This is a genomic window from Mesorhizobium sp. WSM4833, assembly GCF_055811095.1.
Window position 1 is genome coordinate 1 of the sequence record NZ_JBVVQG010000010.1, and the last position, 112,269, is coordinate 112,269.

Consider the following 112,269-nt stretch of genomic DNA (forward strand, 5'->3'; position numbering starts at 1 on the left):
ATCCTCAATGCAAAAGCACGCGATGCGCGCAACGAGTTCGCGAGTGCAACTTGACACCCCAGATAGTCGCTCTCCCCCGATCGACGGGCGAGAGGAAAGGGGCCCTTCCGCAACTGCTGCGGAGAACGGACGAGCAGGTGAGGGCAGCGCCGACGGTTGCAAGGAATCCTGAAGCGGTGCCCTGAGAAGAACGAGGCCGGACCAAGTCAATCTGTTAAGCCAGCGAAATCCAATCTCCTCGCAACGCGGTACAAAGCCAGCCGATGCAAAATCGTTTCTTGCCCTATCTCCTGACCTTGCCCAGCCTGTTTCTGGCGGCGGTGGTCATCTTCTGGCCGGTCTGGGACCTGATCCAGATCTCGACGCATGACGTCAGCCGCTTCGGCCAGCTTCGTGACTTCAACGACCTCGCCAATTTCGCGGCACTCGCTGCCGATCCCGACTTCACGGCCGCGCTTTGGCGCACCGGCCAATGGACGGTGATGGTGGTCGGCGGCGCGCTTCTCTTGTCGATCCCGGTGGCAATGATCCTCAACACCGATTTCTATGGCCGCGGCATTGCCCGCGTCATCATCATGCTGCCCTGGGCGGTGTCGCTGACCATGACTGCGGTGGTCTGGCGCTGGGCGCTGAGCGGCGAAAGTGGCATGCTCAATTCGGCGCTGATCGGCCTCGGCCTCATCGATCACAACATCCAGTGGCTGGCGAGTGCCGAAACCGCCTTTCCGATGCAAGTGCTGATCGGCATCCTGGTGACGGTGCCGTTCACGACGACGATCTTCCTCGGCGGGCTGTCGTCGATCCCGGACGATCTCTACGAGGCGGCGGCGCTTGAAGGGGCGACGCCGCTGCAGCAGTTCCGCGAAATCACCTTTCCGCTCCTGAAACCGTTCATCAACATCGCCATCGTGCTCAACACCATCTACGTCTTCAATTCCTTCCCGATCATCTGGGTGATGACGCAGGGCGGGCCGGCCAACTCGACCGATATCCTGGTCACCCATCTCTACAAGCTGGCCTTCCGCATCGGCAAGCTGGGCGAAGCATCGGCGGTGTCGCTGGTGATGTTCGCCATCTTGCTGGTCTTCACCATGATCTATGTGCGGCTGGCGATGCGGGAGCAACGCGCATGACGAGCAAGCTCAAGCGTTCGATCATCGCCTGGCTGCTGCTGGCGCCGCTGATCGCGGTGACGCTCTTTCCCTTCGCGGTGATGTTCCTGACCGCGGTCAAGCCGAGGCAGGAAGTGCTGTCGCCGACCTGGTGGCCGAGCGAATTCCGCTGGTCGAATTTTTCCGACATGTGGGTGGCGACCGGCTTCGGCCAGGCGTTGCTCAATTCGCTCTACGTGTCTGTAATCGCCACCGTCGGCGCCATCCTGATCTCGGTTCCGGCGGCCTATGCGATGTCGCGCTTCCGCTTTGCCGGCTACGGCGCCTTGCGCCAGTTCCTGCTGATTTCGCAGATGATCTCGCCGATCGTGCTGGTGCTCGGCCTGTTCCGGCTGATGGCCGCCTGGGGCCTGGTCGAGAGCACGACGGCGCTCGGCTTCATCTACATGGCCTTCAACGTCGCCTTCACGGTGTGGATGCTGCAGAGCTACTTCGACACCATCCCGCGCGATCTCGAGGAAGCCGCCTGGATGGAGGGCGCCGGCCGCTGGCTGACCTTGCGCAAGGTGTTCCTGCCGCTCTGCCTGCCGGCGATCGCGGTGACGGCGATCTTCACCTTCATCAACGCCTGGAACGAGTTCGTCGTGGCGCTCACCATGCTGCGCAGCCAGGAAAGCTACACGCTGCCGATCCAGGTGTTTTCGCTGGTCGCCGGCCGCTACACCATCGAATGGCATCACGTCATGGCCGCGACGCTGCTGGCGACCTTGCCGGTGGCCATCCTGTTCATCTGGCTGCAGCGCTACCTCGTCAGAGGCCTGGCGCTCGGGGCGGTCAAATAAGCGCCTATTCACGGACGGAGCTTTCATGCGCATTTTCACCGCCTCGCTGGCGACGGAAACCAACACCTTCTCGCCGGTGCCGACCGATAGGGCTTCGTTCGAGATGGCCTTCTATGCCGGGCCCGGCAAGCACCCGGAAACGCCGACGCTGTGCTCCTCGCCGATGGTGGCGCTACGCCGGCGTGCGGTGGCCGAAGGCCTCGATGTCATCGAAGGCACCGCCACCTGGGCCGAGCCCGGCGGCCTGGTGCAGCGGCAGACCTATGAGGCATTGCGCGACGAGATTCTGGGCCAGCTCAAGGCGGCGCTGCCGGTCGATGCTGTCATCCTCGGCCTGCATGGCGCCATGGTGGCGCAAGGCTATGACGATTGCGAAGGCGATCTGCTCGAACGGGTTCGCGCAATGGTCGGGCCGGAGGTGGTGATCGCCGTGGAACTCGATCCGCACAGCCATCTGACACCGAAGCGCGTGGCGGCCTCCGACATCCTCGCCTATTTCCTCGAATTTCCGCACACCGATTTCTACGAGCGCGGCGAACATGTCGTCGAGCTTGGCCTGGCAGCAGTGCGTGGTGAGATCAACCCTGTCATTTCGACCTTCGACTGCCGCATGATCCAGGTGCTGCCGACCAGCCGCGAGCCGATGCGGTCCTTCGTCGATCGCATCAAGGCGCTGCACGGCAAGGACGGCGTGCTGTCGGTCTCCGTCATCCACGGCTTCATGGCGGCCGATGTGCCCGAGATGGGCACGCGCATCCTGGTCGTCACCGACAATGACAAGGCCAAGGGCGACGCGCTGGCGGAACGGCTCGGGCGGGAACTCTACGCGCTGCGCGAAAAGACGGCGATGACGATGCTGAGTGCTGCCGACGGCATCGATCGGGCGCTGGCCGTGCGCACAGAAAATCCGGGCAAGCCGGTGGTCATCGCCGATATCTGGGACAATCCCGGCGGCGGTGTGCCCGGCGACGGCACCTTCGTGCTGCGCCAGATGCTGGCGCGTGGCCTGGACAGGTTCGCCGTCGCGACCATCTGGGATCCGATCGCGGTCACCTTCTGCCTGGCGGCAGGCGAGGGCGCAGTCATCGACCTGCGCTTCGGCGGCAAGGCCGGGCCGCAAGCCGGCGAGCCGATCGATGCGCGCGTGCGCGTGCTGAAGGCGGTTGCGGAGGGCTGGCAGAGTTTCGGGCCAAGCCGGGTGACGCTTGGGCCGACGGCGCTGGTCCGCCTCGAAGGCACCGAGGTCGACATCATCCTCAACACCAACCGCACGCAGACTTTCGAGCCGGATATCTTTTCCAACATCGGCGTCGATCCGCTAGCCAAGGACATGCTGCTGATCAAGTCGACCAATCATTTCTACGCCGGCTTCGAGCCGATCGCCGCCGAGATCATCTATGTCTCGGCGCCGAGTTCGTATCCCAGCAATCCGGCGGTGACCGATTACAAGAAGCTGACAAGGCCGGTGTGGCCGAGGGTTGCGGATCCGTGGAAAGTGTAGGGTTCTCCCTTCTCTCCTTGTGGGAGGAGGTGGCCTCGCGAAGCGAGGTCGGATGAGGGGTGTTCCAGCGGAGTGAGGCGTTGGCATTTCCTGGAACACCCCTCATCCGTCTCGGCGCTACGCGCCGATCCACCTTCCCCCACAAGGGGGGAAGGGAAAGCCAATCACGCCAGCCCGCGCTTGGCCATCATCGCTTCCGGCGACGGCATCTTGCCGCGAAATGCGGTGTAGAGTTCTTCCGGATCCTTCGAGCCGCCGGCGGCGTAGATGTTCTTGCGCAGCCGCTCGGCGAGCGCCGGGTTGAAGGGGTCGCCGGTTTCCTCGAAGGCGGCAAAAGCATCGGCATCGAGCACTTCCGACCACATGTAGGAATAGTAGCCGGCCGAATAGCCTTCGCCGGAAAAGACATGGCCGAAATGCGGCGTGCGGTGACGCATGGCTATGGTGTCCGGCATATGCAGTTCTGCAAGCGTTTCGGCTTCGAAACGAAGCGGCGCTTCAGGCGCCTCCGCCCGCGCGTGATAGGCCATGTCCATCAAGGCGGAGGCGGTGAATTCGACCGTGGCGAAGCCGGCGCCGAAGGTGCGCGCGGCCAGCATCTTGTCGAGCAGCGCCTTGGGCATCGGCTTGCCGGTCTTGACGTGCAGCGCGTGCTTCTCCAGCACTGCCGGCACGGTCAGCCAGTGCTCGTAGAGCTGCGAGGGCAATTCGACGAAATCACGGCTGACCGAAGTGCCCGAAACCGAGGGCCAGGTGACGTCGGTCAGCATGCCGTGCAGCGCATGGCCGAATTCGTGGAACAGCGTTTTGGCCTCGTCGACCGACAGCAGAGCCGGCTCGCCCACCGGCGGCTTGGCGAAGTTCATGATGTTGTAGATGACCGGGCTTGCACCGTGGCCGAGCCTATAGCCGGATTGCAACGCGCTCATCCAGGCGCCGGATCGCTTTGACGGCCGGGCGAAATAGTCGGCCAGGAACAGGCCGCGCTCGCTGCCGTCGGCATTCTTCACCACGAAGACGCGGGCGTCCGGATGCCAGGCCGCGATGCCCTTTTTCTCTTCGAAGGTGATGCCGAACAGCCGTGTCGCCACGTCGAAGCAAGCGTCGATGATCCGGTCGAGCTGCAGATAAGGTTTCAGTTCCGCCTCGTCGAAGGCGAATTTCTCCGCGCGCAGCTTCTCCTGGTAGAAGCGCCAGTCCCAGGCAGCGAATTTTTCGTTGCTGCCGGCTGCGGTGGCCAGCCGTTGCAATTCGATCTGGTCGCTTGCTGCCTTCTCAAGCGCCTTTTCCCACACCGGATCGAGCAGCGCGTGCACGGCCTTCGGCGTCTTGGCCATGGTGTCGTCGAGCTTCAGCGCGGCGAAAGAGGCGTAGCCGAGCAGCTTTGCCTTTTCGGCCCGCAGGCGCAGCATGTCGCGCACCACGTTCGTGTTGTCGGTGGCGCCGCCATTCTGGCCGCGCATGGTGAAGGCGCGGAAGGCGATCTCGCGCAGATCGCGGCGTTCGGAGAAGGTCGAGAACGGCTCATAGATCGAGCGCGACAGAGTGACGGCATAGCGGCCCTTCTGCCCACGCATTTCGGCGGCCTCGGCCATGGAGCTTTTCACGAAGTCCGGCAGGCCGGCAAGGTCGGCTTCATCGAGGAACAGCGCCCAGTCGCGCTCGTCGGCCAGAACATTCTGGCCGAAAGCTGTGCCGAGCGAGGACAATTCCTCGCTGATGCTTGCCAGCCGCTTCTTGCCGTCGGCGTCGAGCTTGGCGCCGGAACGGACGAAGCCCTTCCAGGTCTTTTCCAGCACCCGCAAGGTCTCTGCGTCGAGCTTCAGGCTCTCACGGCGCTGGTAGAGATCGTCGATGCGGGCAAACAGCCGCTCATTCATTGAAATCGCCGAGAAATGCCTGGACATTTTCGGCGAGATGTCGCGCTCCAGCGCCTGGATCGTCTCGTTGGTGTAGGCGCCGGCGCGGCACCAGAAGATCGACGAGACACGATCGAGCGCTTCGCCGCCGAGTTCCAGCGCGGCAAGCGTGTTCTCGACGGTCGGCGCATCCTTGTTGCCGGCGATCGCCTCGATCTCGGCCTCGTGCGCCTTCAGCGCCGCGTCGAAGACCGGGGAGAAGTCGCCGTCGCCAATGCGCGTGAAATCGGGCAGGCCGAGCGGCCCCTGCCACGCGGTCAGCGGATGGGCGGCGAGGTCGACGGCTTTCGTGGAAGGCATGGACAGTCTTTCGTTGGTGGAGCAGGCAGGCGGGTCGTACCCGATGTAGGGCGCGGCCGGCGGACCCGCAATATGCGGATTTGGCCGATATCGCCCTCAAAAGCCGTCGCAGTTTTCGGCGATCGCCGCTTGTGAACTGGCGGTGATGCGGTTGTCGGTGACCGCGAAAGTTTCCTGCATCAGCATGTCGTTGTTGGGGAAATCGTAGCAGGCGACTACCGTGGTGACGCCGCCTTCGCTTTTCTCGATCCGGTGCCGGATCGCAGCACCGGCAACGGCACCTTTCCATTCGTCGATCGAAGCGATGAATTCCTGCTTGCTCTGCACGATGCCGAGGTCGTCCAGCTTGATGCGGACATCGTCGGCGAGCAGGTCGGACAGTTCCGTGCGGTCGGCGACCAGCAGCGCCGAATACCAGCGGCTGATGAGGGCACGATCATCGGCGCGGGCGGCAATAATCGCCAGCAGCAGTGCGGCCGCCGCAAAAGCGACCGACCTGATGTTCACCAGCTTGCGCGCCGCCGCGTTCATCCCAGTTCCGGCCGTTCGAAATCGCCAGTCTCCTTGTTCATCGTCCAGAGTTCGCCGGTCGAGATATCGAACCAGGCCCCATGCAGCGACAGCCGTCCCTTGCCTTCGAGAATCGAGACGCAGGGAAAGGTTCTGAGGTTGGCGATGGAATAGCGGATCGAGATGCGCTCCAGCGCGGTCTGGCGCTCCGAGGCGGTCATGAAGGTGCTGGAGGAGACGGTTTCGGCCGCCGGCGCGATCAGGCTCATCCACTTGCCGATGAAGTCGCCCGGCGACAGCGGCGCGGAATTGCTGTCGAGCGCCGCCCGGATGCCGCCGCAGCGGCCATGGCCCATGACGACGATGTTCTTGACCTTGAGGCTCTGCACGGCGAATTCAAGCGCCGCCGAGGTCGAATGGAACTCGCCGTCGGGTGCATAGGGCGGCACCAGATTGCCGACATTGCGCAGAACGAAGAGTTCGCCCGGCCCCGCGTCGAAGATCGCCTCGGGCGCCGAACGCGAATCGCAGCAGGCGACGATCATCGTCTCCGGCGCCTGGCCTTCGCGAGCGAGATCGCGATAGCGTCCGCTCTCGGTGAGATAGCGGCCATTCATGAAATTGCGATAGCCGGCGAGAAGATGTTCAGGGAGATGGGACATGGGCGGCGTCTGGAGCCTTTCCGGGTTGGATGCGGCAGCTCGTTGCGGTCTAGAGAGGCTCTAGCGGCAAAAGCCGGTCGCGAGCAATGCAGAATTATGAGGGCTGGCTAGAAATGCCATGCATCGAGCGCAACCGTGGCCAACAGCGTCACGCCCAGATGGCGACGGGAATGCCAAAGCTGTCGCGGCCCGGCGGGTCGGGAAACGGCCGCGCCTCGCCGCCGACGATGCGACCGGCGATCAGCGTCATCGCGGCTGCGTCGAGGAAGTCATCAGCGGCGGCACCGCGGGGCGGCGGCTGGTCGAGAAAGCCCTTATCATAGCCGTGCCGGCAGAGCAGCGCCTTGCGTTCCGCCATGCCGGCCGGATTGATGCTGCCCTTGATCTTCTTCGGCAGTTGCATGGCTTGATCGCCGTTCAAGCGGCAGAAAGCGACTTCCGGGTGCGATTCAAACACGCGGCTGCGCAAATCGGGCGCGATCAGCAGGGCGTCGATCTCGCGGATCTTGGCAAAAATGCCGAACGCCTGGATCGAGACGCCGCGCGGCGGATCGGATGTGGTCAGGGCCATCGCGCTTGCCCTGACGTGCGCGGCATACCAGGCTTCGATGGTGGTGAAGCCGTTGGTGTCGGCATAGAGCGCGGCACGGGACGGGATCGAGAAGACACTGGACTGGCGTGCCCCGAGCAGCGGCCGCACCAGCGCTTCGGGGCCGCGACCGCCCTTGCCCGAAAAGCCGGGCAGGCCGATCGGCATGTCGACGGCGATGATAGCGTCTTCGGGAAGGGATGCGAGCAGGGCAGTGAAGGTTGCAAAGACACCGACCGACGGTGCCATGCCAAAAGTTCGTCGGACGGCGATCCAGCCGGCCTTGCAGCCATCGACGCCGACAAGTACGGCCTCAGTCGATGTCACGCCCGGCGGCCCCGCCCTGGATGTGTGAGGTGGCGAAGCTGGACCATCGCCATCGGATGCGACAGGCTCTGCGCATCGGTTTCGAGCTGCAGTTCGTCGCCGCCGCGCTTGGCGGTGCGTGCCAGGATCTCGTAGACCGCCGCCGTCGTCGATTGCAGCGCCTTGATCGGTGGCTGGCCGGACAGGATGCGTGCCAGGTAAACGGCCGCAGTCAGATCGCCCAGGCCATTCGGCGGCTTGTCGATCAGGCGATGTTCGGCGAGCAGCGCCTGGCTGTTATCGAGCAGGAGGTTGCCGGTGCCGCCCGTCATCATCGACGGCGCCGAGGTGACCAGCATGGTCGATGGTCCGGCGTGCAGCGCCGCCGCGATCACCGATTTCATGTCTGGCAACGCGGCGCCGGCCATCCATTCCAGTTCGTAGCGGTTAGGGGTGGCTATGTCGGCGATCGGCATCAGCCGATCGCGCATGGCGATGGCGGTCGGTTCGGGCACATAGAGGCCGCCCGAATCACCCATCACCGGATCGCAGATATAGACGGCGCCGGACGTCCTTGCCTTGACCGCGGCGACCAGCGAGGCGACGGCCTCGGCCTGGCCCGCCTCGCCGAGATAGCCGGACAGCACGGCGCCGACCTCACCCAGCCATGGCGCCCGCTCGAGATCGGCCATCAGAGCCTTGAACTCGTCGAGCGGCGGCACGATGCGCGTCGCGCGCCCATGGCCGGGATGCCAGGGCAAGATGACGGTCGGCACCGCCCAGACCGGGAACCCCAGGGTCTCCAGCGCAAAGACGGCGGCACGGTTGCCGACCGAGCCACGCGCGACATGGCTGGAAATGACGATGACCGCACGCGGCGCGTCGGTTTGTTCGGCGCTCATTGTCGTTTGATTCCTAACTGCCCCGGATGACGTAAAGCACGAGCCAGACCATCAGGCCCAGCGCCAGTAGCAGGCCCAGCGTGCGGCCAAAGCGGGTGCCCCAGACTTCGATCGGATCGGCACGATCGGCATCGGCCGCGGTGACGTGATCGTGCATGCCTTTCGCTGCCCGCGCTACAAACGAGTTGCCGGCCGGATCCGTCTCGCGCGCAATGCGCTCGAGGATACGGCGCGATTCCTTGTCGCTGTCCTGGCGTTCCGCCATGATGATGTCCCGTTTTGCCGGACCTTATCGCGTTCGCACGGCCAATCACAGAGCCTTGCAGCGGCACCGGGCGTGCCAGGCGAGGGGCTGCCGGCGCGGGCGGTTTTCTTGCGCGCTGATTGTGGTAATGCTTCGCGTGCAACTTCTACCGAGGGACCCCATCATGTTTGCCCAGCGCCTTGCCTTGCCGTCCACGTTCCGCACGCTGCCCGCCTTCCTGATGATGGCGATCGTGCTGCCGCTGCTTGCAGGCTGCGGCTATAACACCATCCCGACGGCGGAAGAAAATGCCAGGGCGGCATGGAGCGAGGTGCTGAACCAGTATCAGCGCCGCGCCGACCTCATCCCCAACCTGGTCGAGACGGTCAAGGGCTATGCCTCGCATGAAAAGGATACGCTCGACGCGGTGGTCGAGGCACGCGCCAAGGCAACGCAGATCACGGTAACACCGGAAACGCTGAAGGATCCCGAAGCCCTCAAGAAGTTCCAGGATGCCCAGGCGGGGCTGACCAGCGCGCTGTCGCGGCTGATCGCGGTCTCGGAGGCCTATCCGGACCTCAAGGCCAATCAGAACTTCCTGGCGCTGCAGGCGCAGCTCGAAGGCACCGAGAACCGCATCGCGGTGTCGCGGCGCGATTACATCCAGGCGGTCAGGGACTACAATCTGACGCTGAGGACGTTCCCCTCGGTGCTGTGGGCGACCTTCTGGTTCCGCGGCAACGAGCCCTTCGCCAATTTCACCGTCGCCGAAGACAAGATGCAGCCGCCGAAGGTCGATTTCGGCACGAAGCAGGGCGGGTGAACGGCGGGGCCAAACGTCGTGATCTTGCTGGCCGGTGAGAGGCGGCGCGTCATTCGTCTTGTCGCAGTCGTCCTCCTCGTCCTTGTGCTGCCGTTCTCGGCCCTCGCGGCCGATCTCCCGGCGCTGACCGGCCGTGTCGTCGACGATGCCGGCATCATCGACGCCGCGACCAGGGCGGCGCTGACCCAAAAACTCGCCGATTTCGAGACAAAAGGCTCCGACCAGATCGTCGTCGCGACGATTCCCAGCCTCGATGGCGAGGAGATCGAGCCTTACGCCAACCGGCTGTTCCGCTTCTGGAAGCTCGGCCAGGCGAAGGAAAACAATGGCGTCCTGCTGCTGGTGGCCCCGAACGACCGCAAGATGCGCATCGAGGTCGGCTATGGGCTGGAAGGCACGCTGACCGACCTGCACACCATGCTGATCATCGAAAATGACATGGTGCCGGCCTTCCGCGCCGGGGACTTCTCCGGCGGCATCAGCAAGGCCGTCGATGACATGGTCATGGTGCTGGAGGGCAATCCCGAAGAACTGGAGGCGCGCGGCGAGCGCAACCAGCAAGCGCCTTTCGATTCCGACGACCTGTTCTTCGCCGTCTTCATCAGCATCTGGGCGATCATCTTCTTCGGCAGCATTGCGGCTTCCGTGCTGCCGCCGATCTTCGGCCAGAAGCTTGGCCCCGGCCGCTACCGCTGGCTTGGCATGACCTTCGAGCCAAGCCGGCGATCCTCCAGTGGCGGCTGGTCGTCGGGGAGTTCCGGCGGCGGCTGGTCTTCGGGGTCAAGCAGCGGGGGAGGCTTTTCCGGCGGCGGCGGTTCGTCCGGCGGCGGCGGCTCGTCGGGAAGCTGGTGATGGCATGATGGTATCCAGCATCAGCCTGTCGAAACGCGACCGCCTCGCCTCGGCCGTCCTGATTGCTGCGGTCGTGCTGTTCTCCTGCGTCATGGCCTACGCGACCGACTTGCCGGCGCTGACCGGCCGTGTCGTCGACAATGCCGGCATCATCGACGCCGCGACCAAGACGGCGCTGACGCGGAAGCTCGCCGACTTCGAGACGAAAGGTTCCGACCAGATCGTCGTCGCGACGATTCCCAGCCTCGATGGCGAGGAGATCGAGCCCTACGCCAATCGGCTGTTCCGCTTCTGGAAACTTGGCCAGGCGGGCGAGAACAATGGCGTGCTGCTGCTGGTTGCCCCGAACGACCGCAAGATGCGCATCGAGGTCGGTTATGGGCTGGAAGGCACGCTGACCGACCTGCACACCAAGCTCATCATCGAGAATGACATGGTGCCGGCCTTCCGCGCCGGGGACTTCTCCGGCGGCATCAGCAAAGCCGTCGACGACATGGTCATGGTGCTGGAGGGCAATCCCGAAGAACTGGAAGCGCGGGGCAAGCGCAATCCCGCCGATGACGGCACGTCCATCGATCCGATCTTTGCCGTGTTCCTGATGCTGTGGGCGACGATGTTCTTCGGCGGGATGGCGATGGCGTTCCTGCCGCCGATGTTCGGCACGAAATTGTCGCCGGGCGTGTACAAATGGCTGGGCATGACGTTTCGTTATGGCCGCGGGCCGAGCGGGTACTCGGGCACTGGCTGGACAACCGGTTCATCGTCGGGCGGCGGCTGGTCTTCGGGTTCGGGCAGTGGCTGGTCCTCGGGGTCAAGCGGCGGTGGCGGATTTTCCGGTGGCGGCGGCTCGTCCGGTGGTGGCGGTTCTTCAGGAAGCTGGTGAGACAGATCATGGCAACACGACCAATCAGCCCGCAGGATCATGAGCGCATCGCAACCGCGATCCGCGCCGCCGAGGAGAAAACCGACGGCGAAATCTACTGTGTCGTGGCGCATGCCAGCGACGGCTATTTCTTCCCGGCCGCCTTCATGGCGACCGTGTGCATGCTGATCGTCAGCCTGGCGGTCGGCTACGGTCTGGAGGCCTGGTGGCTGTCGATCCGGCTGCCGCATTTCGTCCTCGCCCAGCTCCTGGCGCTTGCCTGCGTGCTGGCCTTGTTGTGGGCGCTGCCTGGTATGCGCATCCACCTGGTGCCGAGGCGGCTGCGCTACCAGGCGGCGCACGCCAACGCGATCAAGCAGTTCCTCGCCCGCAACGTCCACCGCACCACGGCGCGCACCGGCGTGCTGGTCTTCGTCTCGATCGCCGAGCGCTATGCCGAGGTGGTTGCCGATTCGGGTATCGACGCCAAGGTCGGCCAGCATGTCTGGGACGGCGTCGTGCGCGACCTTACCGCGCATGCCGGCGACGACCGGCTTGCCGACGGCTTCGTCAACGCGATCGAGTTGGTGGGTGCGGTGCTGGCCGAGCATTTCCCGGTCACTGCGGGCGACAGCAACGAGCTCGACGACCATCTCGTCGAGATTTGAGCCTTTCCACAGAAGTCTTGAAGGCCCCTCACCAGGGCGGTGATCGCCTGTGAGAAAGCAGCCGGCTGGCCGCCCGGACCCTTGCAATCGGGCGATGCGGGTTTATGGTTAACAAATCATGAATACGCTGACGATCGACATCCGGAAAGCCGACCCGCGCGATGCCAGTGCCATCGCCGAGGTGCATCTGGAAGCCTGGCGCGGCGCCTATTCCGGCATCATTCCGCACCGGACCCTGACATCGATGATCAACCGCCGTGGCGCCGACTGGTGGGCGAATGCGATTCGCCGCGCCGCCACCGTTCTGGTCGTCGAAATCGGCGGCAAGATCGCCGGCTATGCGACGATCGGCAAGAACCGCGCCCGTGAACTGCGCCAGCAGGGCGAAATCTACGAATTGTACCTGCGCCCGGAATATCAGGGCATCGGGCTCGGCAGCCGCCTGTTTTCGGCGGCCAAGGCGCGGCTGGCCGATCACGGGCTGAAAGGCATGGTCGTGTGGGCGCTGGAGGACAACCAGAACGCGCTTGCCTTCTATGCCGGCGCCGGTGGCCGCGATGTCGCCGAGGGCGTCGAGATCTTCGAGCAGAAGGCGCTGAAGAAGGTCGCTTTCGTCTGGGAATGACAACCCGGCCTTTCGGCAATTGGGCGTTCCATTCGCATCCAGCACCATTCGCCGCATTGCACCATGACGCGCCGCCCGCTATCGATCGTCCATCGAGAGAGGGATTTAAGCCATGCGCATTGAAGCCATAGCCAGCGGAAAGAATCCGCCTGAGGACGTCAACGTCATCATCGAGGTGCCGATCGGCGGCGAGCCGATCAAGTACGAGATGGACAAGGAGGCCGGCACGCTGTTCGTCGACCGCTTCCTGCACACCTCGATGCGCTACCCCGGCAATTACGGCTTCGTGCCGCACACGCTGTCGGGCGACGGCGATCCGATCGACGTGCTGGTCTGCAACACGCGCGCGCTGGTGCCGGGCTGCGTCATCAACGTGCGGCCGATCGGGGTGCTGATCATGGAAGACAATGCCGGCCAGGATGAGAAGATCATCGCCGTGCCGTCGCCAAAACTGACGCTGCGTTACGAGAACGTCACCGAATACACTCAGCTGCCCGACATTACGCGCCAGCAGGTGCAGCACTTCTTCGAGCACTACAAGGATCTAGAGCCCGGCAAATGGGTCAAGATCGAAGGCTGGCACGATTCCAAATATGCCAAGAAGATGATCGTCGACGCGATCGAGCGGGCCAAGGCGAACAAGTAGCCCGATCCGTCAGTTGTCGACCCGGCCGAAGGCCGGCACTTTGCCGATGACGGTGTGTCTGTCCTTGCCGCAGGCGAAGGTGCGTGCCTTGTCGTCGGCAAGCTTGCGCGCCTGGTCGTTGGCGGCGGGATTGCCGGTGGCCAGCACCAGGCCGACGGTGCAGCCGTCGCGGGCGTCCATCTGGCCGACCTTGGCGACGAGCAGCACCTCGGTCGGCTTTTTCTCGTCCTCGGGATTGCTGATCGAGCGGCGATGGATGACGGCATAGGGCACTGCCGTGTCGCCCTTGGTTTCGATGCGCCATTCGACTTTGGCTCCGGACGAATTGAGGCCGGAAAAGCTTTCCCAGACCGTCGTCATGTCGCCGCCGGGCGGAAAACCGTAGAACAGCGATTCACGGGCGTCGTCATAGGCGATCAGTACGGGATAGCCGCGATAGCCTGAACAGGCGAGTTCGGCCCAGTCGCCGTCGCCTTCTTCTGCCTGCGCGTAGGTCACGCAGTCCGTTTTCGAATCCAGATCGGTGTAGGCGCTGGAAATGCCGTCGGCTTGCGCCGCCTGACCGAGACTGACCAGAACAAGCGGGATCAGAATGGCACGCATGGCGGTCAATCTCCGTTGCAAGCCATGCAGCGTAGCGCCAAACGCTATTTCTTCAAGCTGGCTTCGATCAGCAGGTCGGCATTGCGGGCAACCGCTTGCGCCGGACCGCCGAGGCCGAACAACTGGCCGCTGATATAGGCCCCCTCGATCAGCAGCAGCAGGCCGTCGCCGAGCGTGTCTGGGTCTTGCGCGCCCATCGCAGCCGCCATGGCGCGCAGGCGGCGGCGCAGTTCCTGCTTGTTGGCCTCGCTGACCACGCGGGCCGGATGGCTGTGGTCGGGATATTCGACCGCCGCGTTGGTCATGCCGCAGCCGCGATAGTCCGCCACCTGCGTGCGCTTGCCGATGCGGGTCAGGAAAGCCTTGATCTGAGCGCGCGGGTCGCCGGGATGAGCGGCGACCGCTTCGTCGAAGCGCTCCCAGTATTCACGGTCATATTGCCTGAGATAGGAAGCGGCCAGTTCGTCCTTGGACGGAAAGCTGCGGTAGAGGCTGGGCTTGGTGACGCCGGCACGCTTGACGATCTCGTCGACGCCGATCGCCCTGATGCCGCGCCGGTAGAACAGGTCATAGGCCACATCGAGGATCTTCTTGGCGGCTTTCGGCGGAGCGGATGCATGACCGTCGCTGATGGTCAGTTCAATATTTTTGTCGGTTGGCATCGTGTGACTCGATTGACAATGTTACCGATCGGTACGTATACATGTTCCCACCCTGCAACGTACCGGTCAGTAACATGATAACTCAATCTCGCCCCTTTGGCCAGCGCTACGCTTTCGTCGTGGTCGGCGTCATCTTCCTCAGCCTGCTGGTCGCGGCTGGCCTGCGCTCCGCACCCTCGGTCATGATGCTGCCACTCGAGAACAGTTTCGGCTGGCGCCGCGACATCATCTCCCTGGCCGCCGGTGTCGGCATTCTGCTTTACGGTTTGACGGGGCCATTTGCCGCAGCCCTGATGGAGCGCATCGGGCTGCGCCGCACGCTGCTCGCCTCGCTGGTGGTGATGTCGGGCTCGACCATGCTCAGCCTGCTGATGACCAAGCCGTGGCATCTGTTCATCACCTGGGGCGTGTTCTCGGGCATTGGTTCCGGTGCCGTCGCCAGCGTGCTCGGCGCGACCATCGTCAATCGCTGGTTCAAGACCAATCGCGGCCTTGTCATGGGATTGATGTCGGCCTCCAGTGCCTCGGGCATGCTGGTGTTCCTGCCGCTGATCGCCGCTCTGGCACAGTCGGGCGGCTGGCAGCCGGTTGTCATTGCGGTCGCGATCGCGACCGCTGCCCTGATACCGCTGGTCTGGCTGCTGGTGCCGGAGCGGCCGGCATCGATCGGCATGGTGCGCTATGGCGCCGAGGCTGACGATGTGCCGCCGACCCCGCCTGCGTCACAGGGCAACTTTCTGGCGCATACGTTCTCGACGCTGCGCCGTGCTGCCGGCACGCGGGTGTTCTGGTATCTGTTCGCCACCTTCTTCGTCTGCGGCTTCACCACCAACGGGCTGGTCGGCACGCATCTGATCGCGTTTTGCGGCGACATGGGCATTGGCGAGGTGCAGGCCGCCGGCCTGCTGTCGATGATGGGCATTTTCGATCTGATCGGCACGACATTGTCGGGCTGGCTCACCGACCGTTTCGACCCGCGCAAGCTGCTCGGCGTCTATTACGGCATCCGTGGCCTGTCGCTGATCTACCTGCCCTATTCCGGCTTCTCAGCGACCAGCCTGATCATCTTCGCCGTGCTCTACGGTCTCGACTGGATCGCCACCGTGCCGCCGACTCTGAGGCTCGCCAATGAGGCGTTCGGCGATCGCAGTGGGCCGATCGTGTTCGGCTGGATCGTCGCCGGCCACCAGATCGGTGCGGCGACCGCCGCCGCCTTCGGTGGCACCATGCGCGAGTTGCAGGGCAATTACGAACTGGCCTTCCTGATCGCCGGCATGACGGCAATAGCCGCTGCCTGTATCTCGCTGCTGATCAACACCAGCAAGCCGGCATTCGAGCCGGAGCCGCAGGCGGCGTAGGGAGAGGCGCTACCGGCCAAGCTGCCATCTCCCCCACACGGAGGAAGATCGGCAGCTTCGCCGTCCGCGCAAACGCCCACCCGCCTGTTGATCGTCAGAAAAACTTCATGATCCCGAGATGTCCCTGAAACATTGACGCTGGATTTTGGTGGCACCGTTCAAGCCATCCAGGAGACAGCCGTGAACAAGCTTTCGATGACTCGCCGCGCTTTCGTCACCTCCGCCAGCGCCGTTGGCCTGGCCGGCGTCTCGAGCCTGGCGCTGCCCTACTATTCGCGCGCCAGTCAGCGGCCGGCCTTCACCCATGGCGTCCAGTCCGGCGATGTCGACGCAACCAGCGGCATGGTGTGGACGCGCACCGATCGCCCGTCGCGCGTCATGTTCGAAGTGTCGTCGACGGAGAACTTCGCCACTGCGACACGCGTGGCGCCGCTCGATACGTCGCCGGCCAGCGACTACACCGTCAAGCGGCTGCTCACCGACCTCGCTTCGGACCAGGATATCTTCTATCGCATGACGGCAGCCGATCTCGCCGACATCAACGCCGTTTCCGAGCCGATCACCGGGCGCTTCAGGACGGCGCCGGCCTCGAAGCGCGACATCCGCTTTGCCTGGTCGGGCGACACCGCCGGCCAGGGCTGGGGCATCGATGAGACCGGCATGAAGACCTACGCCACGATCGGCAAGCACACGCCCGACTTCTTCCTTCATTCGGGCGACACCATCTATGCCGACGGCGCCATGAAGGACGAGGTCGACCTGCCCGGCGGCGGCAAGTGGAAGAACGTCGTGCTGATCGACGGCAAGCGCAAGGTTGCCGAGACGCTGGACGAATACCGGGACCAGTGGAAATACAACATGATGGACAGGAACGTGCTCGGTCTCAGCGCCATCTGCCCGACTTTCTACCAGTGGGATGACCATGAAGTCCTGAACAACTGGTCGGATTCGAAGGATCTCAGCGCCGACAGCCGCTATACGGAAAAATCCATCCACGTGCTGGCGGCCCGTGCGGCGCGGGCTTTCCACGAGATGACGACGATCCGCTACGAACCTTCCGAGCCCGGCCGCGTGTATCGCAAGATCGCCTACGGGCCGCTGCTCGACGTGTTCTTCCTCGACATGCGCTCCTATCGCGGCCCCAATGGTCCCGACATGCAGGATGAGATGACGCCGCAATCGCGCATGCTCGGCGAACAGCAGACGAAATGGCTGAAGCGCGAACTGGCGAATTCGAAGGCGACCTGGAAAATCATCGCCGCCGACATGCCGCTCGGCCTCGTCGTCTGGGACGACGGCACCAAGAAGGTTGGTGCCGAAGCAGTCAGCAATGGCGACAATGGCTTGCCAAAAGGGCGTGAGCTCGAGATCGCCGACCTGCTGCGCTTCATCAAGAATGCCGGCATCAGCAACACCGTCTGGCTCACCGCCGACGTGCATTACACGGCCGCGCATTATTACAACCCGGACAAGGCGCAGTTCCAGGATTTCAATCCGTTCTGGGAATTCGTTTCGGGTCCGATCCATGCCGGAACATTCGGGCCGAACGATTTCGACATGACGTTCGGTCCGGAGCTGAAGTTCATCAAGGCGCCGACCGCCGAACAGGGACAGAACCTGCCGCCCTCGGCAGGTCTGCAATTCTTCGGGCTGGTCGATATTTCAGGCGCCAGCGAGCAGATGACGGTGCGGCTGATGGATCGCGAAGACAATGAACTCTACAAGGTGACGCTCGACCCGGTACGGTCGGCATAAGCGCGCGCTGATGGAAAGGTGTCGCGCGTCTAGGGCGCGCGATGTCTTAGTCCGGGTAGCAGACCATGGAGATATTCGGCCAGACGGCGCTGTCGCAGTTGGCGGCGTCCTGCCGCTGCTTGAAGGCGGCGCTGACCGGGCCGGTCACCACCGGGTCGACGCCGTCGGGCGCGTCGGCGAAAATCTGCTCGGCCGACTGTGCCTCTGACGGCAAGGCAGGCCGTGATTCCTTCGTCGTCGCGGCCGACTGCGCGGCGTTGGCCGCCAGCAGGACGGCGAAGGCAACAGAGGCGATGAGCGGCCAGAATCGGTTGAGTTTGTCGGTCATGATGTTCGAACTGCCCGGGCCCCGAAGGGTTCCCGCCTTGGTTAACAAAATCATCTCACACGCAGATGCTTAAGATTTGATGAGTATTTGGTGACGCGCCTCCTCTTTCGCAACTGCGAAAAACCCTGTATGAGCCGCGCAACCGAAAGAGGCAGCGCCTTTTGGCCTGCTGCCTGCAACGCTTCCGAGACCAGAACATGAAAATCCGTAATATCGCGATCATCGCGCACGTCGACCATGGAAAGACCACCCTGGTCGACCAGCTTTTGAAGCAGTCCGGCTCCTTCCGAGACAATCAGCGCGTGGCCGAGCGCGCCATGGATTCCAACGACCTCGAAAAAGAGCGCGGCATCACCATCCTGGCCAAAGCGACCTCGGTCGACTGGAAGGATACCCGCATCAACATCGTCGACACCCCCGGCCACGCCGATTTCGGTGGCGAGGTCGAACGCATCCTGTCGATGGTCGACTCAGCCATCGTGCTGGTCGATGCCGCCGAAGGGCCGATGCCGCAGACCAAATTCGTCGTAGGCAAGGCGCTCAAGGTCGGCCTGAAGCCGATCGTCGTCATCAACAAGATCGATCGCCCGGACGCCCGTCATGTCGAGGTGGTCAACGAGGTGTTCGACCTTTTCGCAGCGCTCGACGCCACCGACGAGCAGCTCGACTTCCCGATTCTGTACGGCTCAGGCCGCGATGGCTGGGTTTCGGAAAATCCGGAAGGACCGAAGGACCAGCAGTTGGCGCCGCTGTTCGACCTCGTCATCAAGCATGTGCCGGAGCCGACCGTTCATCCCGGTCCGTTCCGCATGATCGGCACCATCCTGGAAGCCAATCCGTTTCTCGGCCGCATCATCACCGGCCGTATCGAGAGCGGCACGCTGAAGGCCAACCAGCCGGTCAAGGTGCTGCACCATGACGGTACCCAGATCGAAACCGGCCGTATTTCCAAGATCCTGGCCTTCCGCGGCCTTGAGCGCCAGCCGATCGAAGAAGCGCAGGCGGGTGACATCGTCGCCATTGCCGGCTTGTCGAAGGGCACCGTCGCCGACACGTTCTGCGACCCGAGCGTGAGCGAACCGCTGCATGCGCAGCCGATCGATCCGCCGACCGTGACCATGTCGTTCCTGGTCAACGACAGTCCGCTGGCCGGCACCGAAGGCGACAAGGTGACCAGCCGCGTCATCCGCGACCGCCTGCTGCGCGAAGCCGAAGGCAATGTCGCGCTGAAGATCGAGGAATCGCCTGACAAGGATTCGTTCTTCGTCTCCGGCCGCGGCGAATTGCAGCTGGCCGTGCTGATCGAGACGATGCGGCGCGAAGGCTTTGAAATCGCCGTGTCGCGTCCGCGCGTCGTCATGCAGAAGGGCGAGAATGGCGAATTGCTGGAGCCGGTCGAAGAAGTCGTCATCGACGTCGACGAGGAGCATGCCGGCGTCGTCGTGCAGAAGATGTCCGAGCGCAAGGCCGAGATGGTCGAACTGCGCCCATCCGGCGGCAATCGTCAGCGCATTGTCTTCCATGCGCCGACCCGTGGCCTGATCGGCTACCAGTCGGAGCTTTTGACCGACACGCGCGGCACCGCCGTGATGAACCGGCTTTTCCATGCCTATGAGCCCTACAAGGGCGAGCTGCCAGGCCGCACCAATGGCGTGCTGATTTCCAACGAACAGGGCGAATCGGTCGCCTACGCCATGTGGAACCTGGAAGATCGCGGCCCGATGGTCATCGATCCGGGCGTCAAGGTGTATCAGGGCATGATCATCGGCATCCATAGCCGCGACAATGACCTTGAAGTGAACGTGCTCAAGGGCAAGAAGCTGACCAACATCCGTGCCGCCGGCAAGGACGAGGCGGTCAAGCTGACCCCGCCGATCCGCATGACGCTGGAACGCGCGCTGGCCTGGATCCAGGACGACGAGCTGGTCGAAGTGACGCCGAAGACCATTCGGCTGCGCAAGCTCTATCTCGATCCGAACGAGCGCAAGCGGTTCGAGAAGTCGTCCAAGGTGGTCGGCGCGGCGTAAGCTCTTATTTTTTCCAACAGCGGAGAGGGGCGGAGCAACCAGTGTTCCGCCCCTTTTTCGTTCATCCACCGGCAGCCGCGATGATGGCCTGCCGATCGGCCTCGCCGGCCAGATCGATGCGGATCGTGTTTCCCGCACGGGCCGGCTTGCGCAGGGCCTTTGCTCCATCCGGGTCAACGATGAGCAGCCGCTTCTCCTCCAGCGCCTGAAGCCGTGATCGTGAGATGCAGAGTTCGCTTGCGAGCAGCCGGTCGAGCCGCAGCGATGTCGGCATTTCGAGCCCGAGCTGGAGTTCCAACACGGTCGCGGCTTCCCTGGTGTCGCCGAGCCTGCGCTTGTGAACGCTGACATCGGAGAACTCCTCGACGCGCCCGATCCGGTTGCGCAACGCCACCGCATCGAAGGCATGACGGTGAGCGAGTGCAGGATCGTTGCTTTCGAGCGCCGCCAGCAGCGCCGGGTCGATGTCGCGGCGGTTGCAGCGTTCGAAAATGCCGAAATTCCAGGAATTGTCGCAGTCGATGCAGCGATAGATCAGCCACACGTCGATGCGTTTGCCATTGGCGTTGACGCGGAACTTTCCGCTGCTGCAATAGGCCCTCACGGTGCCGCAGCGGTTGCAATTGATGAGCGGTCGAGGTGCGGTCTGGGGTGCGATTGCCCAGTGGATACGCAGAAGTCCAGACATGCCGATAAGCCCTTCCCGTCGGGAAGTTCATCAGGCCGGCGATGTCGAGATGCCCATGCGGGCGCGGCGTGGCGGTCGCTTGCTATGATTGGAAATCGGATGTCACGGGCGGCAGCGCGCAACAACGGTTCAGCAGTGCCAAACCGGTCTCGAACCGCCGCCCAGAAGAACACATGAACATGAAAACAGATACCGCAAATGCGGTGTCATGCAGTGTGTCGGGGGAGTTGGCGAGACCGGCGGTTACGTAGGCAAAGTGAAGCTCAAAATTGTTTCGCGATGGCCTTTCTAGCCGCGACATGCCGGACCGACAAGGGTCTTTTGTCGGTGCTACCGCAGCCGAGCCACTTGCGTTAATATCCGAAATCGAAGGTTTTCAACCAGAGACCCGGTTATGCACCCCACCTCGCTCCTGATTTTCGCCGCCGCTCTGTTCGTTGCCGCGGGCTCGCCTGGGCCATCGATCGCGGCGCTTGTCGCCCGCGTCATCTCGAAAGGGTTTCGCGACGTGTTCCCGTTCCTGCTCGCCATGTGGATCGGCGAGGGCATCTGGCTATCGCTGGCGGTGTTCGGGCTGGCTGTCGTGGCGCAGACCTTCCATTTCGCCTTCGTCGTGGTGAAATGGGTCGGCGTTGCCTATCTCGCTTACCTCGCCTGGAAGATGTGGACCGCGCCTGTCGATGCAAAAGAGGGCGAGATGCCGCGCGAGGATTCGGCGATAAAACTGTTCTTCGCCGGCATGGCGGTGACGCTCGGCAATCCCAAGATCATGATGTTCTACCTGGCGCTGCTGCCGACCATCATCGACCTCGCTTCGGTCAGCATCGTCGGCTGGGTCGAGCTGACGGCGACCATGGCCGTGGTGCTGGTCGCCATCGATCTCGCCTGGGTGCTCGCCGCATCACAGGCGCGCAAGCTTTTGAAGAGCAAGCGCGCCATGAAGATCGCCAATCGCATCAGCGCCACGACGATGGCCGGTGCGGCGGCCGCCATAGCGACGCGGTCCTGAGCCGGCGCGTCACATCACTTCAATGATCGGCGCGATCTCGACGCTGAAGGCCGGGTTCATCAGGATCGGGCAGTCCTTGGCCTTGGCGACGGCATCGTCGATGTCTTTCGCTTCGACGATCGTGTAGCCGGCGGCCGGATTGCTGCCGCCATTGTTCTCGACCTTGCCGCCGGGCAGCACCATCTTCGACATGCCGACCGGATTGCCGCCGTCGACCACAGCCGAGCCGAGCTTGCCGTACCAGCCGTTCCAGGCGTCCATTGCGGCCTTCCGCTCGGCCTCGTCGGTCGGCATCTTGCCCGAGCCATGATAGACGTAGAGATACTTCGCCATGTTCTCCTCCCTTGGTGAGCGGCATCGAACCGGCATGCGGTCATGCCGCCTGCCGATCATCGGACCAAACCGGCAAACAAGCAACGAGAATGCGACACTGCTAATATAACGCCCCGGTCTGGATCCTGCCGCAATCCGTCACCTTGCCATGGCGTGGTATTCGTCGTTCGGCCGCATATCGATTGCCGCGGCCACGCGGTTCGACATGTTGAAGAAGGCAGCGGTCGAGGCGATGTCCCAGATGTCGCGATCGGTGAAGCCGGCCTGACGCAGCGCGCCCCGGTCGGCCTCGACGATCTTGGCCGGCTCTTGCGTCAGCTTGACGGCGAATTCGAGCATTGCCGTCTGCCTGGGCGAAAGATCGGCGGCGCGGAAATTCATCACCATCATTTCGCCGAGCGCCGGATCGCCGGAGAGCTGGCGCACCGCCGCGCCGTGCGCGGTCAGGCAATAGTAGCAATGATTGATCGAGGAGACGGCGACCGCGATCATTTCGCGCTCCAGCTTCGACAGGCCGGACTCACCCAGCATCAAATCGTTGTACATGTCGGTGAAGGCGCGCAGCTTCTTGTCGTCGAAGGCATAGGCCCTGAGCACGTTGGGGACGAGGCCGAGCTTCTCCTCGCATTTGGCGAAATTGGTTTTTGTCGCCTCGCTCAGCTCTCCCTGGCCAAGATCAAGCGCGCTGATTTTGCCGGTCATGGGTCATTTCTCCTCGTTGCGCGGCATCTTGTCGCCAAATTCCGATAATTCTTGGCAAGCCGTCAAACCTTTGTCGCCAAACAGCGGTCATCTGCTACCATAGTCGTAAAAGCATTCGACGGGAGGGACGTGCGTCATGGCCAGCGTGAAATCCGCGAGCAAGCCGAAGAAAAAAGCCACGGCAGCGCTTAAAGCGGAGGAAAGGCCAGCCAGGCTTGCAGACTATCTGCTCGCCCGCGCGCCAGCTGAAGACATTGCTCCCTACGATGTGGCCGACCTGGAGCGGGCTGCCGATCTCGCCGGCCAGGCAGTCGCCACTCACAGGAAAGGCGAGTGCGTCGTCGCCGTCGATGCCGATTCGGGCGTTGTGCGAGACGGCCGCCCGATGACGGTTGTCACGGTCGTCAACGACAACATGCCGTTCCTGTTCGATTCCATCCTCGGCGAGATCACCGAGACATCGGGCGAACCGACCCTGGTCACCCATCCGGTTATCGTCGTGCGCCACGGCAAGGGCGGCGTGGAAGAAATCCTCGGCGACGGCAATTTCGCCAAGGACGATGGCAGCCACGACCGGCTGAGCGTCATCCATGTCCACATCCCGCGGCTGACATCCGAGCAGGCGAGCGGATTGAGCGAGCGGCTGCGCAAGATCCTTGGCCAGGTTCATGCCGCCGTTCACGACTGGAGGCCAATGCTGGCCCGCCTCGATCAGGCGATCTCGGAATTCCGCTATACGGCCGTGCCGCTCGACAAGAAGAGCGTTGCCGAGGCTCTCGCCTTCCTGGAGTGGCTGCGCGACGACAATTTCACCTTCCTTGGCATGCGCGAGTTCAAATACACCGGCGGCGAGGAAAGCGGCACGCTGGAGCGCGCTGAAAAGCCTGGCCTCGGCATCCTGTCCGATCCCGACGTGCTGGTGCTCAGGCGCGGCACCGAAGCGGTAACGACGACGCCGGAGATCCGCGCCTTCCTGCATGGGCCGGAGCCGCTGATCGTCACCAAGGCCAATGCCAAGTCGTCCGTGCACCGCCGCATCTATCTCGATTACATCGGCATCAAGACCTACACCGCCAAGGGTACGCTCGCGGGCGAATTGCGCATCGTCGGCCTGTTCACCTCGACCGCCTACACGCGCTCGGTGATGAAGATCCCGTATCTCAGGTCCAAGGCCGAAACCATCATCGCCAAGTCCGGCTTCGACCGGCACGATCATTCCGGCAAGGCGCTGATCAACGTGCTGGAAAGCTATCCGCGCGACGAGCTGTTCCAGGTGCCGGTGCCGATCCTGCGCAAACATGCCGCCGCCATTCTGGGCCTGGTCGAGCGGCCACGCGTGCGGGCGCTGGTGCGCGCCGACCAGTTCGACCGTTTCGTCTCAATCCTCGTCTTCGTGCCGCGCGACCGTTACGACAGCGTCGTGCGCGAGAAGATTGGCTCCTATCTGAAAACCGTATTCGAAGGCCGGCTGTCGGCCTACTACCCGGCCTTTCCCGAGGGCGGGCTGGCGCGCGTGCACTTCATCATCGGCCGCTCCGGCGGCAAGACGCCGAAGGTCGAGCAAGCGACGATAGAGGCGGCGATCCGCGACATCGTGCGTACCTGGGAGGACGCCCTTTCCGATGCGGCCGAGGCCAGTGGCGGCGACCAGGCTTTGAAGGCGATCGCCGCGCGGCTGCCGGAAAGCTACCGCGATTCGTTCAGCGCGGCGGTGGCGCTGGCCGATGCCGGGCGCCTTGCCAAGATCAGCGCCGGCAATCCGATCGCCATCGACTATTATCGCCATGCCGAGCAGAAGCCGCACCAGGCATCGCTGAAAATCTATCACCACGGCAGCCCGGTGGCGCTGTCGCGCCGCGTGCCGGTGCTGGAAAACATCGGCTTCCGCGTCATCAGCGAGCGCACTTTCGAGGTCGGCGACGACCAGGTCGGCACGATCAATAGTGATCGGCCCGGCTTAGTCTTTATTCATGACATGGAGCTTGAGAACAGCTACGGCCAGCCGATCGACCTGACCGATGGCGGCGCGCTGTTCGAAGATGCGTTCCTCTCCGTCTGGCGCGGCGACGTCGACAATGACGGCTATAACGGCCTCGCCCAGACCGCCGGCCTGTGGTCTGGCGAGATCACCATCCTGCGCGCCTATGGCCGTTATCTGCAGCAGGTCGGCATTCCGCAAAGCCAGGATTTCATCGCCGCCGCGCTCAACCGCTATCCCGACATAGCGCGTGGCCTGCATGCGCTGTTCATCGCCCGGCTTGGCCCGACAGCGGAGACCGAAGGCGTGGTGGCCGCAAAGCACCTCAAGGCCAAGATCAAGGATGCGCTGGAGGATGTGCCGAACATCGACGACGACACCATCATCCGGCGCTACCTCAATCTGATCGAAGCCACGCTGCGCACCAATCATTTCGTTGCCGATACGAAAGAAAAGGGCCAGTCGCTGGCGATCAAGCTGGACTCGCACGCGGTCGAGGGCTTGCCGGCGCCGCGGCCGTGGCGGGAGATCTTCGTCTACGGCTCCGAGGTCGAAGGTCTGCATCTGCGCTTCGGTCCGGTGGCGCGCGGTGGCTTGCGCTGGTCCGACCGCGCCCAGGACTACCGCACCGAGGTGCTCGGCCTGGTCAAGGCACAGCAGGTCAAGAATGCCGTCATCGTGCCGGTGGGCGCCAAGGGGGGCTTCTATCCGAAGAAGCTGCCGATGAGCGCCGGCCGCGACGCGATCTTCGAGGCCGGTACTTCGGCCTACAAGAACTTCGTCTCCAGCCTGCTGTCGATCACCGACAATATCGGCCTCGACGGCGTCATCCCGCCGGCCGGCGTTATCAGACGCGACCTGGACGATCCGTATTTCGTCGTTGCCGCCGACAAGGGCACGGCGACCTTCTCCGATACCGCTAACGCGATCTCGGAGAAGCACGGCTTCTGGCTCGACGACGCCTTCGCCAGCGGCGGCTCGGCCGGCTATGACCACAAGAAGATGGGCATCACCGCCAAGGGCGCCTGGGAAGCGGTCAAGCGGCATTTCCGCGAGATCAACCGCGACATCCAGACCTCGTCCTTCACCGTCGTTGGGGTCGGCGACATGTCGGGCGACGTGTTCGGCAACGGCATGCTTTTGTCCCCGAAAACCCGGCTGATCGCGGCCTTCGACCATCGCGACATCTTCATCGATCCCGATCCCGACATGGCAGCCTCGATGGCCGAGCGCGAGCGCATGTTCGCGCTGCCGCGTTCGAGCTGGCAGGACTACGACAAGACGAAACTGTCGGAAGGCGGCATCATCGTCTCGCGCAACCAGAAATCGATCACCTTGCCGGCGGCGGCGGCGGCGGCGATCGGCCTGGCCAAGACCACCGCCACGCCGGTCGAGATCATGACCGCCATTCTCAAAGCGCCGGTCGATCTTCTGTGGTTCGGCGGCATCGGCACGTATCTCAGGGCATCGACCGAGACCAATGCCGAGGTCGGCGACCGCGCCAACGATGCCATTCGCATCACCGCGCTCGACGTCCGGGCGAAAGTGATCGGCGAGGGCGCCAATCTCGGCGTCACGCAGCGGGCGCGCATCGAGTTCGGCATGAATGGCGGCCGCTGCAACTCCGACGCCATCGACAATTCGGGCGGCGTCAACTGCTCCGACGTCGAGGTCAACATCAAGATCGCGCTGGCTTCCGCCATGCGCAAGGGGTCGTTGACACGCCCAGCACGCAACAAGCTGCTGGCCGAGATGACCGAGGAGGTCGGCTCGCTGGTGCTGTCCAACAACTACCAGCAGACGCTGGCGCTTTCGATCGCCCGCAAGCGCGGCCTCGCCGACATCGCGCATCAGAGCCGCTTCATGACGGCGCTGGAGGCGCGCGGCCTGCTCGACCGTGCCGTCGAGACGCTGCCGTCGCCGGCAGCGCTGGCCGAGCGCGAAGCGCGTGGCGAACCGCTGACCAGAGCCGAACTCGGCGTGCTGCTCGCCTATGCCAAGATTGTGCTGTTTTCCGACATCGTCGCCAGCGACGTGCCTGATGACGCGCATTTCGACCGCGACCTGATGGGCTATTTTCCCGACCAGATGGCGAAGAAATACGCCGCCGAGATCCATGGCCACAGGCTGCGCCGCGAGATCATTACACGGGTCGTCGCCAACGATCTGGTCAATCGCGGCGGCCCATCCTTCGTCAACCGGCTGCAGGAGGCCACCGGGCGCACCGCCGCCGACGTGGTGCGGACCTTCGCGGTGGTGCGTGACGGTTTTGCCTTGCCGGCGCTCTATCGCGAGATCGACGCGCTCGACAACCAGATCGACGGCCAGGTGCAGCTTGATCTCTATCAGATGGTCAGCCGGCTGATCTATGTGACCAGCGGCTGGTATCTGAAGAACGATGCCGGCACGGCACCCCTCAGCCAGCGCATTGCCGAGTTGCAGGAAGCCCGCAAGGCGCTGGAGCCCAAGCTCGTTTCGCTGCTGCCGGCCTTTTCACGCGAGCGCATCGAGGAGAAGCGGCATGGGCTGTTCAAGGCCGGCGCGCCGGAAAGCTTGGCCGGGCAGCTGGCACTGAGCGAGGTGGCGGAACTCATCCCCGACATCGCGCTGACGGCGCGCACCGCCGGCGCCGATATCGTCGCCGCGGCCAAGGCGTTCTTCGCCGTCAGCGATGCCTTCCGCATTCCGCGTGTCGAGGATGCCGCACGCTCGATCACGCCATCGGACTACTACGATCAGCTGGCGCTTTCGCGCGCCACCGACACGATCGATGCGGCACGGCGCGGCATCGCGGTGGCGGCGCTCACCGGCCACGCCAAGACGGCCGATCCGGTGGCTGCCTGGCTGGACGCCGGCGGCGAGCGGGTGGCGCGCATCCGCGAGCGGCTGCAGGCGTTGACCGAGGGCGGCGACATCACCGTGTCGCGGCTGTCGGTGGCGTCGGGGCTGATGAGCGATCTGACGGGGATGTGAACCGTCGATGATTGCCACACGCATTGTCGGGTGCGTGTGGCGCCTTTTCCAATGTTGTCGGCGCTTGGCGTTCAGCAAGCTCACCAGGAATGTTTGAGGGTGCCGACGATTTTCAGCCGGTCGCCGTAGAATTCGGTCCCGTAATAGCTGGTTGTCAGATACTTCCGGTCGAACAGGTTCGTTGCGTTCAAGGCCAACGTCACGTCCTTGGTCATCTTGTAGCTAATCGCCGCATCCACCAGTGCGTAGCCGCCAATCGAAATGGTGTTCGCGTCATCCCCGTAGGTTTGTCCGATATAGCGCACGCCGCCGCCGATGGTCAGGTCGCCACGCGGTCCTTCCTCGGGAAGCGTGTAGTCGACCCAGGCTGACGCCAGGTGGCGAGGAACGCGCTGCGGCCGATTGCCGGCATTCCCGCCAATGCCGTCTTCCAGGATCTCGGCATCCCAGTAGGAATAGGCAAGCGTCAGGTTCAGGTTTTCCGCGATGGCGGCCTTGCCCTCGAGTTCGATGCCGCGGACGCCAACCTTGCCGATCTGCTGCTGGACAACAGGCGTGACATAGGTCGGAACATTGGTTTGGGTAAGGTCGAAGACCGCGGCTGTGAACAGGCCGTCGAAGCCGTCGGGCTTGTACTTGATGCCTGCCTCATACTGTTTGCCCTCCTGAGGCTTCAACGAGCCCGAGACCGCATACCCGTTGGCGCTTGGCGACACGAGCGGCTGGAAGCTTTCCGAATAGTTGGCGTAGACCGCGAGGTTCGGCGTGAATTTGTAGGTCAGGCCGGCGCGCTTGGTGAAGGCCGATGCGGTGTCGTCGTCCTGCGTTCCCAGATCGAGATAGTCCGCCGTCGTATGGACACGGTCCCAGCGCCCGCCCAGGGTGACGATCCAGCGGTCGTCAAACGTCAATTGCTCCTGGGCATAGACACCGACCGCCTGCTGCTTGACCCGCCAGTTCACATAGGGACCGAGGTTGATGCAGGACAGACCGCAATAGGTCGGGTTGTCGATGTCGATGGGGCCGGCGGTGCCGAAGAGGATGTTTTCGCGGGTCTTGTCGTTGGCGTAGTCGACGCCGACAAGCGTCTTGCTGGCGACCCGGTCCCAGCCCGTATCGTATTGCAACTGATTGTCGAAGGCATAGCGGTTGGACAGGCCGCCGACGGAAAATGCCGTGCGGTCCGCCGTGGGGTCAAGCGACGCGCCGTAGACCTCGGCGTAGTCGAGGCTCAAATGCGTGTAGCGGGCATTGGAGCGGAAGGTGAGATTCTCGTTGAATTCATGTTCGAACTGGTAGCCGATATCGACCTGCTCGGTGTTGAAGCGGTTGAAATCCGGCTCGCCCAGGAAGGTGCCGATGTCGATATTGGCGCCGGCGGGGGTGCCGCGTGCGCCTGTGCCATCTCGCTTGTAATAGTCAGTCAGGATGGTGAGCGAGGTTCCTTCCTCGGGCTTGATGGTCAACGCGGGTGCGATGTAAAGCCGGTCGTCGTTGGAATAATCCCATCCTTGATCGCCATCCTTGGCCAGCCCGGTAAGCCGATAGGTCCACACGCCATCGGGGTCGATCGGCCCGCCAAAATCAACGCCAATCTCCTTGGTGCCGTCGCCATAGGACGTGTAAATCTCCCCCTGCTTCTGGTCCAGCGGCCGCTTGGTAATGGCGTTCACCAATCCGCCAGGGCCGTTGAGACCAAAAAGCGTCGATGTCGATCCCTTTAGGACCTCCACGCGCTGAAGTCCGTAAGGTTCGAGACGGCTGGCCGTGAACCAGGCTGGGATGCGCGCCGTCAAGCCGTCGCGATAGGTACCGAGCGATGTCTGGTCGAAACCGCGGATGCGAATATAGTCGTATCGGTCATCGTTGCCGAACTCGTCGGTGAGGACGCTGGATGTGTAGGCCACGGCCTGCTGGAGGCTTTCGACATGGCGCGCCTCCAGTTCCTTTTGGGTTACAACTGAAACCGAGGCGGGAACGTCGACGATCGGCGTATCGGTCTTGGTGGCGGTCGCCGTATCCTTGGCGACGATCGTTTGATCGGGCCCGCCAACGCGGTCCGACTTGCCGGTGACGACGATCGTTTCCAGTTGAGTTGCATCGTCCGGCGAAACGTCCTGGGCCCGGCCGGTCCCCACCATTCCAAAAGATGCCGCTATCAAGGCACTGCTCGCAATCAATCGCCTTGCCTGAATGCGCAACAATGCCTGTCGACCAATCGTCATCTCTTATTCCCTGTCAGACCAATTTCGAGCAGTTCGGCCGGTCACCGTTCCGGCCCTGCGCGAGCGCAATTAGTCAAAGCGGACAAAAGGAGTCAACTTAATAATCAAGAGATCCACGCCGGCGACAATCGTTGCGAAGCAGGGGGTGGAGGACGGCGCCGGACCTGCGGTCCGACTTCCCACGAGAAAAATACGGGCTTGGTTCGCGTAGCGGACGAAAGCCGGTTGCATGGCTTTCGAACAGTGAACGCCCGGCAGCGTCAAGGGTACGGCACCGAGCTTCGTTCATTGCATGAGGGCATGAAACATGCAGACATGGCGCCCGACACGGAACGGGTGCCGAGGGATCATGATGACGGTAGAGACAGTGCAGCGTGCGTCCGGGCGCGGCATCTGGGGATGGATGCTGTTCGACTGGGCGGCGCAGCCGTTCTTCACGGTCGTGACGACCTTCATCTTCGGACCTTACTTCGTCTCGCGCATGGCGAGCGATCCGGAGACCGGCCAGGCGGCCTGGGGCTACGGCATTGCCGCGGCCGGTCTTGTCATCGCCGTGCTGTCGCCCATCCTCGGCTCGATTGCCGACCAGACCGGCCCGCGCAAGCCCTGGATCGCATTCTTTGCCGCGGTCAAGGTCACCTGCCTTTGCATGCTTTGGTTCGCGGCCCCCGGTTCGAACCTTTTCCTGGTCGTGCTGTTCTTTTCGCTGGCGTCGGTCGCGGCCGAGTTTTCGACCGTGTTCAACGATTCGATGATGCCGCGCCTGGTGCCGAAGAGCGAGATCGGCCGAATCTCCAACATGGCCTGGGGCCTTGGTTATCTCGGCGGCATGATCGCGCTGATCTTCGTCGTCGCTTGCTTGGCCGGTTCGCCGGAGACCGGCAAGACGATCATCGGCACCGACCCGCTCTTTGGGCTCGACCCGAAGCTCGGCGAGGACGCGCGCGCAACCGGGCCTTTGTCAGCCGGCTGGTACTTCCTGTTCATCCTGCCGATGTTCTTTTTCACCCCCGATGCCATCAAGGGCCTGCCGATCGGCCCTGCGGTGCGAGAGGGGTTGGCGGAGCTGAAAGTGACGCTGGGCGAGGTGCGCAAGCGCAGCGGCATCTTCCGCTTCCTTGTCGCCCGCATGATCTATCAGGACGGTGTCAATGCGGTGCTGGCGCTGGGGGGCACTTTCGCAGCAGCGATGTTCCACTGGTCGATCACCGAAATCGGTATTTTCGGCATCATTCTCAACGTCGTCGCCATCTTCGGCTGCCTGGTTGCGGCCCGTCTCGACACGGCGCTTGGCTCAAAAACCATCGTCATGATCTCGCTGGTCCTGCTCAGCATCGCCACGATCGGCATCGTCTCGACCGGACCGGGCTATACTTTGTTCGGCCTCTGGATGATGCCTGGACCGGACAGTGGCGGCCTGTTCGGCACCGCAGCGGAAAAGGCCTACATCTTCTTCGGCCTGTTGATCGGTGTGGCTTTCGGGCCGGTGCAGGCGTCGTCGCGATCCTACATGGCGCGCAGCGTCACGGCCGCCGAATCCGGCCGCTATTTCGGCATTTATGCGCTGGCCGGACGGGCGACCAGTTTCCTGGCGCCGTTCATGGTCGCGTCCGTCACCTTGGCCAGCGGCTCGGCACGGCTCGGCATGGCGGTGATCGTGCTGTTCCTCGGGATCGGCATGGCGATCCTGGTCAAGACGCCCTATCCAGCGGACCGGCCGGCGGATTGAGTTCTTTCTTCCTTCTCCCCCTGTGGGGTGAGCGGCCGGTTCGCGAAGCGAATTCATCGTGCCAGTGGCACGATGAAAGGCTGGCGAACGCCGGGACGCTGCGGAGCAGCGGGGACCCGGCAGGGCGGATCGTCCACCGCCCGGCCCTTCGCGGGCTCAGGGCGTTCGAAGCTCGAAAAGCCAAGCAATTGGCTTTTCGTTTGCTGCGCGAACCGCTTCTCACCCCGCAAGGAGAGAAGGAAGAAGTGCGTCAATGCCTGAAATGCCGGACGCCCGTAAACACCATGGCGATGCCGTGCTCGTCGGCAGCGGCGATGACGTCCTTGTCGTTCATCGAGCCACCCGGCTGGATAACGGCAGTGGCGCCGGCGGCGATCGCCGACAGCAATCCGTCAGCGAAGGGGAAGAAGGCGTCGGAGGCGACGACCGAGCCCTTGGTCAGCGGTTCGGCAAGGCCGGCGGCCTCGGCGGCGTCGAGTGCCTTGCGGGCAGCGATGCGTGAGGAGTCGACCCGGCTCATCTGGCCGGCGCCGATGCCGACGGTGGCGCCGTCCCTGACGTAGACGATGGCGTTGGACTTGACGTGCTTGGCGATGCGGAAGGCGAATTTCAGGTCGGCCATTTCGACCGGCGTCGGCGCCCTCTTGGTCACCACTTTCAGTTCGAGGTCGTCGACGACAGCGTTGTCCCGGCCCTGGATGAGCAGACCGCCGGCGACGGATTTGACCGTCGTGCCCGGCGTGCGCGGATCCGGCAGCCCACCGGTGACCAGCAGGCGCAAATTCTTCTTCGCCGCGACGATGGCCGCTGCCTCGTCAGTGGCGCCGGGCGCTATGATGACTTCGGTGAAGGTTTTTACGATCTCTTCCGCCGCCTCGGCGTCGAGGGTGTGGTTGACCGCGACGATGCCGCCGAAGGCCGAAACCGGGTCGCAGGCGAGCGCCTTGGCGTAGGCGGCTTTCAGCGAGGTGCCTTCGGCAACGCCGCACGGGTTGGCGTGCTTGATGATGGCGACGGCGGCGGAACGCGCCGGATCGAACTCGCCGACCAGCTCGAAGGCGGCGTCGGTGTCGTTGATGTTGTTGTAGGACAGCTGCTTGCCCTGCAACTGACGCGCCGTGGCGACGCCCGGCCGCTTGTCGCCATTGATATAGAAGCCGGCGCTCTGATGCGGGTTCTCGCCATAGCGCATCACCTCGACCAGCCTGCCGCCAAAGGCACGCCACGTCGGGTGTTCGATCTCGAGCGCTTCGGCGAACCAGCCGGAGATCGCCGCGTCATAGCTGGCGGTGCGGGCGAAGGCCTTGGCGGCCAGCTTCTTGCGGAAATCCAGCGACAGCGAGCCGATGTTCATCTCCAGCGCGTTCAGCACCGAGGCATAGTCGCCGGGATCGGTGACGATGGCGACATAGGCGTGGTTCTTGGCCGAGGCGCGGATCATGGCCGGGCCGCCAATGTCGATGTTCTCGACGATCGATGCGTAGTCGGCGCCGGAGCGGCGGACCTCCTCGAACGGATAGAGATTGGAGACGACGAGATCGATCGGCTCGATGCCGTATTTGCGCATTGCCGCTGAATGCTCCGGATCGTCGCGCACGCCAAGCAGCGCGCCATGCACGCCGGGATGCAAGGTCTTGACGCGGCCATCCATGATCTCGGGAAAGCCGGTGAGCTCGGAGACGTCGCGCACCGGAAGGCCCGCGTCAGCGATCGCCTTTGCCGTGCCGCCGGTCGAGACCAGCTCGACGCCTGCGGCTGCCAGCGCCTTGGCGAAATCGATGAGGCCAGTTTTGTCGAAAACGGAGAGCAGGGCGCGACGCACGGGAACCAGGTCTGGTGCGGGAATGTTCTTGGCGGCGACGGCCATGGGCTGGCGGCCTTTCACGACTGGTGTGGTGGATGCCCGGCCCGTAGCACATGCCGCCCGGAAATCAAACCAGCGGTCAGGTGGGTCAGTTGTTTTCCGGGTAGCCGGCGATGCTGGTGCGGGTCAGCTGCCAGTGGACTTCGGCGATTTCCGAGGCCTTGAAGGCAAGCACGATCTGGCGGCTGCGGCGCGGGCCGCCAAGACCGGCGAAATAGATCGATTCCTCGACCTCCGGCACCACTTCGGCCGATGTGAACACCCAGGTGTCGGCCTGATCGGCAGCCAGCACCAGGCGGTCATGCTCGTCCTGCAAAAGGTTGACATCGGGATGAACGTGGAAGCGGACGGTGACGAAGTCGCGGCCATTGTTGCGGATCGCGGCACTGCCGGGGCGCTGGAAGCGGTCCCGGCCGGCCAGCACATTGCCGTTCGACGACAGCTTCAGCTCGCGCTCATGCAGGAAACCAAAGCGCGCGACATAGCCGTCATGGCGGGCGATGAAACCCTGAACGCCTTTCTGATCGGTGCGCTTGCACTGCACATGCTGCGGGCCGCCGATCAACGGCGAACCGAGCAGGTCGTTGACGCGCAACGAGTGGCTGAAGCGCGCCGACGAGGTGTCGTTGATGGTGGCGGTCGAGTGCGCGGCGGTGGCGCGCGCCAGCGGCCGGAATTCAGCCGCGCCGTAGGTGTCGATGCCGGCATTGACGATGTAGTGCTGGCGCCCGGACGACAGTTCGAAGGCAAGGCAGCTGGCATGTGCGGCATTGGACACGTCGACCGGCGGCGGCGGGCCGGTGTCGGCGATGACCGTGGTGCCGCCCATAGACAGGCGCTCATAGCCGGAATGCGGCGCATGCAGCAGCGGCGCGCCAGCGGTGTCGTCGTGGCGCAGGATGGTGGCGATGCGGTCGTGGATGGTGGCGCCCATGCCGTTGAAGCGGGCGAGGCTGCCATCCTGATGGCGGAAGAAGCGCAGCGCCGGCAGCATGCGGTCGATGGCGCCGATCAGCGCCTGCGGCGGCGTTTCCGCCTGGTTGGCATAGGTCTGGCGCAGTGGCAGAAGGTCGGCGAGGATTTCCAGGACGACCATCGGATTGCGCGAAATGTGCCCGCCATCGGCGAGGATCTGGCGGTCGAGTTCCTCGGCAAGGTTGCGGGTCGCGCCACGCAGCGCCGATGCCGGCGCCGGCAGGGACAAGGCAGCGAAGGCGAGCGCGATGCGGGCCCGCAGCCTGTCCTTGCCGTCGGGCATTTCGCGCGCCATCGACCTGAGATAGCGGATCTGCATGGCAACCGACTTCAGGAAGGCGCGGTAGAAAGGGAACTCGGCGCCCTGCAATACGACCGAGGAGTGCTGCAACCAGGCGATGATGCGCTTGGCCGTCGTGCCGGGCTCCCAGGCGATGCCGGAAATATGGCTGCCATGCATGGTGATCCAATCGGAGACCAGGGCGCGGGCGTTGGCAGCGGCAAGCTCCGTGCCGGCGGCGCGCATATGGCGCAGCCAGCGAAAGCCGTGCAGCGTCTTCTGCCAGCCGTGATTGGGCACGTTGATCTGGAAAGGCGACTTGCCGCCGGTCTCGACCAGATGCCCCGACAGGGGATAGCGGCCGTAATAGATCTCGAGTGCGATCTGCGGGTCGGCGAGGCGCAGGTCCGGCGGTGCGATCAGCACACGTTCCGGCGTGCGGCCGGAATAGCGCCAGCGATAGACAGGCCCGGCGCGCAGGCGCCGGCGCGTTTTGCGCCAGAACTCCTTCGCGACAAGCGTCCACAGACGCGTCGTGCTGCTGGCAGCCAGTGCCAAAACCCCTCCTGATCGTCCTCTACCCCGGCGCCGAGTCTACATGATTGCACGATTCGTGCGAAGGCGAATTCCACGAGCCCGGGCCGGTTCACCTGCTTCTGCCGCCGGTCCTGCCTAAAAAAGGCAGCAAATCCGACAGTTCAAGCCCTAGCCGGCTCGCCGCATGCGAGCGGCGAAGAAGCCGTCGAGGCCTGAGCGTTCCGGCGCGCCGAGGTCCAGGTCGGCGGGCGTGGTGCGCAGCGTGCCTTGCGGCGTCAGGAATGGATCGATGCCGGCGATCTCGCCTTGCAGCAGCGGATCATTGGTGATTTCAGGCGTGCCGGCGAGAAAGGCGCAACAGAGATCCTCGCCTTCGAGCGGATCGAGCGAACAGTTGGAAAAGACGATCCTGCCGCCGGGCTTCACCAGCGTCACAGTGCGGGCGAGCAGCCTGCGCTGCAGGTCGGCCAGTTTTTCGACATCGGCAGAAGTCTTGGTCCATGGCACGTCGGGGTGCCGCCGCACCGTGCCGGTCGACGAGCAGGGCGCGTCGAGGAGAACGGCGTCGAACAATTCCTTCGGCTCGTATTTGAGCAGGTCGGCCTGGACGATCTCGGCGGACAGGCCGAGGCGGTCGAGATTCTGCGTCAGCCGCGCAAGCCGGTTTTTTGACGTGTCGATGGCGGTGACCTTCGCGCCGGCAACGATCAGCTGCGCGGTCTTGCCGCCGGGCGCGGCGCAGAGATCGGCAACCCGCAATCCCGTGACATCGCCGAACAGTCGGGCGGGCAGGCTGGCCGCGGCGTCCTGGACCCACCAGGCGCCCTCGGCAAAGCCAGGCAATTCGGTGACAGGACCGACAAGATTCTCGACCCGCACCGTGCCGGTCGGCAGGACGATGCCGCCGAGTTTTTCGGCCCAGAGTCCGGGATCGGCCTTGACCGAGAAGTCGACCGGCGCCTCAACGCGGTGCGCTTCGAGGATCTGTCTGGCCTTTTCGTTGCCGTAGGTAGTCTTCAGCCTGTCGGAAAACCATTTGGGCGCCTCGTCGGTGGCGGCAAGGGCGGCAGGCAATTCCGTTTCCTTGGCCCGTGCCAGTGTGCGCAGCACGCCATTGACGAGGCCGGAGAACCGCACCGTGCGCGGATCGGACTTGGCATGGGTCACCGCAATGTCGACGGCGGCGCTGTCGGGAATATCGAGGAACAGGATCTGTGCGGCCGCCACATGCAATATGTGCGACAGCGCCGTGGCATTGGGCGGCAGCGGCTTTTCCAGGCGCCGCGCCAAGAGCCCCGATATGGTCATGCGATAGCGCAGCGCGGTGACCAGAATGGCGCGGACAAGGCCGCGATCGCGCAAATCGAGCGCCTTGTATTGCGGGTGGCCGTTCTCGTGATCGGTCAGCCCGTCAAGCGGTGTCCTGGCATCGATGACGGCGGCAAGCAGGCGGGCCGCTGCCTTGCGCGCGGCGAGACCGGCGACGAAGTCGCCGCCGTCCCTGTGTTCCTGATCACCTGAAACCGTGCGTCGAGGTCCTCTGTCCGCCACGCTCACGACCACCGGCCCCTGGGCCCGGTCGGATTGCGACCCCATGGGTTGGATTTGGGCTTGGCGGGCTCCGCCGGCTGCTCGGGCCGTGCTGTCTGATCCCACGGGCCGGATGGCCGCAGTTCGTCCGCCTGGCGTGGCGTTGGGGCCTGGCGCGGTGCAGCCCGGCTTTCGCCGCCGGCCATGTCGCGCGCCATCGCCTGCAAGGCTGCAATGCGGTTCTCAGTGGCGGGGTGGGTGGAGAACAGGCTGTCCATGCGCTCGCCGTGAAGGGGATTGATGATGAAGAGATGCGCGGTCGCGGGATTGCGCTCGGCATCGGGGTTGCGGATGCGTTCGGCGCCGCGGGCGATCTTGTCAAGCGCCGATGCCAGCCAGAGCGGGTGTCCACAGATTTCGGCGCCACGTCGGTCGGCCTCGTATTCGCGGGTGCGGCTGACCGCCATCTGCACGACCATCGCGGCAAAGGGCGCTACGACCATCGCCGCCAGCACGCCGACAAAGCCGAACGGATTGTTGTCGCGATTGCCACTGAAAAAGAAGGCGAAATTGCCGAGCATCGAAATGGCACCGGCAAAGGTGGCGACGATCGTCATGGTCAGCGTGTCGCGGTGCTGCACATGGGCGAGTTCGTGCGCCATGACGGCTGCGACCTCTTCAGGCGTCAGCGCCTGCAACAGGCCGGTGGAGGCAGCGACCGCCGCGTTCTGCGGGTTGCGGCCGGTGGCAAAGGCGTTCGGCTGCGGATTGTCGATCAGGTAGGTCTTCGGCATGGGCAGGCCGGCCTGTTTGGCGAGCGACTGGACGATGGCGTAATATTCGGGCGCGTTCTTCTCGTCGACCTCGACGGCACGGTTCATCGACAGCACCATCTTGTCGGCATTCCAGTAGCTGAACAGATTGGTGCCGGCGGCGATCAGCAGCGCGATCATCATGCCGCCGGTTCCGCCGATCAAAAAGCCGACGCCCATGAACAGCGCGGTCATCGCGGCAAGAAGCATGGCGGTGCGAAGTGTGTTCATCGTCTGCTCCTGTCCAGGTGATAGCGAAAAGGGGTCGATCCGCTTGGTCTCATCGCTATATGATGGGAAACACCAGTTCCCGTTTCAATCCGCTGGAAATATCGCATGAACGACGAAGCCAGTAAAACCGATGCCGAGCTTGCCCATGATGTCGAGCCAAAGGCGCTGACGCCGGAAGCCAGACGTGCGCTCGCGGAAGCCGAAGCAAGGCGTGTAAAGTACCTGGAAAAGGAAGCCTCGGCGCCGAAGGAAATCGGCGGCCGCGGCGGCAAGGAGCCCGGCCGCTACGGCGACTGGGAGGTAAAGGGCCTGACCAGCGATTTCTAGACGCCGCTAGGCGGCGTTGCGCTGCGGCTCGAGCGCGATCCAGCCACGCTCGTCGACGGTGATGCCCACCATGTCGTAGCCCGCGATCGCGGCGTGTTGCGTTGGCAAGGGGTGCTTGTGCGTGGCGCTGATGACCATGACCGCCGCGCCCGCCGCTTCGGCTGCCGCTATGCCGGCCGGGGCATCCTCGAACACGAGGCAGTCGCGCGCGTCGAAGCCGAGCCGTTCCGCACCAAGCCGGAAGCAATCGGGCGCCGGCTTGCCGCGGGAGACATCTTCCGCTGCGACGATGACCGCCGGGACGGGGATGCCGGCGGCCTTCATGCGCAACAGCGCCAGCTCACGTGGGGCGGAGGTTACGATCGCCCAGCGTTCGGGCGGCAGCGAGTCGAGAAATGCCACGGCGCCGGCGATCTGGATAATGCCATCGAGATCGGCCGCCTCGGCCTTCAGCAGCAGATTAGCCTCGTGTGCCGGGTCGACGCCCGGCAGCGCCAGCCCGGTGATGGTCTCGATCGCGCGTACGCCATGGATCGTCGGCAGGAAGGCAGCGACGTCGAGGCCCTGGCGACGTGCCCAATCGCTCCACACCCGTTCCGCCGAGGCGATGGAATTGATGAGCGTGCCGTCCATGTCGAAGAGGAAGGCCGCGAATTTTCTGCTTGAATACATGATTTTCCTTGAGTCCGGGGAGCGCTGGTGGGGTTGCCGAACCTAACGTCTCGACCGCGGCAGGGGAAGACACGGGGTGGGCTTTTCGATCGGCCCAGGGAACCACGGTATCCTCCGGGCGTTTGGGAAGGACTGCTTCTCACAAGATCGAAGGGGGGACCAACGATGCTGATCCGGCTCGGCTACGAAATCGCCATCGAATGCGTAGCCGCCACGCCGGTGATTTCAGTGCTCGAGATCCATCGGGACAGGCAGGCTGATATCAAGCGGCAGACGCGGGTGCTGACCTCGCCCGCGGTGCCGACAAGGCTGTACCACGATCTGCATGGCAATGCCTGCCGGCGCTTCACAGCGCCCGCCGGTGGTTTTCGCATCCTGTACGACGCGGTCGTCGAGGACAGCGGCGAGACGGACGAGGTAAACACGCTGGCCAGGGAAGTGCCGGTGGCGGACCTGCCGGACGAAGTTCTCGGTTATCTCCTGGGCAGCCGCTATTGCGAGACGGATCATCTGAGCAGCCTGGCCTGGCAGCTCTTTGGCGACATTCCGTCCGGTTGGGCGCGCGTGCAGGCTATCGTCGACTATGTCCACAACCGGCTGTCGTTCGGCTATGGCTATGCGCGCTCGACCCGCACGGCGGCTCAGGCGCATGAGGAACGCGTCGGGGTCTGCCGCGACTTCGCTCATCTGGCGATCACGCTTTGCCGCTGCATGAATATTCCGGCACGCTATGTGAACGGCTATCTCGGTGATATCGGCGTGCCAGCCGATCCGGCACCGATGGACTTTTCGGCGTGGCTGGAAGTGTTCCTCGACGGCAAATGGTACACGTTCGATCCTCGCCACAACACGCCAAGAATCGGCCGCATCGTCATCGCCCGCGGCCGCGACGCCACCGACGTGCCGCTGCTGCATAGTTTCGGCGCCCACCGGCTCAGCCTGTTCAAGGTATGGACCTATGAACAGGAAGGCAATCTGTTCAACCCGCCCTACCACGGTATCGACAGGACCGTCGGCGCACAGATGCTGGCCTAAAGGTATGTCGATTCAGGTGAGGCCGGTCTGCAAATGACGGCTTTCTGCGCTTCCGGTGCTCACGGACCAAATGTCCGCTCCGCTCCGGTTCTCGAAAGCCATCATTTTCGACCTGGCCTTGCCTGAATCTCAACACCCCCTTGAGGCGCGGCCAAAAGCGGCCCTGGTTTTCAAACGTGATGGCGCTTTGGTCTTCGACGGCCGGAGGCGTTGGATCCGATCATTTCGCGCCCTGCAGTCTCGGGACAACTGGCCCGCTTCGGCACACGGACCCTGTCCCGCAACAGGACGTCATCGGGATTCCGTGATTGCTTCGTCTTGAGCATGGTAACCGGCTCGTAAACGCAGCCGCGGCCGCGCCTTTCTGTTTACCAGTCATTCACCTTTGCGGAGCTTGAAGCCGAACAAAAACAATGACTTGGCGACAAGCGGCCGGCCTTCTGCCAGCCAGCGGCGTCATCCGGCGGGAATCCTGCATTGCCCTGTCCGCGGCGACGAGGCCGAGGCGAATGGAGGCTGTAGGATGCGGAATTACGGGGGTCTTGTTCACGCGGTCGGCGGGTTCGCCAGGGATCGCGGTGGAAATTTCGCAATCCTGTTCGGCCTCAGCGCCTCGGTCTTGGCGCTGGCTGTTGGCTTCTCGGTCAACGTATCGCAGCTCTACAATGCCAGATCGAGCCTCCAAGGCGTCGTCGACGCCGCGGTCACATCGACGGCACGCGACCTAACGACCGGCGCCATCAAGGAAGCCGATGCCAACAAATCGGTGCAGGCCTTTCTCGACGCCAACAGCCAGGCAGGCATTCTGCAGGCCAACCAGATCGTGCTCGACAAGCTGATCGTCAACAGGACCGCCAAGACGGTCCAGGCCGACGTCCATGTCGATGTCGGGCTGTATTTCCCGATTTTTGGCACGGGCGACATGAAACGCGTCGCCGTCTCCACGACGGCGCTCTATTCGGACAAGACCGTAGAAGTGGCGATGATGCTCGACATAACGGGGTCGATGGCCAAGCGCGGCAAGGTCGACAAAATCGGCGATCTGAAAACAGCTGCAAAAAACGCCGTCCAGACGATGCTGCAGAAACAGGATCCGCAGAACCCCCGCATCCGCGTCGCGATTGTGCCTTATGCATCTGGCGTCAACGCCGGCAAGCTGGCGGAAAACATCTATGCCGAGAAGCAAGGCAGCTCTGAGCTCCCACCCATCGCCGGCAGTCCGCTTCTCGTCGCCAAGACAGGCAAAAATCTGCTGCCGTCCTTCAGCGACTACATCTCCATTGTCGGCGCGGCGATGCCACGCCCCGACAATTGCGCCACCGAGCGCAAGGACAAGAACGGCAACGCGGATATGAGCGCCGACGGCCCGGATACTGTCCGCACCGACGGGAGCGGCAAGAAATACTATGCTCTGGTCAACCGGGACGATCATCTCGGTGACGGGGACATGAACAGGTGTCCTGATGCGAAAGTGATCCCGCTGACCGCCGATTCCGATGCCTTGCTTGAATCGATCGAGGACTTCCGGGCCAATGGGTTTACGGCCGGCGCGATCGCCATTCAGTGGACCTATTATATGCTGTCGCCGCAATGGCGCACTGCAATCAGGAATGCCGGTCTTGGCAAGGGTGCCTCGGATGCCGATCCGAAGAAGATCGCCAAGGTCGCGATCCTGATGACCGATGGCCAGTTCAATACCGCCTTCGCCGGTGCTGGGGACAGCTACAACAGGCAGGGCACCCTTGCGCGCGGCAACGCCGAAACGCTGTGCGACAACATGAAAAACGACGGCATCGAGATTTTCACCATCGGCTTCGATCTGGACGACAAGGATATGTCGACAACCGAGCGGGACCAGGCAAAGGCGGTGCTGAAGGATTGTTCGTCGAAGGATACCTCCGGCGCCAAGAGGCATTTCTTCGACGTGTCCACCGGAGCCGAATTGGACGACGCCTTTCAGGAAATCATTCGCAACACCGAAAAGGTCGCATTGACCCAGTAGTCTGGTCCGCAAACGGAAAAGGCCGCCGCTTCTTTCGAAGCTGGCGGCCTTCCGTGTTTCCGTCCGTGGCGCGGCCCATGGCGATGACCTATCAGGTCAGCCGCCGCGCATTTCGCGCCTTAACGGGAAGACTGCTTCCCGAAAGTGCAATCCGCTGAGGCCACGTTCTGGAAAACGAAATCACTCGACATCGGATCACCTCCTTTCGATTTGTTGAACACATACTCATGATGGGGTGCATTGCAGCAAAAGACAAGGTGCAGGTCTGAAATTAACCAAGGGGCGGGCCTGGTGCGGGCCGGCTTGCGATTGCCAGGCCGACCGGGCAAACTTCTGCCCCTGAGCCAGCATTCGGAGGAATCGCATGGAGGCAGCCGAAAAGGCCGCTCGCATCGTTCGAACGGTGATCGAGACATTGAAGCCGGGTTTTGCGGTCAGGCTGTGGACCGGGGAGCGGATCGGCCCCGCCACTGGTCCGGTGCTCACCATCAACGACCAGGACATCGTCTGGCAGATCGTGAAGCGACCGTCCCTGTCGACGCTGATCGAGATGTGGATTTCCAAGACGATCGACATCGAAGACGGGACGATCTTCGATTTTTATGCCCTGCCGTCGCAAGGCAAGCTCAGAACCAAGCTCAAGTCGCTGCCGAAAATGGCGATCCTGCGCGACCTGCCTTCCGTGCTTTTGGCACGCAAGCAGATGAGCGCGCGGACCGATCTGTCGGGGCGCAATCCCTATGTCAGCGGTTCGAGCCAGGAGGCGATCCAGCATCACTATGACATCTCGAACGCCTTCTACCGGCTCTTTCTCGACGAGCGCATGGTCTATAGCTGCGGCTACTTCAAGGATTTCGCCAATGGCATCGACCAGGCGCAGGTCGACAAGCTCGACCACATCTGCCGCAAGCTCCGGCTGAAACCGGGCGAACGACTGCTCGACATCGGCTGCGGCTGGGGCGCCATGCTGATCCATGCGGCAAAGAACTACGGCGTCGTCGGCCACGGTGTGTCGCTGTCGCAGGCGCAGACCGAGCTGGCCCGCGAACGCATTCGCGCCGAGGGGCTGGAGGACCGCATCACCATCGAGATCAAATCCTATGCGGAACTCACCGGCAGCTTCGACAAGATCTCGTCGATCGGCATGTTCGAACATCTCGGGCTCGCCAACCATGCGACTTATTTCAAGACCATTCATCGCCTGCTGAAGCCGGGCGGCATCTATCTGCACCACGCCATCACCCGGCGCAGCAAGGGCGACATCAAGAAGACCTTGCGCAAGGGGCCGGAGTTCAAGGCGCTGCTCAAATACATTTTTCCCGGCGGCGAACTCGACACCATCGGCATGACAACAGGCAATCTCGAGGCGCATGGTTTTCTCGTCTACGATGTCGAGAACCTGCGCGAGCACTATGCCCGCACCTGCAGGCTGTGGGCGGAGCGACTCAACGAAAGGTTCGACGAGGCTATCGCCGAGGTGGGCGAGGCCAGGGCGCGGCTATGGCTGCTTTACCTGACGGGCTGTTCGATCACCTTCGAGCGCGCATCGGCACAGATTTTCCAGACCGTCGTGACCAAGCGCGCGCGCGGTCCAAGCGGCCTGCCGCCGACACGGGCGGATCTGTATCGATAGCTTACAGGAAGCGCATCGCGTCGCCGACTTCGACGCGCGCCGGCCGGTCGACCGTGCAATAGACGCCGAGATTGTGGGCGTTGTGGCGGACCAGGTTGCGCAGGATCGCCGGATCATGGTCGAAGCCATCCTGGGCGACGATGGTGAAACCGCAGCGGCGGCAGGGTTCCGAGATGGTCAGCAGGAGATCGCCGACGGCAAGCTTGCGGCCGATCCATTCCGTTTCGGGAAACGAGCCTTCGATCGCCGCCATGTCGACAACGATGTTGGGGCGGAAGCGGCGCGGGTCGGCGACCCCTTCCGGGTGCAATGCTTTCAGGCGTGCCAGCGAAGCCGTGGTCAACAGATGAATCGGCGCCTTGCGGTAGCGCTCCGCGGTCAGCGGGCCGGAATAGTCGGGCCCGGCATTCTCGCGGCGAAACGGACGGAGCGAGGCCTCGAAGCCGAGATAGGCCGACACCGCGCGGTCGCTCTCGATGCTTGGCGCGGCCAGCCAGTCGCCCTCGGGAACGGCAATCTCGAGTTCCAGGGTCGGCGACAGCCGGGTGCGGATGCGCGGCACCTTGTGCCATTTCGCGTCGCGGTCCGGTCGTGCGATCTCGTTGTCGGACACGTCGACAAGGCCGAACAGGCGGTCGCCGTCGATGCTCTCGACGTCGACCGAGATTGTTTTCAGGCGCTCGCCGGCAAGCGAACTCGCCGGATAGCGCCAGAGTTCGCTGACAGTGCCCAGCGCGGCCTGCATCAGCTCTTCTTGTTCTGCCGGTTGGCGACCAGATCATCGACGACGGCCGGGTCGGCCAGCGTCGAGGTGTCACCCAGGGCAGAAAAATCGTCCTCGGCGATCTTGCGCAGGATGCGACGCATGATCTTGCCGGAACGCGTCTTCGGCAGGCCCGGCGCGAACTGGATCTTGTCGGGCGAAGCGATGGCGCCGATCTCCTTGCGGACATGGGCAACAAGCTCCTTGCGCAGCTCTTCGGTCGGTTCGGCACCCTTCATCAAGGTGACGTAGCTGTAGATGCCCTGGCCCTTGATGTCGTGCGGATAGCCCACGACCGCGGCCTCGGAAACCTTCTCATGGCTGACCAGCGCCGATTCGACTTCGGCCGTGCCCATGCGGTGGCCGGAGACGTTGATGACGTCGTCGACGCGGCCGGTGATCCAGTAATAGCCGTCGGCGTCGCGGCGGCAGCCGTCACCGGTGAAGTACTTGCCCTTGTAGGTCGAAAAATAGGTCTGCACGAAGCGGTCGTGATCGCCATAGACGGTGCGCATCTGGCCCGGCCAGGAATCGGTGATGCACAGATTGCCGTCGGCCGCACCTTCCAGCACCTTGCCCTCGCCGTCGACCAGCTGCGGCTTGATGCCGAAGAAAGGCCGCGTCGCCGAACCCGCCTTGAGGTCGGTCGCACCTGGCAGCGGCGTGATCAGGATGCCGCCGGTCTCGGTCTGCCACCAGGTGTCGACGATCGGCACCTTGCCGTTGCCGACGACGTTGAAATACCACTCCCAGGCTTCCGGGTTGATCGGCTCGCCGACCGAACCCAGCACGCGCAGCGATTTGCGCGACGTCTTCTTCACGTGCGCATCGCCGGCGCCCATCAGCGCGCGCAACGCCGTCGGCGCGGTGTAGAAGATATTGACCTTGTGCTTGTCGATGACTTCCCAGAAGCGCGACTGCGACGGATAGTTCGGCACGCCTTCGAACATCAGCGTGGTGGCGCCGTTGGCGAGCGGGCCGTAGACGATGTAGCTGTGGCCGGTTACCCAGCCGACATCGGCGGTGCACCAGTAGATGTCGCCGTCATGGTAGTCGAAGACATATTGGTGGGTCATCGAGACGTAGACGAGATAGCCGGCGGTGGTGTGCAGCACGCCCTTCGGCTTGCCGGTCGAACCCGACGTGTAGAGAATGAACAGCGGGTCCTCGGCCTTCATCTTCTCGGGCTTGCATTCGGCTTTCACCGTCGCGATCTCGTCGTGATACCAGACGTCGCGGCCTGAAACCCAGCCGGTCTTGCCGCCGGTGCGGCGCACGACCACCACCTTTTCGACTTTCGTTCCGGCTTTCGCGGCGATCTCGATCGCCCTGTCGGTGTTTTCCTTCAAAGGGATCGGCTTGCCGCCGCGCAGGCCTTCGTCAGCCGTGATAACGAAGGTCGACTTGCAGTCGTCGATGCGGCCGGCCAGCGCATCCGGCGAGAAACCGCCGAAGACGATCGAATGGACGGCGCCGATGCGCGTGCAGGCCAGCATCGCATAGGCGGCTTCCGGGATCATCGGCATGTAGATGGTGACTCGATCGCCTTTCTTGACGCCGTGTTTCTTCATCACATTGGCGAGCCGGCAGACATGCTCGTAGAGCTCGTTATAGGTAACCTTCTTGTCGTCGTAGGGATTGTCGCCTTCCCAGATGATGGCGGTCTGGTTGCCGCGCTTCTTCAGATGCCGGTCGATGCAGTTGTAGGAAACGTTGGTCAGTCCGTCCTCGAACCATTTGATCGAGACCTTGCCGTCGAAGGAGGTGTTCTTGACCTTGCTGAACGGCTTGAACCAGTCGATGCGCTTGCCGTGCTTGCCCCAGAATTTGTCCGGGTTCTTGACGCTGTCGGCATACCATTTCAGGTAGGTGTCATTGTCGATCAGCGCGTTTTTCTTCCACGCCGGCTGGACGCGATGGACATGAACCTCGGACATTCCTGACTTTCCTCCCGAACCAATCGCCGGCTTGAAATGCCGGCGGGATCGCGGCGACACGGCCGCGAATTCGGCGGCATTATTACCAGTTCCGCCGTTACGGCAACATTAGACGTTGGATTCGCGCGGCGGGATGCCGCAGGGGGCTTCTCCAGGGCTGTCAGCACTCGAAGAGGTGCGCTGCTAACTGCATGTTTTCGCATGCTAAAGCCGGTTCAGATGAAGAAAAAATCAATAGACGGTTAATCAGCGGCGCGCACAATCAGCCGTGGGAGGACAGGCGAATCAACCTGGGGACCGTCATGCGCGACCATGCCGAAATGGACCTGATGCTCAAAGGCTATGGCTTGACCACTGCCAAGATTCTTTATCACTTTCCCGATCACCCGCATCTGCTGCAGAGCTTCATCTGGCAGGACTACGATCTCGCGCCGAAGTTTCCGGTGCTGATCAAGTTCATCGAATTCTGGAAGGCCAAGCTGGACGGGCCGCTGCATTCGATCAGCTACACCCACCAGAAGCTGATCGCGCCGAATGAATGGCGCAAGGTGGATGGGGAGTTTGTGCTGCACTAGGGGCAAGTTTCGCAGCAACGGCTTCTTGAGGTCGGCGTTCTACGACGCCCCCCTCTGTCCTGCCGGACATCTCCCCCTCAAGTGGGCAGATTGGCATCTCCACCGACAACGCCGCCCCTTGTTAGGCCTGCGATTGGCGAAAGTCGCCGCGACATCCGATCTCCCCCCTTGAGGGGGAGATGGCCGGCAGGCCAGAGGGGGGCGCTGGCCCGCGAACCTTGCGCCATGACGGCCCGATGCGCTCAAACCACCGGCGGGTTCAACCGGGCAAAGCCTTCCTGCCGCCGATACGGGAAGTACGGGTAGGGCGCGGTGACTTCGCTTGCCGCGTCGAGCTGCCTTATCTGCTCCGGCGTCAAGGTCCAGCCGACGGCACCGAGGTTCTGGCGCAACTGCTCCTCGTTGCGGGCGCCGATGATGACCGACGATACGGTCGGGCGCTGCAGCAGCCAGTTGATGGCGATCTGCGGCACGGTCTTGCCGGTTTCCTCGGCCACGACATCGAGGGCATCCATCACTCGATAGAGATGCTCGTCCTCGACCGGCGGTCCGAAGCTTGCCGTGTCGTGCAGCCGGCTCTTTTCCGGTAGGGACTGGCCACGGCGGATCTTGCCGGTCAGGCGGCCCCAGCCAAGCGGGCTCCACACCAATGCACCGACGCCCTGGTCGAGGCCGAGCGGCATCAGCTCCCACTCATAGTCGCGGCCGACCAGCGAATAGTAGACCTGATGGGCGACATAGCGCGGATAGCCTTGGCTGTCGGCTTGCGCCAACGACTTCATCACTTGCCATCCGGAGAAGTTGGAGACGCCGACATAGCGCAGCTTGCCGGCACGGATCAGGTTGTCCAGCGTCGACAGCACCTCCTCGATCGGCGTGCCGGCATCGAAGGCGTGTAGCTGCAAAAGGTCGATGTAGTCGGTGCCGAGGCGCCTCAGCGCATCATCCACGGATCTGATCAGCCGCGAACGTGACGAGCCGTAATCGCCCGGCCCATCGCCCATCGGCAGCGCGGTCTTGGTCGAGATCAGCACGGCATCGCGGCGGCCTTTTATCGCGTCGCCAAGCACCTGTTCAGAAGCGCCGTTCGAATAGACGTCGGCCGTGTCGAACAAATTGACACCAGCCTCCAGGCAGATGTCGATCAGCCGCCGCGCTTCCCTGGCGTCGCTGTTGCCCCAGGCGCCGAACAGCGGGCCGGAACCGCCAAAGGTTCCCGCGCCGAAGGAGAGTGCGGGCACTTTCAAGCCCGATGCACCGAGACGTCGATAATCCATCTTTTTACTCCTGGTGGTATGAAGGGGTGTCGAAAGCGGGTTTGCAGAGGACGGTCACGACCGGATGGAGGCAGGCTCGCCGAGCGCTGGGGTGCGATCGAGACGCAGCGCCAGTCCCGCCACGGCGAGTGCCGCGAGCGGCAGCAGGGCGGCGACCCAGGTGAGGGAACCCAGACCAAGGCCGTGGGCAATCACCGCGCCGCCAAGCCAGGCGCCTGCGGCGTTGCCGAGATTGAAAGCGGCGATGTTGAAGGACGAGGCGAGGCTCTGGCCGGCACCTTGCGCCTTGTCCAGCACCCACATCTGCAGCGGCGCCACGGTGGCGAAGGCGGCGGCACCGAGCAGGCCGACATAGATGACGGCCATCACCTGGCTGTGGATGGCGAAGGTCATCGTTGCGAGCACCAGGGCCAGCACCACCAGACTGCCCAGCACGGCCGGCACAAGCCAGCGGTCGGCGACCTTGCCGCCAAGCAAATTGCCGGCGATGAGACCGCCGCCGAAGACGAGCAGGATCGGCGACACGGCTGCTTCCTTGAAGCCGCTGATCTCGGTCAGCAACGGAGCGATATAAGTGAAGACGGCGAAGACGCCGGCATAGCCGAGCACGGTGGTGGCGAGGCCGAGCAGGACGGGGGTGCGGCGCAAAACGGCGAGATCGGCGCGCAGGTCGCTCTTTTCGGGCGCCGTCCGGCTGCGTGGCACCAGAGCCAGGATGACGGCGAAGGCGGCCACACCGACCACTGTCACGGCCCAAAAGGTCGCGCGCCAGCCGAAGGCCTGGCCGAGCCATGTGCCGAAGGGCACGCCGAGGATGTTGGCGATGGTCAGGCCGGTGAACATCAGCGCGATCGCCGAGGCTTGTCTGTTGGGCGCGACCAAGCCGGTGGCGACCACCGAGCCGACGCCGAAGAAAGTGCCGTGGGCAAAGGCGGTGATGATGCGGGCGCCCATCAGCGTCCAGTAGTCGGGCGCCAACGCGCAGGCGAGATTGCCGAGCGTGAAGATCGCCATCAGCGCCAGAAGCACGGTCTTGCGCGGCCAGTTGCCGGTGGCGATGGTCAGCAACGGCGCGCCGATGACGACGCCAAGCGCATAGCCCGAAATGAGCTGGCCGGCAGCCGAGATCGAAACGCCGAGATCCTTGCTGACATCGAGCAGCAAACCCATAATGACGAATTCGGTGACGCCGATGCCGAAGGCACCGGCGGCGAGGGCGTAGAGAGCAAGAGGCATGGCGGTTTTCCACTTCGATGCGAAGAGCGCCGTCCCGCGCCCCGACCCCTGAGATCGTGCTTCCCTGCATTGTGAACCAGACTTGCCTTGGGCATATTTTCTGTGAAATAGATTCATAAATGGCCAGGCCCGACATCAATCGCTCCGGCGAGATCGAAGTGTTCGTGCGCGTCGTCGAGGAAGGCAGTTTCTCCTCCGCGGCACGCGCGTTGCGCATGACGCCGTCGGCGGTGAGCAAGCTGATCGCGCGGCTGGAGGCCCGGCTTGGCGCGCGGCTGGTCAGCCGCTCGACGCGAAAGCTGCAACTGACGCCGGAAGGCACAGCATTCTACGAGAGCGGCCTGCGCATCCTTGCCGACATGGCGGCAGCCGAGCAGGAGGCAGCGGCCGGTGCTTCACCGCGCGGACGTGTGCGCATTAACAGCTACGTGCCCTTCGGGGTGCATCGGCTGGTCCCGCTTCTGCCTCGGTTCCTGGAACGCTACCCCGAGATTTCGGTCGATCTGGTGCTGACCGACAGCGTCGTCGACCTGATGGCGGAGCGCGCCGATGTTGCCATCCGTGCCGGGCCATTGAGTGGGTCACGGCTGGTGGCGCGCAAGCTCGGGCAAAGCCCGGTGGTCGTTGTTGCAGCACCTTCTTACCTCGATACGCACGGCATACCGCTGACGCCAGCCGATCTCGACAGGCACAACCGCATGGGCTTCGGCTTCGTCAGGCACCTCGATGGCTGGCCGTTCCTCGACGCGGAAGGCCGCGCCATCATGATTCCGATCACCGGCAACACGCTGGTCAGCGATGGTGAGGCGATGCGGCTCATGGCACTGGCGGGCGCGGGCATCGCCCGGCTGGCGCGCTGGCATGTGGCGGAAGACATAGCGGCCGGCAGACTGGTGCCGCTGTTGGAGGCATTCAATCCGGGTGACGAGGAGCCGACCCACGCCGTCTATGTCGGTCAGGGCCGGCATCTGCCGGCGCGGGTGCGCGCCTTTCTCGATTTTCTGGGCGAGAGCGTCCGGCTGACCTGACATCTCCGGAGCCACGGCTCCCGAGATGTCAGCGTGGGCTGTATTTATGCTTTCGGCGTGAACGCCGCCGGGCGGCGGCCCGCTGCCTGACGCTCCAGCATCCAGCCTGGATATTCGGACGGCAGCGCGCTGACCTCGTCGAGGCGGGCGAGATCGTCGGTGTCGAGCTTCACTTCAGTCGCTGCGAGGTTCTGTTCAAGCTGGTCCATGCGGCTGGCGCCGATGATGACGCTCATCACGAAGGGCTTGGCCAGGACATAGCCGAGCGCCACCGTGGCGACGCTCACATCATGTTTTTTGGCTATGTCGCGCATGACGGCAACGGCCGCCCAGGCGCGGTCCTCATTGACCGGCGGGAAGTTGAAGGACGCGCGGCGGCCTTCGCCATTGCCGGGTGCGCCGGGGCCATATTTGCCGGACAGCAGGCCGCCGGCCATCGGCGACCACACCATCAGGCCGAGTTTTTCCTCGTTGAGCAGCGGCACGATTTCGCGCTCGAGATCGCGGCCGGCGATCGAATAATAGGACTGCACGGTCTCGAAACGGGCGAAACCCTTGCGCTCGGCGATGCCGAGCGCCTTGGCGATGCGCCATGCCGCCCAGTTGGAGACGCCGACATAGCGGACCTTACCGCTGGCAACCAGATCGTCGAGCGCTCGCAGCGTCTCGTCGATCGGCGTCACCGTGTCGGTGCCGTGCAACTGATAGAGATCGATATGGTCGAGCTGCAGCCGCTCCAAGCTGGCATCGATCGAATCCATGATGTGGCCGCGTGACGAGCCGCGCTGGTTGGGGCCTTCACCCATGGCGCCATGCGCCTTGGTGGCGATGACCACATTCTGCCTATTGATCTTGAGATCCCTGAGCGACTGGCCGAGCAACCGTTCGGATTCGCCAAAGGAGTAGACGTCGGCCGTATCGAAGAAATTGACGCCGGCGGCAAGCGAATGGGCAACGATCTCGTTGACGCCCTTCTGGTCGAGGCTGGCGATCAGGCCCCATTGGGCATTCTGGCCGGCGGCGCCGAAGGTCATGGTGCCGAGGCACAGTTCGGAGACGAACATCCCCGTATTTCCAAGCTGGTTGTAGCGCATGGTGGCGGCTCCAGAGAGTTTGTGATGACGCAAAGCAAATAGGAACGGTACGTTTCGTTTCCAGTCCTGGAGCAACGAGCCTCTCGGATTGGCCCAAAGGCCGTTGCGTCTCAGCGAGTGCCGAAGATCGCCGAACCGACGCGGACGCTGGTGGCGCCGAAGGCGATTGCTGTTTCGTAGTCCCCGGACATGCCCATCGAGAGTTTGGCGACGTCGGCTTCCTTGCTAAGCTTCTCCAACAGCGCAAAATGCGGACCGGGATTCTCGTCGGCCGGCGGGATGCACATCAGGCCTTCGATGGCGAGGCCATGCACCTCGCGGCAGCGGGCGACGAAGGCCACGGCGTCGCGGGGCTCGATGCCGGCCTTCTGCGGCTCGGAGCCGGTGTTGACCTGGACATAGAGTTTTGGCGCGCGGCCCTGTTTGGCGATCTCCTTGGCGAGTTCGGCGGCGATCTTCTCGCGATCGACCGTCTCGATGACGTCGAACAGTGCTACCGCTTCCCTAGCCTTGTTGGATTGCAGCGGGCCGATCAGATGCAGTTCGATGTCGGGAAATGCGTCCTTCAGATCAGGCCATTTGGCTTGCGCCTCCTGCACCCGGTTCTCGCCGAAGACGCGCTGGCCGGCTTCGATGACCGGGCCGATGTCGGCGGCATCAAAGGTCTTTGAGACCGCGACCAGGGTCACGGCGCCGGCTTCGCGGCCGGCCTCGCGTTCGGCGGCGGCGATCTTCGCCTTGACCGCGAAAAATTGCTGAACGGCGTCACCCATATGCAAATCCTGCTGTTTTGACCGGCGTTTTTGTCAGACGCGGTACCCATATGGTTGACGGGTTTGCCAAACCATGGTGAACACCCGGACCACATTCCCTGAACTGCCGAGCCATCGCCCGCAGTTCGCGCATGCTTTTAAGTGAAAAACGTCCCATGGCAACCGAACGATACAATCCGCGCGCGTCAGAGCCCAAATGGCAGAAGGCCTGGGACGCCAAGAAGCTGTTCGAAGCGCACAATGACGATCCGCGCCCGAAATACTACGTGCTGGAGATGTTCCCCTATCCGTCGGGGCGCATCCATATCGGTCATACCCGCAATTACACGATGGGCGACGTGGTGGCGCGCTACAAGCGGGCCAAGGGCTTCAACGTGCTGCACCCGATGGGCTGGGACGCCTTCGGCATGCCGGCCGAAAACGCGGCGATGCAGAATAAGGTCCACCCCAAGGAGTGGACCTACCAGAACATCGCAACCATGCGCGAGCAGCTCAAGGTCATGGGGCTGTCGCTGGACTGGGCGCGCGAATTCGCCACCTGCGACGTCGATTACTACCACCGCCAGCAGATGCTGTTCCTCGACTTTGTCGAGAAGGGGCTGGTGACGCGCAAATCCTCCAAGGTCAACTGGGATCCGGAGGACATGACGGTGCTTGCCAACGAGCAGGTCATCGACGGGCGCGGCTGGCGCTCGGGCGCGCTGGTCGAACAGCGCGAACTGACGCAGTGGTTCTTCAAGATCACCGACTTCGCCCAGGATCTGCTGGATTCGCTCGAAGGCCTCGACGAATGGCCGGAAAAAGTGAAGCTGATGCAGCAGAACTGGATCGGCCGCTCGGAAGGCCTGCTGATCCGTTGGCCTCTGGCCGACGCCTCCGATGGCGAGCATGAGTTGGAAGTCTATACGACAAGGCCCGACACCATCTTCGGCGCTTCCTTCATGGCTGTCGCCGCCGATCATCCGTTGGCCAAGAAGGCCGCTGCGCACAATCCGGCGCTGGCGAAGTTCATCGAGGATATCAGCCACATGGGCACCTCGGTCGCGGCGCTGGAGACGGCTGAGAAGAAGGGTTTTGACACCGGCCTCCGCGTCGTCCATCCGTTTGACGACAACTGGACGCTGCCTGTCTATGTCGCCAATTTCGTGCTGATGGAATACGGCACCGGCGCCATTTTCGGCTGCCCGTCCGGCGACCAGCGCGACCTCGACTTCGCCAACAAATATGGCCTGCCGGTGATTCCGGTGGTGATGCCGGAAGGCGAGAATCCGGCGACGTTCCAGATCATCGATGAAGCCTATGTCGATGACGGCGTGATGATCAATTCGCGCTTTCTCAACGGCATGAAGCCGGATCAGTCTTTCGACGAAGTCGCCAAACTGCTGGAGCAGAAGACGATCGGCAACCGGCCGATGGCCGAGCGCAAGGTGAATTTCCGTCTGCGCGATTGGGGCATTTCGCGCCAGCGCTACTGGGGCTGCCCTATCCCGATGATCCATTGCGAGGCTTGCGGCGTGGTGCCGGTGCCGAAGGCGGACCTGCCGGTGAAGCTGCCCGACGATGTCGATTTCGACCGCCCGGGCAATCCGCTCGACCGTCATCCGACATGGCGGCATGTGAAATGTCCGCAATGCGGCAGGGATGCGCGGCGCGAAACCGACACGATGGACACGTTCGTCGATTCGTCGTGGTATTTTGCCCGCTTCACCGCGCCGTGGGCACATGAACCGACCGATCCCAAGGCGGCCAACGAATGGCTGCCGGTCGACCAGTATATTGGCGGGATCGAGCACGCGATCCTGCATCTGCTCTATTCGCGCTTCTTCACCCGCGCCATGCGGGAGGCCGGCCATGTCGATCTGGCCGAGCCGTTCAAGGGCCTGTTCACGCAAGGCATGGTGGTGCACGAAACCTATCGCGTTGGCTCGGCATCGAACGGCCGCTGGCTGGCGCCCACCGAAGTTCGGCTGGACGACGTCGACGGCAAGCGCAGCGCCATCGAGATCGCCACCGGCGAGACCGTCTCCATCGGCCCGCTGGAAAAGATGTCGAAGTCGAAGAAGAACACTGTGAGCCCGGAAGACATCACCGATGGCTACGGCGCCGATACGGCGCGCTGGTTCATGCTGTCGGATTCGCCTCCCGAGCGCGATGTCGAGTGGACCGACGATGGCGCCGCCGGCGCGCATCGCTTCATCCAGCGCATCTGGCGCCTGGTGTCGACGGCGGCCGAAACACTGGCCGGCATCAAGCCCGTGGCGGCCAGCAGCGGCGAGGCCGCGGTGGTTTCCAAGGCCGCGCACAAGATACTCAAGGCGGTCGGAGAGGATATCGAGAAGCTCGCTTTCAACCGCGCCATCGCCCGCATCTACGAACTGGCCAACGCGCTGACCACGCCGCTTAACGAGGTGGCCGAAGGCAAGGCCGATGCAGCGCTGAAAGGCGCCTGCCGGCAGGCGGTGGAGATTCTCGTGCATCTGATCGCGCCGGTCATGCCGCATCTGGCCGAGGAGTGCTGGGCAACGCTCGGCGGCACCGATCTCGTTGCCGAACGGCCCTGGCCGGTCTTCGATCCGGCGCTGGTCGTCGACAACGAAGTCACCTATCCGGTACAGGTCAACGGCAAGAAGCGGGGGGATTTGACAATTGCCCGCGACGCGGACCAAGGTGCGGTCGAAAAAGCGGTATTGGCTCTCGACTTCGTGCAGAAAGCACTCGAAGGGAAGGCTCCGCGCAAGGTGATCATCGTGCCGCAGAGGATCGTCAATGTCGTTGCCTGATCGGGAAAAGACAGAGTTGAGCCATTTGCTGCGCCGCATGGCGCTTGCCGGCCTGATAGGTTCGCTCGCGCTTGTCTCGGCCTGCACGGTGCGGCCGCTCTATTCGAGCGCGCCACTGTCGGGTTCGCAGGCCAGTGCCAGTGCCGAACTGGCGTTGATCGGCATCAAGCCGGTCAATACGCGTTACGGCCAACAGGTGCGCAACAATCTCATTTTCGGGTTTGGACGAGGCGCCGGCGAGCCGGCCTCGCCGGCCTATTCGCTCAATCTCGGCGTGACCGAAGCGGTCGAGTCCGCGGCACTTGTGCAGGTCGGAACCGACGAAGACGAGCCGACCGCCGGTTCCGTGACGCTGACCGGCAGCTATACGCTGGCCGATGCGAAGACCGGCGTGGTGATCGCATCCGGCAAGCGTTCGATCACCTCGTCCTTCGACAGGCCGCGTCAGGAATTCGCCGCATACCGGGCGCAGATCGACGCCGAGAATCGCGCGGCGCGAGAGTTGGCGGAAGCGCTGCAGCTGTCCATTGCCCAGGACCTTGTCCGGCACGGCAAGACCGGCTAGCGCACCTCATCTGCTTTACGAAAACGGTCTGGCGCCCCAGGCATGACGGGATGATCGTGGGATCATGACCAGATTCCCGAACAGAGCCAGATTCTGAACAGAGATTGGCCGAAGAGACCCATCGGCCTGCTACGGCACAGCGAGTAGATCGCGCCACCGGCGAGGCGACGATCGTGCCACGTCGCTCGCAGACTGCCACGAAGATTTTGGCGCTCAGGATCGTCGGCGACCCATCCGGGAAGCAACTGTTAACCACTCGCTCCCTATTGCTCGGCAGACATTTCAGAGTGAGTCTTGAGAATGGAAGCCAAGCGTTTTTCCCGGGTCAATTTGTCGACGGCCGCATCGCCTGATGATCCCGAGGGGAAGCGCTCCGAGAGCATCGGCGACAGGGGTGGTCAGCGAAGTTCTTCCGCCGCAGGCGACCTTGATCGTCCGGCTCGCAAGGAAACGGCCGGCCGGCAGCCCGCCACACGCCAGGCCGGCTATTCCGCGCCGGTGGTCGATCTCGGCGGCAACAAGCGGCCCTATATGGAGCCGCGGAGTGGCTCCGACGACACGCCTTCGAAAATCGGCGATATCGAGAGCCCTGCCTGGCAGGAATATTTCTTCCTTGCACCCAACGTGCGTTTTACACGCACGCCGGATTATGAGGCCAGGAAGCATCATCCGCAGCACGAGCGTGTCGTCGAACACGGCGCGACGCGCCCGGCACAGCAAGCCGTTGCGCAACCCATGGTCGGCAGGGCGTCCTCCGCGCCCTCGCTCCTGGCATTGCCGGCGTCGGTGAAAAGCCCTGCCTCCCAGCCGCAGACCGGGCACGCCACGCAAGGGCCACTGCCGCCGGCTGCTGCTTTTGTCCCGTCCGTGCGCGCCAGGGAGAGGGTGCCAGCCGTTGCGCCGGTGCCGCCGAGGACGGTCGCAACGGGACGGGCATCCGCGCGTGCGTCCGTTGCTCCGGGCGCCCCGATCAAAACCGAAAGGCTGCGCTGGCCATATCTTTCGGATCATGCCTTCTTCGAGGCTATGGCACCCTATCTGGTCGACGTTTCGCCGCCGGCCCGGCAAACCGGTTCAGCGTCGCCTGCGCCGCTCGCCGCAGCGCCAGTCACCACTATGCCGATCGACATCCGTCCGACGACAGGGACCGATGCCACCGCCTTGTTTCGTGTCATCGACTGCCTGCCGGGCCAGGCCTTGAAGCCGTTGCCGGATGTTTGGCCGGCCAATTCGAACCAGGCCGTCGCCCAACCTGACGTGCCGGCGAGCAATGCGCTGTCGCCGGTCCAGCCTGTCGCAATTCCAGCCGCCAAAAGCGTCGCCGTTTCCGCACCGGCCGCGCCAAGTGCGAACGTCCCTGCCAAGGCCGTTGGCGCCCGCTCTGCACGCTTGCCTGGGGCTGGAAAGGTGGTGCTGTCAACCGCAGGCGATCCCTATGAGCTTCCCTCGGAAGAGCTGTTGCAGCAGCCACCGGAGGGACAAGGCTTCTACATGTCGCAGGAGCGGCTCGAGCAGAACGCGGATCTCCTGGAAAGCGTGCTCGAAGACTTCGGCGTGCGTGGCGAGATCATTCATGTTCGTCCCGGCCCGGTCGTCACGCTCTATGAATTCGAGCCGGCGCCGGGCGTCAAATCTTCTCGCGTCATCGGGCTTGCCGACGATATCGCCCGCTCCATGTCGGCGATTTCGGCGCGCGTCGCCGTCGTGCCCGGCCGCAACGTCCTCGGCATCGAGCTTCCGAACGAGATGCGCGAAACCGTCTATTTCCGGGAACTGATCGAATCCGAGGGCTTCCGCAAGACAAGCTGCAAGCTGGCGCTGTGTCTCGGCAAGACGATCGGGGGTGAGCCGGTCATCGCCGAGCTGGCGAAGATGCCGCATCTGCTCGTGGCCGGAACCACCGGCTCCGGCAAGTCGGTCGCCATCAACACCATGATCCTGTCGTTGCTCTATCGGCTGAAGCCGGAAGAATGCCGGCTGATCATGGTCGATCCCAAAATGCTCGAACTCTCTGTCTATGACGGCATCCCGCATCTTCTGACGCCCGTCGTCACGGATCCCAAGAAAGCCGTCACGGCGCTCAAATGGGCGGTGCGCGAAATGGAGGACCGGTATCGCAAGATGGCGCGGCTCGGTGTGCGCAACATCGACGGCTACAACGAGCGCGCCGCCCAAGCCCGCGACAAGGGCGAAACCGTCGTCATGACGGTGCAGACCGGCTTCGAAAAGGGCACCGGCGAACCGCTTTTCGAACAGCAGGAAGTAGACTTGGCGCCGATGCCCTACATCGTCGTCATCGTCGACGAGATGGCCGACCTGATGATGGTCGCCGGCAAGGAGATCGAAGGCGCCATCCAGCGTCTGGCGCAGATGGCGCGTGCTGCCGGCATCCACCTGATCATGGCAACGCAGCGTCCCTCGGTCGACGTCATCACGGGCACGATCAAGGCCAATTTCCCGACCCGGATTTCCTTCCAGGTGACGTCGAAGATCGACAGCCGCACCATCCTGGGCGAGCAGGGCGCCGAGCAGCTGCTCGGCCAGGGCGACATGCTGCACATGATGGGTGGCGGGCGCATTTCGCGCGTGCATGGGCCGTTTGTCTCCGACGCGGAGGTCGAGCACGTCGTGGCGCATCTCAAGGCGCAGGGCCGGCCTGAATATCTGGAAACCGTGACCGCCGACGAGGATGAGGAAGAAATCGACGAGGACCAGGGCGCGGTCTTCGACAAGGGATCGGTTGCAGCCGAAGACAGCGATGCGATCTACGACGAGGCGGTCAAGGTGGTGGTGCGCGACAAGAAGTGTTCGACCTCCTACATCCAGCGCCGCCTCGGCATCGGCTACAACCGCGCCGCATCCCTGGTCGAGCGTATGGAAAAGGAAGGATTGGTCGGCGCACCCAACCATGTTGGCAAACGCGAAATCATCATGGGCCGGCGCCAGCCGGCGAGCCCGCCCGAGGATGACGGGGCGGATTGAGCGGCAGTCTGCTTGGAGCGCACATGAAAAAGGCCGGTTGCCCGGCCTTTTTCATCACAAACGAATTGGCTTCAGCCGATCACCGTCGTCAGCCGATCTTCTGGCCGGTCTTGGCCCAGTCGGCGAGGAAGGCGGCGAGGCCCTTGTCCGTCAGCGGATGGTTGACCAGGGCCTTCAGGGTCGCCGGCGGCGCGGTCACGACGTCGGCGCCGATCAGTGCCGCCTGCTTGACGTGGTTCACGGTGCGCACCGAGGCGACGAGGATCTCGGTCTGGAAATCGTAATTATCATAGATCTGCCGGATTTCCTGGATCAGCTCCATGCCGTCGATGCCGATGTCGTCGATGCGGCCGACGAAGGGCGAGATGAACGAGGCGCCGGCCTTGGCCGCAAGCAGCGCCTGGTTGGCCGAAAAGCACAGGGTGACGTTGACCAGGCGGTTCATCTCGGTGCGGATCGTCTTGCAAGCCTTGAGACCGTCCAGCGTCAGCGGCACCTTGATGCAGACATTGTCGGCGATCTTGGCCAGAACCTTGGCCTGCTGCATCATCTCGGAATATTCGGTGGCGGTGACTTCAGCCGAGACCGGACCCTTGACGATGTCGCAAATCTGTTTGGTGACCTCGGCGATCTTGCCGCCGGATTTGAGGATCAGCGACGGATTGGTGGTGACGCCGTCGAGCAGCCCCAGATCGTTCAGCTCACGGATATCCTTGACGTCGGCGGTGTCGACAAAAAATTTCATGGCGGGTCTCCTGAAGATTTCATGTGCATGTCATGCACATTTGGGGTCGGCCTTTGATCTAGACCAAAGTCAGGGCAAGGTCACGCCTCATGATCGAAGATTCGCCCTTTGTCGCAGCCGCACCGGTGCTGGTGCCGATGCCCGCCGAACGCTCCTACACCTACGCCGTGCCGGCCGGCATGCGCGTGGTGCCGGGCTCGATCGTGCGTGTGCCGCTCGGGCCGCGCCAGGTCGCCGGCATCGTCTGGGATGGCGCGGTCGAGAAGGTCGACGCGAAAAAGCTGCGTCCTATCGAACAGGTCTTCGACTGCCCGCCGATCGACCGCGCGATGCGCCGTTTCGTCGACTGGGTGGCGCAGTACACGCTGTCGCCGCCGGGCATGGTGGCGCGCATGCTGCTTCGGGCGCCGGAGGCTTTCGACCCCGAACCGTGGATCGAGGGGTTGCAGCGCACGCTTCTCGCACCTGACCGGATGACGGGCGCCAGGCAGCGCGTGCTGGAGACGGCCGAAGGCGGCCTTGCCTGGACGCGCTCCGGCCTCGCTCACGCCGCCGGCGTGTCGTCGACGGTGATCGACGGCCTGAGGGCGCAAGGCGTGTTCGAGACCGTGATGATCCCGCCGCGCCCGGTGGTGGCCGCGCCCGATCCCGGCTACGCTATTCCGGAACTGATGCCGGACCAGGGCGCCGCGGCGCAGATGCTGCGCGCCAATGTCGCAGCCGGCGTGTTCAACGTCGCGCTGCTCGACGGCGTCACCGGTTCGGGTAAGACCGAGGTCTATTTCGAGGCGGTGGCGGCTGCGCTCGACCAGGGGAGGCAGGTTCTGATCCTGCTGCCGGAAATCGCGCTGACGCATGCCTTTCTCGAGCGCTTCCAGCAGCGCTTCGGCGCCAAGCCGGGCGAATGGCATTCCGACCTGCCGCCGCGGATGCGCGAGCGGGTTTGGCGGCAAGTGGCGGAGGGCGGCGTGCGGGTCGTCGCCGGCGCGCGCTCAGCGCTGTTCCTGCCGTTCAAGGAGCTCGGCCTTATCGTCGTCGACGAGGAGCACGACCCTGCCTACAAGCAGGAGGACCGCGTCTTCTACAATGCGCGCGACATGGCGGTGGTGCGCGGCCATATCGGCAGCTTCCCCGTGGTGCTGGCGTCGGCGACGCCGTCGGTCGAAAGCCGGGTCAATGCCAGCCAAGGTAAATATAACAGGGCGGTGCTTTCCGCTCGCTTCGCCGAGGCAGCACTTCCGCATCTGAAGGCGGTCGACATGCGGCGTGCGCCGCCGGCGCGTGGCGGCTTTCTGTCGCCGGTGCTGCTCGACCAGATGCGCCAGACGCTGGAGAGGCAGGAGCAGTCGTTACTGTTCCTCAATCGGCGCGGCTATGCGCCCTTGACGCTGTGCCGGGTCTGCGGTCATCGCTTCGGCTGCCCAGTCTGCTCGGCCTGGCTGGTCGAGCATCGCTTTCGCGGCCAGCTGGTCTGCCATCATTGCGGGCACAATGAGCGCCGCCCCGAAGCCTGCCCGGAATGCGGCACGCTCGATCATCTGGTCGCCTGCGGACCGGGTGTCGAGCGGATCGCCGAAGAGGTCGTTACGCATTTTCCCGACGCGCGCACCATCGTCTTGTCGTCCGACCTGATGGGCGGCGTGCGGCGGCTGCGGCTGGAGCTGGAAGCGATCGCCGATGGCGAAGCCGACATCGTCATCGGCACGCAGCTCGTCGCCAAGGGCCACAACTTTCCCAACATGACTTTGGTCGGCGTCGTCGATGCCGATCTCGGACTTGCCAATGGCGATCCGCGCGCCGCCGAGCGCACGTTCCAGCTGCTCAGCCAGGTCACCGGCCGCGCCGGCCGCACCGGCAAGAAGAGCCTTGGCCTGCTGCAGACTTTTCAGCCCGACCACCCGGTGATGCGGGCGATCGTCTCGGGCGACGCCGAGGCATTTTACGAACGTGAGATCGCCGAGCGCGAACGGGCTGCCCTGCCGCCCTTCGGCCGGCTCGCGGGTGTCATCGTCAGTGCGGTGACACGAGCGGAAGCCGAGGGCCACGCACGTGGCCTGCGCCGCGCCGCACCCGAGGCGTCAGATCTGTTCGTGCTGGGGCCAGCCGAGGCGCCGTTGTCACTGCTCGGCGGCCGCCACCGCTTCCGGCTGCTGATCCAGGGCGAACGGCGCGCCGACATGCAAGGTTTTATCAGGGCCATGCTGGCCAACGGGCCGAAGCAACGCGGCTCGGTCCGGGTGCAGGTCGACGTCGACCCGCAGAGTTTTTTGTAAGGTTGCGCTTTCAGCGATAGGTTGCCCGCAAGCCAGCGAGATGTGGAAACTCATATGAAGACCCTTGGCCTTCTCGGCGGCATGAGCTGGGAATCGACCGCCATCTATTATCGCCTGCTCAACGAGATCGTGCGCGAACGGCTGGGTGGGCTGCATTCGGCGAAACTGCTTCTGTGGTCGTTCGACTTTGCCGAAATCGCCGAGCGGCAGCATCATGGTGACTGGGACGGCGCCGGTGTGCTTCTCGTCGAAGCCGCACGCAAGCTCGAGGCCGGCGGCGCGGAAGGTCTGCTTTTGTGCACCAACACCATGCACAAACTGGCCGATCAGGTGCAGGCGTCGGTGTCGATCCCGCTGATCCACATCGCCGATGCCACCGCAGTGGCGGTCAAGCGTGCCGGAATGCAGCGTCCGGCGCTGCTGGCGACGCGCTTCACCATGGAGCAGGATTTCTACAAAGGCCGGCTCGCTGACAGATTTGGCTTGGACCCCGTGGTGCCGGATGCGGCCGGGCGCGACATGGTCCATCGCGTCATCTACGACGAGTTGTGCCAGGGCATGGTCAAGGAGACTTCAAAGGCGGCCTATATCGCCGAGACCGAACGCCTGCGCCGCGAAGAGGCGGCCGATAGCGTCATCATGGGCTGCACCGAGATCACCATGCTCATCGGCCAGCAGGATTTCGACATCCCGGTCTTCGACACGACGCGCATCCATGCCGAGGCGGCTGTGGAATTCGCGCTCGGTTGATGCGCGCTGCCTAAAGTACCTGGACCCATCTGGCGCGGGGGCTTTCCTCCGTTAGAATGCCCGGAATTTCAAAACAGGCATTTCGAGGGGACAAGATGGATTTTGCGCTTCCATGGCCGACGAGCCAGGGCGAATGGCTGGCGTGGTCGAGCGCCGTCTTCACGGTGCTGCTCGGGCTTTTGTTCTTCCTGGCGCCGGGTCTCGCCTTTCGTGCCCTGCGCCTGCAGGTCAAGCCAGAGAAGGCTGCGGCGATCGCCGAGGGGCGCGGCAGGATGTCGGGCTTTTATCTCGGTGTCGGCCTGTGCTGTATCCTGCTGGCGCAGCCGCTGATCTACATGGCGCTTGGCTTCTCCTGGCTGTTCACTGCCTTCGGCCGGCTGCTGTCGATGATGTCTGATGGCGCCAACACGCCTTTCAATTGGGTTTCCATTGTGCTGGAATTGGTCCTAGCGGCGTTGCCGCTCGCCTTCGCCTTCGGCTTTCTGCCTTGAATCATTGGGTATTCCGCGATGGAAGACGGGCGACTTTCGCCGGATGCGACAATAGTGCCTGAAAACCATGCGGAACGACGCATTGCGGTCTTAAAATGCCTGTGCTAGACGGCAATCGACTTTCGGCCGGGGATAGCGGAAGCCGCGCCTCCGTGCTCGAAAAAATGCAGTAAGGTCAAAGATTTAGCCAGAGTTTTTGCTCGCGCCAACAATCTACGGCCTGTCAGACAAGAGAAAAGACGGTCCGTGGCTCAATCGTCATCGCCAATCTCAGGTGTCGCAGAACGCTATGCGGGTTCGCTGTTCGAACTCGCCCTGCAGGCAAATTCCGTGGCCAAGGTCGAAGCCGACCTCAACAGTTTCGAAATCATGCTCGCGGGCAGCGCTGATCTCACCCGGCTGATCAACAGCCCGGTGTTCTCCAGCGAGGACCAGGCGAAGGCCATCGCGGCGATCGCTGACAAGGCCGGGATCACCGGCCTTACCGGAAATTTCCTGCGCGTCGTCGCCCGCAACCGCCGGCTGTTCGCCATTCCCGGCATGATCAGGGCGTTCCGCCAGATATCAGCCGAACACCGTGGCGAGACCGCTGCTGAAGTGACGTCGGCTCACGCGCTGACGGCTGTCCAGCAGACCGAACTCAAGGCGGCGCTGAAGAGCGTTGCCGGCAAGGATGTGGCTATCTCCGTCACCGTCGATCCGTCGCTGCTCGGCGGGCTGGTGGTCAAGATGGGCTCGCGCCAGATCGATACGTCGCTCAAAACCAAACTCAATTCGCTCAAGCTTGCACTGAAAGAGGTCGGCTGATGGACATCCGCGCCGCGGAAATTTCCGCAATTCTGAAAGACCAGATCAAGAATTTCGGCAAGGAGGCCGAGGTCTCCGAAGTTGGACAGGTGCTGTCCGTCGGTGACGGTATCGCTCGTGTCTACGGCCTCGACAATGTCCAGGCCGGCGAGATGGTCGAATTCCCCGGCGGCATCCGCGGCATGGCGCTCAACCTCGAAGCCGACAATGTCGGCGTCGTCATCTTCGGCGCCGACCGCGACATCAAGGAAGGCGACATCGTCAAGCGCACCGGCGCCATCGTCGACGTTCCCGTCGGCCCAGGCCTGCTCGGCCGCGTCGTCGATGCGCTCGGCAATCCGATCGATGGCAAGGGTCCGATCAAGGCAGTCGAGCGCAAGCGCGTCGACGTCAAGGCGCCCGGCATCATTCCGCGCAAGTCGGTGAACGAGCCGATGTCGACCGGCCTCAAGGCCATCGATGCGCTGATCCCGGTCGGCCGCGGCCAGCGCGAGCTGGTCATCGGCGATCGCCAGACCGGCAAGACCGCCATCATCCTCGACACGATGCTCAACCAGAAGTCGGTGCACGACAACGGCCCCGAGAAGGAAAAGCTCTACTGCGTCTACGTCGCCGTCGGCCAGAAGCGCTCGACCGTCGCGCAGTTCGTCAAGGTGCTGGAAGAGCGCGGCGCGCTCGAATACTCGATCATCATCGCCGCCACCGCTTCCGACCCGGCGCCAATGCAGTTCCTGGCGCCGTTCGCCGGCTGCACCATGGGTGAATATTTCCGCGACAACGGCATGCACGCGCTGATCAGCTATGACGATCTGTCGAAGCAGGCCGTCGCCTATCGCCAGATGTCGCTGCTGCTGCGCCGCCCGCCGGGCCGCGAAGCCTATCCGGGCGACGTGTTCTACCTGCACTCGCGCCTGCTCGAGCGCGCCGCCAAGCTCAACGACGATCTGGGCGGCGGGTCGCTGACCGCTCTGCCGATCATCGAGACGCAGGCCAACGACGTGTCGGCCTACATCCCGACCAACGTGATTTCGATCACCGACGGCCAGATCTTCCTCGAAACCAACCTGTTCTTCCAGGGCATCCGTCCTGCGGTGAACGTCGGTCTGTCGGTGTCGCGCGTCGGCTCGGCCGCGCAGATCAAGGCGATGAAGCAGGTTGCCGGCTCGATCAAGGGCGAGCTCGCGCAGTACCGCGAAATGGCGGCCTTCGCGCAGTTCGGCTCGGATCTCGACGCTGCCACGCAGCGCCTGCTCAACCGCGGATCGCGCCTGACCGAACTCCTGAAGCAGCCGCAGTTCTCGCCGCTGAAGACGGAAGAGCAGGTCGCGGTGATCTTCGCCGGCGTCAACGGTTATCTCGACAAGCTGCCGGTCAACCAGGTCGGCAAGTTCGAGCATGGCCTGCTCAGCCACATGCGTGCGGCCGGCAAGGACGTTCTCGACGCCATCCGCAAGGAAAAGGCACTGTCGGACGATCTGCGCGCCAAGCTGAAGGCCGAGATCGACGCTTTCGCCAAGACCTTCGCCTGAGCGAAGCGACAAGACGGGATCAGGTTTGAAGCATGCCTTCATTAAAAGACCTTCGTAACCGTATCGCCTCGGTCAAGGCGACGCAGAAGATCACCAAGGCGATGCAGATGGTCGCTGCGGCGAAGCTGCGCCGTGCGCAAGAGGCTGCGGAAGCGGCGCGCCCCTATTCGGAGCGCATGGGTTCCGTGCTGGCCAACATCACCCAGGCGATCGGCGGCGGTGGCGATGCCCCGGCGCTGATGACCGGCACCGGCAAGGATGATGTGCATCTGCTCGTCGTCTGCACCGCCGAGCGCGGCCTGTGCGGCGGCTTCAATTCGCAGATCGCCCGTCTTGCCCGCGACCACATCCGCAAGCTTTTGGCCGACGGCAAGCAGGTCAAGATCATCTGCGTCGGCAAGAAGGGTTTCGACATCCTGCGCCGCGACTACGCGTCGCTGATCATCGATCGCGTCGATCTGCGCGAGGTCAAGACACTCGGTTTCGTCAATGCCGATGCCATCGCCAAGAAGGTCATCCATCTCTTCAACGAGGGCGGCTTCGACATCTGCACGCTGTTCTATTCGCAGTTCAAGTCGGTGATCAGCCAAATCCCGACCGCGCAGCAGATCATTCCGGCGGGCGTTGCTTCGGCTCAGGCGGAAGTGACGGATGGCGGCAACGCTGTCTATGAATACGAACCGGAGCCGGGCGAAATCCTCTCCGATCTCATTCCGCGCAACATCTCGGTGCAGGTTTTCCGGGCACTGCTCGAAAACGCGGCCGGCGAGATGGGCGCCAAGATGAGCGCCATGGACAATGCGACGCGCAACGCTGGCGAGATGATTAACAAACTGTCGATCACCTATAACCGCCAGCGGCAGGCGCAGATCACCAAGGAACTGATCGAAATCATTTCGGGCGCCGAGGCGCTCTAGGCGCGGTCCGCGGGTTTTTTGCCCGCGACCGGACCGCGTGAGAAACAAAGGACGAAAAAGGGTAAAGACGATGGCGAAAGCAGCGACCCCCCAGAAGGCAGCCCCCAAGGCCGCAGCCGCGAAGGCAGCAGCCCCCGCGAAGGCGGCAAAGGCTCCAGCAGCAGCCGCGAAGGCGGCCCCGGCCAAGGCAGCAGCACCGGCGAAGACCGCAGCTGCCAAGACATCGGCAGTGGCCAGCAAGGCAACCGGCGTTGTCGGCAAGGTCCGCCAGGTCATCGGCGCCGTCGTCGACGTGCAGTTCGGCGATCACCTGCCGGCGATCCTGAACGCGCTCGAGACGACCAATGTCGGCAACCGTCTGGTGCTCGAAGTCGCCCAGCACCTGGGTGAAAACACCGTGCGCTGCATCGCCATGGACTCGACCGAAGGTCTGGTTCGCGGCCAGGAAGTGCGTGACACCGGCGCGCCGATCACCGTGCCGGTCGGCCCGGGCATGCTCGGCCGCATCATCAACGTCATCGGCGAGCCGGTCGACGAAGAAGGCCCGGTCGACGCGATCGAAATGCGCTCCATCCACCAGCCGGCTCCGACGTATGTCGAGCAGTCGACGGAAGCACAGATCCTGATCACCGGCATCAAGGTGCTCGACCTCTTGGCTCCCTACGCCAAGGGCGGCAAGATCGGCCTGTTCGGCGGCGCCGGCGTCGGCAAGACCGTGCTGATCCAGGAACTGATCAACAATATCGCCAAGGCGCATGGCGGCTATTCGGTGTTCGCCGGCGTCGGCGAGCGCACCCGCGAAGGCAACGATCTCTATCACGAGTTCATCGAATCCGGCGTCAACAAGAAGGGCGGCGGCGAAGGCTCCAAGGCCGCGCTCGTCTACGGCCAGATGAACGAGCCGCCGGGCGCGCGCGCCCGCGTCGGCCTGACCGGCCTGACGGTTGCGGAGTATTTCCGCGACCAGGGCCAGGACGTGTTGTTCTTCGTCGACAACATCTTCCGCTTCACGCAGGCTGGTTCGGAAGTGTCGGCTCTGCTCGGCCGTATTCCTTCAGCCGTGGGCTATCAGCCGACGCTCGCCACCGACATGGGCGCGCTGCAGGAACGCATCACCACCACCACCAAGGGCTCGATCACGTCCGTGCAGGCGATCTACGTGCCCGCCGACGACTTGACCGATCCGGCGCCGGCGACCTCGTTCGCCCACCTTGACGCGACCACGACGCTGAACCGCGCCATCGCCGAAAAGGGCATCTATCCGGCGGTCGATCCGCTGGATTCGACCTCGCGCATGCTCGACCCGCTGGTCGTTGGCGACGAGCATTACGGCGTCGCGCGCCAGGTGCAGTCGATCCTCCAGCGCTACAAGTCGCTGCAGGACATCATCGCCATCCTGGGCATGGACGAGCTGTCGGAAGAGGACAAGCAGACCGTGGCCCGCGCCCGCAAGATCGAGCGCTTCCTGTCGCAGCCCTTCTTCGTCGCCGAAGTGTTCACCGGCGCCCCGGGCAAGCTGGTCGACCTCGCCGACACCATCAAGGGCTTCAAGGGCCTCTGCAACGGCGACTACGATCACCTTCCGGAAGCTGCCTTCTACATGGTCGGCGGCATCGAGGAAGCGGTCGAGAAAGCACAGCGCCTCGCGGCTGAAGCGGCGTAATCAAGCGAATAGCGAATAGGGAGTAGCGAATAGGGAATATGGGCCGGCGAATTCTTCTTCTGACTACTCGCTGCTCGCTATTCGCTATTCGCTAAATTGATCATGGCTGAAGCTTTCAAGTTCGAACTGGTCTCGCCGGAGCGCCTGCTTGTTTCCGAGCAGGTTGAATCCGTCGTCATTCCGGGAGCCGAAGGCGAGATGACCGTGATGGCGCATCACGCGCCGGTCATGACGACGATCAAGCCGGGTGTCGTCACCGTAAAGACCGCAGCGGGCGGCGAAGAACGCTATGTGGTGTTCGGCGGCTTCGCCGACATCGTTCCGGCCGGCTGCACGCTGCTGGCGGAATCGGCTGTCGCGGTGAAGGATGTCGACCGCGCCGATCTCGCGCGCCGCATCCAGGAAGCCAAAGAAGACGCCACTGATGCCAAGGACGACGAGGCTCGCAGCAAGGCGGAACAGTTCCTTAGCCAGCTCACCACGCTGGAAGGCGCCATCCTGCCGGCTTGAAATTCGGTTCGATGAAAGAGTAAAAAGCGGGGCCTTGCCTCGCTTTTTTGTTCAAATGCCCAAGGCTGCGAAAGCCAATGTCGGGCCGTCTCGTCGCAGGTGGACGAGATGCACGGCCACGAGCTCGATCAAGGTCTGGCGCTCGGCATGGTCCCTGGCGAAGCCGGCGAGGTCGAACACCGCGGTCACGGTTTCGTTCGCCGGCAGTTGCTCGCCCAAAAGTGCCGTCAACGCCGCGTCGAGTGGGTCGGTGAAATGGCCCTCCGGCAAGGTTTTTCCTCGTGCGGCGCAAGCAGCGATCCAGGCAGCCACCACCAACGTGAGATGGACCAGCTCGGTACCGGCTTCTAGACATTCGATGGCGGAAGCGACGATGCGCTGCGGCAATTTCTGGCTGCCGTCATTGGCGATCTGAGCCGTACGGTGGGCAAGTGCAGTGTTGGAAAAACGCTCAGCGAGCTCCGCGGTATAAGCGCTCGTGTCGAGCCCGGCATCCTCGGGCAGGGTCGGGATGGCTTCCGCCCACAATGCATCGACGAATTGCCGGATCGCCGGGTCGGCGAAGGCGCGGTCGACGGTGGCATGACCGCTGAGCAGGCCAAGATAGGCGATGGCCGAATGCGAGCCGTTGAGCAGCCTGAGCTTCATGTCCTCGAACGGGCCGACGTCGCGAACCATGGTGACGCCGAACTGTTCCCAGTCCGGGCGGCCCGCTGGGAAATTGTCTTCGACCACCCATTGGCAGAACGGCTCGGTCATGACAGGCCAAGCGTCCTCGGCACCGAGTTCTTCAGCGATCCGCGCCCGATCGGCATCGGTGGTTGCCGGCACGATGCGGTCGACCATGCTTGAAGGAAAGGCGACCTGATGGGCGACGTGATCGGCAATTCCGACATCACTCGATTGGGCGAGCCCGGCATCTCGCAACTGGGCGAATTCAACCAACAGCCGATGCAGCGTGGCGCCGTTGGCCGGCAGATTGTCGCAACAGAGCACGGTAAAGGGCGGCGTGCCGGCGGCGCGTCGCCGGGCAAGCGCCTCGGTCAGGAAACCATGCGCTGTCTTCGGCATCTGCGGATTGGCCAGATCATGGGCGATATCGGGATGAGCAGCGTCCAATCCGCCGCCAGCCGCCCTCAGATAGGCCTTTTCGGTGATCGTAAGTGTGACGATGCGGGTGCGCGGATCGGTCAGCGCGGCCAGCACCGCGCCCGGATCCTCCGGCGCCACCAGCATCGCGGTAATCGAGCCGATGACCTGAAGTTTTTCGGTTCCACTGCTTCTGATCGCCAGCGTGTAGAGCCCATCCTGCGGCGTGAGTGCGTCGCGCGTGTCGGCGCTGCGCAGCGAAACGCCTGTTATGCTCCAATCCGTCTCGCCGGCCGCCAGGCAATCGTCGACATAGGCGGCCTGGTGGGCGCGATGGAAGGCGCCGACGCCAAGATGCACGATGCCCGGGACGATGCGGCTGCGGTCATACGAAGGCGTCGCGATCGAAGCCGGCAGTGCGCGCACCGTCTTCGTGGAAAGGCGTTCGGTCGTCGTAGTGCGACTGGTCTGGTCGGATGACATGAGTGGCCTCGGCAGGGATCGGCAAAGCGGCGTAACATTCGATTTCCCGCCACACAATGGGCCGAAAAGTCATCATACAACAATCTGGTTTTTGTATGTTGACATTATTTCTTGTCGCCCCTACCGATAGCGGCCCTGGGAGGATTGCCGTGCCACTGACCGATGCGGATCTGCTGTTTCCCGCCGATGCACATTCGCGCTCGGTTGCCCGCGATCTCTATGCCGGGATCAAGGACCTGCCCCTGGTCAGCCCGCATGGCCACACCGATCCGCGTTGGTATGCGCTGAACGAGCCTTTTCCGGATCCGGCGCAACTGCTCATCGTTCCGGATCACTACATCTTCCGCATGCTGTTCAGCCAAGGCATCCGCCTTGAGGATCTCGGCGTGGCGACGCTGGACGGCGCGCCTGTCGAGACAGACGGCCGGACGATCTGGCGTCGTTTTGCCGAGCACTATTATCTGTTTCGGGGCACACCGACCCGGCTGTGGTTCGATCATGTGCTTGCCGATCTGTTCGGCATCGACGAACCGCTGAACGCGGCGACCGCCGACCGCCACTACGACACCATCGCAACGCTGCTGCAGTGGGAGAATTTCCGGCCCCGTGCGCTGTTCGAGCGCTTCAACATCGAGGTCATCGCGACCACGGAAGGTGCGCTCGACGATCTCAAATGGCACCAGATGATCCGCGACAGCGGCTGGCAGGGCCGTGTGGTCACCGCTTATCGGCCCGATGCTGTCGTCGATCCCGATTTCGAAGGGTTTTCGACCAATCTCGACCGGCTCGGCGAAATTACCGCCTGCGACACCGGCAGCTGGGCCGGCTATCTCGATGCGCATCGGCAGCGGCGCGCCTTCTTCAAAAGTTTCGGCGCGACCTCGTCCGACCACGGCCACCCGACGGCCGAGACCGCCAATCTTTCGGATGCGGCGGCGCAAGAGCTGTTCAATCGCGTTCGCCGTGGTTCCGACGACGAGCGTGAGCGAAAACTGTTCCGCGCCCAGATGCTGACCGAGATGGCCAAGATGAGCCTCGACGACGGGCTGGTTCTGCAGATCCATCCCGGCTCCTGGCGCAATCATTCGTCGGCTGTTTTCCAAAAATTCGGCCGCGACAAGGGTTTCGATATCCCGACCCGGACCGACTATGTCACGGCGCTGAAGCCACTGCTCGACTGCGTCGGACTTGAGCGCGACCTCACAATCGTTCTCTTCACGCTCGACGAAACAAGCTATGCGCGCGAACTGGCGCCACTCGCCGGTGTCTACCCGGCGCTGAAGCTCGGGCCGGCCTGGTGGTTCCACGACAGCCCGGAAGGCATGCGGCGCTTCCGCGAGATGACCACCGAGACCGCCGGCTTCTACAACACCGTCGGCTTCAACGATGACACCCGTGCCTTTCCCTCGATCCCGGCGCGCCACGATGTGGCGCGGCGGGTCGACTGCGCGTTCCTGGCGCGTCTCGTCGCCGAGCATCGGCTGCGCGAGGACGAGGCGCATGAGCTGGCGCGGGAGCTTGCCTATACACTTGCGAAAAAGGCCTACCGGCTCTGAGCCGGGCGTTTTGGTTTCATAGGGAGGAAGTCATGTTGCATCTTTCGAAGTTGACGGCAGTAACATTCGTTTTCGGCTCGTTGCTGGTCGGCATCGCCAACGCCGAAACCGTGCTGCGGTCGTCCGATACCCATCCCGACGGCTATCCAACCGTCGAAGCGGTCAAATATATGGGCGAGCTGATCAAGCAGCGCACCAATGGCCGCTATTCGGTCGAGGTCTATCATTCGGCGCAGCTCGGCGAGGAGAAGGACACGATCGAGCAGACGCAGACCGGCGTCATCGATCTCAACCGCGTCTCGATGGGGCCGTTCAACGGCATCGTTCCACAGACCGCGGTGCCGTCGCTGCCCTACATGTTCCGCTCGGTCGAGCATATGCGCCATGTCATGGACGGGCCGATCGGGGACGAGATCCTGAAAGCTTTTGAGACTCACGACCTTGTCGGTCTCGCCTTCTACGATTCCGGGGCACGCTCCTTCTACAACACCAAGAAGGACATCACCTCGATGGCCGACATGAAGGGCATGAAGTTCCGCGTCATCCAGTCCGACGTGTTCGTCGACATGGTCAATGCGTTGGGCGCCAACGCCACGCCGATGGCCTATGGCGAGGTCTATTCGGCTTTGCAGACAGGCGTCATCGACGGCGCCGAGAACAACTGGCCGAGCTTCGAGTCCGCCAAGCATTTCGAGGTCGCCAAGCATTACACGCTCGACCAGCACCAGATCGTGCCCGAGGTTCTGGTGATGTCGAAGGCGAGCTGGGACAAGCTCGCCCCGGAAGACCAGGCGATCGTGCGGCAGGCGGCCAAGGACAGCGTCGTCAAGATGCGTGAATTGTGGGACGCGCAGGAGAAGAAGTCGCGCGACATCGTCGAGAAAGCCGGCGTCAAGGTCAGTGAGATCGACAAGCAGCCGCTGATCGATGCGATGAAGCCGGTCTACGAGAAATATCTCTCGACCCCCGAGTTGAAAGATCTCGCCGCGCGCATCCAGGCGACCAAATAATCCGTTCGCGGCAATGGTGGCGCGAGCTTGCGCGCCACCGTCCAGTGGGAAGCGCGCATATGAAACCATTCTGGCTGGCAATAGAACGGCTGCTGTCACGGCTGGCGAGGCTTGCGCTGTGGGTCAGCGGCATCGGCCTGACGCTGATGACGGTGATCATCTTCTGGCAGGTGTTCTCACGCTATGTGCTCAACAGTTCGCCAAGCTGGACGGAACCCTTCTCGGTGATTTTGATGGGGTGGTTCATCTTTTTGGGCGCGGCCGTCGGTGTCCGCGAACGCACGCATCTGGGCTTCGATGTGCTGCTCTATTTCCTGCCGCCCGCCGCAAAGGCGGTACTGCGCAGCATTTCGGATGTCGTCGTGCTCGCCTTCGGTCTCGGCATGATCGTCTACGGCGCCCAGCTCACCCGGCTGACATGGAACACGGTGATGCCGTCTCTCGCTTTCCCGGGCGGCGTCAGTTTCCTGCCGGTCATCCTGGGCGGCGCGCTTGTCTGCCTGTTTTCGCTCGAGCGGCTTGCCGGGCGGTTTGCCGGACTGCCGGTCGATGCCGATCAATACGCCACGGGCGAGGAGGGTCTCTAGATGGCATTGACGGTTCTGTTCGGCACCTTCGTCTTTCTTCTGATCATCGGCACACCGATCGCCTTCTGCCTCGGTGTCGCCAGCTTCGCCACGGTTCTGGTGCTGGGGCTGCCGCCGCTGGTGGTGTTCCAGCGCCTCAACTCCGGTGTCAGCGTGTTTTCGCTGATGGCCATCCCGTTCTTCATCTTCGCCGGTGACCTGATGGTGCGCGGCGGCATTGCCGCCCGCCTTGTTGCGCTGGCCGGGGCGTTGGTCGGCCACCTGCGAGGCGGGCTCGGCCAGGTCAACATCGCCGCCTCGACCATGTTCGGCGGCATTTCCGGCTCGGCGGTGGCCGATGCCTCGGCGGTCGGCGGGCTGATGATCCCGCAGATGAAGGCGCGCGGCTACGGCGTCGATTATGCTGTCAACATCACTTCGGTCGGCGCCATCATTGCGCTGCTGATACCGCCTTCGCACAACATGATCATTTATTCGATTTCGGCCGGCGGCCGGATCTCGATCGCCGATCTGTTCACCGCCGGCATCATACCGGGCCTGCTGCTGGCGCTATCTCTGATGGTCACGGCCTATTGGGTCGCCAGCCGCCGCGCCTATCCGACCGAGCCGTTCGCCGGCTTCGGCAGGGCGCTGCAATTGCTCGTTGCCGCAATTCCCGGGCTGATCCTGATCGGCATCATCTTCGGCGGCGTTCGCTCCGGCGTCTTCACCGCCACCGAAAGCTCCTGCATCGCCATCGTCTATGCTTTCCTGGTGACCCTGCTGATCTATCGCTCAATGAGCTGGAACGACTTCGTCACCGCGACCACCGCTGCCGTGCGCACAACCGCAATGGTGCTGATGATCATCGGCTGCGCCGCCGCCTTTGGCTGGCTGCTGGCCTATCTCCGGGTGCCGGCCGCTCTGGTCGCCTTCCTGCAGTCGGTATCCGACAACAAGCTGGTCATCCTGCTGTTGATCAACGTCGTGCTTCTCATCCTCGGCACGTTCATGGACATGTCGCCGCTGATCATCATCACCACGCCGATCTTCCTGCCGGTGGTCATGGCCTACGGCGTCGATCCGGTGCATTTCGGCGTGATCCTCATTCTCAATCTCGGCATCGGCTTGTGCACACCGCCGGTAGGGGCCGTGCTGTTCGTCAGCTGTGCGATCGGCCGGATCCCGATCTGGACGGCGATGCGTTCGATCTGGCCATTCTATGGGGCGGCTTTCGCTGTGTTGATGCTTGTCACCTACGTGCCGGAAATTTCGTTGTGGTTGCCGCACCTGTTCCACTAGAGCAGTTCACGGGAACGGCGAACTGCTCTAACCCTTTGTTTTGACGCAATTCCGGACGGAAACCGTTTCACATTTTTCCTGGAATTGCTTTAGGAGACCATCACGTGTCCGCTGCATCCGCCGATCTCAGGGTCGAGAGAAAACCCAAGCTGTCGGAGACCGTCGTTGCGGCGATCCGCAAGCAGCTGCAGGCGGGCGAAATCCTGCCTGGCCACAAATTGCCGACCGAGGGCCAGCTGACCGAGACCTTCGGCGTCAGCCGCACCGTCATCCGCGAGGCGCTGGCCAAGCTTGCCGCCGACGGCCTGGTCGAGCCGCGTCAAGGCGCCGGCGTCTTCGTCACCGAGCATATCTCGACGATGTTCGGAGCGCTTGCCGCCGACATGGGAGCCAAGGATTCGATCGCGCTCAACGTGCTCGAGGTACGCCTGGCAATCGAGATCGAGTCGGCCGGGATCGCCGCTATTCGCCGCAACGCCGCGCAGGAGGCGGCGATCCAGGAAGCCTTCTTCGAATTCGAGCGGCTGCTGCTTGCCAGCGAGCCGACCGGCCCGGCCGACCTCGCCTTCCACCGCGCCATCGCCAGCGCGACCAACAACCCGTTCTATGTCGAGATGCTCGACGTGCTCGGCCGGCGCGCCATTCCGTGCGACGTGACCTCGCCCTGGTCGACCGAACTGGCGCAATCCGACAGCTACCAGCGCGGGCTGCAGCGCGAACATCTGGTGATCCTCAATGCGATCACATCGGGCGATGCCGAAGCGGCGCGCGAGGCAATGCGCGCGCACCTCACAGCCAGCCAGCAGCGCTACCGCGAACGCCTGCATGCGCGGCAGGCTTTCTATGCCAGTTCGGTCAGGGCCGCCGCCGGCGAATGACCCATTTCAAGTCAGGACGAAAATGAGCCAGAGCCATACCGATTACACATCCCGCTTTGCCATAGACCCGGTTGCCGCCGCGGCGATGGGAAGCGATGAACTCCGTCACAATTTCCACATTGACGGCCTGTTCCAGTCCGGCCGCATCAGCCTGACCTACACCCACTACGACCGCATGATCGTCGGCGGCGCCGTGCCGATAGGCTCGCCGCTCCAACTGGAGGCGATCAAGCCGACCGGCACCAAAGGTTTCCTCGACCGGCGCGAGTTGATCGCCGTCAACATCGGTGGCGTGGGCGTCATCACGGCCGGCGGCCAGTCCTTCGAATTGCAGGCGCGCGACATGCTCTATCTCGGCATGGGCACACAGGATGTGTCCTTCGCCTCAGCGGATGAGGGGGCGCCGGCGAAGTTCTATCTGCTCAGTGCGCCGGCGCATCTGGCTCATCCCAGCCGGCTGATCCGCATCGGCGATGCAAAGCGCCTCGATCTTGGCAGCAAGGATGCCTGCAACGAGCGTTCGATCTTCCAGTTCATCCATGCCGATGGCGCAAAGACCTGCCAGCTGGTGGTCGGCATGACCCAGCTGGCGCCGGGCTCTATCTGGAACACCATGCCTTGCCATGTGCATGACCGGCGCATGGAGGCCTATCTCTATTTCGACCTGGCCGAGACGGCGCGCGTCTTCCACTTCATGGGCGAGCCGGACGAAACGCGCCATATCGTCATGGCCAACGAAGAGGCCGTGCTGTCGCCGGGTTGGTCGATCCACTCCGGCGCCGGCACTTCCAATTATGCGTTCATCTGGGCGATGGCCGGCGACAATGTCGACTACACCGATGTCGACCCGGTGGCGTTGGGCGATCTGCGGTGAGCGACCCCTTCAGCCTTGCCGGAAAACGTATCCTGGTCACCGGCGCCAACACCGGCATCGGCCAGGGCATCGCCGTATCGATCGCACGCGCCGGCGGCACGGTGATCGGCGTCGGTCGCTCGTCGATGGACGATACGGCCAGAAAGATCGCAACGATGGGCGGGCAATTCGAGGCGGTGAGCGCCGATCTTGCCGACACGTCAGCCGCCGGCCCCTTGCTCGACCGCGTCTGGGACGAAAGCGGCCCGCTCGACGGGCTGGTCAACAATGCCGGCATCATCCGGCGCGCCGATGCCGTCGATCTCAGCGAGGCCGATTGGGACGACGTCATGGACGTCAATCTGAAGACGGTTTTTTTGCTCTGCCAAAGCTTTGCCAGGCGTGCCTTGGCCGCTGAGCGGAAAGGCAAGATCGTCAACATTGCCTCCGTGCTGAGCTTTCAGGGCGGCATTCGCGTGGCGTCCTACACCGCCTCGAAGCATGGCGTGCTCGGCATCACCCGGCTGCTTGCCTGCGAATGGGCGCAAAAAGGCATCAACGTCAACGCTATCGCGCCAGGCTATATCGAAACCAACAACACGCAGGCGCTGCGCGCCGATCCCGACCGCAGCGCCGCTATCCTGGCGCGCATCCCGGCCGGTCGCTGGGGCGAGGCGGGCGACATTGGCGATGCCGCCGTCTTCCTGCTGGCGCCGGCGTCGAACTACATGCATGGCGCGGTGGTGCCGGTGGATGGTGGCTGGCTGGCACGCTAGGTTTTGACGCAATTCCGAACGGAAACCGTTTCACACTTTTCCTGGAATTGCTCTGAGGAGACGACGATGACCGCAAAGATCTTCGCGCATGCCGGCGAGGGCGCCTGGACGGCGACACCGGACGGCAACAGGCGCCGCATTCTCCTGCACACTGACGAGTTGATGCTGGTCGAATTCGGCTTCGACAAGGGTGGCGTCGGCGCCCTGCATTCGCACCCGCACGTCCAGGCAAGTTACGTCGCCGAGGGCCGCTTCGAGGTGACCATCGACGGCCGGAGCGAGATCGTTGGGACGGGCGGGAGTTTCATCGTGCCGTCGGGCCTGGTGCACGGGGTCAAGGCGCTCGAAGCGGGGCGGCTGGTCGACAGCTTTGCGCCGCACCGGGCCGATTTCCTCGGCTAGAGCATTTCACCGTTTCACGGAAACGGCGAGCTGCTCTAACTCTTTGTTTTGACGCAATTCTAGACGGAAAACCGCTTCACACTTTTCCTGGAATTGCTCTAACGAGGGGTAAGAGATCGAGCGGGAATGACCCGCACCCCAGAAAGAGGCGCGGGTCTGTTGCCTGGGCGCTTGTGGCGCCGCGGTACTCAAGACATCACCGCAGGATGAGGACCCTGCCGCACCGTGGTGAAGATAGTCTTAATGCACCGGGGCTGCGTAGCTCGGTCGGTCAGGTGATGTGCCGCAGGAGGCTGAAAAGCCGTTCGAACGTCTTGCCGTAGGGCGGGCGCAGCAGGCTTCCCGCGCTCAGCCGCGACTGCATGAAAACCGGTTTCTCCTTGCTGAAGGTGCGAAATCCCCATTCGCCGTGATAGGCGCCCATGCCGCTGGCGCCGACGCCGCCGAAGGGCTGGTTTTCCTGTACCAGATGCAGCATGCAGTCGTTGACGGTGACGCCGCCGGCAATTGTCTCGTGCAGGATGCGTTGACGGTTGCCGCTGTCGCGGCCGAACCAGTAGAGTGCCAGCGGGCGGTCGGCCCCGTTCACATGGGCGATCGCCTCGTCGATCCCGGTGTATTCTACGATGGGCAGCACCGGCCCAAAGATCTCTTCGCGCATCAGCCGCAGGTTGGAGCCGGCATTGCGGACCAGGGTCGGCGGTAGTTTCCGGCTGGTGGCGCCGAGTTCCTCGTGGGCCGGGTTGATTTCGGTGATATCGGCGCCGGCGTCACGCGCTTCAGTGACCATGTCGCGCAGGCGCTGGTGGTGCCGATCGCTGATGATGGCGGTATAGTCGGGGTTGTCGCGCAGGGTCGGGTAGAGCTTAGCGATCGCCGTTGCGAGCCTGGCAGCGACCGTGCCTGCTTGCCCCTTCGGCACCAGAAGGTAATCCGGCGCGATACAGGTCTGCCCGGCATTCAACAGCTTACCGTAGGCAATGCTCGATACTGCCGCGTCGAGGTCGCATGACGGATCGAAGATTGCCGGCGACTTGCCGCCCAGTTCGAGCGTGACCGGGGTCAGATTGGCGGCCGCGGCGATCGCGACCTGGCGTCCGACCGCGGTCGAGCCGGTGAACAGCAAATGATCGAAAGGCATCGACACGAAGGCCTTTCCCATCTCCGCATCGCCGCTGATGACGCCGAGCTCATCGGCTGCGAAATGCTCGGCAACGAGTTTGGCCAGCAGCGCCGAAAAAGCCGGCGTCAATTCGGAAGGTTTGATGAGCACGCGATTGCCGGCTGCGAGTGCCGCGATGACCGGCGCGACGGCGAGCTGGAAAGGATAATTCCAGGGCGACACGATGCCGATGACACCGAGCGGCTGCGGGATGAGGCGATTTCTGCCGGGCAGGAACGGCATGGTGGTGGCAACGCGGCGTTCGCGCATCCAGCCCCTGAGGTGCGACAGCGCGTGGCGGACGCCGGCACGTACGACGAACAGTTCCGCAAGACGCGTCTCATGCGCGGAACGGCCGCCAAAGTCGGTGTCGATGGCGGTGCAGATGTCGGCTTCATGCCGCTCGGTCAGCGCGAGCAGGCGTTTGAGGCGATCCTTGCGAACGTCAAAGTTGGGAAAGGCTGCGCCTCGAAGGCGGCGCGCTGCAGGTGGAACCGCTCGCCGAGAACATTCTGTCTGGTCTGCAGCATCACGCCCTCCCTGGCTTGCCGGACGGAGCTTACATCGTGGTGCGTGGCGGAATCCAGCGGGGGTGCAGGTGTCCTAGGGGAAGCCGCTTTCGGATGTGCACGGCATCCGGCTGGCAGGCGCCGATGGCCGCATCAACGACAGGTTCCTGCAAAGGGGGCGTTGTGGTTGGATGACGGCTGCGCTACTCCAAAGCGTCACGCCAGAGAGTCGTCTTGACCGGTTTCCACATCCTCTCCAGTCTACGAAATTCCAGCCCGGTGTCCGCCTGATGCTGATATCGGTGACAAGCATCTTGGCCATGGACCCCAAGCGGCGCGTTCCGCACCGCGCGGCCCAGCGGAATTGCGGATGAAGGGCGCTCACAGGCTTGAGGCTGCGTTTGGAGCGGCTGCGCGAAGGGTTGTGCGGGAGTTTCTGCGGTTCGTGCCGCTGTCTCTGAGACAGCGCATGCAAAGACGCAGATATGCACGCGCGACGCCCGCCAACAGAATTTTCATTTCGGGCTGCGCACGCAGCGGGACGACGCTGACACAGCGGCTGATGAGGTGTTTCGAGGACATTTTCGTCCATCCGCCCGAAGCGCGATACGCAATGCTGGACATGCTGGACCGGCCGGAATCGAACCTCGTCGTCAAGCGCGATGCGCGCGGTTTTGCGCATCTGGCGAAGCTACCGACCTCCATCGGCTTGATCTATTGCGTGCGCCATCCATTCGACACGCTGACAAGTTCGCATCCGCAAACACGCAACCAGCGTCGGTTCCACGTCACGCCGCAACGCTGGCTGACCGAATACGACGCGCTGATCCGGCTGAAGAAGGCACAACCGCACCGGCAGATCCTTTTCGTCCGCTACGAAGACATGATCGGCGCGCCCGATGCGCAGCAGGACAGAATCGCGCAGTCATTCGGACTGACACCGCGCATTCGTTTCAGCGAGGACCCGGACAATCCGATCCGGGTGGCTTCGTTGAGAAAATGGGAACGGAATGAAGAATTCAGGACCTATCTCGGCGGCCTGCCCCCGGCATTTCTCGCCCGCGTCCAACGTTTCTGCGCCGAGTTCGGCTATGACATGCCAATAAGCACGCCGACCGTGGACGCGCGGTGATGCAGGCACCGGCGGCCCTCGCGACAGAAGAGCTGGATCCCAAGCGGCGCGTGCTCAAGGACGTGTTCGGCTTCGATGATTTTCGCCCCGGGCAGGCCGATGTCATGGACGCGTTGCTGGCCGGGCGTCATGTGCTGGCTGTGATGCCGACTGGTGCCGGCAAATCGCTCTGCTACCAGGTGCCGGCGCTTGTCCTGGGCGGGCTCACCATTGTCGTTTCGCCGCTGGTGGCGCTGATGCAGGATCAGGTCGCCGCCTTGCGGCTTGCCGGCGTGGCCGCCGATACGATCAATTCCTCGATCGACCGCGATGCCAATATTGCCGCATGGCGTCGCGTCGCCTCGGGCCAGACGCGCCTGCTCTATCTCGCGCCGGAGCGGTTGATGACCGAACGGATGCTCGAGGCGCTGGCCAGGCTCGATATCAGCCTGATCGCCGTCGACGAGGCGCATTGTATCTCGCAATGGGGGCCGGCGTTCCGGCGCGAATACGAGGACCTGTCGCGTCTGCGCGGCATCTTTCCCAGTGTGCCGATCATCGCGCTGACGGCAACGGCGGACGAAGGCACGCGCACCGACATCGAATCCCGGCTGTTTGCCGAGCGCGTCGAGACCCTGGTGCTGGGCTTCGACCGGCCGAACATCAAGCTTGCCATCGAGGCCAAGCAGGACAGCAAGCGCCAATTGCTGCGCTTCGTCGAGCGCCATCCCGGCCGCAGCGGCATCGTCTATTGCCTGTCGCGCAAGAAGACGGAGGAGATGGCGGCCTTCCTCGAGAAGAACGGCGTCACCGCGCTCGCCTATCATGCCGGCATGAGCAAGGAGGCGCGTGACGCCAACCAGAACAGCTTCATGACCTTGTCCGGCGTCGTCATGGTGGCGACCATCGCCTTCGGCATGGGCATCGACAAGCCTGACGTCGCCTATGTCTTCCACACCGACATGCCGGGCAGCCTGGAGGCCTACTACCAGGAGATAGGCCGCGCCGGCCGCGATGGGCGGGACGCCGAGGCGCATATGCTGTTCGGCCTGGGCGATATCCGCATGCGCAGGATGTTCATCGACGACGAGGATGCGCCGCCCGAGCACAAGAGGCGCTCGCATGGCCGGCTCGACACGCTGATCGGCTATTGCGAGACGGCGCAGTGCCGCCGCCAGGTGCTGCTCGGCTATTTCGGCGAGGAAGCGCAGCCTTGCGGCAATTGCGACACCTGCCTCGACCAGGCACCGCGCGCCGATGGCGGGGCCGAGGGTCGGATCATCCTGACGGCGATCGCCCAGAGCGGTGAGCGTTTCGGTGCCGGCCATATCATCGACATCCTGCTCGGCCATGAAACCGAGAAGGTGCTTGCCAGGAACCACCAGAGGCTCACGAGTTTCGGCAGCGGTCTGGCGCACAAGAAGGATTTCTGGCTGTCGCTGATCCGGCAACTCGTCGCCGGCGGGTTCCTGATGCCGGATCCGGCCGGCCATGGCGGCCTCGCCATCGCCGAAAAGGGTCATGCGCTTGGCCGTGGCGAGGTGCCGTTCCATTATCGTGTCGAGGTACGCAGCCGCGCCTTGCGCGGCAAGATGCGCTCCTGGCAGGATCTCGGGCAGTCGGCTGTGGACACCGGGCTACTGGCCGCGCTCAAATCCTTGCGCCTGCGGCTCGCCAAGGAGCGCCAGGTGCCGGCCTATGTGGTGTTCTCGGATCGCACGCTGATCGACATGGCCGAGCGCCGCCCGCACGACCTCGACGCCTTCGCCGAAGTGAATGGGGTTGGGGCGGCAAAGCTCAAGGAATTCGGCCAGGTTTTTCTGGCCGCAATCGCCGCGCACCAATCCGACGGCCCGGCCTGAGTCAGATCAGCGACTGGTCACGTGCCCTGAAGCAGAAGGATTTTCGAAGAAGGGATTCGTTCCGAGACCTCCTGTGCCGCCGCCGCCCATTCCTCCACCGCCCATGCCCCGCAGGGACCGATCAGTTCAGTGTTCTCTGGCCGGCAGTCGACAAATCAGGCCCAGACCGAGGCGTGCATCGACTTCATGGCCGAGCATCTGCAACCGCAATAGATGCCGCTGTCCGCTTGCAGGCACCTATCCACTGCAAGCGTCGCGGGCGACCCGCCGGGCGTCAGTCGCGCGATATGGACAGTCCCGCGAGAAGCGGAGCGTAGGCGGCGAGCCTGCGGGATACGAACTCAGTGAAGAGCCGCACGCGCTTCGTCTTGCGTGTCTCCCCATGTGTGAGAAGCCAGAGCGTTCCGTACAGGTGCAGGTCGGTGCCCGGCACCCTCACCAGCAGGGGGTCGGCATCTCCGACGAAGCACGGCAGTGTCGTGATCCCGAGACCTTGCCGTACGGCAACGATCTGCGCCTCGGCGTCCGTGATCCTGAATGGAACTCCCGTGGTGCCAACCTCACCCGCGCTCGCCCACTCTGGAATTCCATGAACGCTTATGACGATCCACCGGATGGCATCAGGTGCGCCCGCACGCCACGCGGCCAGGCGGTCGCGGGACATGTAGACGCCGCCAAACACCTCCGCTCCCTTCAGGCCGTGAAGATTGAGCGGCAGGGTTTTGCGGTCGTAGACGACGCGGATCGCCACGTCGGCCTCTCGGTTGGTCAGATTTGCCAGCTCGCCGGACGACAGGATTTCCATCTCGATGTCTGGATGCAGGTGCGCGAAATCGGCGAAGTCCGGCATGAGCAGGTGCGTCGCGAGGGGCGGTGCCAGCGTCACCCGCAGAAGCCCGCGTACGCTCTGGTCGCGCCCGAAGACGCGCGTCTCCAGCTGGTGCGACGACGCTTCCATCTGGTTCGCGAGCTCGAGGACCTCCTCGCCCGCAGCGGTCAGGCGGTAGCCCGAAGGCAGCTTTTCGAACATTTGCGCCCCGAGGCGTTCCTCAAGCTGTGCGATGCGTCGTAGCACGGTCGAGTGATTCACCCCGAGCTGCGCGCCGGCAGCCCGCACCGAGCCTCCGCGTGCGACGGCTAGAAAGTAGCGAACGTCATCCCAGTCGATCATGGTGCAATCCGGCACCGCGCGGTGCGCCTTCCAAAGCCCGTATCTAACACATCCTACAGCAGTAGGGGCGGGATATCGAGGCTTGTGTCGACAAGGGCGACGCTATTCCGAACGGCGGACACGGATCGTCGCGGGCTGGCGTCAATCCTGAAGCGGATCGATTCTGCACCACCGATGTGCGCGCTTCCGCACTCACCGCGCGACCCCGGCGGGCCCATCTAGAGGTTCTCGGGGCGTCCCCGAACGACCAAGGACAGAGCCTGGAAGGATTAAGTCATGGGAAAACTGGACGGTAAGGTTGCGGTTATTACGGGTGGTGCCACCGGCATCGGCCTCGCCGCTGCAAAGCGCTTCATCGAGGAGGGCGCCTTCGTCTTCATCTTCGGCCGCCGGCAGAAAACGCTAGACGCCGCTGTGGCCGAGCTCGGGCCCAATGCCCGCGCGGTGAAGGGCTCGGTCTCGGATGAGGCCGACCTCGATCGGCTCTACGCGGCGGTGAAGGCCGAGCGCGGAAGCCTCGACATCATCTTCGCCAACGCCGGGGTGGGAAGCCTGCTTCCGCTCGGCAAGCTCACTGCCGAGCACATTGACGAAACCTTCAACACCAATGTGAAGGGTACGATCTTCACGGTCCAGAAGGCGCTGCCGCTGATGGGCGAGGGCGGTTCGATTATCCTGACCGGATCGAGCGCCGGCACCACGGGCGCGCCCGCATTCAGCGTCTATAGCGCGAGCAAAGCGGCGGTGCGCAACCTCGCGCGGACCTGGGCGGAAGACTTGAAAGGCACCGGCATCCGGGTAAACGTGCTGTCGCCCGGGCCGACGGCGACCGAACTCGCGAAGGCAGCGATAGGCGAGGAGGGCCTGAAGGTCTTCGCCTCGATGAATCCGCTTCAGCGTATGGCCGATCCAGCGGAGATCGGGGCGGCGGCTGCGTTTCTCGCGTCGCCCGACAGCAGCTTCATGACTGCCAGCGAGGTCGCCGTCGACGGGGGCTTGGCGCAAATCTGACCCGCTACGCCCCGCCGTTCATTCCATTCGATATCCCGAGCCCGCAGGGCCTGGTAAACTGAAGGAGAGTATACATGAGCTACGCAATTATCGGCTTCGGCAAGATCGGCCAGGCTCTTGCCAAGGCATTTGCCCGCAAGGGCCTCGAAGTGTCCGTGGCAACCACGCGCGACCCGGAAAGCTTTGCATCCGACGCGGCCGCGATCGGACCCATGATCATCCCGAAAACACTGGCGGACGCCGTCAAGGCGGACATCATCTTTTTGGCTGTCCGCTTTGAATCGCACCCGGATGTCGCGAAGGCGCTGCCAAGCTGGGAAGGCAAGACGATCATCGACGCGACGAACGTGTTTCCAGTCCCCGAAGAGCTGGACGGTCTGCCGTCCTCCGCCTTCGTCGCGAAGGCGTTCACCGGCGCCAAGCTCGTCAAAGGCTTCAATCACCTGATTGCGGCCACCCTGGCTGCCGATCCGATCGTCGAGGGCGGGCACCGGGTCGTCTTTCTGTCGAGCGACGACGAGGACGCGATCGCTCCCGTGGCGGCCTTGGCCAGACAACTCGGGTTCGCACCGGTCAAGCTGGGGAAGCTCAACGAGGGCGGCACGCTGGTGCACGCACGCGGCCGCACTTGGGGCCAGCTGATCTTCCAGGACCTGTTCAAGAAGGAGCAGTAACGGATTTATCGTGCGCCGACAGAGTGGCAGGCGTTCGATGCCGGCCACATCGTCGGCAAAGGGCCAAGCGCGCGAAGGGACGTGCTTGAAAGCTTACATCTGCCTGGGATCCTTCGGCCGACATGTGCCTGCCACCCAGGAATCGTAGTTGCAATAGCTGATGTCCCAGCCGGCATCGCGCCTTTTGGAAATTGCCTCACGGCCGCCCGCGCGGATGGGTCCGAAGCCACCCCAACTGCCATCCGAGCCTTTGTAATTTCCGATGACGCGATAATTGCAGTTGTTCACGACGACGTTGCCGTCCATCGACACGCATGCCTATGCAACAGTGGCAAGGCTGAAGAAAGCTGCGATGGCGAGAGAGGCTTTGCGCATCGTGGTCTCCTAACTGGGTTCGGCGAACCAACCGTTACGAGATCGTGGGCCGGGCCTCTTCCCCATTTGGGCTAAAGCGGCTGGTAAAGCGGCATGGCTGCGCTTGCGGACAGAAGCGATGTGCGGAGATGCCGGATGGGCCTGCCCATCGCCGAAGCTTTACGGCCTCCGCGAAGGCCAGAGTGTCCCGGCTTGGGCGGCTTTGTCCTATTGGCTGCGCGATATGCGGCAGGCGGCCCAGGAAATGTCCGGTTTTCTCGGGATTGAATGGCGGAGAGGGAGGGATTCGAACCCCCGATGGGCTTGCACCCATGCCGCATTTCGAGTGCGGTGCATTCGACCACTCTGCCACCTCTCCGCGGTCATGGTCGGCCGTTGCCGGCGCGGCGCACTAGATAACGGCTGAACGGGCAGGTTACAAGGCCAATCCGTCAGTTATTTGGCTTGCCGGACAAGCAGCGGATTCGCGACGGTTCAGCTGCGGCGAGGCCTGGGCAGGTCGGAGAGCAGTCACGCGTGCTTGCCTCCACTGCGGCAACGTGGTGCGGTATCTGCCGATACGGCCAGTGCCTGCCCGCCAACAACAGTTCCCGACAACAGCTGTTTGCCTTGACTCGCACTCAACCTTCGGTTAGGGACAGCGCGCAATCGGCGTGGAGGGTTCTTCCGCGCCGCTTGTTTTTTGAACCCGCAGACTGACAAAAAGACGGCTGAACCGCCAGAGGCGGCTCATCAAGGCCGACCGAACAGCGAAAGGCAAAAAATGTTCGCAGTCATTAAAACGGGTGGCAAGCAGTATCGCGTTGCCGCCAACGATCTCCTGAAGATCGAAAAACTCGAAGCCGCTGTCGGCGATATGGTCGAGATCGGCCACGTCCTCGCACATGGCGAAGGCGAGAATGTCACGTTCGGCGCGCCGTTCGTCGACGGCGCGGTGGTCACCGCCGAAGTCGTCGAGCAGGGCAAGAACCGCACCGTCATCGCCTTCAAGAAGCGCCGCCGGCAGAATTCGCGCCGCAAGATCGGCCATCGCCAGCTTTTGACCACCGTGCGGATCTCCGAGATCCTGCTGGGTGGCGCCAAGCCGACGAAGACGGCAGCGGTCAAGGCGCCGAAGAAGGTGAAGGCCGAGGCCGCCACCGAGGTGCAGGCGGAAGCCGCGCCGAAGAAGGAGCCCAAGGCCAAGGCAGCCGAGACAAAGGCAGCCGAGACCGCGGCAGCGCCGCTGTTCAAGGCGCCCAAGGGTGAGCCGGACGATCTGACCGTGATCAAGGGCATCGGCCCGGTCGCGGCCAAGGATCTCAACGAGCAGGGCATCATCACCTTCGCGCAGCTCGCCAAGCTGACCGACAAGGATGTCGCCAAGATCGACGAGCACATGCCCTTCAGCGCCGACCAGATCAAGGACTGGCGCGAGCAGGCCAAGGAATTGGCGGCGAAGTAATTTTCTGGCGACCAGGTCGCCGGATCGGACTTGAAACGGAACGCGAACGCGTTCATAAGGCCTTTTAGGCGCCTTGCGGCGCAACGGAGTTAGTTAGATGGCACACAAGAAAGCTGGCGGCTCGTCGCGCAACGGTCGCGACTCGCATTCCAAGCGTCTGGGCGTGAAGAAGTTCGGCGGCGAAGCCGTCATCCCGGGCAACATCATCATTCGTCAACGCGGCACCACGTGGCATCCCGGCGTCAATGTCGGCATGGGCACGGACCATACGCTTTTTGCGCTCGAGACCGGCGCCGTGACGTTCAACAAAAAAGCCAACGGCCGAACCTACGTATCGGTCAACCCGATTGCCAAAGCCGCGGAGTAGCCGGTTCCGCACTAGAACACCGGCGCCCATCTCGGGAACCGGTGTCTGGCAAAGCCAGGAAAAGGATCAGGGGAGATGGGTTTCCATCTCCCCTTTTTCTTGTGCCTGGAGGACTTTCAAATGGTTGCCGAAGCGGAAGACTCAGAAGACGAAAGTTACGCGATAGACTGCCCGGTGCTGGTCACCGAGCGGCTGGTGATGCGGGCGCCACACGAGGGCGATATCGCGCAACTGGTCGAGCTTGCCGACAACCGCCATGTCGCCGAAATGCTGGCACGCATGCCGCACCCCTATGGCGAGGCCGAGGCGCGCTCTTTCCTTGCCATGACCAAATCGCGCCGGGCCGGCATTGCTTATGCCCTGACGCTGGCCGGCACCGACACGTTCGTCGGTTGCGCCGGCCTCAACACCACCGATCGCGGGCTGGAGCTCGGTTACTGGATCGGCGAGCCGCACTGGAAGAAGGGCTATGCGACGGAAGCAGCGCACGCGCTGGTCGATCTCGCCTTCCAGAGGACGTCGATCCAGGTCCTGCATGCCTCGACGCGGGTCATCAATCCGGCCTCGCGCCGCGTCATCCACAAATGCGGGTTCCAGTATGCCGGCCAGGGCATGCTGAACTCGATCGTCGCCGGCCAGGTTCCCGTCGAGCGCTACCGGCTCGATCGCAAGACCTGGACCAGCCTGCGGAACTGGGTGCATTTCTGATGGATGACGACGGTCAAACCAATGGTCGACAGCAGCGATATTGAAACGGCCGCGATCGCGCCGATGACGCCTGGGGATATCGAAAGCTTTCATCGCGCGCTCGATGTCGTAGCGCGTGAGCGAAAGTACTTGTCCTTCCTTGAGGCGCCACCGCTGGATCAAGTCAGAAGTTTCGCAATGGATCGTATCGGGAGAGGCGATCCGGGGTTCGTGGCCGTTGTTCGTGGCGAGGTCGTCGGCTGGTGCGACATCTCACGCCATGATCGGCTCATCCATGCCCATCGCGGCTCCCTCGGGATGGGGATTGTTCCTCCCTATCGGGGGCGTGGCCTTGGACTGCGGCTCATCAATGCAACCTTGGCGCAAGCGCGCAGGGCCGGTTTCGTCCGCATCGAACTCTCCGTGCATTCCGACAATGCTCGCGCCATCTCTCTCTACGACAAGGTCGGGTTTGTCAGGGAGGGCGTGCAGAGCGATGCCGTCCATGTCGACGGGGAATACCGCGATACGATCATGATGGCGATCGTCGAACGCGAAAACGCCGCCAGATGAATGGCCATCAGCCCAGCTCGACCCACACTGGCAGATGGTCCGAGCCGACTGCCTTTCGGTCGACCCATAGACGCTGCAGGGATCTGGCAAGCGAAGCGCTGGTGAAGATATAATCGATGCGCTTGTGCCGGCTGGGATCGGTGGGTTGCTTGGGATCAACCCAACTGATGAGATCGTCGCCGGTGGCGTTCAGCCGCAAGGCGGCATCGACGGCGAAGTCGGCGGTCAGCGGCATGCCGAATTCATGGTCCGGCCGGCCGGCGAGTTCGACATATTCGGGTGAGCCGGCCAGCATGTTGAAATCGCCCATTCCGACAAAGGCTTCGGGATGCGGCAGTTCCGGCAGGCCGATCTCGGCGACGCCGGACAGTGCTCCGCCTTCGAGCGCATAGTTCAGCATGCGTTGGCGCAGGAACTGGATCTGGCTGGCGCGTTCGAGGGGGCTGCGGTGATCGAGATGGATGGAATAGAAGCGGATGAAACCAAGCGGCGTCTCGATCAGCGCTTCCAGCGCGCCGCGCTGGAAGTTCATCATCTCGAAGCTGCGGCTGCGCGGCAAAAGCAGGTTGCGCGACAGATGAATGGGCGTCCTAGACAGCACCATGTTGCCGAGCTGGAAGGTTTTCGTCACGGCACGGCCGTTGTCGATGTGCGAACCGATATTGGCCTCGAAATTGCTGCCATAGACGGCGAAATAGTCGGGCAGCGCCTCGCCGATCTCGGCGACCATGTCGCGGCCGCCATTCCGAGGATTGTTGCGGGTCACCTCCTGCAAAGCGATCACGTCGGCGCCGCGCACGGCATCGGCGATGCGCCCGACATCGTACTGCCCGTCGAGGCCGATGCCGTACTGGATGTTGTAGGTTACAAGCTTCATTCCGACGTCTCTCCGGCCAACCCCACATGGCCATTGTCACAAAACGGCCTCGCCCTTCGCCGCGCCTTGGTTTAGAGCAAGGGCCAAGGTTTAGAGCAATGCCGCAAAGCCACTAGTAGAAACTGTACAATCTCATGAAATTTCTCGATCAAGCCAAGGTATACATCCGCTCCGGTGACGGCGGCGCCGGTTCGGTGTCGTTCCGGCGCGAAAAATTCATCGAGTTCGGCGGGCCGGATGGCGGCGACGGCGGCCGCGGCGGCGATGTCTGGCTGGAGGCGGTCGACGGGCTGAACACGCTGATCGACTACCGCTATCAGCAGCATTTCAAGGCCAAGACCGGCGTCCACGGCATGGGCCGCAACATGACCGGCGCCAAGGGCGCCGACGTCACGCTGAAAGTGCCTGCCGGAACGCAGGTGTTCGAAGAAGACAACGAGACGCTGATCTGCGACCTGACCGTGGTCGGACAGCGCTTTCTGCTGGCCAAGGGCGGCAATGGCGGTTTCGGCAACCAGCATTTCAAGACCTCGACGAACCAGGCGCCGCGCCGCGCCAATCCCGGCCTGCCGGGGCAAGAGCTCAACATCTGGCTGCGGCTGAAGCTGATCGCCGATGCCGGGCTGGTCGGGCTGCCCAATGCCGGCAAGTCGACATTCCTGGCGGCGGTCACCGCAGCCAAGCCGAAGATCGCCGACTATCCGTTCACGACGCTGCATCCCGGCCTCGGCGTTGCCCGCATCGACGCGCGCGAATTCGTCATCGCCGACATTCCGGGCCTCATCGAAGGCGCGCATGAGGGCGTCGGCATCGGCGATCGCTTCCTTGGCCACGTCGAGCGCACGCGTGTGCTGCTGCATCTGGTTTCGGCGCAGGAGGAAAATCCGGGCAAGGCCTACAAGACCGTGCGAGCCGAGCTCGACGCCTATGGCCATGGCCTCACCGACAAGGTCGAGATCCTGGCGCTTTCCCAGGTCGACACGCTCGACGCCGATGCGCGCAAGAAGAAGGTCGCCTCGCTGAAACGCGCTGCCGGCCGCGCGCCGATGCTGTTGTCGGCGGTCACCGGCGAGGGCGTCGAGGCGGTGCAGCGGGCGCTGATGGCGGTGATTGCTGAGGCGCGCGCGCAGATCGCGGCGCCGGTCGAGACGCGCTGGGACAAATAGGGTCATGCAGTCGCTGAGAAAATATCGGCGCATCACCGTCAAGATCGGCTCGGCGCTGCTCGTCGACCGCACGACGGGCCTGAAGCGCGACTGGCTGGCTTCGCTCGCCGACGACATTGCCGGGCTGGCCCAGGGCGGCGCTGAAATCCTCGTCGTGTCGTCCGGCGCCATCGCGCTTGGCCGCACCATCCTTGGCCTCGGCAAGCGAGCCCTGAAACTGGAGGAGAGCCAGGCGGCGGCAGCCGTGGGACAGATCGCGCTGGCCGGCGCCTGGTCGGACGCGCTCGGCAAGGGCAGCCTGAAATCGGGCCAGATCCTGCTGACGCTCGGCGACACCGAGGAGCGCCGCCGCTATCTCAACGCGCGGGCGACGATCTCGACACTCTTGAAGATGAAGGCAGTGCCGGTCATCAACGAGAACGACACGGTGGCGACTTCCGAAATCCGCTACGGCGACAATGACCGGCTGGCGGCCCGCGTCGCCACCATGATGGGCGCCGATCTTTTGGTGCTGCTTTCCGACATCGACGGGCTCTACACCGCGCCGCCGGCGCGCGACCCCAACGCCAAATTCATTCCGGTGGTCGACCGCATCACGCCTGATATCGAGGCGATGGCGGGTGCGGCCGCTTCCGAGCTGTCGCGCGGCGGCATGCGCACGAAGCTCGATGCCGGCAAGATCGCCACCGCCGCCGGCACTGCGATGATCATCACGTCGGGCACTCGGCTGTCGCCGCTGATGGCGATCGAACGCGGCGAGCGCGCTACTTTCTTTCGGCCGAGCAGCAACCCGGTCAAGGGCTACAAAACCTGGATCGCCGGCCAGCTCGAGCCGGCCGGCCGGCTTACGGTCGATGCCGGCGCCATCGGCGCGCTGCTGTCGGGCAAATCGTTGCTGCCGGCCGGCGTCAAGCTGGTCAGCGGCAATTTCTCGCGCGGCGACACGGTGGCGATCCTGTCGCCCGAGGGCCGCGAGATCGCGCGCGGGCTGGTTGCCTATGATGCCGCCGATGCCGTAAGGATCGCGGGCCTGAAGACGGCCGAGATCGAAACCGTGCTCGGCTACGAGGCGCGTTCGGCGATGATCCACCGCGACGACCTTGTGGTGAGCCATTCGGGTGACCAAGTACGGGCCGGCGACCAAACAGGGGCCGGTGACCAAGTCACGGTTGGTGGCGATGTAAGCGGAGGATGAGCCATGCTGAAACTGCATGAAAAATCCGGGGATGACACTGTCGCGCTGATGGCCGATATCGGCCGGCGCGCCCGGGCTGCCGCCCGGCCGCTGGCCATTGCCACGACCGCCGCCAAGAACGCCGCACTGCTGGCCATGGCCGAGGCGATCGTGGCCCGTGAGCAGGACATTCTCGACGCCAACGCCATCGATGTTTCGAATGGTCATGAATCCGGGCTTTCCACCTCCTTCATGGACCGGCTGAAGCTCGATCCGGCGCGCATCCGCGCCATGGCCGACGGCATCCGCGAAATCGCCGCGCTGCGGGATCCGGTTGGCGACGTGATCGCGCAGTGGGACCGGCCGAACGGTCTGCATATCGAGCGCGTGCGCACGCCGCTCGGCGTCGTCGGCGTCATCTATGAGAGCCGCCCGAACGTCACCGCCGATGCCGGCGCGCTGTGCCTCAAGGCCGGCAATCCGGTGATCCTGCGCGGCGGTTCGGATTCGCTCAATTCCTCGGCCGCCATCCACGCCTGCCTGGTCGAAGGGCTGAAGCAAGCGGGCCTGCCGGAGGATGCCATCCAGCTGGTGCCGACCACCGACCGCGCCGCCGTCGGCGAGATGCTGAAGGGGTTGGGCGGCAACCTCGACGTCATTATCCCGCGCGGCGGCAAAAGCCTGGTCGGACGGGTGCAGGCCGAGGCGCGGGTCCCGGTCTTCGCGCATCTCGAAGGCATCTGCCATCTCTACATCGACCGTTCGGCCGATCTCGAAATGGCGGTGCGGATCGCCGTCAACGCCAAGATGCGGCGCACCGGCGTCTGCGGTGCCGCAGAGACGCTGCTGGTCGACCGGGCGGTTGCCTCCACGCATCTGGTGCCGATCCTTGATGCACTTCGCGCCGCCGGCTGCGAAATCCATGCCGATGCCGAGGTGCTGAAAGTGTTTTTCGACGCCAAGCCGGCGACCGATGCCGATTGGGTGACAGAATATCTCGATGCCATCATCGCGGTAAAACTGGTCGACGGTATCGGTGGTGCGATCGAGCATATCGAGACGTTTTCCTCGCATCACACCGAGGCGATCGTCGCCGAGGATGCGCGAGCCGTCGAGCGGTTTTTCAACGAGATCGATTCGGCGATCCTGCTGCACAACGCATCGACGCAGTTCGCCGACGGCGGCGAATTCGGCATGGGCGCCGAGATCGGCATCGCCACCGGCAAGATGCATGCGCGCGGACCGGTGGGCGTCGAGCAGCTGACGTCGTTCAAATACCGTGTGCGCGGGTCGGGACAGGTGAGACCTTGAGCGCTGGTCTTACCCTCCCCCTTGTGGGGAGGGTGGCGAGCATAGCGAGCCGGGTGGGGGGACGACGCTGAATTCCGCGATACCCCCACCCCGCTCCGCTTCGCGGATCGACCCTCCCCACAAGGGGGAGGGTAAGGAGGCTATCCCCTCCCACTATCTCAAAATGCCGCACGCCGAGAAAGGCCTTGCCGTTGGCCTGTTCGGCGGTTCGTTCAATCCGCCGCATGCCGGCCATGCGCTGGTCGCCGAGATCGCGCTCAGACGCCTGGCGCTCGACCAGTTGTGGTGGATGGTGACGCCGGGCAATCCGCTGAAGAACACCAGGGAGTTGGCGCCGCTGGGCGAACGGCTGCAGCTGTCGGAACAGATCGCCAAGAACCCGAAGATCAAGGTCACCGCTTTCGAAGCCGCCCATCACGTCCGCTACACCGCCGATACGCTGGCGCTGGTCAAGGCGCGCAACCCCGGTGTCGATTTCGTCTGGATCATGGGTGCCGACAGCCTGCGCGATTTCCATCGCTGGCAGCGCTGGCGCGAGATCGTCATGACCTTCCCGATCGCCGTCATCGACCGCCCGGGCGCGACGCTGTCGTTCCTGTCCTCGGTCGTCGCCAAGACCTTCGACTATGCCCGCATCGACGAGGGCGATGCGCCGCGGCTTGCCCGCATGAAGGCGCCGGCCTGGACCTTCATTCACGGCCCGCGCTCGTCGCTGTCATCGAGCGCGATCCGCAAGCTGGCGAAGGGGTGAGCCCGGCCGCCCGGCCATGTCGCTTTTATCGCTTCCTTTGCCCGTTCCATGGGCAATCCTGAGCAGGCATGTCGATTCCCAGGAAAAACCGCAGCGAAGCCGAGCAGGGCGCCGAGCCCACGCCGCTGATCGCGATTGCCAGCGTCATCGTGTCGATGGCGCTGATTGCCGTCGGCAACGGGCTGATGTTTGCCTACATCCCGGTCCGGCTTGGCGCCGAGGGTTTCGATCCGACCTGGGCCGGGCTGATCATCACCGGGCTTTCGGCCGGCGGGCTCGCCGGCTGCATCTTGACCGGACCGCTGGTGCGAAGGGTCGGCCATGCCCGCGCCTTCATGGTGCTGTCGGCGCTGATCGCGCTGGCCAACGCCGCTGTCGGCGCCGGGGTCCTTCCGCTGCTGTGGATAGCCGCCCGCGCGCTCTACGGCTTTGCCATATGCGGCCTGTTCATCGTCGCGCAGAGCTGGCTGAACGATGCGGTTGCCAACGCCATCCGCGGCCGGGTGATGGCTTTCTTCTACGTTGCCTATGTCGCCGGGCTCGGCGTCGGCTACGCGACGCTAGCGCTGGTCGATATCAGGACAGCGGATGCGCCGCTGATCGGCATCGTCTTCACCGCGCTGTCGATCCTCCCTGTCGGGATGACCAAACTTGCCCAGCCGCCGGCGCCGCAGGCGGCCTCGGTGGCGCTGCGCCGTGCCTGGCGGGTTTCACCGGTCGGCGTCGCCGGCATGCTTGCCGTCGGCGGCCTGTCCATGTCGATTGCGGGCTTCGCGCCGATCCACGCCACGGCCAAGGGCTACAGCCAGGCCGACGTGGCGCTGCTGCTTTCGGCGATGCCTCTCGGCACGCTGATCCTGCAGATCCCGCTTGGCTGGATTTCCGACCGAACCGACCGCCGCTATGTGCTGATCGCCGCATCCGCGCTCGCCATGGTCGCCGGCCTGTTTGCACTCGGGTTCGATGGCGGCGCGCTGACCGCGTTGGTTGTGATCTATATCGTGTGGGACGGCGCTTCGGAATCGATCTATTCGCTGGCCAGTGCGCACGCCGCCGACCGCGCCGGCAAGGACGACATGGTGGCGCTGTCCAGTTCGCTTTTGTTTGCCTGGTCGCTGTCGGGCTTCGTCGTGCCCGGCATCGTGACGGCGCTGTCGGCCGTCTTCGGAACGCAGGCTTTCATCTATGTGGCTGTTCTCATCGCCGCAGCCTTCTGCCTGTTCGTGCTTTTGCGTGTGTTCACGACGCGTGCGGTCCCGGTCGGCGAAACCGGCAGTTTCGCACCGATGACGGCGCAGGCGCCGTTACCGGTCGAACTCGCCTTCGCACCGGACGATGAGGGCCGGCACTGAGCCACCCGACTATTGTCGACGGGCTTCCGGCGACGGGGCTTCCGGTGGCGGCAGCGGGATCGATATGCCTTCGCTATCGAATTCCTGTTTGGCGCGCTTGGTGAGATCGGTCTGGGTGGCGAAGAAGTCCGCCGACGATGTCCAGTAGCGCAAGGCAATCGAAACGGTGCTGTCGCCCAATGTCGCGACGAAAGCGATCGGTGCCGGCTCACGCTTGACCCGCCGTTCGGCGGCGGCAATGGCAAGCAATGTCTTTTGAGCGCGGTCGATGTCGTTCCAGGAGCCGATGCTCAGCGTGATGTCGCTGCGGCGCACGCCATTGCGCGAAAAGTTGCGCACCGGCTGGTTCCACAGCGTCGAGTTGGGCGCCAATATGTAGACCCCGTCGGCCGTCCTGAGCTTGGTTGCGAACAGGCCGATCTCCTCGATCGTACCGGCAATCGAACCGACCTCGACGGACTCGCCGATGCGAAACGGCCGCAGTGCCAGAAGCATGATGCCGGCCGCGATGTTCTGCAGCGTGCCTTGCAACGCCAGGCCGATGGCGAGGCCAATGGCACCGATCGCGGCAATGATCGAGGCCGTCTGCACGCCGAACTGGCCGAGCACCATGATGGTGACGAGGATCAGGATGGCATAGCGGACGATCTTGGAGAAGAAATGCCGCAACGTCGCGTCGAAACCATGGATATGGCCGAGACCGGCGAAGATCGAACGTTCGGCAAGGCCGGCGACGATATAACCGACGATCAAGAGGATAACGGCACCGATGGCCGAGAAGGAGTAGGAAACAATCAGCGTGCTCAGTTGGGCGAGGCCAGCCTGGACGCTGAGGAAGGCGTTTTGCGGGTCGATCGGCATGGGGGAAATCCGGTTGGTCGGTGAGCCGATAACCCATGCCGACGGCGAGGGTTCCGATCTTTTCCGGTGTGCGGCGGAACCACAGGAGCGACAATACGTTCGTGCGAGGCAGGGTCCCGTCTTGAAACTGTCAGGGAACTCTGCCTATCTAAGTGGTGTCACCTGCTTCAAGGGGTGATTTGGTTGTTCTTGCTGCGAAAGGAAATACACTGAGAACAGCACTGCGGAAGAAGGCCGACATCATGCCTTCGCCGGCCAGGATCAGCGTAGACGACGCCGTGTCCCGCGCCATCAAGACAGTCCTTGCCAGTCTGGAAGACTCCAAGGCCGAAAACATTGTCTCCATCGACATCCAGGGGAAATCGAGCCTCGGCGACTATATGGTCGTCGCTTCGGGCCGATCGCACCGTCATGTCGCGGCTGTCGCCGATCATCTTCTCAAAGCGATCAAGGATGCCGGTCTCGGCACCGCGCGCGTCGAGGGGCTGTCCGGCGCCGACTGGGTCCTGATCGATTCTGGCGACATCATCGTCCATGTCTTCCGCCCCGAAGTCCGCGAATTCTACAATCTCGAAAAGATGTGGCAGGCGCCGGACCTCGAGGAAGAAACGCTCCACTAAGTCGTTCGCGCGGCTTACAAGGCAAGGATGAAGATATCAGTTCATGCCGTGGGCCGGATGAAAGCCGGCCCCGAGAAGCTGCTGGCCGACCGCTATTTCGAGCGCTTCGCCAAGAGCGGCCCGGCGGTGGGGCTTGAATTTGGCGGCATTGCCGAAATAGCCGAGGGGCGCGGCCAGACTGCCAACGAGCGCCGGCGTGAGGAAGGCCAGAAACTGCAGACGCAGTTGCAGCCCGGCACCGCCCTGATCCTGCTCGACGAACGCGGCAAAAGCTTTTCCTCGGAAGATTTCGCCGGGCGCCTCGGCCTGTTGCGTGACGGTGGCCGCAAGGCGCTGATCATCGCCATCGGCGGCGCCGACGGCCACGATCAGTCGCTGCGCGACCAGGCCGAACTGGTGATGTCGTTCGGATTGCTGACATGGCCGCATCAACTGGTGCGCGTGATGCTGGGAGAGCAGCTTTATCGTGTGGCCACCATCCTTTCGGGACATCCCTACCATCGCTCGTAAGCCGGTGAATTGGTGCGACACACCCGGATTTCCGCCCCAATGCCAACGTAACATTGCATCGAGTGGGCGGTTTCGAACATGGTTGATTGTTCGTTAACGAAGCCACGCATAGAGTCGGGCTTCAATGTCTGAAGACAGAAAATCAAGAACGGGCTCATGGCGCGCGCGCTGCGGCATCGCGGCGGCGGTGCTTGTGCTGTCGCTGCATGTGGGGCGGGCGGAAAACACGCTCGACATGGCTCCCGATCCGGACCAGAGCCGGGCCGAATACGAACGGGTCTCGAAGGAGATCTCGCTGTCGTCGGAACGATTGGCCAAGCTCTCCGCCGACATCGCGACGATCAAGAAGGATCACGCCTCGATCACCGCCGCATTGATCCAGTCGGCGATGACCGAGCAGAAGCTCGGCCAGGACATCGAGGACATCGGCGCCAGGCTGGAAGGGTTGAAGGGCCAGGAACAGAAGATCCGCGCCTCGCTGATGGCGCGGCGCGACGTTCTGGCCGAAGTGCTGGGCGCGCTGCAGCGCATGGGCCTCAACCCGCCGCCGGCGATCCTGGTCAAGCCCGAGGACGCGCTGTCGTCGGTGCGCAGCGCCATCCTGCTCGGCGCGGTGGTGCCGGAACTGCGCCAGCAGACCGATAGCCTGCTTGCCGATCTCAAGGAACAGACCAGGATTACGGCGTCGATCGAGGCCGAACGGGCGCGGCTGACGGCGGCGGTCGGCGACCAGACGGCGGAAAAGAAGCGGCTCGGCATGCTGCTGGAGGCCAAGCAGAAGCTCGAAGCCGACACGCAAACGCAAATGGCCGCGGAAAAGCAGCGATCCGAAGCGCTGGCGGCCAAGGCCGGCAGCCTGAAAGAGTTGATCGCCTCGCTCGAAGCGCAGGCCGACAAGAGCCGCAAGGCCGCCGATGCCGCCAAGGCCGCTGAGCAGAAGACGGCGGATGGCGACAAGACATCCGCGACGGCGGAACTGGCGTCGCTGCCCGTTCCGGAAAGCAACCAACTTGCCGCCGCGGTGCCCTTTTCGGCGCTGCAGGGACAGATCGCACTGCCGGTGACCGGCCGCATCAAGCGGCGATTCGGCGCCGACGACGGTAACGGCGCGGTGATGCTAGGCGACATGGTTGCGACACAATCGGGAGCCATCGTTACCGCGCCGGCGGATGGAAATGTGCTTTATGCGGGGCCGTTTCGCTCTTATGGTCAACTCTTGATCCTGAACGCAGGCGACGGCTATCATGTCGTTTTGGCGGGGATGAGCAGAATCAGCGTCGCGACCGGTCAATCAGTGCTTGCAGGAGAGCCGATCGGTGCGATGGGAGAGGCCCGGGTGGCGAGCACCTCGGTTTCGAAGAATGGAAATGCCACGCCGGAACTCTATGTCGAGTTCCGCAAGGATGGAAAACCCGTCGATCCGGCCCCATGGTGGGCGGACCGTTTTTCTGGAAGGACGTGAATAATGCGGAAACTGTCGCTTCTGTTTGCCGGTGCGCTGATGGGCGCGTCCGCCATGAGCCTGGTCTATGGCGCACCCGGCTCGGCGGCGAACGCTGCAGGGTCGGAGACCTACAAGCAACTGGCGATCTTCGGCGATATCTTCGAGCGCGTGCGGGCACAGTATGTGACGCCGCCCGACGACAAGTCGCTGGTCGAGAATGCCATCAACGGCATGCTGGCTTCGCTTGACCCGCACTCCTCCTACATGAATGCCGAGCAGGCGCAGGATATGCGCGTCCAGACCAAAGGCGAGTTCGGCGGCCTCGGCATCGAAGTCACCATGGAGAACGATCTGGTCAAGGTGATCACGCCGATCGACGACACGCCGGCCGCCAAGGCAGGCGTGCTGGCCGGCGACTACATCGCCAAGATCGACGGCGAAGAGGTTCGCGGCCTGACCCTCAACGATGCGGTCGACAAGATGCGCGGCCTGGTCAACACGCCGATCAAGCTGACCATCCTGCGCCAGGGCGCCGACAAGCCGATCGAACTGACGGTCGTGCGCGACATCATCAAGGTCAAGGCGGTCAAGTTCCGGGTCGAGAACGACATCGGCTACATGAAGATCACCTCCTTCACCGAAAAGACCTACGACGACCTCGAGAACGCCATCGACACCATCAAGAAGCAGATTCCCGACGACAAGCTGAAGGGCTACGTTCTGGATCTCCGCCTCAATCCGGGTGGCCTGCTCGACCAGGCGGTGAGCGTGTCCGATGCCTTCCTCAACCGCGGCGAGATCGTCTCGACGCGCGGCCGCGACCCCAAGGACGTCACCCGCTTCGACGCCAAGCCCAAGCAGGTCGACGACATCAACGGCAAGCCGATGATCGTCCTGGTCAATGGCGGTTCGGCCAGTGCCTCGGAAATCGTCGCCGGCGCGCTGCAGGACCTGCGCCGCGTCACGGTGGTCGGCACGCAGTCCTTCGGCAAGGGTTCGGTGCAGACCATCATTCCGCTCGGCGAGAATGGTGCGCTCAGGCTGACGACGGCGCTCTATTATACGCCGTCCGGCAAGTCGATCCAGGGCAAGGGCATCACGCCCGACATCAAGGTCGAACAGCCACTGCCGCCGGAACTGCAGGGCAGGGATCTGACGCGTGGCGAATCCGATCTCAAGGGCCATATCAAGGGCGCCGACGAGAGCACGACGGGTTCGGGCTCTGCGGCCTATGTGCCACCGGATCCGAAGGACGATCTGCAGCTCATCTATGCCGAGCAGCTGCTGCGCGGCCAGAAGACCGATCCGTCCTTCCCGCCCAATCCGCAAAAGGCGGTTCTCAACCAGTAAGCATCTGGAGCGGCGCACGCGCCGCTCCATCTTTCTGTTTGAGCATGATGGAAGCAATGCGATGCTGCCGGGACCGAAAGGTTCCGGCAGTTTGATTCGGGGGCGAGGCAAAGCTCCCAAGGCATGGCGCGGGGGTGCGCCGGGATTGATGAATTCGCGCATGCCGTTTCGAAGTGGCTTCGCCTTCGGAGCCATGCGCCCGGGGATTACGCTTGACTGATATCGGCAAGGACATCGAACGCCCGCTCGGACAGGCAGTCCGGCCGCCGCGCGCCGCCGGCAAGCTCAGCGGCGGTGCGATCATGGCGACAGTGGCCGTGCTGGTGGTGGCAGGCATCTCCGGCGCGATCGCGCTCAGGGAAAAGCCGTTTCGTAAGCCGCAACAGGTTGCCGTTTCAACGCCGAAAGTGACCGCGGCGGCCGAACCTGCCGCCGCGCCGCCTGCATTGGCCCCGGCGGCACCGAAGCCGGAGGCGCCGGTCAAATCAGGTGGGCCGCAGATCATCCATGTGCAGACGGAGGAGGGCGATGGGCCGCCCAAGGCAGCGATCGTCATTCGCGACCCGTCGACCGTCGGCCAGAACCTGAAGGTCGCGCATATTCCAGACAAGGCGCTGATCGAGGCCAGCGAGACCGGGCCGTTGCCGGTGCGCGCCGCCGATGGCAGGCGGCCATTCGACGTCTATGCGCGGCCCTGGTCGGGCGGGCGCGGCGCACGGGTGGCGATCGTCATCGGCGGGCTTTCGGTTTCGCAGACCGGCACCCAGGCGGCCATCGCCAAGCTGCCGGCGGAAGTGACGCTGGCCTTCGCACCGCAAGGCAACAGCATCGGCCGCTGGATGCAGGCAGCCAGGCAGAGCGGCCACGAGATCGTCATGCAGGTGCCGCTCGAACCGTTCGATTATCCCAAGGTCAATCCGGGACGCAACACGCTGACGGTGGCGGCGAGCGCGGACGAGAACCTGAAGAGCCTGCACTGGGCGCTGTCGCGGACGACCAACTATACCGGCGTCATGAACTATATGGGCGCCCGCTTTTCCGCTGACGCGGCGGCGATGGAGCCGTTCATCGCCGAGCTCGGCAAACGCGGCCTCGCCTATATCGATGACGGCTCGTCGGCGCGCAGTCTGGCGCCGGATCTGGCGCTGAAGGACGGCGTGCCCTTCGTCGCCGGCGACATGGCGATCGATGCCGTGCAGGATCGCGGCGAAATCCTGAAGAAGCTCGACAGCCTGGAGGCGACCGCGCGGGCCAAAGGCACTGCCGTCGGCATCGGTTCGGCCTTCGACCTGACGGTCGATACCGTGTCATCCTGGGTGGTCGAGGCCAAGAAGCGCGGCATCGAGATCGTGCCGATTTCAGCGGTGGCTATCGATCCGCAAAAAGGCTAGCCCTCGGAAGACGGCTGGAAAGAGTGACTGATGCCAAAGACGAACAAAATCGACCGCGAAACGCTGCCTTACCGACCCTGCGTCGGGCTGATGATCCTCAATGCCGAGGGCCTGGTCTGGGTCGGGCACCGCATTGCCGAACCGGACAGCGAATTTGCCGGCACGACGCAGCTCTGGCAGATGCCACAAGGCGGCATCGACGAGGGCGAGGAGCCCCTGCAGGCGGCCGAGCGCGAGCTCTATGAGGAGACCGGCATGCGCGGCGTCTCGCTACTGGCCGAGGCGCCGGACTGGATCAACTATGATTTGCCGGAGCATCTCGTCGGCATCGCCTTCAAGGGCCGGTATCGCGGCCAGACGCAGAAATGGTTCGCCTTTCGCTTCCACGGCGATGTCAGCGAGATCCAGATCAATCCGCCGCCGGGTGGCCACACCGCCGAGTTCGACAAATGGGCATGGCGGCCGATGCAGGACCTTCCCGACCTGATCGTGCCGTTCAAGCGCCATGTCTATGAGGATGTGGTGGCGGCGTTCCGGCATCTGGTGCGATAGTAGGGGAGTAGGGGAGTAGGGTTGAATGTTCTGTTGCGGTCCGCGCCAATTTCTACTGACTACTGACTACTGACTAACCCATCCACCACAAGAACGGTCGCCATGAACGACGCCCCCCAAAAATCGCCGCCAGAAGAGGTCACCGCCACAAGCGAAGTGGCGGCTGGGGCCATCCTCACCATCGATCTCGGTGCAATCCGTGAAAACTACCGCCGGCTGAAGACGCGGTTGGGCGATGTTGCCTGCGCTGGTGTGCTCAAGGCGGACGGCTACGGCCTTGGCGCCGGCCAGGTCGGGGCGGCACTGCTGCGCGAAGGCTGCGATATCTTCTTCGTTGCGCTTCTGGGCGAAGGCGTCGCCCTGCGCCGCTCGCTTGGGGCGGACCCTGCCATTTTCGTGTTGAACGGCATTCCGCCCGGTGCCGAGCCGGACGCTGTGGCAGCAAACCTTTGCGCTGTTATCAACAGCCACGAGCAACTGGCAGCCTGGCGTGCTGCGGCCCGCCGCGCCGGCCGAAAACTGCCGGCCGCGGTCCAGGTCGACAGCGGCATGTCGCGGCTCGGCATGGCGCCTCGGGATGTGGATCGCATCGCCGCCGATCCGCAGGCTTTCGACGGCATCGACATCCGTTACGTGATGAGCCATCTGGCCTGCGCCGACGAGCCGGAGCATCCGGCCAATGAGAAGCAGCGGTCGGTGTTCGAGCGGCTGCGCGCAATGTTGCCGAAGGCGCCGGCGTCGCTGGCCAATTCCTCCGGCATCTTTCTTGGGCCGTCCTTTCACTACGATCTCGCCCGCCCCGGTGCCGCCCTCTACGGCATCAATCCGACGCCGCCAAAGTCCAATCCGATGCTGCCGGTGGTGCGGCTGCAGGCAAAGGTGGCACAGACGCGCAGCGTCGAAAAGGGCGCCGGCGTCGGCTATGGCCACACCTATCATGCGCAAGGCCCGCTCAGGCTGGCGACGATTTCGTTCGGCTACGCTGATGGCTGGCAACGCCGCGCCGCGTCCGCCGCCTGGTTCGAGGGCGTGCGGCTACCTTTCGTCGGGCGGGTATCGATGGATTCGATCATTCTCGACATTTCCGCCCTGCCGGCCGGCAGGCTGCGCGAGGGTGATCTGGTCGAACTGCTCGGTCCCTCGCAAAGCGTCGATGACGCTGCCGGCCATGCCGGCACCATCGGCTACGAGATCCTGACCAGCCTCGGCCCGCGCTTCCACCGGCGCTATGTCGGCGGTTGAGCGGTTTGGCCGCGCTTGACAAGCGGACGCCTGTCGGCAAGGCTCCATGCATGAGCAACCCAGCTTATATCAGAACCTTGTTCAGGGTCTGCCCGATCGCGGGATCGTAGCCCCGGCGCGGTCGCCTTTTGGCGTCCGTCCGAACCGGGGCATTTCTACCTGACATTATCATTCCCGAGCCAGACAGCTTCGCGGCTGCCGGTTTTTCATCAAGCCACCGTTTGCGCGGCGGCAGGCGCGCGTCTGTTCGATGCGCCAAGTCATGAGGTTTGCCATGCAACATGCAACAGGATTGCGTCCACCGAGTCGGCTTCTGGTCACCGATGCCGACCATCTCAGGCTGACGGGCCTGGCGCGGGCGTCGCTCGACCGCGTGCCCGAGACGGCCGAAGAATTGCTTTCGGAGATGGACCGTGCCGTTGTCACGGCAGCGGCTTCCATGCCGGCCAATGTCGTGCGGATGGGCTCGGCGGTGACAATCCGCAACGATGGCGGCAACATCCAGCGCGTCACGCTGGTCTATCCCGGCGAAGCAGACATCAGTGAAAACAGGATCTCGGTGCTGACGCCGATGGGGACGGCGCTCATCGGCGCGACCGCTGGGCAGACGGTGTGCTGGAGCAGCCGTGGCGGCCGGGAACTGTCGGCGACCATCGAAGTGGTCGATACGCCGGCCTGCGGGCGGGAGGGGTCTTGATCATGGAGAGGGCGATGACAGGCGCGAATTTCCAGCTGACGACAAAGGACTTCGCCGTCCTCGAAATCATGTTGGAGCGTCGGCGGGCTTTCGCGGATCCGATTGTTCCAATGCTTGAAGACAAGCTTTCCAAGGCCGAGGTCGTCGCGATCGATTCGGTCGGATCCGATATCGTGACGCTGAACAGCAGGCTGGTGTTCCGTGTCGATGCCGGCCCCGCCCAGACCCGGACCCTGGTGCAGAACGAGGTGCGCGGCCCGGTCGGCTCCAGCCTGTCGATCATGACAAGGCGGGGGCTTTGCATGCTCGGCATGGCCGAGGGCCAGACTGCATGGATCGAACAGGCCGACGGCAGGCGGGAGTCGGTCCTGATCGCGACCGTGCTCTACCAGCCGGAGGCCGCGCGGCGTGCCGTTAGGGAGAAATCCCAGGCCGAGGCGCGACGGCCGCATGGGCTCACCCTCGTCTACAGCGCCGCAGCCGATTGGCGGCCCCTTGGCGAAAGGGCCGGAATGCGGCAGACAGGGGACGACGACCCCGGTCCTGCGGCGGCGTGAACAGGCAACACTGCATGATCTCGAAAATCGGCATCGATTTTCGCCGGGGATCATGCGCAAATCGGAATGCGCCGCGTCCAGGCGTCCTCAAGGGCGTGCGACGCGGCAAGGAGTGAACGATGAAGATCATGGTGCTGGGCGGCGGCGTCATCGGAGTGACCACGGCGTACTTTCTCGCCGAGGCCGGCCACGAGGTGACGGTTCTCGACCGCCAGAAAGGCCCGGCGCTGGAAACCAGCTTCGCCAATGCCGGCGAAATTTCGCCCGGCTACGCCTCGCCCTGGGCCGGCCCCGGCATTCCGCTGAAGGCGATCAAATGGCTGCTGATGAAGCATGGCCCGCTGGTGGTGCGGCCGGCCTTCGATCCGCATATGTGGACATGGCTCATCAAGATGCTGCGCAACTGCACGGCCGAGCGCTATGCGATCAACAAGGCGCGCATGGTGCCGCTGGCCGAATACAGCCGCGATACGCTCAAGGCGCTGCGCGAAGCGACCGGCATCGCCTATGACGAGCGGACCCAGGGCACGCTGCAGCTGTTCCGGACGCAAAAGCAGCTTGACGGCACCGGCGGCGATGTCGAGGTGCTGAAGAAGTATGGCGTGCCTTACGAGATCCTCGACCAGGACGGTTGCATCGCGGCTGAGCCTGGCCTTGCCGGGGTGCGCGAAAAGTTCGTCGGCGGCCTCAGGCTGCCGCACGACGAGACCGGCGACTGCAAGATGTTCACCGACAGGCTGGCCGAGCTTTGCGTGGCGCGCGGCGTCAAGTTCGAGTACGACGTGACGATCTGGCGCGTCATCCGCAGCCGCAACCGCATTGCCAATCTCAGCACCAGCAAGGGCTGGAAGACCGCCGACGCCTATGTGATGGCGCTGGGCAGTTATTCGGCGGGTTTCATGCGCCGAGTGAAGCGGCCGATCCCGGTCTATCCGGTCAAGGGCTATTCGATCACCGTGCCGATCAAGGACGCGGCGGCGGCGCCGGTCTCGACGGTGATGGACGAGACCTACAAGGTGGCGATCACCCGGCTTGGCGACCGCATCCGGGTTGGCGGTACGGCCGAGATTTCCGGCTTCGACCTCAGGCTGCACGAATCGCGGCGGCGCACGCTGGAACACTCGGTCGGCGATCTCTTTCCTGGCGCCGGCGCGATGCGGGACGCGACGTTCTGGTGCGGGCTGCGGCCGATGACGCCGGATGGTCCGCCGCTGATCGGCCGCACCGAGCTCTCCAATCTCTATCTCAACACCGGCCACGGCACGCTCGGCTGGACCATGGCTTGCGGCTCGGGCAAGGTGCTGGCCGACATCATCTCCAACCGGGTGCCTGACATCGACGTCCGCGACCTCGCGCAGGAGCGCTATCTGCGCTAGAGAGTCAGAACGCCTGCCGGACCCAGTCCTCGTCGAACAGCAGCCGATACGCCCACGGGATCGTCACATTGGTGGCGACCGGATTGGAGTGGGCGACATAGTCGTCATAGATCGGCTTCATCCTGGTGTAGAAGGCCGGATCGAGCATCATCATGCCGTTCTCACTGTCGTGGAAGAAGCTGCGGTTGTTGAGATTGACCGACGAGATGGCGACCAGCCTTTCGTCGATCATCATGATCTTGGAATGCAGCACCACGTCAGGCGCCTTGAATTCGCGGATGTTGATGCGGTCGCCATATTTCTCGACGAACAGCTTGTTGAGCGCGGTGAGGAACTTGCCGCCGATATCGCCCTTGAGATCGATGCGGCCGGCAATGTCGATCCTGACGCCGCGCGCGAGCGCCCGGTCAACAGCCTGGGCAAGCTTGGGCGTCAGGTTGAGATAGGGGTTGACGATCTGGATATGGTGCTGGGCGGCGTCGACCAGCTCGACGAAATAATCCTCCAGCGCATGGCCATCCTCGTAAGGCACCGAAATGAAGTGCCGCGCCGTGCCTGAGGGGCGGCCGCCGGCGGACCGGGCCGGAATGGAGAAGGGGCGCGCCAGATTGGTGTCGGCGTCGCGCAGCCACACTGTCGAAAGATGCGCGGCAAGGGTCTCGACCGTGGCCGGATCGGCGAACTCGATGTCGAAGTCGCTCCAGTTCGAATAGTAGTTCAGCGAGAACCCGTCGGTCTTGCCGTATTGCTCAAGGTCTGGATACCGCGACAGATCGATCGGCTGGTGGAACAGGAAGCCGTCATGGATGTTGCGGCCGCCGACGATGGCGCGCGACCGCCGTGGATCGTCGGCAAGCGTCGCCAGCATCTTGACGTGATGGACCTTGTGCAATTGTGAAATCTGCTCGTCGATCGGCGCGCCCCGGTCCGCCCGCCAGCGATATTCCTGCAGCCCGACATTGGGGAATTCGGCCGCCAACCGATGCAGCATGGCGTCGTCCTTGTCGCGCTCCAGCACGTCGGTGACCAGGATACGCACCTTGGTGCCGAGGGCTGCATGATGACGGATCAGCCGTTCGATGATGCGGCCGGAGAAGTCGGCCTTGAACTCCAGGGATGACAGATAGATCAGCTTCAGTTTTGGGGCCCTGGAGAAGTCGAGCGGCAGCTCCGGGTCGCCCTTGTCGATGGCGCTGTCGGACAGCGGCGCTCCCATCAGCGCCTCGACCTTGGCGTTGAAGCCATCGCGCGATTTGCGCAGCAGGCGCGGCTTTCCGATCGGCAAGGCACAGGTCTGCGACAGCCAACGGCTGGCATAGAAGGCGCGGCTGAGAGGATCGAGGCCGGTCGGGTCTGGCGTCGGGCAACGCTCGTAGCGACTGTCGAAAGCGGCAAGCGCCGGATCGGCGGTCTCTTCGCGCCGGATGGTGAGCGGCGCGCCGGCCGGAGCAAGGCTGGAGCGGATTCTTGCCGCGCAGCGGTTCAGGCCGTCACTTGGAAACAGGCTGACCGTATCGTCCTCGCCGGACAGGCGAAAGCGAAATGCCGTGCCCGTGGCGATGGTGCGTGAAGCGCCGCCGGCACGGATCGCCAGCGTGCCGTCGCATGTGCCCTCGATGTCGGCCGGTTGCTTGCCGGCCTGGCGCAGCACGATCTCGACGCCGCGCGCTTGCAGGCCGGAGAAATCGAAGGTCTTGGGCGCCGAAGGCCGCGCCGCTGCATCGATGTAGAGCGTCTGTCGCGACACCCGCCAGCGTCCGTCAAAATGACCCTCGCCGCTGTTGGCGTCGGCCGGCGGCAGATGCGTTTCGGCAACCGGCCCGGCCAGTTTTTGCAGCGTCCGGTAGGTCGCCTGGAAATCGCTGTTGGCGATCTCATGGCGGTCGTGGCCGAAAGGGCCGGTGCCGTTGACGCGGTCCATGGCGCCAAGCTGATGGCGGGCGAGCAGCGCCAGGAAGCGTTTTTCGTAGTCGCTGGTGCCGGCGTCGCCGAAAAACTGCGCGGCGGCGATCCGCGGCCCAGCTGTCTCCGCGGAGAGCGCGGGTCGCGCGCAAGCGCTCTGGCCTTGCAGGAGATCGCAGGCATTGCGACCAGTACCGGCACAGCCGGCAAGGACAGCCAGCCCGAACAGAACGACGGCGATGAATGCGCGACCCTTCACCCGGCCGCTCCGGTCTTCAGGGCGCTCAATTGCGCCGGATCGCGCGGCGGCATGAAGCCCTGGGGGAAGACCTTGCAGACGGGAATGGCGAAGGTGGCGATCAGCAGTTCGGCCTCGCCGCGCATCTTGCGCGGCGTTGCGTTGTCGTCGCGGATCGCTTTCGCCGAGGCGACCAGGGCGCCGTCGCAGTCGCAATGGTTGTGGCGGGCGATGTAACAGGCGTCATGCGTCTGGCAGGCCGCGTCGAGGCGGTCGACCGGCCGGGCCGACAGATCGCCGGTGCGGGTGCCGGGGCCGCAATAATTGCCGAAGACGAAAGGCGAAGGCCGCGCCATGGCGTAGCGGATCGGTTTGGGCAGTTCGGCCTCCGGAACCTTCGTCCACGGATTGGCGCAAGCGGAAACGAAAAGCAGCGGCAGGATGGCAAGAACGGCTCGCATGTCTATCCGCGCCAGCTTTCTGAAAGGTTCCCCACCCGGCGACCTGCCCGTGGCCGGCGACCGCACGCCTGATGCCACACTGGCCGGTTTTGTGGCAAGGAAAAGGCGGCGCGGCCAAAGCGTATCGCGTTTGATCGGCTTCATGCGATGCGCTTTAGCGTCTTAGTTTATGCATGTCGTTCGCCCAAAACCGAGATCACTTTTGGGCGACATGCCTCAGACGAACAGGTTCCGCTCCCGCTCCACCATCTTGGTGATGAAGCTGGCGACGATCTGGACGCGGCGCAGCGGCCTGACCGATTCGTGATAGACCAGCCAGTAGGCGCGGCGGATGGGTGCCACGACATCGACCGGCACGAGTTCCGGCATCGAGCGGGCGACGAAGGTGTGCAGGATGCCGATGCCGGCGCCTGAGCGCACTGCTTCGGCCTGGCCGAGCGCCGAGGAGATGGCGAAACTGGTGCGCCAGTCCGCGCTGAATTCGGCCGCGTAGTCGAGCGAAGGGCTGACAATGAGATCCGGCACATAGCCGATAAGGGTGTGCTGGCCGAGTTCGGCCGCTGTTTTGGGCAGACCATTGGCATCGACATAAGCGCGCGAGGCAAACAGGCCGAGCGAATAGTCGACCAGCTTTCCCGCCACCAGCCGGCCTTCGGTCGGCCGCTCGACAGTGATGGCGATGTCCGCCTCGCGGCGCGACAGGGAGAAGGAGCGCGGCACCGGCACCAGCTGGATCGTCAGCTCGCGGTGCAGGGCGGTCAGCGCGCCAAGGCGCTTGGCCAGGAAGGCAACGCCAAAACCGTCCGGGGCGCCGATGCGCACCGTGCCGGAAACATCGTCGCCTTCGCCTGATATGGTCGAGCGCGCGGCGATCATGTCGCCCTCCATGCGCTCGGCAATGTCGAGGAAGCGCTCGCCGGCGGGAGTCAGCTCGCTGCCGGTGGTCAGCCGGCGAAACAGCTTTGTCCGCAGCGCATCCTCGAGTGCGGCGATGCGGCGTGAGACGGTGGCGTGGTTGAGCTCCAGCCGTTTGGCGGCGCCAAGGATCTGGCCGGCACGCGCCACGGCAAGGAAGATGCGGACGTCATCCCAGTTCATGGGGATGGTCCAGATGACAATCGCTGACGCCGCGTCCTGTGGTGGGAACTCAATCTCTCAATCCCTGCTGCTATCAGACGGGGTCTCCGCATTTGCGAGAATTGATGCTCGTCCGTCAACCGCTATCTACTTTCCGCACAACGGTTGCGTTCTCCGTCGCGTTGCCATCCGCCGGCCAAAGGCGGACAATGCAGCATCACAAACAAGGGAGAGAAATCATGATCGACTATGGTCATTTCATCGGCGGCAAGCATGTCGCCGGGACCAGCGGCCGCAAGCAGGATGTCATGCAGCCGATGGATGGCTCCGTGCGCGGCACGGTGGCGCTGGCATCACAGGCGGAACTGCGCGCTGCGGTGGAGAACGCCAAGGCTGCGCAGCCGAAATGGGCCGCAACCAACCCGCAGCGTCGCGTGCGCGTGCTGATGAAGTTTCTCGAACTGGTCGCCCGCGACTATGACGAACTGGCCGACATCCTGGCGCGCGAGCACGGCAAGACGATCGCCGACGCCAAGGGCGACATCCAGCGCGGCCTCGAAGTGGTCGAAGTCTGCATCGGCGCGCCGCACATGATGAAGGGTGAGTTCACCGACGGCGCCGGCCCCGGCATCGACGTCTATTCGATGCGCCAGCCGCTCGGCGTCGTCGCCGGCATCACGCCGTTCAACTTCCCGGCCATGATCCCGCTGTGGAAGATCGCGCCGGCGATTGCTTGCGGCAACGCCTTCATCCTGAAGCCTTCGGAGCGCGATCCGGGCGTGCCGATGCGCATCGCCGAACTGTTCCTCGAAGCTGGCCTGCCGGCGGGCATCCTCAATGTCGTCAACGGCGACAAGGACGTGGTCGACGCCATCCTCGACGATCCCGACATCAAGGCCATCGGCTTTGTCGGCTCGACGCCGATCGCCCACTACATCTATTCGCGCGGCACGGCCGCCGGCAAGCGCGTGCAGTGCTTCGGCGGCGCCAAGAACCACATGATCATCATGCCCGATGCCGACATGGACCAGACGGTCGACGCGCTGATCGGCGCCGGCTACGGCTCGGCCGGCGAACGCTGCATGGCGATCTCGGTTGCCGTCCCGGTCGGCAACGACACCGCCAACCGGCTGATGGAAAAGCTGATCCCGCGCGTCGAAAGCCTGAAGGTCGGTCCTTCGACCGACTCGTCCGCCGATTTCGGCCCGCTGGTGACGCGCCAAGCCCTGGAGCGGGTCAAGGGCTATGTCGACACCGGCGTCAAGGAAGGCGCCAAGCTGGTGGTCGACGGCCGCGGCTTCTCCATGCAGGGCTATGAAGACGGCTACTATATGGGCGGCTGCCTGTTCGACAACGTCACCGCGGACATGCGCATCTACAAGGAAGAGATCTTTGGGCCGGTGCTGTCGGTTGTGCGCGCGCCGACCTATGAGAGCGCGATCAAGCTCGCCAACGACCACGAGATGGGCAATGGCGTCGCCATCTTCACTCGTGACGGCGATGCCGCGCGCGATTTCGCAAGCCGTGTCCAGGTCGGCATGGTCGGCATCAATGTGCCGATCCCGGTGCCGATCGCCTACTACACCTTCGGCGGTTGGAAGGCGTCTTCCTTCGGCGACCTCAACCAGCACGGCCCGGACGCGTTCCGTTTCTACACCAAGACCAAGACGGTGACCTCCCGCTGGCCGTCCGGGATCAAGGACGGTGCCGAATTCGTCATCCCGACGATGAACTGACCGGACAACAGATTGATTTTGAATTTGAGGCCCGGGCGCTCGCGCCCGGGCTTTTTTGCAGTCCGGTGACGACCCTATCTGCGTGAACGCTAATGTGATGGAACCAAGTGGGCATCTGCCGTCTTGGTTTGCAGTCCTGCCGCAAGGAGGTACGGCAGATCAAGCAACGGCGCTGGCGACAGCTTCGGGGACATCGTCTGGCGCAAGGAGGTGTCAGATGACCCGTCTTGTGGCAACGCTATTTTTCGCGGCGGTTTCCGCGTTTGCCGCCGTCCCGGCGATGGCGGAGCAATGCGCAGCCCGTGCGGATATGATCAAAGCGCTCGGGGAAAAATTCCACGAAAGCGAGGCTGCGCACGGCCTGGTCAACCCGAGCGTCATTCTTGAGATATTCGTCTCCGACCAGGGCACCTGGACGATCCTTGCCACCGACACCCATGGTCAGAGCTGCGTCATCACGGCGGGCGAAGGCTGGGACGGTTCGTTGATGGCGGCGGCTGCCTTGCCAGGGACCTGATCCGAGTTTCGAGGAAGCACCGGCGGCGAAAGCGCATCGGATTAAAAGACGTTCAGCGCGTCGCCGCCGTTTCGGCGTGGCCGCGCAGCAGCGCCATCAGGCGTTTGGCATCCTTGGCCGCGGCCTCCTCGTCGCCGGCAAGGATCGAGCGGATCAGCGCGACATGGTGCTCGGCGGATTCGGCAAGACCGGTCTCGGCCTTGTAGCGGAACCAGAAGCGGCGGCTGTGGGTCTGCAACGGGGCGGCCAAACGGACGGCGAAGGGATTGTCGGCAGCCAGCGCCAACGCTTCGTCAAGTGCCTTGTCGGCCTGAATGAAGGCAAGCACGTTGCCAGAGATCACCGCTTTCTGCATGGCAAGCGCTGCTTCGTGAAACAGGTCGGCGGCCTCGCGGGTGACGAAGCGGGCGGCCGAGCGGGCCAGCACCACCTCGACGCCGCGACGCGCGTCGAGCACGCGCAGCCAGTCGCCGGGATGCAGCGGGGCGATGGCGATGCCGGCGCGCGGCCTGATGTCGAGCAGCCCTTCCCAGGCCAGCCGCTGGATCGCCTCGCGCACCGGTGTCCTGCCGAGCCCGAGCCTGTCGATCAGGGCGCCCTCGGTGACGAAGCTTGCCGGGGCCAGTTCGAGCGTGACGATCATGTGCTCGAGCACATGGTAGGCCCTAGTCGCGGCCGGCTCCGCCGAGGTGCTTGCTGCCGTGGATATCAAATGCGCTCTCCTGATATATCTTGAATATATCATAACGGATTCCGCATTGACAGCGGGTTTGTTAATAGATATACCAGTGATATATCAGATGGAGAGACGATCATGTGGACCGGAGTTTTTCCTGCCGTCACGACCAAATTCACCGCGGATGATCGCCTCGATCATGCCGAGATGGAGCGCTGCTTCAACCTGCAGATGGAAGCTGGCT

Annotated in this window: 101 protein-coding genes, 1 tRNA gene and 1 pseudogene (1 of these 103 only partly in view); 66 read left to right on the forward strand and 37 right to left on the reverse strand. The window is 63.7% G+C overall.

The features are described 5' to 3' along the window. Positions 1–263: 263 nt before the first annotated feature. The 3 genes from AC0L2D_RS20725 to AC0L2D_RS20735 are packed head-to-tail and all read left to right on the forward strand — an operon-like array spanning position 264 to position 3,455. Positions 264–1,133 (forward strand): carbohydrate ABC transporter permease, encoded by an 870-nt coding sequence (locus AC0L2D_RS20725; RefSeq protein ID WP_013528983.1) that lies wholly within the window; start codon positions 264–266, stop codon positions 1,131–1,133. Next, positions 1,130–1,954 (forward strand): carbohydrate ABC transporter permease, encoded by an 825-nt coding sequence (locus tag AC0L2D_RS20730; RefSeq protein ID WP_473542182.1) that lies wholly within the window; start codon positions 1,130–1,132, stop codon positions 1,952–1,954. Before AC0L2D_RS20725 ends, AC0L2D_RS20730 begins: the two co-directional genes overlap by 4 nt. A 25-nt stretch (positions 1,955–1,979) precedes the next feature. Then, on the forward strand, positions 1,980–3,455 hold the full coding sequence (locus tag AC0L2D_RS20735; protein ID WP_063173309.1) for a M81 family metallopeptidase: 1,476 nt from the start codon (positions 1,980–1,982) through the stop codon (positions 3,453–3,455). Positions 3,456–3,619: 164 nt separating this feature from the next. On the opposite strand, the gene AC0L2D_RS20740 is transcribed toward AC0L2D_RS20735, so the two are convergent. The 6 genes from AC0L2D_RS20740 to AC0L2D_RS20765 all read right to left on the reverse strand — a co-directional run bounded on the left by AC0L2D_RS20740 (position 3,620) and on the right by AC0L2D_RS20765 (position 8,908). Beyond that, complete coding sequence (locus AC0L2D_RS20740) at positions 3,620–5,674, reverse strand: M3 family metallopeptidase (RefSeq protein ID WP_063173308.1); 2,055 nt, start codon at positions 5,672–5,674, stop codon at positions 3,620–3,622. A gap of 96 nt (positions 5,675–5,770) precedes the next feature. Beyond that, positions 5,771–6,205: a hypothetical protein gene (locus tag AC0L2D_RS20745; protein WP_024504711.1), complete on the reverse strand. Its 435-nt coding sequence runs from the start codon at positions 6,203–6,205 to the stop codon at positions 5,771–5,773. Continuing rightward, positions 6,202–6,846 carry a carbonic anhydrase gene (locus AC0L2D_RS20750; RefSeq protein ID WP_027037320.1) on the reverse strand — a complete coding sequence of 215 codons (645 nt, stop codon included), beginning with the start codon at positions 6,844–6,846 and terminating at the stop codon, positions 6,202–6,204. Before AC0L2D_RS20750 ends, AC0L2D_RS20745 begins: the two co-directional genes overlap by 4 nt. Positions 6,847–6,994: 148 nt before the next feature. After that, entirely contained in the window at positions 6,995–7,762 is a 768-nt protein-coding gene (locus AC0L2D_RS20755) for a DUF429 domain-containing protein (RefSeq protein ID WP_473542185.1), read from the reverse strand. After that, the gene (gene pdxY, locus AC0L2D_RS20760; RefSeq protein ID WP_473542187.1) at positions 7,759–8,643 is read right to left on the reverse strand and encodes a pyridoxal kinase PdxY; all 885 of its coding nucleotides are present in this window, start codon (positions 8,641–8,643) and stop codon (positions 7,759–7,761) included. The genes AC0L2D_RS20755 and pdxY overlap by 4 nt, the downstream gene beginning before the upstream one ends. 13 nt (positions 8,644–8,656) lie before the next feature. After that, positions 8,657–8,908: a hypothetical protein gene (locus tag AC0L2D_RS20765; protein WP_013528991.1), complete on the reverse strand. Its 252-nt coding sequence runs from the start codon at positions 8,906–8,908 to the stop codon at positions 8,657–8,659. Positions 8,909–9,071: 163 nt separating this feature from the next. Here AC0L2D_RS20765 and AC0L2D_RS20770 point away from each other — a divergent pair, with 163 nt between their 5' ends. The 6 genes from AC0L2D_RS20770 (at position 9,072) to ppa (ending at position 13,363) form a co-directional block, all read left to right on the forward strand. Beyond that, positions 9,072–9,710, forward strand: a complete 639-nt coding sequence (locus AC0L2D_RS20770) for a LemA family protein (protein WP_024504707.1) — start codon at positions 9,072–9,074, stop codon at positions 9,708–9,710. A gap of 27 nt (positions 9,711–9,737) precedes the next feature. After that, entirely contained in the window at positions 9,738–10,562 is an 825-nt protein-coding gene (locus AC0L2D_RS20775) for a TPM domain-containing protein (protein WP_473542356.1), read from the forward strand. Between the two features lie 4 nt (positions 10,563–10,566). Next, positions 10,567–11,445 carry a TPM domain-containing protein gene (locus tag AC0L2D_RS20780; protein WP_473542190.1) on the forward strand — a complete coding sequence of 293 codons (879 nt, stop codon included), beginning with the start codon at positions 10,567–10,569 and terminating at the stop codon, positions 11,443–11,445. Positions 11,446–11,453: 8 nt separating this feature from the next. After that, positions 11,454–12,092, forward strand: coding sequence for a TPM domain-containing protein (locus tag AC0L2D_RS20785; RefSeq protein WP_473542192.1), 639 nt, complete (start codon positions 11,454–11,456; stop codon positions 12,090–12,092). Positions 12,093–12,210: 118 nt separating this feature from the next. Beyond that, the gene (locus AC0L2D_RS20790) at positions 12,211–12,717 is read left to right on the forward strand and encodes a GNAT family N-acetyltransferase (protein WP_013528996.1); all 507 of its coding nucleotides are present in this window, start codon (positions 12,211–12,213) and stop codon (positions 12,715–12,717) included. Between the two features lie 112 nt (positions 12,718–12,829). Beyond that, complete coding sequence (gene ppa, locus AC0L2D_RS20795) at positions 12,830–13,363, forward strand: inorganic diphosphatase (RefSeq protein WP_024504195.1); 534 nt, start codon at positions 12,830–12,832, stop codon at positions 13,361–13,363. A gap of 9 nt (positions 13,364–13,372) precedes the next feature. Here ppa and AC0L2D_RS20800 read toward each other — a convergent pair whose 3' ends face one another. Both AC0L2D_RS20800 and AC0L2D_RS20805 read right to left on the reverse strand, forming a co-directional pair. Next, positions 13,373–13,966 carry a hypothetical protein gene (locus AC0L2D_RS20800; protein ID WP_024504196.1) on the reverse strand — a complete coding sequence of 198 codons (594 nt, stop codon included), beginning with the start codon at positions 13,964–13,966 and terminating at the stop codon, positions 13,373–13,375. A 44-nt stretch (positions 13,967–14,010) separates the two neighbouring features. Continuing rightward, a complete protein-coding gene (locus tag AC0L2D_RS20805; protein ID WP_013528999.1) occupies positions 14,011–14,628 on the reverse strand; it encodes a TetR/AcrR family transcriptional regulator in 618 nt (205 codons plus the stop codon). 74 nt (positions 14,629–14,702) lie between these two features. Between AC0L2D_RS20805 and AC0L2D_RS20810 the strand changes: the two genes are divergently transcribed. Beyond that, entirely contained in the window at positions 14,703–15,986 is a 1,284-nt protein-coding gene (locus tag AC0L2D_RS20810) for an MFS transporter (RefSeq protein ID WP_024504198.1), read from the forward strand. Positions 15,987–16,181: 195 nt separating this feature from the next. Next, positions 16,182–17,741: an alkaline phosphatase D family protein gene (locus tag AC0L2D_RS20815; RefSeq protein WP_473542358.1), complete on the forward strand. Its 1,560-nt coding sequence runs from the start codon at positions 16,182–16,184 to the stop codon at positions 17,739–17,741. A gap of 46 nt (positions 17,742–17,787) precedes the next feature. Here AC0L2D_RS20815 and AC0L2D_RS20820 read toward each other — a convergent pair whose 3' ends face one another. Then, positions 17,788–18,069, reverse strand: a complete 282-nt coding sequence (locus AC0L2D_RS20820; RefSeq protein ID WP_244506871.1) for a hypothetical protein — start codon at positions 18,067–18,069, stop codon at positions 17,788–17,790. Positions 18,070–18,266: 197 nt separating this feature from the next. Here AC0L2D_RS20820 and typA point away from each other — a divergent pair, with 197 nt between their 5' ends. Next, positions 18,267–20,096: a translational GTPase TypA gene (gene typA / locus AC0L2D_RS20825; RefSeq protein WP_013529003.1), complete on the forward strand. Its 1,830-nt coding sequence runs from the start codon at positions 18,267–18,269 to the stop codon at positions 20,094–20,096. A 61-nt stretch (positions 20,097–20,157) separates the two neighbouring features. On the opposite strand, the gene AC0L2D_RS20830 is transcribed toward typA, so the two are convergent. Then, positions 20,158–20,784: a DUF1062 domain-containing protein gene (locus AC0L2D_RS20830; RefSeq protein ID WP_063169468.1), complete on the reverse strand. Its 627-nt coding sequence runs from the start codon at positions 20,782–20,784 to the stop codon at positions 20,158–20,160. A gap of 394 nt (positions 20,785–21,178) precedes the next feature. Here AC0L2D_RS20830 and AC0L2D_RS20835 point away from each other — a divergent pair, with 394 nt between their 5' ends. Beyond that, positions 21,179–21,793 (forward strand): LysE family translocator, encoded by a 615-nt coding sequence (locus tag AC0L2D_RS20835; protein WP_024504201.1) that lies wholly within the window; start codon positions 21,179–21,181, stop codon positions 21,791–21,793. A 9-nt stretch (positions 21,794–21,802) separates the two neighbouring features. On the opposite strand, the gene AC0L2D_RS20840 is transcribed toward AC0L2D_RS20835, so the two are convergent. Both AC0L2D_RS20840 and AC0L2D_RS20845 read right to left on the reverse strand, forming a co-directional pair. Further along, a complete protein-coding gene (locus AC0L2D_RS20840; RefSeq protein WP_013529006.1) occupies positions 21,803–22,126 on the reverse strand; it encodes a YciI family protein in 324 nt (107 codons plus the stop codon). A gap of 138 nt (positions 22,127–22,264) precedes the next feature. Next, complete coding sequence (locus AC0L2D_RS20845) at positions 22,265–22,828, reverse strand: peroxidase-related enzyme (protein WP_473542197.1); 564 nt, start codon at positions 22,826–22,828, stop codon at positions 22,265–22,267. 136 nt (positions 22,829–22,964) lie between these two features. Between AC0L2D_RS20845 and AC0L2D_RS20850 the strand changes: the two genes are divergently transcribed. Beyond that, positions 22,965–27,779 carry an NAD-glutamate dehydrogenase gene (locus tag AC0L2D_RS20850; protein WP_473542199.1) on the forward strand — a complete coding sequence of 1,605 codons (4,815 nt, stop codon included), beginning with the start codon at positions 22,965–22,967 and terminating at the stop codon, positions 27,777–27,779. Between the two features lie 80 nt (positions 27,780–27,859). Here AC0L2D_RS20850 and AC0L2D_RS20855 read toward each other — a convergent pair whose 3' ends face one another. Then, the gene (locus tag AC0L2D_RS20855; RefSeq protein WP_473542201.1) at positions 27,860–30,004 is read right to left on the reverse strand and encodes a TonB-dependent siderophore receptor; all 2,145 of its coding nucleotides are present in this window, start codon (positions 30,002–30,004) and stop codon (positions 27,860–27,862) included. A gap of 352 nt (positions 30,005–30,356) precedes the next feature. Here AC0L2D_RS20855 and AC0L2D_RS20860 point away from each other — a divergent pair, with 352 nt between their 5' ends. Next, on the forward strand, positions 30,357–31,733 hold the full coding sequence (locus AC0L2D_RS20860) for an MFS transporter (RefSeq protein WP_013529010.1): 1,377 nt from the start codon (positions 30,357–30,359) through the stop codon (positions 31,731–31,733). 250 nt (positions 31,734–31,983) lie between these two features. On the opposite strand, the gene purH is transcribed toward AC0L2D_RS20860, so the two are convergent. From purH to htpX, 4 genes are all read right to left on the reverse strand, one after another. Continuing rightward, entirely contained in the window at positions 31,984–33,600 is a 1,617-nt protein-coding gene (purH, locus tag AC0L2D_RS20865; RefSeq protein ID WP_473542203.1) for a bifunctional phosphoribosylaminoimidazolecarboxamide formyltransferase/IMP cyclohydrolase, read from the reverse strand. Between the two features lie 85 nt (positions 33,601–33,685). After that, a complete protein-coding gene (locus AC0L2D_RS20870; RefSeq protein ID WP_013529012.1) occupies positions 33,686–35,410 on the reverse strand; it encodes a heparinase II/III family protein in 1,725 nt (574 codons plus the stop codon). A 147-nt stretch (positions 35,411–35,557) separates the two neighbouring features. Further along, positions 35,558–36,985 carry an RsmB/NOP family class I SAM-dependent RNA methyltransferase gene (locus AC0L2D_RS20875; protein ID WP_473542205.1) on the reverse strand — a complete coding sequence of 476 codons (1,428 nt, stop codon included), beginning with the start codon at positions 36,983–36,985 and terminating at the stop codon, positions 35,558–35,560. Next, positions 36,943–37,962 (reverse strand): zinc metalloprotease HtpX, encoded by a 1,020-nt coding sequence (gene htpX / locus AC0L2D_RS20880; protein WP_473542207.1) that lies wholly within the window; start codon positions 37,960–37,962, stop codon positions 36,943–36,945. Before htpX ends, AC0L2D_RS20875 begins: the two co-directional genes overlap by 43 nt. 105 nt (positions 37,963–38,067) lie before the next feature. Here htpX and AC0L2D_RS20885 point away from each other — a divergent pair, with 105 nt between their 5' ends. Continuing rightward, a complete protein-coding gene (locus AC0L2D_RS20885; protein ID WP_024504209.1) occupies positions 38,068–38,289 on the forward strand; it encodes a DUF1674 domain-containing protein in 222 nt (73 codons plus the stop codon). Positions 38,290–38,295: 6 nt separating this feature from the next. Here the strand turns inward: AC0L2D_RS20885 and AC0L2D_RS20890 are convergent, their stop codons facing one another. Beyond that, positions 38,296–38,961 (reverse strand): HAD-IA family hydrolase, encoded by a 666-nt coding sequence (locus AC0L2D_RS20890; protein WP_337123358.1) that lies wholly within the window; start codon positions 38,959–38,961, stop codon positions 38,296–38,298. 165 nt (positions 38,962–39,126) lie between these two features. Between AC0L2D_RS20890 and AC0L2D_RS20895 the strand changes: the two genes are divergently transcribed. The 3 genes from AC0L2D_RS20895 (at position 39,127) to AC0L2D_RS20905 (ending at position 43,631) form a co-directional block, all read left to right on the forward strand. After that, entirely contained in the window at positions 39,127–39,996 is an 870-nt protein-coding gene (locus AC0L2D_RS20895; protein ID WP_013529017.1) for a transglutaminase-like domain-containing protein, read from the forward strand. Between the two features lie 523 nt (positions 39,997–40,519). Further along, positions 40,520–41,998: a TadE/TadG family type IV pilus assembly protein gene (locus AC0L2D_RS20900; RefSeq protein WP_473542209.1), complete on the forward strand. Its 1,479-nt coding sequence runs from the start codon at positions 40,520–40,522 to the stop codon at positions 41,996–41,998. Between the two features lie 364 nt (positions 41,999–42,362). Then, positions 42,363–43,631, forward strand: coding sequence for a class I SAM-dependent methyltransferase (locus tag AC0L2D_RS20905; protein WP_473542211.1), 1,269 nt, complete (start codon positions 42,363–42,365; stop codon positions 43,629–43,631). A 1-nt stretch (position 43,632) separates the two neighbouring features. Here the strand turns inward: AC0L2D_RS20905 and AC0L2D_RS20910 are convergent, their stop codons facing one another. Next, on the reverse strand, positions 43,633–44,376 hold the full coding sequence (locus tag AC0L2D_RS20910) for an MOSC domain-containing protein (protein WP_063169460.1): 744 nt from the start codon (positions 44,374–44,376) through the stop codon (positions 43,633–43,635). Continuing rightward, positions 44,376–46,331: an acetate--CoA ligase gene (gene acs / locus AC0L2D_RS20915; protein ID WP_013529021.1), complete on the reverse strand. Its 1,956-nt coding sequence runs from the start codon at positions 46,329–46,331 to the stop codon at positions 44,376–44,378. The genes AC0L2D_RS20910 and acs overlap by 1 nt, the downstream gene beginning before the upstream one ends. Positions 46,332–46,633: 302 nt before the next feature. On the opposite strand from acs, the gene AC0L2D_RS20920 reads away from it, so the two are divergent. Beyond that, complete coding sequence (locus AC0L2D_RS20920) at positions 46,634–46,906, forward strand: usg protein (protein WP_013529022.1); 273 nt, start codon at positions 46,634–46,636, stop codon at positions 46,904–46,906. Positions 46,907–47,148: 242 nt separating this feature from the next. Here AC0L2D_RS20920 and AC0L2D_RS20925 read toward each other — a convergent pair whose 3' ends face one another. After that, entirely contained in the window at positions 47,149–48,183 is a 1,035-nt protein-coding gene (locus tag AC0L2D_RS20925; protein ID WP_473542214.1) for an aldo/keto reductase, read from the reverse strand. 54 nt (positions 48,184–48,237) lie between these two features. Beyond that, positions 48,238–49,419 (reverse strand): MFS transporter, encoded by a 1,182-nt coding sequence (locus tag AC0L2D_RS20930; RefSeq protein WP_127365736.1) that lies wholly within the window; start codon positions 49,417–49,419, stop codon positions 48,238–48,240. A gap of 119 nt (positions 49,420–49,538) precedes the next feature. On the opposite strand from AC0L2D_RS20930, the gene AC0L2D_RS20935 reads away from it, so the two are divergent. Beyond that, complete coding sequence (locus AC0L2D_RS20935; protein ID WP_473542216.1) at positions 49,539–50,447, forward strand: LysR family transcriptional regulator; 909 nt, start codon at positions 49,539–49,541, stop codon at positions 50,445–50,447. A gap of 44 nt (positions 50,448–50,491) precedes the next feature. Here AC0L2D_RS20935 and AC0L2D_RS20940 read toward each other — a convergent pair whose 3' ends face one another. Together AC0L2D_RS20940 and AC0L2D_RS20945 are read right to left on the reverse strand one after the other, a co-directional pair. After that, complete coding sequence (locus AC0L2D_RS20940; protein WP_024504218.1) at positions 50,492–51,541, reverse strand: aldo/keto reductase; 1,050 nt, start codon at positions 51,539–51,541, stop codon at positions 50,492–50,494. Positions 51,542–51,651: 110 nt separating this feature from the next. Beyond that, positions 51,652–52,314, reverse strand: a complete 663-nt coding sequence (locus AC0L2D_RS20945) for a YggS family pyridoxal phosphate-dependent enzyme (protein WP_063173292.1) — start codon at positions 52,312–52,314, stop codon at positions 51,652–51,654. A 155-nt stretch (positions 52,315–52,469) separates the two neighbouring features. Between AC0L2D_RS20945 and leuS the strand changes: the two genes are divergently transcribed. From leuS to AC0L2D_RS20960, 3 genes are all read left to right on the forward strand, one after another. Further along, positions 52,470–55,094: a leucine--tRNA ligase gene (leuS, locus tag AC0L2D_RS20950; protein WP_473542219.1), complete on the forward strand. Its 2,625-nt coding sequence runs from the start codon at positions 52,470–52,472 to the stop codon at positions 55,092–55,094. Then, positions 55,081–55,659, forward strand: coding sequence for an LPS assembly lipoprotein LptE (lptE, locus tag AC0L2D_RS20955; protein ID WP_013529029.1), 579 nt, complete (start codon positions 55,081–55,083; stop codon positions 55,657–55,659). The genes leuS and lptE overlap by 14 nt, the downstream gene beginning before the upstream one ends. A gap of 300 nt (positions 55,660–55,959) precedes the next feature. Further along, positions 55,960–58,641, forward strand: a complete 2,682-nt coding sequence (locus tag AC0L2D_RS20960) for a DNA translocase FtsK (RefSeq protein ID WP_473542221.1) — start codon at positions 55,960–55,962, stop codon at positions 58,639–58,641. Positions 58,642–58,729: 88 nt separating this feature from the next. Here the strand turns inward: AC0L2D_RS20960 and fsa are convergent, their stop codons facing one another. Next, a complete protein-coding gene (fsa, locus tag AC0L2D_RS20965; protein ID WP_013529031.1) occupies positions 58,730–59,386 on the reverse strand; it encodes a fructose-6-phosphate aldolase in 657 nt (218 codons plus the stop codon). A gap of 89 nt (positions 59,387–59,475) precedes the next feature. Here fsa and AC0L2D_RS20970 point away from each other — a divergent pair, with 89 nt between their 5' ends. The 8 genes from AC0L2D_RS20970 (at position 59,476) to AC0L2D_RS21005 (ending at position 68,326) form a co-directional block, all read left to right on the forward strand. After that, positions 59,476–61,659, forward strand: a complete 2,184-nt coding sequence (locus AC0L2D_RS20970) for a primosomal protein N' (RefSeq protein WP_473542223.1) — start codon at positions 59,476–59,478, stop codon at positions 61,657–61,659. Positions 61,660–61,713: 54 nt separating this feature from the next. Beyond that, positions 61,714–62,409, forward strand: a complete 696-nt coding sequence (locus AC0L2D_RS20975; protein WP_275953505.1) for an aspartate/glutamate racemase family protein — start codon at positions 61,714–61,716, stop codon at positions 62,407–62,409. Positions 62,410–62,504: 95 nt separating this feature from the next. Next, the gene (locus AC0L2D_RS20980) at positions 62,505–62,900 is read left to right on the forward strand and encodes an AGROH133_08824 family phage infection protein (protein ID WP_013529034.1); all 396 of its coding nucleotides are present in this window, start codon (positions 62,505–62,507) and stop codon (positions 62,898–62,900) included. 246 nt (positions 62,901–63,146) lie between these two features. Next, positions 63,147–63,707 (forward strand): F0F1 ATP synthase subunit delta, encoded by a 561-nt coding sequence (locus AC0L2D_RS20985; protein WP_013529035.1) that lies wholly within the window; start codon positions 63,147–63,149, stop codon positions 63,705–63,707. Continuing rightward, complete coding sequence (gene atpA, locus AC0L2D_RS20990; RefSeq protein WP_013529036.1) at positions 63,707–65,236, forward strand: F0F1 ATP synthase subunit alpha; 1,530 nt, start codon at positions 63,707–63,709, stop codon at positions 65,234–65,236. Before AC0L2D_RS20985 ends, atpA begins: the two co-directional genes overlap by 1 nt. Positions 65,237–65,268: 32 nt before the next feature. Then, complete coding sequence (locus AC0L2D_RS20995; RefSeq protein ID WP_013529037.1) at positions 65,269–66,153, forward strand: F0F1 ATP synthase subunit gamma; 885 nt, start codon at positions 65,269–65,271, stop codon at positions 66,151–66,153. A gap of 70 nt (positions 66,154–66,223) precedes the next feature. Beyond that, positions 66,224–67,816: a F0F1 ATP synthase subunit beta gene (gene atpD / locus AC0L2D_RS21000; RefSeq protein WP_024504228.1), complete on the forward strand. Its 1,593-nt coding sequence runs from the start codon at positions 66,224–66,226 to the stop codon at positions 67,814–67,816. 102 nt (positions 67,817–67,918) lie between these two features. Further along, complete coding sequence (locus tag AC0L2D_RS21005) at positions 67,919–68,326, forward strand: F0F1 ATP synthase subunit epsilon (protein WP_013529039.1); 408 nt, start codon at positions 67,919–67,921, stop codon at positions 68,324–68,326. A gap of 51 nt (positions 68,327–68,377) precedes the next feature. Here the strand turns inward: AC0L2D_RS21005 and AC0L2D_RS21010 are convergent, their stop codons facing one another. Further along, the gene (locus tag AC0L2D_RS21010; RefSeq protein ID WP_473542227.1) at positions 68,378–69,898 is read right to left on the reverse strand and encodes a mannitol dehydrogenase family protein; all 1,521 of its coding nucleotides are present in this window, start codon (positions 69,896–69,898) and stop codon (positions 68,378–68,380) included. A gap of 95 nt (positions 69,899–69,993) precedes the next feature. Here AC0L2D_RS21010 and uxaC point away from each other — a divergent pair, with 95 nt between their 5' ends. The 8 genes from uxaC to AC0L2D_RS21050 all read left to right on the forward strand — a co-directional run bounded on the left by uxaC (position 69,994) and on the right by AC0L2D_RS21050 (position 77,241). Then, complete coding sequence (gene uxaC / locus AC0L2D_RS21015; protein WP_473542229.1) at positions 69,994–71,454, forward strand: glucuronate isomerase; 1,461 nt, start codon at positions 69,994–69,996, stop codon at positions 71,452–71,454. 32 nt (positions 71,455–71,486) lie between these two features. Beyond that, on the forward strand, positions 71,487–72,464 hold the full coding sequence (locus AC0L2D_RS21020; RefSeq protein WP_024504231.1) for a TRAP transporter substrate-binding protein: 978 nt from the start codon (positions 71,487–71,489) through the stop codon (positions 72,462–72,464). 59 nt (positions 72,465–72,523) lie between these two features. After that, on the forward strand, positions 72,524–73,051 hold the full coding sequence (locus AC0L2D_RS21025) for a TRAP transporter small permease (RefSeq protein WP_013529043.1): 528 nt from the start codon (positions 72,524–72,526) through the stop codon (positions 73,049–73,051). Then, positions 73,052–74,332, forward strand: coding sequence for a TRAP transporter large permease (locus AC0L2D_RS21030; RefSeq protein ID WP_013529044.1), 1,281 nt, complete (start codon positions 73,052–73,054; stop codon positions 74,330–74,332). Between the two features lie 104 nt (positions 74,333–74,436). Next, positions 74,437–75,210, forward strand: a complete 774-nt coding sequence (locus tag AC0L2D_RS21035) for a FadR/GntR family transcriptional regulator (RefSeq protein WP_063173283.1) — start codon at positions 74,437–74,439, stop codon at positions 75,208–75,210. Between the two features lie 22 nt (positions 75,211–75,232). Next, positions 75,233–76,084: a 5-dehydro-4-deoxy-D-glucuronate isomerase gene (gene kduI / locus AC0L2D_RS21040; protein ID WP_473542232.1), complete on the forward strand. Its 852-nt coding sequence runs from the start codon at positions 75,233–75,235 to the stop codon at positions 76,082–76,084. Further along, positions 76,081–76,839 carry a 2-dehydro-3-deoxy-D-gluconate 5-dehydrogenase KduD gene (gene kduD, locus AC0L2D_RS21045; RefSeq protein WP_027163457.1) on the forward strand — a complete coding sequence of 253 codons (759 nt, stop codon included), beginning with the start codon at positions 76,081–76,083 and terminating at the stop codon, positions 76,837–76,839. The genes kduI and kduD overlap by 4 nt, the downstream gene beginning before the upstream one ends. A 66-nt stretch (positions 76,840–76,905) precedes the next feature. Beyond that, on the forward strand, positions 76,906–77,241 hold the full coding sequence (locus tag AC0L2D_RS21050; RefSeq protein ID WP_063169447.1) for a cupin domain-containing protein: 336 nt from the start codon (positions 76,906–76,908) through the stop codon (positions 77,239–77,241). A 271-nt stretch (positions 77,242–77,512) separates the two neighbouring features. On the opposite strand, the pseudogene AC0L2D_RS21055 reads toward AC0L2D_RS21050, so the two are convergent. Both AC0L2D_RS21055 and AC0L2D_RS21060 read right to left on the reverse strand, forming a co-directional pair. Next, positions 77,513–78,859, reverse strand: a pseudogene (locus AC0L2D_RS21055) (coniferyl aldehyde dehydrogenase); the annotation flags it as partial. Then, complete coding sequence (locus AC0L2D_RS21060; RefSeq protein WP_473542235.1) at positions 78,811–78,933, reverse strand: hypothetical protein; 123 nt, start codon at positions 78,931–78,933, stop codon at positions 78,811–78,813. The pseudogene AC0L2D_RS21055 and the gene AC0L2D_RS21060, both read right to left, overlap by 49 nt. Before the next feature lie 448 nt (positions 78,934–79,381). Here AC0L2D_RS21060 and AC0L2D_RS21065 point away from each other — a divergent pair, with 448 nt between their 5' ends. Both AC0L2D_RS21065 and recQ read left to right on the forward strand, forming a co-directional pair. Continuing rightward, on the forward strand, positions 79,382–80,044 hold the full coding sequence (locus AC0L2D_RS21065; RefSeq protein ID WP_245267641.1) for a sulfotransferase family protein: 663 nt from the start codon (positions 79,382–79,384) through the stop codon (positions 80,042–80,044). Further along, positions 80,044–81,885, forward strand: coding sequence for a DNA helicase RecQ (recQ, locus tag AC0L2D_RS21070; RefSeq protein ID WP_473542237.1), 1,842 nt, complete (start codon positions 80,044–80,046; stop codon positions 81,883–81,885). Before AC0L2D_RS21065 ends, recQ begins: the two co-directional genes overlap by 1 nt. A 274-nt stretch (positions 81,886–82,159) precedes the next feature. On the opposite strand, the gene AC0L2D_RS21075 is transcribed toward recQ, so the two are convergent. Then, positions 82,160–83,056, reverse strand: a complete 897-nt coding sequence (locus AC0L2D_RS21075; RefSeq protein WP_473542239.1) for a LysR family transcriptional regulator — start codon at positions 83,054–83,056, stop codon at positions 82,160–82,162. Between the two features lie 276 nt (positions 83,057–83,332). Here AC0L2D_RS21075 and AC0L2D_RS21080 point away from each other — a divergent pair, with 276 nt between their 5' ends. Beyond that, the gene (locus AC0L2D_RS21080) at positions 83,333–84,067 is read left to right on the forward strand and encodes an SDR family NAD(P)-dependent oxidoreductase (protein WP_473542241.1); all 735 of its coding nucleotides are present in this window, start codon (positions 83,333–83,335) and stop codon (positions 84,065–84,067) included. 74 nt (positions 84,068–84,141) lie between these two features. Beyond that, positions 84,142–84,741, forward strand: a complete 600-nt coding sequence (locus tag AC0L2D_RS21085; protein ID WP_473542243.1) for an NADPH-dependent F420 reductase — start codon at positions 84,142–84,144, stop codon at positions 84,739–84,741. Positions 84,742–84,834: 93 nt separating this feature from the next. On the opposite strand, the gene AC0L2D_RS21090 is transcribed toward AC0L2D_RS21085, so the two are convergent. Together AC0L2D_RS21090 and AC0L2D_RS21095 are read right to left on the reverse strand one after the other, a co-directional pair. Then, on the reverse strand, positions 84,835–85,047 hold the full coding sequence (locus AC0L2D_RS21090; RefSeq protein WP_024504245.1) for a hypothetical protein: 213 nt from the start codon (positions 85,045–85,047) through the stop codon (positions 84,835–84,837). 337 nt (positions 85,048–85,384) lie between these two features. Next, positions 85,385–85,474, reverse strand: a tRNA-Ser gene (locus AC0L2D_RS21095). Positions 85,475–85,879: 405 nt separating this feature from the next. Between AC0L2D_RS21095 and AC0L2D_RS21100 the strand changes: the two genes are divergently transcribed. From AC0L2D_RS21100 to AC0L2D_RS21115, 4 genes are all read left to right on the forward strand, one after another. After that, the gene (locus tag AC0L2D_RS21100; protein ID WP_013529062.1) at positions 85,880–86,560 is read left to right on the forward strand and encodes a 50S ribosomal protein L21; all 681 of its coding nucleotides are present in this window, start codon (positions 85,880–85,882) and stop codon (positions 86,558–86,560) included. Positions 86,561–86,657: 97 nt separating this feature from the next. After that, on the forward strand, positions 86,658–86,927 hold the full coding sequence (gene rpmA, locus AC0L2D_RS21105) for a 50S ribosomal protein L27 (RefSeq protein ID WP_013529063.1): 270 nt from the start codon (positions 86,658–86,660) through the stop codon (positions 86,925–86,927). Between the two features lie 120 nt (positions 86,928–87,047). Further along, positions 87,048–87,635, forward strand: a complete 588-nt coding sequence (locus tag AC0L2D_RS21110) for a GNAT family N-acetyltransferase (protein WP_063173273.1) — start codon at positions 87,048–87,050, stop codon at positions 87,633–87,635. Between the two features lie 3 nt (positions 87,636–87,638). Next, positions 87,639–88,187, forward strand: coding sequence for a GNAT family N-acetyltransferase (locus AC0L2D_RS21115; RefSeq protein ID WP_473542246.1), 549 nt, complete (start codon positions 87,639–87,641; stop codon positions 88,185–88,187). A gap of 7 nt (positions 88,188–88,194) precedes the next feature. On the opposite strand, the gene AC0L2D_RS21120 is transcribed toward AC0L2D_RS21115, so the two are convergent. Then, positions 88,195–89,064: an endonuclease/exonuclease/phosphatase family protein gene (locus AC0L2D_RS21120; protein ID WP_013529066.1), complete on the reverse strand. Its 870-nt coding sequence runs from the start codon at positions 89,062–89,064 to the stop codon at positions 88,195–88,197. Between the two features lie 134 nt (positions 89,065–89,198). Here AC0L2D_RS21120 and obgE point away from each other — a divergent pair, with 134 nt between their 5' ends. From obgE to AC0L2D_RS21145, 5 genes are all read left to right on the forward strand, one after another. Next, positions 89,199–90,230: a GTPase ObgE gene (gene obgE / locus AC0L2D_RS21125; RefSeq protein ID WP_013529067.1), complete on the forward strand. Its 1,032-nt coding sequence runs from the start codon at positions 89,199–89,201 to the stop codon at positions 90,228–90,230. A gap of 4 nt (positions 90,231–90,234) precedes the next feature. Next, on the forward strand, positions 90,235–91,425 hold the full coding sequence (gene proB / locus AC0L2D_RS21130) for a glutamate 5-kinase (RefSeq protein WP_127368023.1): 1,191 nt from the start codon (positions 90,235–90,237) through the stop codon (positions 91,423–91,425). Between the two features lie 3 nt (positions 91,426–91,428). Next, positions 91,429–92,715: a glutamate-5-semialdehyde dehydrogenase gene (locus AC0L2D_RS21135; protein WP_473542248.1), complete on the forward strand. Its 1,287-nt coding sequence runs from the start codon at positions 91,429–91,431 to the stop codon at positions 92,713–92,715. A 163-nt stretch (positions 92,716–92,878) separates the two neighbouring features. Beyond that, on the forward strand, positions 92,879–93,466 hold the full coding sequence (locus AC0L2D_RS21140; protein ID WP_013529070.1) for a nicotinate-nucleotide adenylyltransferase: 588 nt from the start codon (positions 92,879–92,881) through the stop codon (positions 93,464–93,466). 68 nt (positions 93,467–93,534) lie between these two features. Then, positions 93,535–94,818, forward strand: a complete 1,284-nt coding sequence (locus tag AC0L2D_RS21145) for an MFS transporter (protein WP_473542250.1) — start codon at positions 93,535–93,537, stop codon at positions 94,816–94,818. Positions 94,819–94,827: 9 nt separating this feature from the next. On the opposite strand, the gene AC0L2D_RS21150 is transcribed toward AC0L2D_RS21145, so the two are convergent. Next, positions 94,828–95,679, reverse strand: a complete 852-nt coding sequence (locus tag AC0L2D_RS21150) for a mechanosensitive ion channel family protein (protein WP_013529072.1) — start codon at positions 95,677–95,679, stop codon at positions 94,828–94,830. Between the two features lie 242 nt (positions 95,680–95,921). Here AC0L2D_RS21150 and rsfS point away from each other — a divergent pair, with 242 nt between their 5' ends. The 10 genes from rsfS (at position 95,922) to AC0L2D_RS21200 (ending at position 105,418) form a co-directional block, all read left to right on the forward strand. After that, a complete protein-coding gene (rsfS, locus tag AC0L2D_RS21155; protein WP_013529073.1) occupies positions 95,922–96,299 on the forward strand; it encodes a ribosome silencing factor in 378 nt (125 codons plus the stop codon). Positions 96,300–96,326: 27 nt separating this feature from the next. Further along, positions 96,327–96,809, forward strand: a complete 483-nt coding sequence (gene rlmH / locus AC0L2D_RS21160) for a 23S rRNA (pseudouridine(1915)-N(3))-methyltransferase RlmH (RefSeq protein WP_013529074.1) — start codon at positions 96,327–96,329, stop codon at positions 96,807–96,809. Between the two features lie 124 nt (positions 96,810–96,933). Further along, positions 96,934–98,271, forward strand: coding sequence for a murein hydrolase activator EnvC family protein (locus tag AC0L2D_RS21165; RefSeq protein ID WP_224618789.1), 1,338 nt, complete (start codon positions 96,934–96,936; stop codon positions 98,269–98,271). Beyond that, positions 98,272–99,603 (forward strand): S41 family peptidase, encoded by a 1,332-nt coding sequence (locus AC0L2D_RS21170; RefSeq protein ID WP_024502881.1) that lies wholly within the window; start codon positions 98,272–98,274, stop codon positions 99,601–99,603. A 212-nt stretch (positions 99,604–99,815) separates the two neighbouring features. Further along, positions 99,816–100,994, forward strand: a complete 1,179-nt coding sequence (locus AC0L2D_RS21175) for a divergent polysaccharide deacetylase family protein (protein WP_063169215.1) — start codon at positions 99,816–99,818, stop codon at positions 100,992–100,994. Positions 100,995–101,024: 30 nt separating this feature from the next. After that, a complete protein-coding gene (locus tag AC0L2D_RS21180) occupies positions 101,025–101,546 on the forward strand; it encodes an RNA pyrophosphohydrolase (protein ID WP_013529078.1) in 522 nt (173 codons plus the stop codon). A gap of 102 nt (positions 101,547–101,648) precedes the next feature. Continuing rightward, positions 101,649–102,788, forward strand: coding sequence for an alanine racemase (alr, locus tag AC0L2D_RS21185; protein WP_473542254.1), 1,140 nt, complete (start codon positions 101,649–101,651; stop codon positions 102,786–102,788). A gap of 274 nt (positions 102,789–103,062) precedes the next feature. Then, positions 103,063–103,485, forward strand: a complete 423-nt coding sequence (gene rnk, locus AC0L2D_RS21190; protein WP_473542255.1) for a nucleoside diphosphate kinase regulator — start codon at positions 103,063–103,065, stop codon at positions 103,483–103,485. 14 nt (positions 103,486–103,499) lie between these two features. Further along, positions 103,500–104,042: a GreA/GreB family elongation factor gene (locus AC0L2D_RS21195; protein ID WP_024502885.1), complete on the forward strand. Its 543-nt coding sequence runs from the start codon at positions 103,500–103,502 to the stop codon at positions 104,040–104,042. A gap of 119 nt (positions 104,043–104,161) precedes the next feature. Beyond that, a complete protein-coding gene (locus tag AC0L2D_RS21200) occupies positions 104,162–105,418 on the forward strand; it encodes a D-amino acid dehydrogenase (protein ID WP_013529082.1) in 1,257 nt (418 codons plus the stop codon). Positions 105,419–105,422: 4 nt separating this feature from the next. Here the strand turns inward: AC0L2D_RS21200 and AC0L2D_RS21205 are convergent, their stop codons facing one another. The 3 genes from AC0L2D_RS21205 to AC0L2D_RS21215 form a co-directional block, all read right to left on the reverse strand. Beyond that, positions 105,423–107,579: a phospholipase D-like domain-containing protein gene (locus AC0L2D_RS21205; RefSeq protein WP_473542258.1), complete on the reverse strand. Its 2,157-nt coding sequence runs from the start codon at positions 107,577–107,579 to the stop codon at positions 105,423–105,425. Beyond that, positions 107,576–108,019, reverse strand: a complete 444-nt coding sequence (locus AC0L2D_RS21210; protein ID WP_063170362.1) for a hypothetical protein — start codon at positions 108,017–108,019, stop codon at positions 107,576–107,578. Before AC0L2D_RS21210 ends, AC0L2D_RS21205 begins: the two co-directional genes overlap by 4 nt. Before the next feature lie 216 nt (positions 108,020–108,235). Further along, on the reverse strand, positions 108,236–109,117 hold the full coding sequence (locus AC0L2D_RS21215; protein WP_013529085.1) for a LysR family transcriptional regulator: 882 nt from the start codon (positions 109,115–109,117) through the stop codon (positions 108,236–108,238). A 218-nt stretch (positions 109,118–109,335) separates the two neighbouring features. On the opposite strand from AC0L2D_RS21215, the gene AC0L2D_RS21220 reads away from it, so the two are divergent. Next, complete coding sequence (locus AC0L2D_RS21220; RefSeq protein WP_013529086.1) at positions 109,336–110,832, forward strand: CoA-acylating methylmalonate-semialdehyde dehydrogenase; 1,497 nt, start codon at positions 109,336–109,338, stop codon at positions 110,830–110,832. Positions 110,833–111,049: 217 nt separating this feature from the next. Beyond that, on the forward strand, positions 111,050–111,349 hold the full coding sequence (locus AC0L2D_RS21225; protein WP_473542260.1) for a hypothetical protein: 300 nt from the start codon (positions 111,050–111,052) through the stop codon (positions 111,347–111,349). A gap of 52 nt (positions 111,350–111,401) precedes the next feature. Here AC0L2D_RS21225 and AC0L2D_RS21230 read toward each other — a convergent pair whose 3' ends face one another. Further along, complete coding sequence (locus tag AC0L2D_RS21230) at positions 111,402–112,094, reverse strand: GntR family transcriptional regulator (RefSeq protein WP_224618773.1); 693 nt, start codon at positions 112,092–112,094, stop codon at positions 111,402–111,404. Between the two features lie 69 nt (positions 112,095–112,163). On the opposite strand from AC0L2D_RS21230, the gene AC0L2D_RS21235 reads away from it, so the two are divergent. Then, positions 112,164–112,269, forward strand: partial view of a dihydrodipicolinate synthase family protein gene (locus tag AC0L2D_RS21235; protein WP_024502892.1) — the 5' end (the start) only. Its footprint extends 788 nt past the window's final position; 106 of the gene's 894 nt are visible here — the first part of the coding sequence; its start codon is at positions 112,164–112,166; its stop codon lies off the right edge, out of view.

Excerpts from the sequence above, each read along its gene's own strand:
- AC0L2D_RS20975 (WP_275953505.1), top strand. The coding sequence starts at position 61,714 with ATGAAGACCCTTGGCCTTCTCGGCGGCATGAGCTGGGAATCGACCGCC.
- AC0L2D_RS20750 (WP_027037320.1), bottom strand. The coding sequence starts at position 6,846 with ATGTCCCATCTCCCTGAACATCTTCTCGCCGGCTATCGCAATTTCATG.
- AC0L2D_RS21060 (WP_473542235.1), bottom strand. The coding sequence starts at position 78,933 with ATGCTGCAGACCAGACAGAATGTTCTCGGCGAGCGGTTCCACCTGCAG.
- kduI (WP_473542232.1), top strand. The coding sequence starts at position 75,233 with ATGAGCCAGAGCCATACCGATTACACATCCCGCTTTGCCATAGACCCG.
- AC0L2D_RS21090 (WP_024504245.1), bottom strand. The coding sequence starts at position 85,047 with ATGGACGGCAACGTCGTCGTGAACAACTGCAATTATCGCGTCATCGGA.
- AC0L2D_RS21085 (WP_473542243.1), top strand. The coding sequence starts at position 84,142 with ATGAGCTACGCAATTATCGGCTTCGGCAAGATCGGCCAGGCTCTTGCC.
- uxaC (WP_473542229.1), top strand. The coding sequence starts at position 69,994 with ATGTTGACATTATTTCTTGTCGCCCCTACCGATAGCGGCCCTGGGAGG.
- AC0L2D_RS21025 (WP_013529043.1), top strand. The coding sequence starts at position 72,524 with ATGAAACCATTCTGGCTGGCAATAGAACGGCTGCTGTCACGGCTGGCG.
- AC0L2D_RS20920 (WP_013529022.1), top strand. The coding sequence starts at position 46,634 with ATGCGCGACCATGCCGAAATGGACCTGATGCTCAAAGGCTATGGCTTG.
- AC0L2D_RS21110 (WP_063173273.1), top strand. The coding sequence starts at position 87,048 with ATGGTTGCCGAAGCGGAAGACTCAGAAGACGAAAGTTACGCGATAGAC.
- rpmA (WP_013529063.1), top strand. The coding sequence starts at position 86,658 with ATGGCACACAAGAAAGCTGGCGGCTCGTCGCGCAACGGTCGCGACTCG.
- AC0L2D_RS21210 (WP_063170362.1), bottom strand. The coding sequence starts at position 108,019 with ATGCGAGCCGTTCTTGCCATCCTGCCGCTGCTTTTCGTTTCCGCTTGC.
- AC0L2D_RS21120 (WP_013529066.1), bottom strand. The coding sequence starts at position 89,064 with ATGAAGCTTGTAACCTACAACATCCAGTACGGCATCGGCCTCGACGGG.
- AC0L2D_RS20850 (WP_473542199.1), top strand. The coding sequence starts at position 22,965 with ATGGCCAGCGTGAAATCCGCGAGCAAGCCGAAGAAAAAAGCCACGGCA.
- AC0L2D_RS21075 (WP_473542239.1), bottom strand. The coding sequence starts at position 83,056 with ATGATCGACTGGGATGACGTTCGCTACTTTCTAGCCGTCGCACGCGGA.
- AC0L2D_RS21115 (WP_473542246.1), top strand. The coding sequence starts at position 87,639 with ATGACGACGGTCAAACCAATGGTCGACAGCAGCGATATTGAAACGGCC.
- alr (WP_473542254.1), top strand. The coding sequence starts at position 101,649 with ATGAACGACGCCCCCCAAAAATCGCCGCCAGAAGAGGTCACCGCCACA.
- AC0L2D_RS21215 (WP_013529085.1), bottom strand. The coding sequence starts at position 109,117 with ATGAACTGGGATGACGTCCGCATCTTCCTTGCCGTGGCGCGTGCCGGC.
- AC0L2D_RS20995 (WP_013529037.1), top strand. The coding sequence starts at position 65,269 with ATGCCTTCATTAAAAGACCTTCGTAACCGTATCGCCTCGGTCAAGGCG.
- AC0L2D_RS20770 (WP_024504707.1), top strand. The coding sequence starts at position 9,072 with ATGTTTGCCCAGCGCCTTGCCTTGCCGTCCACGTTCCGCACGCTGCCC.
- recQ (WP_473542237.1), top strand. The coding sequence starts at position 80,044 with ATGCAGGCACCGGCGGCCCTCGCGACAGAAGAGCTGGATCCCAAGCGG.
- proB (WP_127368023.1), top strand. The coding sequence starts at position 90,235 with ATGCAGTCGCTGAGAAAATATCGGCGCATCACCGTCAAGATCGGCTCG.
- lptE (WP_013529029.1), top strand. The coding sequence starts at position 55,081 with ATGTCGTTGCCTGATCGGGAAAAGACAGAGTTGAGCCATTTGCTGCGC.
- typA (WP_013529003.1), top strand. The coding sequence starts at position 18,267 with ATGAAAATCCGTAATATCGCGATCATCGCGCACGTCGACCATGGAAAG.
- atpA (WP_013529036.1), top strand. The coding sequence starts at position 63,707 with ATGGACATCCGCGCCGCGGAAATTTCCGCAATTCTGAAAGACCAGATC.
- pdxY (WP_473542187.1), bottom strand. The coding sequence starts at position 8,643 with ATGAGCGCCGAACAAACCGACGCGCCGCGTGCGGTCATCGTCATTTCC.
- AC0L2D_RS21100 (WP_013529062.1), top strand. The coding sequence starts at position 85,880 with ATGTTCGCAGTCATTAAAACGGGTGGCAAGCAGTATCGCGTTGCCGCC.
- AC0L2D_RS21140 (WP_013529070.1), top strand. The coding sequence starts at position 92,879 with ATGCCGCACGCCGAGAAAGGCCTTGCCGTTGGCCTGTTCGGCGGTTCG.
- AC0L2D_RS21145 (WP_473542250.1), top strand. The coding sequence starts at position 93,535 with ATGTCGATTCCCAGGAAAAACCGCAGCGAAGCCGAGCAGGGCGCCGAG.
- AC0L2D_RS20800 (WP_024504196.1), bottom strand. The coding sequence starts at position 13,966 with ATGCGTGCCATTCTGATCCCGCTTGTTCTGGTCAGTCTCGGTCAGGCG.
- AC0L2D_RS21220 (WP_013529086.1), top strand. The coding sequence starts at position 109,336 with ATGATCGACTATGGTCATTTCATCGGCGGCAAGCATGTCGCCGGGACC.
- AC0L2D_RS21165 (WP_224618789.1), top strand. The coding sequence starts at position 96,934 with ATGTCTGAAGACAGAAAATCAAGAACGGGCTCATGGCGCGCGCGCTGC.
- AC0L2D_RS21230 (WP_224618773.1), bottom strand. The coding sequence starts at position 112,094 with ATGATATATTCAAGATATATCAGGAGAGCGCATTTGATATCCACGGCA.
- AC0L2D_RS20980 (WP_013529034.1), top strand. The coding sequence starts at position 62,505 with ATGGATTTTGCGCTTCCATGGCCGACGAGCCAGGGCGAATGGCTGGCG.
- atpD (WP_024504228.1), top strand. The coding sequence starts at position 66,224 with ATGGCGAAAGCAGCGACCCCCCAGAAGGCAGCCCCCAAGGCCGCAGCC.
- ppa (WP_024504195.1), top strand. The coding sequence starts at position 12,830 with ATGCGCATTGAAGCCATAGCCAGCGGAAAGAATCCGCCTGAGGACGTC.
- AC0L2D_RS20785 (WP_473542192.1), top strand. The coding sequence starts at position 11,454 with ATGGCAACACGACCAATCAGCCCGCAGGATCATGAGCGCATCGCAACC.
- AC0L2D_RS20830 (WP_063169468.1), bottom strand. The coding sequence starts at position 20,784 with ATGTCTGGACTTCTGCGTATCCACTGGGCAATCGCACCCCAGACCGCA.
- AC0L2D_RS20930 (WP_127365736.1), bottom strand. The coding sequence starts at position 49,419 with ATGCCTCTTGCTCTCTACGCCCTCGCCGCCGGTGCCTTCGGCATCGGC.
- htpX (WP_473542207.1), bottom strand. The coding sequence starts at position 37,962 with ATGAACACACTTCGCACCGCCATGCTTCTTGCCGCGATGACCGCGCTG.
- AC0L2D_RS21180 (WP_013529078.1), top strand. The coding sequence starts at position 101,025 with ATGCCAAAGACGAACAAAATCGACCGCGAAACGCTGCCTTACCGACCC.
- AC0L2D_RS21065 (WP_245267641.1), top strand. The coding sequence starts at position 79,382 with ATGCAAAGACGCAGATATGCACGCGCGACGCCCGCCAACAGAATTTTC.
- AC0L2D_RS20925 (WP_473542214.1), bottom strand. The coding sequence starts at position 48,183 with ATGGATTATCGACGTCTCGGTGCATCGGGCTTGAAAGTGCCCGCACTC.
- AC0L2D_RS20890 (WP_337123358.1), bottom strand. The coding sequence starts at position 38,961 with ATGTATTCAAGCAGAAAATTCGCGGCCTTCCTCTTCGACATGGACGGC.
- AC0L2D_RS21080 (WP_473542241.1), top strand. The coding sequence starts at position 83,333 with ATGGGAAAACTGGACGGTAAGGTTGCGGTTATTACGGGTGGTGCCACC.
- AC0L2D_RS20745 (WP_024504711.1), bottom strand. The coding sequence starts at position 6,205 with ATGAACGCGGCGGCGCGCAAGCTGGTGAACATCAGGTCGGTCGCTTTT.
- AC0L2D_RS20875 (WP_473542205.1), bottom strand. The coding sequence starts at position 36,985 with ATGGGGTCGCAATCCGACCGGGCCCAGGGGCCGGTGGTCGTGAGCGTG.
- AC0L2D_RS21225 (WP_473542260.1), top strand. The coding sequence starts at position 111,050 with ATGACCCGTCTTGTGGCAACGCTATTTTTCGCGGCGGTTTCCGCGTTT.
- AC0L2D_RS20790 (WP_013528996.1), top strand. The coding sequence starts at position 12,211 with ATGAATACGCTGACGATCGACATCCGGAAAGCCGACCCGCGCGATGCC.
- AC0L2D_RS20820 (WP_244506871.1), bottom strand. The coding sequence starts at position 18,069 with ATGACCGACAAACTCAACCGATTCTGGCCGCTCATCGCCTCTGTTGCC.
- obgE (WP_013529067.1), top strand. The coding sequence starts at position 89,199 with ATGAAATTTCTCGATCAAGCCAAGGTATACATCCGCTCCGGTGACGGC.
- AC0L2D_RS20845 (WP_473542197.1), bottom strand. The coding sequence starts at position 22,828 with ATGACCGGCAAAATCAGCGCGCTTGATCTTGGCCAGGGAGAGCTGAGC.
- AC0L2D_RS20895 (WP_013529017.1), top strand. The coding sequence starts at position 39,127 with ATGCTGATCCGGCTCGGCTACGAAATCGCCATCGAATGCGTAGCCGCC.
- AC0L2D_RS21050 (WP_063169447.1), top strand. The coding sequence starts at position 76,906 with ATGACCGCAAAGATCTTCGCGCATGCCGGCGAGGGCGCCTGGACGGCG.
- AC0L2D_RS20780 (WP_473542190.1), top strand. The coding sequence starts at position 10,567 with ATGATGGTATCCAGCATCAGCCTGTCGAAACGCGACCGCCTCGCCTCG.
- AC0L2D_RS20740 (WP_063173308.1), bottom strand. The coding sequence starts at position 5,674 with ATGCCTTCCACGAAAGCCGTCGACCTCGCCGCCCATCCGCTGACCGCG.
- AC0L2D_RS20835 (WP_024504201.1), top strand. The coding sequence starts at position 21,179 with ATGCACCCCACCTCGCTCCTGATTTTCGCCGCCGCTCTGTTCGTTGCC.
- AC0L2D_RS20905 (WP_473542211.1), top strand. The coding sequence starts at position 42,363 with ATGGAGGCAGCCGAAAAGGCCGCTCGCATCGTTCGAACGGTGATCGAG.
- acs (WP_013529021.1), bottom strand. The coding sequence starts at position 46,331 with ATGTCCGAGGTTCATGTCCATCGCGTCCAGCCGGCGTGGAAGAAAAAC.
- leuS (WP_473542219.1), top strand. The coding sequence starts at position 52,470 with ATGGCAACCGAACGATACAATCCGCGCGCGTCAGAGCCCAAATGGCAG.
- AC0L2D_RS21135 (WP_473542248.1), top strand. The coding sequence starts at position 91,429 with ATGCTGAAACTGCATGAAAAATCCGGGGATGACACTGTCGCGCTGATG.
- AC0L2D_RS21150 (WP_013529072.1), bottom strand. The coding sequence starts at position 95,679 with ATGCCGATCGACCCGCAAAACGCCTTCCTCAGCGTCCAGGCTGGCCTC.
- AC0L2D_RS20810 (WP_024504198.1), top strand. The coding sequence starts at position 14,703 with ATGATAACTCAATCTCGCCCCTTTGGCCAGCGCTACGCTTTCGTCGTG.
- AC0L2D_RS20970 (WP_473542223.1), top strand. The coding sequence starts at position 59,476 with ATGATCGAAGATTCGCCCTTTGTCGCAGCCGCACCGGTGCTGGTGCCG.
- rnk (WP_473542255.1), top strand. The coding sequence starts at position 103,063 with ATGCAACATGCAACAGGATTGCGTCCACCGAGTCGGCTTCTGGTCACC.
- AC0L2D_RS20945 (WP_063173292.1), bottom strand. The coding sequence starts at position 52,314 with ATGGGTGACGCCGTTCAGCAATTTTTCGCGGTCAAGGCGAAGATCGCC.
- AC0L2D_RS20935 (WP_473542216.1), top strand. The coding sequence starts at position 49,539 with ATGGCCAGGCCCGACATCAATCGCTCCGGCGAGATCGAAGTGTTCGTG.
- AC0L2D_RS20765 (WP_013528991.1), bottom strand. The coding sequence starts at position 8,908 with ATGGCGGAACGCCAGGACAGCGACAAGGAATCGCGCCGTATCCTCGAG.
- AC0L2D_RS21005 (WP_013529039.1), top strand. The coding sequence starts at position 67,919 with ATGGCTGAAGCTTTCAAGTTCGAACTGGTCTCGCCGGAGCGCCTGCTT.
- AC0L2D_RS20855 (WP_473542201.1), bottom strand. The coding sequence starts at position 30,004 with ATGACGATTGGTCGACAGGCATTGTTGCGCATTCAGGCAAGGCGATTG.
- AC0L2D_RS20805 (WP_013528999.1), bottom strand. The coding sequence starts at position 14,628 with ATGCCAACCGACAAAAATATTGAACTGACCATCAGCGACGGTCATGCA.
- AC0L2D_RS20940 (WP_024504218.1), bottom strand. The coding sequence starts at position 51,541 with ATGCGCTACAACCAGCTTGGAAATACGGGGATGTTCGTCTCCGAACTG.
- AC0L2D_RS21200 (WP_013529082.1), top strand. The coding sequence starts at position 104,162 with ATGAAGATCATGGTGCTGGGCGGCGGCGTCATCGGAGTGACCACGGCG.
- AC0L2D_RS20815 (WP_473542358.1), top strand. The coding sequence starts at position 16,182 with ATGACTCGCCGCGCTTTCGTCACCTCCGCCAGCGCCGTTGGCCTGGCC.
- AC0L2D_RS20730 (WP_473542182.1), top strand. The coding sequence starts at position 1,130 with ATGACGAGCAAGCTCAAGCGTTCGATCATCGCCTGGCTGCTGCTGGCG.
- AC0L2D_RS20735 (WP_063173309.1), top strand. The coding sequence starts at position 1,980 with ATGCGCATTTTCACCGCCTCGCTGGCGACGGAAACCAACACCTTCTCG.
- AC0L2D_RS21020 (WP_024504231.1), top strand. The coding sequence starts at position 71,487 with ATGTTGCATCTTTCGAAGTTGACGGCAGTAACATTCGTTTTCGGCTCG.
- AC0L2D_RS20840 (WP_013529006.1), bottom strand. The coding sequence starts at position 22,126 with ATGGCGAAGTATCTCTACGTCTATCATGGCTCGGGCAAGATGCCGACC.
- AC0L2D_RS20885 (WP_024504209.1), top strand. The coding sequence starts at position 38,068 with ATGAACGACGAAGCCAGTAAAACCGATGCCGAGCTTGCCCATGATGTC.
- rlmH (WP_013529074.1), top strand. The coding sequence starts at position 96,327 with ATGAAGATATCAGTTCATGCCGTGGGCCGGATGAAAGCCGGCCCCGAG.
- AC0L2D_RS21195 (WP_024502885.1), top strand. The coding sequence starts at position 103,500 with ATGACAGGCGCGAATTTCCAGCTGACGACAAAGGACTTCGCCGTCCTC.
- purH (WP_473542203.1), bottom strand. The coding sequence starts at position 33,600 with ATGGCCGTCGCCGCCAAGAACATTCCCGCACCAGACCTGGTTCCCGTG.
- AC0L2D_RS20900 (WP_473542209.1), top strand. The coding sequence starts at position 40,520 with ATGCGGAATTACGGGGGTCTTGTTCACGCGGTCGGCGGGTTCGCCAGG.
- AC0L2D_RS20860 (WP_013529010.1), top strand. The coding sequence starts at position 30,357 with ATGACGGTAGAGACAGTGCAGCGTGCGTCCGGGCGCGGCATCTGGGGA.
- AC0L2D_RS20910 (WP_063169460.1), bottom strand. The coding sequence starts at position 44,376 with ATGCAGGCCGCGCTGGGCACTGTCAGCGAACTCTGGCGCTATCCGGCG.
- AC0L2D_RS21030 (WP_013529044.1), top strand. The coding sequence starts at position 73,052 with ATGGCATTGACGGTTCTGTTCGGCACCTTCGTCTTTCTTCTGATCATC.
- rsfS (WP_013529073.1), top strand. The coding sequence starts at position 95,922 with ATGCCTTCGCCGGCCAGGATCAGCGTAGACGACGCCGTGTCCCGCGCC.
- fsa (WP_013529031.1), bottom strand. The coding sequence starts at position 59,386 with ATGAAATTTTTTGTCGACACCGCCGACGTCAAGGATATCCGTGAGCTG.
- AC0L2D_RS21010 (WP_473542227.1), bottom strand. The coding sequence starts at position 69,898 with ATGTCATCCGACCAGACCAGTCGCACTACGACGACCGAACGCCTTTCC.
- AC0L2D_RS20960 (WP_473542221.1), top strand. The coding sequence starts at position 55,960 with ATGGAAGCCAAGCGTTTTTCCCGGGTCAATTTGTCGACGGCCGCATCG.
- AC0L2D_RS20725 (WP_013528983.1), top strand. The coding sequence starts at position 264 with ATGCAAAATCGTTTCTTGCCCTATCTCCTGACCTTGCCCAGCCTGTTT.